Below are 113,141 nucleotides of genomic sequence, written 5' to 3' on the forward strand. Positions count from 1 at the left end.
GCGTGGGAACCTTTTCTCCGCTTCGGCGAGCTGCAAACCCAGTCTTTCCCGTTCACGCCGACCCTCGATAGTATTGCCAATACGCAGAGCCCGGTCGGCGCGTTCGATTGCAAGCTGGAATTCAAGCCGAAAATCCTCCGTTTCATAAGCCCGCCGGCTGGCGCGGACGAGCAAAGCGGATGCCGCATCGAAACGGCCTTGGACATCGTAAAGGCGCGCAAGGCCGATGGTCGATGTCAGCACGCGTTCGGAGAGGCCCGAAACATTGGTTGAGGTCTCCGACGGGATGGAGCGCAGCCAGAGGTCTTCGGCGAGCGGAAGGTCGCCGGCGTTGAACGCGACCGTACCGAGCAGTGCCGACGGCAAGGCCACCATGTAGGAATTCTCGGCGAAGTGTTTCTGAGCGATGGTCAGCGCGTCCTTGAGCAGCGACTCGGCTTGATCAAACCAGCCCCGCGCCAGATAGGACATCGCAGCGATGCAACGCGAATGGATGCCGCCCCAGTGGCACGCCATATCATCGTAGACACCCTTGGCCTTGAACGTCAGCCGTTCGGCTTGTTCCAGATCGCCAGCGTTGAAAGCAAGGTAGCTGTGGATGGAGTCCAGATCAACCTGGCCGAACGCCAGATGGTCCAGTTCCCTGCGATCCAATGCCTTAATGTGCGTGCCACCCGCAGAAAGATCGCCGCCATAGGCTCCGATCAGCGCCCGCATCAAATGTAGGCGCCCCTGGATATCGACACCCTCTTCCCGCGCGATGGTGGAAAACCGGCTTTCCGGATCGCGCGCTGCGGTCTCGATAGCCATCAAGGTCTGCTCGGCCTGCAGAAACCGGCGCATATTGATGGAGCGCCAGACGAGCAGGAACATCAGCAACGGCCGCTCCTCGCGAGATTCACGCGGCAACTGCTGCATCCAGTGGGAATAGGTCTCGAACCGGCCGTGGCTGAGATAGTCGTAGAGGCAGTAGCGCTCGATGAGTTCCGCTGCCCATGTGGGCTGGCGCGCCAGAAAAGCATGCCGGACGGCATCGACGGGCGAGCCCGACCGAATAAACCATCGCGCCGCGCGCTCGTGGGCATTGCAGAAACTGTCGAGCCCCTCCTTGTAGAGCCGCGTCTGCAGGAACTCCTGAAACAGATGGTGGTATTTGTACCAGCGCTGCGCGCCGGGAAGCGCCACGATGAAAAGCTGCGTCTCCTCCAACACAGCCAGGGTCGAGCCGGCATCTTCCTGATCCGACACGGCACCGCAGAGATCGGCGTTGAAGGTCTCAAGAATCGAGGTTCTGGCAAGGAACGTGCAGACGGTATCGGGAAGCCCGGCAATCACCTCCTCCAGGAAATAATCCGCAAATGCCCTGTGGCTTCCGGCCGGTGCCGTCTCCATGAAACTGCCCGGTGTCCGGCCCAGCACTAGAGAGGCCAGACGCAGTCCGGCGGCCCAGCCTTCGGTATGATCGCGCATCTGTCGGCTCTGCGCCGATGACAGCGCGACATTGGAGGCGAGCCGAAAGAAATCCTCGGTCTCGCTCTCGTCGAATTGCAGGTCGGCGACCGACACCTCAATCATCTCGCCATTGGCACGGTAGCGCCCGACGGCCAGTGTCGGACGGGTGCGGCTCGCAAGCACTACCGTCATGTTCGGCAGGCGGGCCGCCAGCAGGGCATTGATCGTCGCCACGCCGCTGCTGCTTTCGGAGAGGTGATAGTCGTCGATAAACAGCACGAAGGGATTGTCGGTCGCCAGTTCGGCAACGGCGGCGACGAGACGCCGAACAGCATCATCCTCGTCACCCGCCGGAATGAAGTCTCCAGCCACATCGGCAGAGCTGCCACCAAGATACCCTGTGGATTGGTCGATCGCTAGCAACAGATATTCAGCAAGGCTGATGGGGTCCTTGTCATCGTCACCGGCGGAATACCAGACCGTGCGGATGTCGGCGGCCTGAACGGCGTGATGCCACTGCGAAAGAAGCGTGGTCTTTCCCGATCCTGCCGGAGCATGCACCAGCGCCAGCCGATGGCGCACAAGAATGCCTGCCATTTTCGTTAGGCGCGGCCGGTCTATGACGCCGGCTGATGCATGCGGAGGCAAGGATCGTCGGCTCAGGAAGTTCACGCGTCGCACAGCATCGCTCCCGTGGAGGACCTCTTTATTTTCAGGCAGCCTATCACCCTTAAGGGTGAGATGAAGTTATTTTTCCAACTCACCCTTCCGGATCATGCCAAAAATATAAGCGCGCCGTAATTTTCAGCAGAGATGACGGAAGGGATGACACTCATGCTGTTGAGTGATTATGTAAAATACGACGCGACAGGGCTGGCGGACCTCGTGAAACGACGCGAAGTTCGGCCGCAGGAGTTGCTGGACACGGCCATGGCGGCTGTCGAGGCCGTCAATGGCCCGCTCAACGCCGTCGTTGCGACCTTCGAGGACGAGGCCTCTCGCTTCGTTCGTGAGGAGCTTACCGAGGGACCCTTCGCAGGCGTGCCGTTTCTTCTCAAAGATCTGACGGCCCATTATGCCGGCCAGCCGACCGGGGCGGGCTGGCCTCCGCGCGCAAGCGTCAGGCCCGCCGACGACAGTGAACTGGTTCGCCGGTTCAAGAAAGCCGGACTTGTGATCTTTGGCAAGACGGCGGTTCCGGAGCTTGCCATGGACTGGACGACGCGGTCGCGTGCCCATGGCGTCACCTCCAACCCCTGGGACACGGGCAAGACGGCAGGCACATCCAGCGGCGGGACCGCCGCCGCCGTTGCGGCCGGCATCGTGCCGATGGGCCATGGCAATGACGGCGGCGGCTCGATCCGCGTGCCCGCCTCGTGTTGCGGGCTGTTCGGCATGAAGCCGACTCGCGGACGCAATCCGGTGGCGCCGGCCGGAAGCACGTGGCAAGGCATGCTGGTCGAGCATGCGCTGACACGTTCTGTACGCGACAGCGCGGCCCTGCTTGATGCAACGTCGGGTCTTTACCGCGGGCAATTCTTCAACGCGCCCGAAGGCGGTCAATTTTCAGGGGACGTCGATCGCGATCCGGGGAGGCTGAGGGTCGGCGTGTCCACGCGTGCACCCTATGGCGCAACAACCCATGAAGATTGCAAAGCGGCCGTTGCGGAGACGGTGAGGCTGCTGGAAAGCCTCGGCCATATCTGCGAACCCTATGACATAGACCTGCCGGACGACGGGTGGGATGCGTTCGAAACCTTCATTCTGGCGGAATATGCGACCGACATGCGGCTGGAAGCAGATGTCATCGGCCGCCCCCTCACGGCTGCGGATTTCCCCCCCATGCTCTGGGACATGATCGAGGCCGGCAACCAGATTACCGCGGTCGATGTCAATGTCGCGACAACGCGACTGCATCGGGTCGCCGCCGCCGTTACCTCTGCCTTCGACAGGTACGACGTCGTCCTCTCTCCCACGCTCGCACAGCCGCCGCTGCCGCACGCAGCCTTTCCGGAGGCGACCTCCATGCGCGGCCACTACGAATTCTACCTGTCGTGGATGCCGTACACGCATATCTTCAACATCAACGGGTCACCCGCCATGTCGGTGCCCCTCTCTTGGAATGCAGACGCGCTGCCGATTGGGGTTCAGTTCGCAGCAGCACCGGCTGCCGAAGGATTGCTGTTCCGTCTGGCGGGGCAGCTTGAAACCGCCCGTCCTTGGGCGGACAGGAGACCACCCATTTCCATTGCATGACGTCTCAACACGATAAAAAGGGAACAGAGAGATGAGATCAAGACTTCGCAAGACCGCACTTCGAACCTCGGCCTTGATGCTGTCACTGGGAGCCTTGCTGACAACGCTTCCAGCCCTTTCGGCCGATCTGACCATCGCCCGGTCGGTCGATGCCGACGGCTTGGATCCGCAGAAGGCCAGCACCACCCAGTCGTTGCAGGTCACAAACCTGATCTTCGACACCCTGCTGACCATGGACAAGGACGGTTCCGTCCATCCAGGTCTAGCTAGCGAGTGGTCGATGTCAGACAACGGCAAATCCTATTCCTTCACGATCCGCGACGGCGTGAAATGCCATGACGGCTCGGTGTTCGATGCCGCCGCAGCAAAAGCCAGCGTCGATCGGGCCCTCGATCCGGCGACCGTCAATCCCAATCTCTCGTCATGGGGTCCGATCAGCGGCACCAGCGTTGATGGCAAGGCGCTCAAGCTGACCCTGTCGGAACCTTACGGTCCTTTCGCCTCGTTCCTGACCAGCATCCAGGCTGCCTTCATCTGCCCGAGTTCGGTTGCCGGCAGCGAATTCAAGCCGATCGGCACCGGTCCCTTCAAGTTCGCCAGTTGGACCCGCAACGACAGCATCAAGCTGGAGGCCAATACGGACTATGCCAACGTCAACCCACTGGTCAAAAATCCCGGCAAACCGCATATAGACACGCTGATGCTGAAGGTCATCCCTGAAGCAGTCGCCCGCATGGCAGCACTGCGCTCCGGCGAAGTCGACATGGTGGAGCCTTCGCTTGAGGAAGCAGCCGATCTCAAGGCTGACAGCAACTTCAAGGTTTACTCCGCCGAACTGTCCGGTCAGCAGATGCTTGCTGCCTTTACTTGGAAGATCAAGCCGCTCGACAATCCCGATATCCGCAAGGCGATCGGCATGGCGATGAACCGCGATGCCTATGCCTCGATAGCCTTCGAAGGCCTGGTCAACACCTCCAACTGCCCGGTCGCTCCCAATCTCTTCGCCACCGACGAAGCGCTGTGCGCGACATGGGGTGTCACCTACGATCCGGAAGCGGCAAAAGCCCTGATGGCGAAAGCCGGTTACGGCCCCGACAAGCCGCTGAAGGTCAAGCTTCTCGTTCACAAGCTGCCAGGCTGGGACGCCATGCATCAGATCATGCAGCAGGATCTCGCAGCCATCGGCGTGGAGGCCGAGATCGAGACCCGGGAAGTGGCCGCCTTTTTCGATCACATGAAGGGCGTTAACGAAAAGACCGACGGCGAACCGGCTGTCTGGACCATGGGCATGTCGGGCGTCGATCCAGACTACCTCTACTTTCTCTGGAAGCAGCCGGGCTTCGTCAACATGGGCCTGAACGCCGACGTGGATGCCATGCTTGAGGAGCAGCGCAAGCTCAGTGGCGATGCACGGGCCGCCAAGATCCACGAGATCCAGAAATATCTGATGGAGAATGCCTACGCGATTCCGCTCCTGTCACCGGGCTGGGGCTGGCTGATGGCATCGACATCGAAGGTCGATGGCTTCACGATGGGTTTTTCGGCCTCACTCATCTTCAACGACGTGACCAAATCGTAAACGAACAGCATCCCGCTCCAGGCAAAGCCTGGAGCGGGTCACAATCGAAGACGGAATCTCATGCTTTTCCTGATCGCAAAGAGAGTGCTGACGGCGTTCGTCACCGTCTTGACGGTGATCGTGCTCTCCGGAATTCTTATCCATGTCGTTCCCGGTGATCCGGTCACGGCGATGATGGCCCAGTCGGTGACGGCGACGCCCGAAGTCATGGCCGAGATGCGCTCCCAGCTCGGGCTCGATCTTCCGGTCTGGCAACAGGTTGTCCTCTATGCCTCCCATGTGCTGACAGGCGATCTCGGAACGACGATCCGTGGAAACGAACCCGTGGCGCGGCTTCTGTTCGAACGCCTTCCCAACACGTTCGCGCTGGCCGTCTCCGGCCTGTCGGTCGCGCTCCTGATCGGCATTCCTCTGGGTTTCCTTGCCGCCATCAACCGTGGGCGGCTCGCCGATACCGCCGTGATGGTCATCGCGGTTCTCGGTGTCTCGATCCCCGGCTTCTGGCTTGGACTGATCATGATCCAGGTCTTCTCGCTCAAGCTCGGCTGGTTTCCGGTCGCGGGTTCAGGCTATCGCAACATTGTTCTCCCGGCCCTGACGCTGGGCCTTACCTACTGCGCGCTGGTCGCCCGCATGACCCGCTCGGCACTCGTCGATATTCTTGCCGAGGATTACATCCGCACGGCCCGCGCACGGGGACTGCGCGAACATCAGGTGCTGTTCGTTCATGCTCTGAAGCCCGCCCTGATCAGCATCGTCACCGTCGTCGGGCTTGTCTTTGCCTATCTCATGGGCGGTCAGGTGATCGTCGAGAACGTGTTTTCCTGGAACGGCATCGGCCGCCTCGCGGTGCAGGCCATGCTTGAGCGCGACTATCCGATGATCCAGGGCTTCATTGTCGTCTTCGCAAGTTCGGTCGTCATCGTTTCCATGCTGATCGATATTCTCTACGGCTTTCTCGACCCGCGCATGAGGCAAAGATGAGTATGGTCCCGACAACCACAATCCGGCGACGGGCCTTGCCATGGAGCGTCATCATCGGGCTCGGCCTTGCGCTCGTCATCATCATTCTTGCCCTCGCCGCCCCCGTCATCGCGCCCTACGACCCAATGCGTATGGCATCGGGTCCGCGCCTTTCCGCACCGGGGCTTACGCATCTGTTCGGGACGGACGAGTTCGGCCGGGACCTGTTCAGCCGCGTTCTCCACGGCGGACGGCTATCGCTGGGCATCGGCCTGACGGCGGTCTTGACCGGTATTCTTGCCGGCGGATTGATCGGCCTCATCGCGGCTTTTTCAGGGCGTGTGATCCAGTCCGTCCTGTTGCGTCTGATCGATGTGCTCTACTCCTTCCCCGACACGCTGATCGCCCTTGCGCTGGTCGCTTTTCTCGGACCTGGGATCGGCAATGCGACGCTCGCGATCGCAATCAGCCTCATCCCCTTCTACGCCCGGGTCACCTATGGTCTTGCGGCAGCCGAGCGCGCCAAACCCTATATCGAGGCGGCACAGCTCGCTGGCATCCGCTCGGCCCGGCTGGTGCGCGTGCATGTCATGCCGAACATCACGCAGAGCCTCATCGTCATGGGAACGCTCGGCTTTTCCTCGGCTATTCTTTCGGCAGCGGGTCTTTCCTTCCTCGGCCTTGGCGTCCAGCCACCGTCGCCGGAATGGGGCGGCATCCTTGCCTCCGGGCGCAACTACATCACGAAGGCGCCCTGGATCCTCTTGTTTCCGGGTCTGGCGATCTGTGTCACCGTGCTGTCTTTCAATCTGATCGGCGATAGCCTGCGCGACTTGATCGACCCGAGGCGGAAGTCACCATCATGAGCGAATCCTTTCTGAACGTGCGGAACCTCTCCGTCACTTTTCCAACGGCTTCCGGTACATTTGCGGCCGTCGATGATATCAGTTTCACCCTCAAGCGCGGCGAGATCCTCGCGCTGGTCGGCGAGTCCGGCAGCGGAAAAAGCATGACCTCGCTCGCCATCATGCGGCTTCTGCCAGATGCAGCCAGATTTCATGGCACCATTTCGATCGACGGCACGGCGATTGCCGGCCTTGACCGGCGGCATATGGAGGACGTGCGCGGAGCACGTATCGGTATGATATTCCAGGAACCGATGACCTCGCTCAACCCTGTCCTGAAAATAGGCAGGCAGATGACGGAGGGGCTCATCCGCCACCAGCGAATGCCTCGCCATCAGGCGCGCATCGCCGCGATCGCGGCTCTCGATGATGTCGGCATCCCCGATCCTAAATCTCTTCTCGATCAATATCCCCACCATTTGTCCGGCGGCATGCGGCAACGCGTTATGATCGCAGCCGCGTTGACCCTCAAGCCCGGCGTACTGATCGCCGACGAACCGACGACGGCGCTTGACGTCACGGTGCAGGCGCAGGTGCTCGACCTCCTCGTAGACCTGAAGACGCGCCACGGTTCCGGGGTTCTTCTCATTACCCACGACATCGGTGTCGTCGCAGAGACCGCGGACCGCGTTGCGGTTATGCGCGGGGGCCGTATCGTCGAAACCGGAACTGTTGGGGATATCCTCACCAATCCGCAACACGACTATACCAAGGGGCTCATCGCGTCTCACCTCACCGTTGAGCGCGCCATGCGCCAGCGACATGCCGAGGGACGACGAGGCCGCACATCATGAATGGCAAACCCCTCCTCCAGCTTCAGGACATCCGCCGTAGCTTCACGTCGTCGGGGCGAAAGACGAACGCGCTTAACGGCATTTCGCTGTTGCTCGAACGCGGAGAAACGCTCGGGATCGTTGGGGAGAGCGGCTCGGGCAAATCCACGCTCGGCCGGATCGCCGTCGGCCTCGACAATCCGACCGATGGCAAGGTGTGGATCGGCGGCGTCGACGTCGCCACCGTAAGCACCACCAATCGACGTGAGCTGTTTCGCGGCAGCCAGATGATCTTTCAGGATCCCTACTCCTCGCTCAATCCACGACTTAAAGTCGGTCGCCAGATTGGCGAAGGTCTGTTTGCCAGCGGCATATCAAACTGGAGGGATATCCACGAACGGGTATCCGAGCTCTTCGTCCAGGTCGGCCTCAGGCCAGACCAGGTGGATCGCTTCCCCCACGAGTTTTCAGGCGGGCAGCGGCAACGTGTTGCCATCGCAAGAGCGCTGGCGCCGGGACCAAGTATCATCGTCGCCGACGAACCGGTCTCCGCACTCGACGTAACCATCCAGGCGCAGATCCTCGATCTGATGTTCGATATTCAGAAACAGGTCGCCCTCTCATATTTGTTCATTTCACACGATATGGCGGTCGTCGCCCATCTAAGCGACCGTATCGCGGTCATGCATCGCGGCCGGATCGTTGAATGCGGGCCAACGGAAAGCGTTGTGGGCGATGCCCGGCATCCTTATACGAAAATGTTACTGGAGGCAGTGCCGCGCCTCGGACGTCGGCGAACCGGTGAAAAGCGCTTGCCGGAACAACTTCCCCACCATGATGCAGGCGACCTGTTCGAATGTGTGGCGCCGGGACATCAGGTTCTTGTTTCAGAGAATTGGAAGTTCAAACCCGAGGCTCGCTGATCATGTGCAGATTGCTCGCGCTTGGCGGCATCGTCGGCGATCTGTTTTCGTGGGCAACGTTTCTGACAGCCGTCGTGCCGCCGATCGGCGGCATCATCGTGGCAGATTATTACGTCGTGCGCGCCCATTCCGTTTTTTTAAGAGGTCACGAGATGCGGTTCAACGCGGCGGCGCTGATTGCGCTCGGCGTCGCGGTGGCTGCGACCCTCTTCATCTGGTTCTATCTTCTCGACATCGTGACGCCTCTGGTCGGCGCCCCCCTGGCAGGCTTTCTCTATCTTGCGTTGGCAGCCATCGCGCCTGACCGGCTGGGCGTCGGACTCGGCCGGGGCTCGCTCGGCGCCGAAGCAGTCGATTGAAGACCGATGTCCGCCCGCCGCCCCATGGAAGCCCGCTCCGGCATCGTCGCCATTATCGTCTTTTCGTCGCTGGTCCTTCTACTGATGCAGGCCCGCAAAGACGTCCAGAGCAATCTTTCCATTCAGGAGGCGCGTCGCGACATGTGTACGGTGATGGAGGAGCCAGATCCGCACTTCGGCGATCAGCGGCACCGACCGCTCTTGCCGTCTGGCAAGGCGAGCGTCCAGATCAAGACTGCGCAGTTCACCCTCGATCAGATCGTCCGTATGTAGGCCTGAACATCGATTTTGCGGTAACCTTACATGTTGATGATCCTAGCCAATAAGATGGATTTCAACTTCTTGGGAGTGCCGGTCGCCTGGACCTTGGGATTTCGGACGAGCAGCATGCGATTGGGTTTCGACAGGCCTTGCCTAACCGCACGCTCATTTCATAAGTTTTTTCTATTGTGCAAGTCGTTTTTAGATATTTCTTAGAGGAATGATTTCAGTCCTCTAAGTCTCTGTTTTCAAATGTGCTACCGGGACAATTGGCTTGGGTTTCAACACAGTTAGAGATGCGACAGTCTCGCCTCGACACACTGATCAAAGCCCCCGCCGCCTAATGCCCGCCCTCACGGGCCTTCCGCGCAAAGTCGTTCAACGTGGTCAATGTCTCGTCGAACCGCTTTTCCGACTCGGCAAACCGCAGGAAACCGACATTTTTGACAAGGATTTCCGGGGGTGTCGGCTGCCGTGAGAAGAGCGACATCACCTCATCCATGAAGTCGTTCAGCGGCATGTAGCCCGAGCGCGTGGACTGTCCGGGCGTCAGTTCCGTCTGCACGGCGGGCGGTGCAAGCTCGATGACCTCGATCTTGCCTTTCAACGCATCCCGCAGGCTGACCGTATAGGAATGGATCGCCGCCTTCGTTGCCGAGTAGGTGGGCGTGGAAACGAGAGGCACGAAGGCGAGGCCGGAGGAGACGTTGACGATGGCGGCGTCCGGCCGTGTCGTCAGGTGATCGATCAGTGCATTGGTCAGCCGGATCGGCCCGAGGAGATTGGTCACGATGGTCGATTCCGCATCCGTCAGATCGCGCGACTGGGTCAGGTCCTCGAACATCATGACGCCGGCATTGTTGATGAGGACGTTCAATTCCGGGTGGTTGCGGATGACATCGGCCGCGAAGGCTGCGATGCTCTCGGGGCTGGAGATGTCGAGTGCATAGCCCACGATGCCTTCATGGTCTGCGGCGACCTCGTCCAGTCGGTCCTGCCGGCGGCCGGCGATGATGACGGTGTTGCCCTGCGCGTGGAAGCGCTCCGCCAGTTCGCGTCCGATGCCGGAAGCGCCGCCGGTGATGAGAATGGTGTTTCCGCTGGTTTTCATGTCATGCCTCACGACGTTCGATAGGGTTCACGTTGATTGTCCAGCAGAGCTAACGCTGTTACTCTCCACATAACAGAAGGCACCAAAAAGATTTATACGCACCGAAAGGAGAGTGTCGGATGCAGAGCCTACACCGCCGCCCTGCCGAAGCTCCCGCAGAGACAATGGAACGAGAGATCGCTGATGTTGTGGACCCGCGCGTCGAAGCTCTCGTCCACGAGCTGATCGGACGCGTGGCGGACAAATGGACGATGCTGATCTTGGAAACACTGGAGGAAAAAGGCGAGCTTCGGTTTACCCAGCTCAGCCGCGAAATCGGCACCATCAGCCAGAAGATGCTGACGCAGACGCTCCGGCAGATGGAACGCGACGGCCTGATCAAGCGCACCATCCATGCCGTCGTTCCGCCCAAAGTGGAGTATCGGCTGACCGGACTTGGCAAAAGCCTCGGCGCGGCCTTTTGCGGCGTGTGGATCTGGGCGGAAGAGAACCTTGCTCAAGTCCATCGGGCACGGGACGCTTTCGAGCAAGCCACCAAGGCATAGTGTCCCCAGCCCGGCGCGAAGCCGGGCTGGGGAGATCTTTGAGATCAATGCGCAGCGACGAGCTTCATCACGTGCGCCTTGTGCATTTCGAGCTTCGGCAGCGTTTCCGCCGCAAAGGCCTTCACCGCAGCATCGTCCCCGCCCTTGGCGTAGGTCGCAAACAGCGTCACGGCTTCCATATGGGCAACCGTCTGCATCTCGATGTAGAGCGGCTGGAAGTCCTGTTCCGATGCGCCCTTCAGTGTCTCGATCATCGCGGCATGCTTCGGCGATAGGGCCGGTGCAGCGTCATCGAGCTTGGCTGCCGTCTTCAGTCCCTCGCCTGCCTTGGTGTGATCCGCGATCATCTGCCGGGCAAATTCCTTCACATCGGCATCGCGGGCTTTCTCCGCAGCCAGTTTGCTGGACTCGATTTCGAACTGGTTTGAGCTCGTCACCTGTTTGACGAAGGAGGCCTTGTCCACATTGAAAGCGGCGGCCGCCGTGTCCGAACTGGCGGGCATGGCCGCAAAGGTCGGCGAGAGCGGTGCCGCGAGGAGCACAAGTGCCAGAGAGGCGGCGGTGAATGTCTTTTTCATTATCATTCTTCCTTACTTGGCAAAGGCGGCGGTGAGGTCGGCGATTGCCATGTCCATCGCCTGTTTCGCTTCGGGAACGACCTTCGCCATGCCGAAGAACTCATGTGTTACGCCGGGGTAGGTTTTCGTCTCGACCTTCACGCCCGCATCTTTCAGCTTCGCGGCATAGGCTTCGCCCTCCGAGCGCAGAGGATCGATCTGCGCCATGATGAGGGTTGCAGGTGCAACGCCTGCGAGATCCGTACGGCCGACCAGATTGAGGCGCTCGTCCGAGGTTTCATCCATGGAGGCGAACGCGTTCTTCACGAACCACTCCATATCGGCCTTGCCGAGCGGCTTGGCGTTGGCATTCTCCGTATAGGACGGCGTGTTCATATCGTTGCCGGCCACGGGATAGACGAGAAGCTGGTGCACCGGCTGCTTCGTCTTCATGGACTTGGCCATCAACGCGACATTGGCTGCAAGATTGCCACCGGCGCTCTCACCTGCGACCGCGATCTTATCTGCATTGCCGTTCAGCTCATGGATGTTCTCGACGATCCACTGATAAGCCGTCCAGGCATCCTCGTGGGCTGCCGGAAACTTGTGCTCGGGTGCATGCCGATACTCGACGGATACGACGATGGCGTTCGCTCCGAGCGCCAGGGCGCGTGGTGCGCCATCATAGACGTTGATGTCGGCCACGACCCAGCCGCCGCCGTGATAGTAGACGACGACGGGGAACGGGCCCTTGCCGCCGGGAATGTAGACGCGCGCCGCAAGTCCGCCAGCCTTCGAGGGAATAGCGATGTCACGCGTGGTGACCTGGGCTTCGGGGTTGGTCGAGAGGCGCTTGTCCCACTGGATAGCACGGGCCGCGTCCGCAGGCGTTGCCTGTGAGCGGGCTTCGGGAACCGAAAGCGTCGAGAAGGGCTTTGCGTCCAGCGCCGCCAGCTTGTCGAGAACGGCTTGCATCTCCGTGGTGGGTTTCGCCATGTCCTGCGCCAGAGAGGTGGTCGCAAAGCTGAGCGGAACCAAGAGGGCCACGGCAGTCGAAAGGGTTAGGCTTCGTAAGGTCATCAACACATCTCCAAGGTTGGTGGCCTGTCAAACTGAGCCTTCATCGGTTTGTTCCCGACGAGAAAATTCCCGAATTTTTACAAACTCAAGTGAAACTTTCGCGGTAGGATTCTCGTCTTTTCTCCTTCGTAAAAATGCGAAATTTGTCTCACGATGACGAAATCGCCCCCCCATCAACGGCCCGCGGGCAGTGGCATTCAGAAACACCTTGCCTATCTGTCTGGTGCCTTGTTAGCACCGCACAGGTCCTTGGCCGGACGCAGGTTTTACGAACGCACGGAAAGGGCATGAATTTGAACAGAGAGACGACATCCCTGACGCGTGAAGACCTCGAGAAGGAAGTCGTGCTCTTGAGATCGCAGATGTCCGGCGACGACGCGCTGCAGAGTGCAGCACGGCGGCGGGCACTGTTTGAGGCCATCGACGATGGCTTTTGCATCATCGAGTTCATCGACGGCCCGAACGGTCCGATGAGCGACTATCTTCATGTAGAGGCAAACTCCGGCTACGAGCGCCAGACCGGCATCGCCGATATCGTGGGCAAGCGCCTGCGCGAGATCGAGCCCGCGAATGCGGATGTGTGGCTGAAGCTCTATGGCGGCGTGCTGAAGAGCGGGCAGACCGTACGGTTCGAGCAGGAGTTCGCGGCGATCGGCCGCCATATCGAGGTGTCCGCCTCGCGTGTCGAGCCGGAAAGCCTCCGCCAGGTCTCCGTTCTTTTCCGCGACGTTACCGCCCGCAAGCAAGCAGAAAAAGCCCTGCGCGAAAGCGAGGCGATTGCGCGCGAGAACATCCAGCGCGTCCAGTTGGCCCTCGCCGCGGGCGCAATCATCGGAACATGGTCCTGGCACCTGCCGACGGACCGCTTCACGGTCGATGAAGGTTTTGCGGCCGCTTTCGGTTTCGATCCCTCGCTCGGGCGGTCCGGACTGAGCCTCGCGCAGGTGGTGGAGACCGTGCATCCGGACGATCAGGCGGGACTTGCTGCAGCGATTGCGGAAGCCCTGTCGCGCGGCGGGTCCTATGCGCATCAGTACCGGACGCGACGCACCGACGGGAAATACTACTGGCTGGAGGCGAACGGTCGGGTCGATCTCGCCCCCGACGACACGCCTGTCACATTCCCCGGCGTCCTCATCGATATCGAAGGGCGCCGCGCCGTGGAGGCTGAACGCGACCGCGCCATCACCGCGCTCCGCGCATTGACCGATACGCTGGAACAGCGCGTCGAGCAGCGAACGGCCGCTCTTCTGCAGGCCGAGGAAGCGCTCCGTCAGGCTCAGAAGATGGAGGCCGTCGGCCAGCTCACCGGGGGCCTTGCGCATGATTTCAACAATATTCTCGCCGGCATCGGCGGTAGCCTCGACCTGATGCGGACCCGCCTCGCCCAGGGCCGGATCGGCGATATCGACCGCTACGTCACCGGCGCCCAGTCGGCGGTGAAGCGCGCCGCCGGCCTGACGCAACGCCTTCTCGCCTTCTCGCGACGGCAGACGCTCGATCCAAAGCCGTCCGACATCAACCGCATCGTTGCAGACATGCAGGATCTGATCAGCCGCAGCGTCGGCCCAGCGATCGCCATTGAGGCGGTGGCCGCTGGCGGCCTGTGGAAGGCGTTCGTGGATGTGGGACAGCTCGAAAACGCGCTCCTGAACCTTTGCATCAACGCGCGCGATGCGATGCCCGACGGCGGCAAGCTGACGATCGAGAGCGGCAATCGCTGGCTGGACGAGCGCACAGCCAAGGAGCGCGGCCTCGAGCCCGGGCAGTATGTGTCGCTTTGCGTCAGCGATACCGGAACAGGCATGTCGCCGGACGTCATTGCCCGCGCGTTCGATCCCTTCTTCACGACGAAGCCGATCGGTCAGGGAACGGGGCTCGGCCTGTCGATGGTCTACGGCTTTGCCGGCCAATCGGGTGGCGCCGTGCGCATCTATTCCGAAGTCGGCAAAGGCACGATGATCTGCATCTACCTGCCGCGCTACGTCGGCGACGACGAAAGCGACGAAGCGCCGGCCGAAGCGACGCGCTCCGTCTCGGCGACCGACCGCAACACGATCCTCGTGGTCGATGACGAGCCGCTGGTTCGCATGGTCGCCGTCGAGATCCTGGAAGAACTCGGCCATGCCGTGCTGGAGGCGGAGGACGGCCCGTCGGCGCTGAAGATCCTGACCAGCCGCCCGGACGTCGAGCTGCTGATCACCGATGTGGGTCTGCCCAACGGCATGAACGGGCGACAGCTGGCGGATGCCATTCGCGCGCAACGCCCGGAACTCAACGTTCTGTTCATCACCGGATACGCAGAGAATGCCGTGCTCAACCACGGCCATCTGGAACAGGGCATGCAGGTCATCACCAAGCCATTCGAGGCGGACGCCTTCGCCCGGCGGGTAAGCGAGTTGATCTCCGCAAGCTGACGGCAAGGCGAGAACCGGGCAGCCCTCAGTTGAGGATCCGGGAAAGCTCCTTGCGCACATGCAGAAGCGGCGGCAGAAAGGCTAGCGCAACGGTTTCCATCGTTTCCGAAGATGCGGGAAAGCCGGTGTTCAACGCCGCGACCACCTGCCCGCGAGCGTTGACGATGGGAACGGCGATCGATCGGAGGCCAAGCTCCACCTCTTCGCTGACAGCGGCATATCCTTGCGCGCGAACCGTCTCCAGTTCCGTCATCAGCCTCTCGACAGCCGTCATCGTGTGCGGCGTTCGCCGGGCAAGCGGCGCAGCGCCGAGGAGGCTTCGTGCCTTATCTTCCGGCAGAGCCGCCAGCAGCACGCGCCCCATGGAGGTGCAATAGGCTGGCAGGCGCGAGCCGGGCATGAGAGCGATCGACATCACTTTCCGCTGCGCGGCCCGCGCGACATAGACGATCTCGCTCTCATCGAGGATCGCAACCGACGTGCTCTGGCCGATCTTTTCGGAAAGGTCATCCAGCCAGGGCTGGACGATGCGGGGCAGCGGCATGGTCGCGAGACAGCCGGTCCCGAGCCTCAACACGCGTGGCGTCACCGTGAAGAACTTGCCGTCATAGGCGCAGTACCCCTGCTCCGCGAGCGTCAGCAGGCAGCGCCGCGTCGTCGCCCGGTCGAGTCCGGCAATCGCGGCGGCCTCGGAAATGCTCAGGCGCGGCGTATCCACCGTGAAGGCCTCGATCACCCGAAGCCCTTTGGCGAGCCCGCCCATCATGTCGCTCTGCTTCGTTTCCATTGCCGGCCTCAAATGTGCGATATCGCAACAAATGCACCATATCGCACATTCTCATTGCCGTCGATGGCCCGTCGCGTTACCGTTTTCGTGTGGCCGGCCTCTCGAAGGCGGGTTTTAGGCGGAGGATACAGTGGACAAGACGGTCAGCAGCACGGCGGACGCCGTGAAGGACATCGGCGACGGTGCCACCATCATGATCGGCGGCTTTGGCGGGTCTGGCGCGCCGATCGAACTCATTCATGCCCTGATCGACAAAGGCCCGACCGGGCTGACGGTGATCAACAACAATGCCGGAAACGGTCGCATCGGCATCGCCGCCATGATCGACGCCGGCATGGTCCGCAAGATGATCTGCTCGTTCCCCCGCTCATCCGATCCGCGCGCTTTTACCGACCGCTATCTCGCCGGCGAGATCGACCTGGAGCTTGTTCCGCAAGGCACGCTTGCCGAACGCATCCGCGCGGGCGGCGCCGGTATCCCAGCCTTCTACACGCCGACCGCCTATGGCACTGAGCTCGCCGAGGGCAAGCCGATCGCCGAATTCGACGGCCGCCATTATGTGCAGGAGCGCTGGCTGAAGGCGGACTTCGCCATCGTCAAGGCGCATCTGGGAGACCGCCACGGCAACCTCACCTACAACAAGGCCGGCCGCAACTTCAATCCGCTGATGTGCATGGCGGCGGCGATCACGATCGCCCAGGTGTCGCGGATCGTCGCACCGGGCGAGATCGACCCGGAGCATGTGATCACGCCAGGCATCTTCGTGAACCGCGTCACCGAGGTCGCACAGCCACAACAGGAAGAAGAGCTCATCCGAGCCGGAGTATCCTACGCATGAGCACCGGCGATATCGACGACATCAAGCTTTCCAACGCCCAGATCGCATGGCGCGCTGCGCAGGACATCGAGGACGGGGCCTATGTCAATCTCGGCATCGGCTTCCCGGAAATGGTGGCGCGCTACCAGCCGCCCGGCCGCCGGGCGATCTTCCACACCGAAAACGGCATTCTCGATTTCGGCGAGCCCCCGGCCTCAGGCGAGGAAGACTGGGACCTGATCAATGCCGGCAAGCGTGCTGTCACCCTGAACCCCGGTGCTGCCTTCTTCCACCATGCCGACAGCTTCGCCATGGTGCGCGGCGGGCATCTCGACGTCGCCATTCTCGGAGCCTATCAGGTAGCCCAGACGGGCGATCTCGCCAATTGGCGGGTCGGATCGAAGGGCGTTCCCGCCGTCGGCGGCGCGATGGATCTGGTGCACGGCGCAAAGCAAGTTTTCGTCATCACCGAGCATGTGACGAAAGACGGCAAGCCGAAGCTGGTTGAGGCCTGCACCTTCCCGCTGACGGGCGTCGCCTGCATCACACGGGTCTATACCAGCCACGCCGTCATCGACATTTCCGACGGTCGCTTCGTGGTGCGTGAGAAGCTTGCCGCTGTGTCGATGGAGGATCTCCAGGCCATGACCGGCGCGCCGCTCCATGTCGCAGCGCCGGTCGTCGATCTCGTCGTGCCCGAACTCTGAAGGAGCTGAGCCATGCCAGACGCTTTCATCTGTGATTATATCCGCACACCCATTGGCCGCTTCGGCGGAGCGCTCGCCTCCGTCCGCCCCGACGATCTCGGCGCCGTGCCGCTGAAGGCGCTGATGGCGCGCAACACTTCCGTCGATTGGGAAGCGGTCGATGACGTCATCTTCGGATGCGCCAACCAGGCCGGAGAGGACAACCGCAACGTCGCCCGCATGTCGCTTCTGCTCGCCGGACTACCGGTCTCCGTCAGTGGTACGACCCTCAACCGCCTTTGCGGCTCCGGCATGGACGCGGTCATGACGGCTGCGCGGGCGATCAGTTCCGGCGAGGCCGACCTGATGATCGCCGGTGGCGTGGAAAGCATGAGCCGGGCACCCTTTGTCATGCCGAAGGCCGAAACCGCCTATTCCCGGCAGGCCGAAATCTACGACACGACGATCGGCTGGCGTTTCGTCAATCCGCAGATGAAGGCGCTCTACGGCGTCGATTCCATGCCGGAGACAGGAGACAACGTCGCCAACGACTTTCACGTCTCCCGCGAAGACCAGGACGCCTTTTCGGTCCGCTCGCAGGAAAAGGCAGCGGCCGCCCAGGCGAATGGCCGTCTCGACCGGGAGATCACGCCCGTCAGCGTTCCCCAGCGCAAGGGCGATGCCCTTGTCGTCGCGAAGGACGAGCATCCTCGCGCGACCAGCATCGCGGCGCTCGCCGGCCTCAGGCCGGTCAACAAGACAGGCAGCGGCACCGTGACGGCGGGCAATGCGTCCGGCGTGAATGATGGCGCTGCAGCCCTGATCATCGCATCCGAAGCCGGCGCGAAGCGCCACGGACTGACCCCGATCGCGCGGATCGTCGGAGGTGCTGCTGCAGGCGTGCCGCCGCGGGTCATGGGCATCGGGCCGGTGCCGGCGACACAGAAGCTTGCCAGGCGTCTCGGCCTGTCGCCGACGCAGTTCGACGTGGTGGAAATCAACGAAGCCTTCGCCTCCCAGGCCATCGCCGTGCTGCGGGAACTCGGCATTGCCGAGGATGCCGCGCACGTGAACCGGAACGGCGGTGCCATCGCGCTCGGCCACCCACTCGGAATGTCCGGCGCCCGCATTGCCGGAACGGCGGCACTCGAACTGTCCCTCGGCACGGGCCGGCACGCTCTGGCAGCCATGTGCATCGGCGTCGGCCAAGGCATCGCGATGGCGTTCGAGCGCGTATAAGAGCCGGAGGTCTTCGACCTCCGCGCCACGCTCCACGACATGAACCGCGTATATTCATCGGCTCTTCAAAACGCGCCGTCGAGGACTATCTTCGACAGCGATCGTTGATGGAGAGTGACGGATGGCGGGGAGTTCAGGCGGTGCCTCGGTGATCGGATCGGACGTCTGTTGGAAGCGCTGATCTCGGACTACGGCATCTGGGCCGTTCTCGTTGGCGCCGGCGTCGAGGGAGAAGCAGTCGCCTTCCTCGGCGGCGTGCTCGCGCATCGCGGTCTCCTCGTCTATTGGCAGGTGGCAGCCGCTACCGCGTTCGGTTCGTTTATTGCCGACCAGCTCTTCTTCTTCATCGGCCGGCATGCCGCGCGCTTTCGCTTCGTGGAGCGGCTTGAGGCGACGACGGCCATGCGCCGCGCGACCGGCCTGCTGGAGCGCTATCCCGTCGGCTTCATCCTCGCCTTCCGCTTCATCTACGGCATGCGCATCATCAGTCCCCTGCTGATCAGCCGGACGAGCATTTCCGCTTTTCGCTTCCTCGTGCTGAACGGGGTTGCCGCCTGCCTCTGGGGAACGGCGATCACCGCCATCGGCTTTCTCTTCGGCAATGCCGTGGAGATGCTGTTTGGACATGTGCGCCTGCACTTCCACCTTCTCATCGCGCTTGCAGCGCTGATGGCTGGCATTGCCGGGACCGCGGTGTTGATGCGCCATCGATACCGATAACCTCTCCTGCCTTGCTTGTCGCACGACCGACCAACCCCCAGCGCGCCGACCGGAAACAGATCATGCCCGAACGCCTCAAAGCGCCATCCCTCGACCGCGAAACCCTCCAGGCGCTTCTCGGCGGCCTCAGCGAGGGGGTGATATTTCTGGATGGCAAAGGGCGCATCACCTGGGCGAACCCAGCCGCTCTGGCGATGCACCGCGTCGAGGCCATCGACGATCTTGGCGGCGACGCGAAAGGGTACCGGCGGACCTTCACCCTGCGCTATCGCAACAACCATCCGCTGGAAGAGGGCCAGTATCCGATCGAGCGTCTGCTGGCAGGCGAAACGGTCGAGGACGTCACGGTGGAGATCTCGCCGGCAACGGACCTCGATACGGCTTGGGTTCACACGAGCCGGAGCATGGCGATCTCGGGCAGGAGCGATGGCGATGCGGTTCTGGCGCTGGTCATCCGCGACGAGACGCCACGCTTCGAGGCCGAGGAGCGGTTCGAGCGCTCCTTCAACGCCAACCCCGCCCCCGGCCTTATCTGTCGGCTGGATGACCACCGGTTCATCCGCGTCAATCAGGGGTTCCTCGAGATGACCGGCTTCATCAAGGAAGACATTATCGGGCGAACGGTCGAAGCCATCGGGCTGTTTTCAAATTGCGAAAGCGGCGAGGATGCACTGGCGAAGCTTGTCGAGGGCCGCGTCATCCGGCATCGCGAGGCGCTGGTTCCCCTGCCGGCCGGCGGCGACCGTCTGGTGATCGTGGCGGGAGAGCCGATCGCGGTCGTGGAGGAGCCCTGCATGCTCTTCACCTTCGCCGATCTGGATGCGCGTCGAAAAGCGCAAAATGCCCTGCGGCAGAGCGAAGAACGGTTCTCGAAATCCTTCCGTCTTTCGCCGGCACCCGCAGCCATCTCGCGGCTGGACGATTTCGTCTTCACCGAGGCGAACGATGCGTTTCTGCAGATCTCCGGCTACGGCCTGACGGACGTCGTCGGCCGAACGGCGGGCGAGTTGCGCCTGTGGGACGATATCGCCGCGCGTAAAGACATCGAGCAGAAGCTGCGCGACAACACCTTCGTGCGCGACGAACCGATGCGCATGAAGCAGAAGGATGGTGCCTTTGCCGAATGCCTCGTCTCTGCGGAGCGCGTCGAGATCAACGACGAACAATGCGTCATCTGGGCCTTGCAGGACGTGACCGAGCGTCGGCGGAGCGAGGCGCAGCTGGTGGAGGCGATCGAAAGCGTGATGGCCGACACCTCTTGGCTCAGTCGCTCGATCGTCGATCGCCTTGCGACGCTGAAGCAGACTTCGAGCGCGGCTCCGACGGCGCAGCTTATCGCCTTGAGCGACCGGGAACGCGAAATCCTCGGCCTGATCTGCAGCGGGCAGACCGATGCCGAGATGAGCGACACCCTGCATCTCTCCAAAAACACGATCCGCAACCACATCGCATCGCTCTACGGAAAGATCGGCGTCAACCGCCGCGCGGCCGCTGTCATCTGGGCGCGGGAGCGCGGCTTTACGGGACTGCCGGATGCCAAGCTCAGCAAGCGGCCGGGACGGCAAAAATAGCAGAAAACCATCTGCGACCTGAAAAAAGGTCATTTACTACCAGGCCGACTGGTATTTCCCAATCTGAAATCATCCATCCAAACCGCCTATCTCCCCTCTCATGACAGCGAGATCGTCGCTGCCATCTGAACCTGAACGTCAGTTTTCAAGGAGAACCAGGATGGACAAGAACCGTATCGAAGGCGGAGCCAAGGAAGCGAAGGGTACTGTCAAGGAGGCTGTCGGCAAGCTTGTCGGCAACGAGCGCCTCGAAGCCGAAGGCAAGATCGACAAGGCGGATGGCAAAGCTCAGAGCACGCTCGGCAAGGCCAAGGACACCATCAAGGGTGCCCTCAAATAGGCTGCTGCGGCTGCCGGCTCTCTACCATTGGAGAGCCGGGACGCAGGCGAGATGATCCCCTTGAGAGCCCGACCGAGAGGCAGAGCCATCATGTTGTTCCCCGTTCTTTCGAACACCGCCCTCACCCCCGACCAGGGATCGACTCAAGCAACGATCGCTTGCGTTCTTGCCTATACATACGGGCTGGAAGACTGCCGGATCGCGGTTGCTGTGACCGAGGAGCACGTCCTGCTCTCGGGCACGGCCCCGAGCCGCGAGGCGATCGACATGGCCATCGGCATTGCCGCCGACCTCTCGTCGCGCCGCGTCATCAGCGACGTCGAAATCGTTTCGCCCGCTGCACCGTGCTGAACCGGTGCGCTTCAGGCCCAAACATCGAACCGAACATCACAATCAATATCGGAGTCATTTTATGAAGAAGACCCTCATCCTCGCCGTCGCGGCAATCCTGGCCATCGGCACCACCGCATCGGCGGCCGACATGACACCGTCGAAGAAGCACCATGGCAGGCAGGTCGCTGACGAGCCTCGCGAACGTCTGGGTACGCTGTCCTGCGAGGTCGCCGGCGGAATCGGCCTGCTCATCGGGTCGAGCAAGGCTGTGGATTGCACCTTCAAGCAGCGCGGCGGAAAGACCGAGCGCTACACCGGCACCATCGGTAAGCTCGGCATCGACGTCGGCGTGACGGGCAAGTCCTATCTCAGCTGGATCGTCGTCAACACGGTCCCGACCACCATCGGCCAGGGCAGCCTTGCTGGCACCTATGTCGGCGCATCAGCAAGCGCCGCCGTCGGCCTCGGCCTTGGCGCAAACGCCCTTGTCGGCGGCAATTCGAAGAACTTCGGTCTCCAGCCGCTGAGCACGCAGGCCGGCACCGGCCTCAACGTCGCCGCCGGCGTCTCGCGCCTACAACTGCGCGCCGCCAACTGACCAAGGCGAAACGCAAACGCCTTGCCGTTGAACGGATAGGGGCGGGACCGAAAGGTCCCGCCCCTTCTTGCGTCTACAACGGGAAGCCCTTCCGACCTCCTCTGCAAACCATCCAGAAGACATCGCGAAGATTCAATTTGACGACGGATACAAACAATGGAATAAACATTCCACGAGGATTTATTTTGTTAGTTTTGTACCGTTTCGGCGTTGCGCCTGCGGACATCGAGGAACCCGTTTTGGGAGATCCGGATAACGGGGTGCGACCGGACACCCGCCTGAGGAGGAAACATGAAGAAGATCATTTTCAGCGCGGCGCTTGCCGTGATGCTCTCGACGGCAGCACATGCCGAGACCATCGGCGTGTCGATCGCCAAGTTCGACGACAACTTTCTGACCGTTCTGCGCAACGGCATGAGCGACTACGCGCAGACGCTGAACGGTGTTTCGCTGCAGATCGAGGACGCCCAGAACGACGTCGCCAAGCAGCAGAGCCAGATTCAGAACTTCATCGCCGCCGGCGTCGATGCGATCATCGTCAACCCGGTCGATACCGACGCGACCGCCGCCATGTCGAAGATCGCCTCCGACGCGAAGATCCCGCTCGTCTACGTCAACCGCCAGCCGGCAAATCTCGACGCTCTGCCGGACAAGCAGGCCTTCGTCGCCTCCGAGGAAACGGTCGCCGGCACGCTCGAAGCGCAGGAAGTCTGCCGTCTTCTCGGCGGCAAGGGCAAGGCCGTCGTCATGATGGGCGAACTTTCCAACCAGGGCGCGCGCATGCGCACCGCCGCCGTGCATGACGTTCTGGCGACGGATGACTGCAAGGGCATCTCGATCGTCGAGGAGCAGACCGCCAACTGGCAGCGCACCGAAGGCGCCGACCTGATCACCAACTGGCTGTCGGCCGGAACCGAGTTCGACGCCGTGATCGCCAACAATGACGAAATGGCGATCGGCGCGATGCAGGCCCTGAAGGCGGCCGGCCGTCCGATGGACAAGGTCGTGATTGCCGGCGTCGATGCGACGCAGGACGCGCTGGCCGCAATGGCCGCCGGCGACCTCGACGTCACCGTCTTCCAGAACGCTGCCGGCCAGGGCAAGGGCGCTGTCGATGCCGCGCTGAAGTTGGTGAAGGGCGAGACCGTGGAGAAGAAGGTCTACATCCCCTTCGAACTCGTCACGCCCGCAAACCTCAAGGACTACCAGGCCAAGAACTAAGGCCTGACGACGGACTGCGGGCACCACCCGCAGTCCGATCTGCGCAGGTCCGGGCAAAGCGGCGACACCTCGCCCTCGGGGCGACACCTCGCCCTCGGGGCGACACCTCGCCCCCGGATACTGCCGCAGCGACCCAGAGAGAATGCTCGCCCGGTACCTTCGGTTACCGGACGGGTGGAAGGTCTTTCGAGGAGGATAACGATGGTCAGCCCGTCGACGATGGCCGCTGTGCGCAAGAGCGGCGCCATTCCCAATGCCGAATTTCTGCTGACGGCCGAGGGCGTCCGCAAGGAGTTTCCCGGCGTCGTCGCCCTTGATGACGTCACCTTCCGGCTGAAGCGCGGCACGGTCCATGCGCTGATGGGCGAGAACGGCGCCGGAAAATCGACGCTGATGAAGATCCTCGCCGGCATCTATCGGCCGGATCGCGGGCAGGTTCGCCTGAAGGGTGTCGATATCGAGCTCGCCTCGCCGCTGGATGCCCTGGAAAACGGCATTGCGATGATCCATCAGGAGCTGAACCTGATGCCGTTCATGACGGTCGCGGAAAACATCTGGATTCGCCGCGAGCCCAAGGGCCGTTTCGGGCTTATCGACCACGGCGCCATGAACCGCCAGACGGCCGACCTCTTCAAACGCCTGAACATCGCGCTCGATCCGCAGTCCCTGGTCGGCGACCTCTCGGTCGCGAACCGGCAGATGGTGGAGATCGCAAAGGCCGTCTCCTACGAATCCGACGTCCTCATCATGGACGAGCCGACATCGGCGCTGACCGAGCGCGAGGTGGAGTACCTCTTCGCCATCATCCGCAGCCTACGCGAACAAGGCATCGGCATCGTCTACATCACGCACAAGATGAACGAGCTGTTCGAGATCGCGGACGAGTTTTCGGTGTTTCGCGACGGCAAATATATCGGCACGCACGCATCCACGGACGTCACACGAGACGACATCATCCGCATGATGGTCGGCCGTGAGATCACCCAGATGTTTCCGAAGGAAGAGGTTCCGATCGGTGAGACTGTTCTCGCGGTCAAAAACCTGTCGCTGCGCGGCGTCTTCACGGATATTTCCTTCGAAGTGCGCGCGGGCGAAATCCTCGGCATTGCCGGCCTCGTCGGCTCCGGCCGGTCGAATGTCGCCGAAGCCCTTTTCGGCGTGACGCCGGCGACTTCGGGCACGATCGCCATCAACGGTCGCGACGTCGTCATCGACACGCCGACCAAGGCCATCGCCAATCGCATGGCCTTCCTCACCGAAGACCGCAAGGACACGGGCTGCCTGCTGATCCTCAACGTGCTGGAGAACATGCAGATCGCCGTGCTGCAGGACAAATTCGTCAAGTACGGCTTCGTGAAACAGACGGCGCTTGCCGAAAAATGCGAGGAGATGGCGCGCAAGCTGCGCGTCAAGACGCCCAATCTGGACGAGCGGATCGAAAATCTTTCCGGCGGCAACCAGCAGAAGGCGCTCATCGGGCGATGGATGCTGACAGATCCTCGTATTCTCATTCTCGACGAGCCGACGCGCGGCATCGATGTCGGTGCCAAGGCCGAGATCCACCGTCTGGTCAGCGAGATGGCCCGCAACGGCGTCGCCATCATCATGATCTCGTCGGAAATGCCCGAAGTTCTCGGTATGAGCGATCGCATCATGGTGATGCACGAAGGCCGCGTCACCGGCTTTCTCGATCGTGCCGAAGCCACGCAAATCAAGGTGATGGAGCTGGCAGCGCGCTGAGCGCGCCGTTCACGCCGCTTATCCATCGCGTCACGGAGGACTATCAATGGCCAACAATGAAGCCGTGCACGGCACGTCGCCCGTCTCGCCACGCTCGCGGCGAAAACTGCCGTCCGAGTTCAACATCTTCCTCGTGCTGATCGCCATCGCGCTCGTCTACGAACTGCTCGGCTGGATCTTCATCGGCCAGAGCTTCCTGATGAACACGCAGCGCCTGACGATCATGATCCTGCAGGTCTCGGTCATCGGCATCATCGCCGTGGGCGTCACGCAGGTTATCATCACCGGCGGCATCGACCTTTCCTCCGGATCGGTCGTCGGCATGACGGCGATGATCTCGGCCAGCGTCGCGCAGGCGTCCACCTGGCCCCGCGCGGTCTATCCCTCGCTGACCGACATGCCCTTTATCGTGCCGATCGCGCTCGGCATCGGCATCGGTCTACTTGCCGGCTTCGTCAACGGGCAGCTGATTGCCCGCACCAAGATCCCGCCTTTCATCGCCACGCTCGGCATGATGGTGTCGGCCCGCGGCATTTCGAAATGGTACACGAAGGGCCAGCCGGTCTCGGGGCTGACCGACCAGTTCAATTTCATCGGCACGGGCATCTGGCCGGTCATCGTCTTCCTCGTCGTCGCGCTCATCTTCCACATCGCCCTGCGCTACACCCGCTACGGCAAATTCACCTATGCGATCGGCGCCAACATGCAGGCCGCGCGCGTTTCCGGCATCAATGTCGAAGGCCACCTGATCAAGGTCTACGCCATTGCCGGCATGCTGGCCGGTCTCGCCGGCGTGGTCACGGCCGCCCGCGCCCAGACCGCACAGTCCGGCATGGGCGTGATGTACGAACTCGACGCCATCGCCGCGACCGTCATCGGCGGCACATCGTTGAATGGCGGCGTCGGCCGCATCACCGGCACGGTCATCGGCACCGTCATCCTCGGCGTCATGACCTCCGGCTTCACCTTCCTCCGGGTGGACGCCTATTACCAGGAAATCGTCAAGGGCCTCATCATCGTCACGGCCGTCGTGGTCGATGTCTATCGCCAGAAGAAACGTTCCAAGGGCTGACCCGCAAATATCACCCGTTCCATAAGGCCGGCACTGTCACTGCCGCGTCCTTGGGAAATCTTTTCCCCAGCATTTCAGCAGTCACCTCCAGCGCTGCGATCAACCCTCTCGGGAGACAAACATGAAAGCTCTAGGCGTCGGCCTGATCGGAACCGGTTACATGGGAAAGTGCCACGCACTCGCCTGGAACGGTGTCCGCCAGATCTTCGGAGACGTTCCCGCTCCGAACCTGATCTACCTGGCCGAGGCCAATGCCGAGATGGCGGCGAACCGTGCCAGCGCTTTCGGCTTCCGCAAATCGACCGGCAACTGGCGCGACCTTCTTGCCGACCCAGAGGTCGATGTCATCTCGATCACCACGCCGAATGCCTTCCATCCGGAAATGGCGATTGCCGCGCTTGAAGCCGGCAAGCATGTCTGGTGCGAAAAGCCGATGGCACCGGCCCTTACCGACGCCGAAGCCATGCTGGCAGCCGCCCGCAAGACGGGTAAGACCGCCATTCTTGGCTACAACTACATCCAGAATCCAGCCATCGCCCAGATCCGCCGCCTGATCGAGGACGGCACGATCGGCACCGTCAATCATGTGCGCGTCGAAATGGACGAAGACTTCATGGCCGACCCGGAAGCCCTCTTCTACTGGAAGAGCGAGGCGGCGTCCGGCTATGGCGCGCTGGACGATTTTGCCGTTCATCCCCTCTCGCTGCTTTGGCACCTCTTCGGCCATGTGCAGGAGGTCATCGCCGACCTCGGCAAGCCCTATACCGACCGTCCGGTCAAAGACGGCACGCGCCGGGAGGTCGAGAATCATGACGTCGCCAGCGTTCTCCTGAAGCTGGAGGGCAATATTTCCGCCGTGCTGATGGCCAACCGTTCCGCCTGGGGCCGCAAGGGGCGCATCGCGCTGCAGATCTTCGGCTCGAAAGGGTCGATCCTCTACGATCAGGAGCGCATGAACGAATTCGAGCTCTACACAGCCGATGGCCCCGAGGCGACGCGCGGCTTCGCCCGTGTCCTCACGGCCCCGATCCACACGCCCTACGACCGCTTCATCCCGGCTCCCGGCCATGGCCTCGGCTTCAACGACCTCAAGATCATCGAGTGCCACCAACTCATCAATGCCATCGCCGGCAACCCCTCCACCACAGTCTCCTTCGAGGATGGCCTGCGAATAGAGCGCAGCGTCCACGCAATGGCGCAGTCCTATCGGGAGCGGGGTTGGGTGTCGGTTTGAAGCCGCTCACATGAACCTTAAAGGGGAAATGGCCTAACGAGACGCCTGCTTCAGCCCTCGAGCTCTGGAGAAGGCGCTCATTTCCTACCCGCTATCGCCGTCGATCAGTGTCATCGGCCAGAGCCGGCGATGCGCGGCATCTGGATAAAGCGTGGCATAGGCCGGCATGCTGGCGAGGAGGGTTTCGGCGAGGGAGATGCCCAGGTCCCGGAGCGACAGGTCGAAACAGGTCAGTCGCGGCGAAAGATATCGGGCCTGTGGGCTGTGGAGACCGATGACGGCGATGTCCTTGCCGGGTGTGAGGCCGGCGGCTTCCAGACCATGGAACAGGCCGGTGACGCTACCGTCGTTAAGCACCGCGATGGCCGAAGGGCGGTTGGGATGGCGGGCGAGTTCCTGCCCGATGCGATAGCCGCCAGCTTCGTTCGGCGAGGCGTTGAAGATCAGGTCGTCCTCCAGCGACAGCCCATGCACTGCCAAAACCTCCCGGCAACGCTCCACGAAGACATGGCCGAGATTGAGATCGTCATGGGGGCGCAGCACCGCGATGCGGCGATGCCCGCGTGTCGCCAGCCGCATCATCACGGTCGTCGCCATGCCCTCGAAGTCGAGGTCGATGAAGGGCTGCCCGACATCCGTCAGGCTGCGACCGAGGGAGACGAAAGGGATTTTGCGCCGGTCGAGCAGGGCGAAGCGATGGTCGATCCGCCGCGTGGCCGACAGCATGATGCCATCGGCAAATCCGCGCGCGACGACACGCTCCAGGTAGGCGTCCGGATCCTCTTCGGAGGAGCAGAGAAGCGCGACAAGGTCCAGCCCGTGTCGGGCGAACACGGTCTGCACACCATCGAAGACGCTCATAAAGAACGTATCCCCCTGCCCCGTGATCTCGTGGCCGGTCTGCATCATGAAGCCGATCACACCTGTGGACCCCTTGCGCAGCGCCCGGCCGGACTGGTTGGCGACGTAACCGAGGCGCTCGGCCGCCTCCAGAACGCGCCGTCGCGTCTCCTCGTTGACGTCCTTCTTCCCGTTCAGCGCGCGTGAAACCGTGCCGATCGAAATATCCAGATGATCGGCCAATTGCCGTATGCCCTTCACCACCACCGATGTCCCACCCTTCGTCTTCCCACAAATCCTATTGACACGAACCCTATCCTGTCCATAGTCTCGTAAACGTTTACGGAGATCGAAAGAGGAGTTTCGGTCCCGTTCGGGAGGACTTCAGTGACAGCATACAAAGCCGTTTTATGCGGGTGCGGAGCTATGGCCAAAGGCTGGCTCCGGGCACTGGCCGGAGACCCGCTCTTGAAGAGCCGCGTCGAGATCGTGGGCCTCGTCGATCTCGATCGCGCTACCGCAGAAGCGCTTGCGCGAGAGTTCGGACTGACCGAGGCTACGATCGATACGGACCTTCCCGCAATGCTGGAAGCAACACAGCCGCAGCTCGTCTTCGACGTCGTCATCCCCGCTGCCCGCCGCGCGGTCGTCTCCGCAGCTTTGGCGCACGGGTGCCATGTCCTCAGCGAGAAACCGATGGCCACCTCGCTCGATGAGGCGCGGGATCTTCTGGATCTGGCCCGCAAGGCCGGCCGCATCCATGCCGTCGTCCAGAACCGGCGCTTCATTTCCGGCGTGCGGCGCATGAAGCGACTGGTCGAGAGCGCCGCGATCGGCGACCTCACGGCCGTCCACTGCGACTTCTTTCTCGCACCACATTTTGGCGGCTTCCGCGACGAGATGCAGAACGTGCTGCTGCTCGACATGGCAATCCACACCTTCGACGCCGCCCGTTTCGTGTCTGGCAAGGTACCGCTGTCGGTCTACTGCGTGGAAACCAACCCGGCCGGGTCCTGGTACGTACACGGCGCCGCTGCCAATGCGATCTTCAAGCTGTCCGACGATGCCGTCTTCACCTATCGCGGCTCGTGGTGCGCGGAAGGTCGGCGCACGAGCTGGGAGAGCGAATGGCGGCTGGTCGGCGCAAACGGCATGCTGACCTGGGATGGCGAGGCCGCGTTCGAGGTCACCGTCTCCGGTGACGAGCCGGGCCTTCTTCACGGCGCGCGGTCACTGCCGATGCCAGAGGTGACCGACGAGGCGGAAACGCAAGGGCATGCCAGCGTCCTCCTCGACTTCATTCGCGCCATCGACACCGGGAGCGAGCCCGAGACAATCGGTCACGACAACATCAAGAGCCTTTCCATGGTGTTCGGCGCCATCGAAAGCGCCCGGACCGGCCTTGCCGTCGATCTTTCAGCACAAGGACAGAACCCGTGAGCAACCCCGCAAACTCCATCCGCGTCGGCACCATGATCAGCGCGAGCGCCGGCCAGGCGGCCACCCGCATCGGACAGATCGCCGACCTCGGTTTCGAAAGCTTCGAACCGTTTTTCTGGCAAACCACCAACGGGCAGAATCTCGCCGATCTCGGCAAGCGCTGCCGGGAGGCGATCGGCGATCGCGATATCACGATCTCCACCATCGGCATGTTCGGCAACCCGCTGGAGGAGGAGGACCTCGACCTGCAGACGCTGCAGGGCTGGAAGGATTGCATCGACAACGCGCATCACTTCGGGGCCACCTGCGTTGCCGGCTTCACCGGCCGGGTTCGCGGCAAGCCGCTGCCCGAGAGCCTGCCCCGCTACAAGCAAATCTGGAGCGAACTTGGCCGACGCGCCGCCGACAAGGGCGTGAAGATCGCCTTCGAGAACTGCGCCATGGACGGCAATTGGCAGTCCGGTGACTGGAACATCGCCCACAATCCGGACGCCTGGGAGTTGATGTTCAACGAGACCCCGGACGAAAATATCGGGCTCGAATGGGAGCCCTGCCACCAGATGGTCTACCTGATCGACCCGCTGCCGCAGATCCGCAAGTGGGCGTCCAAAATCTTCCACGTCCACGGCAAGGACGCGACGATCCGCTGGGACGTCATCCGCGAACACGGTATCTTCGGCAAGCATCCCTTCGTGTTCATGCGCACACCCGGCTTCGGCGACAGCAACTGGACCGACATCATCTCGGAGCTGCGTCTCGCCGGTTGGTCCGGCTCGATCGACATCGAAGGCTGGCACGATCCCGTCTACCGCGATGCGCTGGAAATGACCGGGCAGGTGCATGGGCTGAACTATCTCAAGAATTGCAGGGGCGGCGATTTCGTCACCGATCCGCAGTGAGCCGGCCGGACGCCATGGAGGATGGCGGCCGGATCAAGACCCACAACGTTAGGAGGAGAACATGACTATGAGGACATGGCTTGCCGCCGGTGCGATCGCACTGGCCACCGTCTCGACATTCGGGCTCAGCGCCCGTGCCGAAGACGTGAAGATCACCGTCTGGTCGCTCGACAAGCCGATACAGCCGGCGCCCAATCTGATCAAGGGATTCAACGCCCTGAAGAACGGCATCACGGTGGAATACCGGGAAATCCAGTTCGACGACGTGGTGAGCGAAGCGATGCGCGCCTTCTCGACCGGCCAGGCGCCTGACATCATCGCCATCGACAATCCCGAGCATGCTCTGTTTGCCTCGCGCAACGCCTTTCTCGACCTGACCGACAAGATCAAGGCCTCGACCGTCGTGAAGGCCGCGAACTACTTCGCCGGCCCGCTCGCCTCGGTCACATGGGACGGCAAATATTACGGCATCCCCAAGGCCACCAACACGATCGCGCTCTACTATAACAAGGACATGTTCACGGCGAAGGGCCTCGATCCCGACAAGCCGCCACAAACCTGGGCCGAGCTTCTCGATGCCGCACGGAAGCTGAACGATCCCACCAAGAACGTCTACGGCCTCGCCTTTTCCGCCAAGGCCAACGAAGAGGGTACCTTCCAGTTCCTGCCCTGGGCACAGATGGGTGGCGGCAGCTACCAGAACATCAACGCACCAGGTGCCGTGAAGGCGCTGGAGACGTGGACAACCATTATGGACGAGAAGCTTGCCTCGCCCGATTCCCTGACCCGTGGCCAGTGGGATTCCACCGGCACCTTCAATTCCGGCAATGCCGCCATGGCCATTTCCGGCCCCTGGGAACTCGACCGGATGAGCACGGAGGCAAAGTTCGACTGGGCCGTAACGCTGCTGCCGGTGCCTGAAGTCGGCGCCGAGCGCTCCTCCGCCATGGGTGACTTCAACTGGGCGATCTTCTCGACCACGCAGCATCCGGACGAAGCCTTCAAGGTGCTCGAATATTTCGCATCGCAGGACGACCAGATGTTCAAGAACTTCGGCCAGCTTCCCGCCCGCTCGGACATCGCCATTCCGCCGACCGGAAACGAAAAGAAGGATGCGGCGCTGAAGGTGTTCGTCGAGCAGCTGAAGTATGCCAAGCCCCGCGGCCCGCATCCGGCATGGCCGAAGATTTCCAAGGCCATCCAGGACGCTATCCAGGGCGCCCTGACCGGCCAGATGAGTGCGCAGGATGCGCTGGATCAGGCTGCGGCGAAGATCAAGTCGGTCCTCGGCTAACGGGTTTCCTCCCGGAGAGCATGGTGCCGGGGGAGGAGCAAGGTTCGATTGCCTCCCCCGGCACCGTGTCGGCAAGACACCCCCACGGCACCCCGCAGAAAAGCCCCAACATGGGAGCGACGATGAAACGCATTTTTTCCAGCATGGCGGACGGAAAGGGCTTCGACGTCGCCCTGATCGTCTTGCCCTTCGCTTTCCTGTTCGTGATGGCCGGCCTGCCGCTGATCTACAACGTCGTGATGAGCTTCCAGGAAGTGGACATGTTCAGCCTCGGCACCTTCGCGCGTCCCTTCGTGGGCTTCAAGAACTACGTGACACTGTTTTCCCAGCCCGAGACCTGGCCGATCCTGAAGAATACCGCGATCTTCGTCGTCGCGTCGATCGCCGGGCAGTTCATCGTCGGCTTCTCGCTCGCCCTGTTCTTCTGGACCAACTTTCCCGGCGCATCGTGGCTGCGCGGGCTGTTTCTCGTGTCCTGGGTCATGCCCGGCCTCGTGGTCGGCGCCATCTGGAATTGGATCCTCTCGGGCGACTTCGGCGTCCTCAATTACCTGCTGAACGCGCTCGGCATCATCGACAGCAACATCTTCTGGCGCTCCGACCCGAACTATTCGCTCTGGGCCGTCATCATCGCCAATATCTGGCTCGGCACCTCCTTCAACATGATCCTCCTGTCCGTCGGCCTGTCCGCAATTCCCAAGGACCTGTTCGAGGCGGCGGAACTCGACGGTGCCAATGCTTTCCAGCGGTTCACGACGATCACGCTGCCGATGATGCGTTCCACCATCGGCGCCATCATCTCCCTCGGGCTGATCTTCACCCTGCAGCAGTTCGACCTGTTCGCGGCCATCACCTCCGGCGGGCCGAACAATTCCTCCAACGTCACCCAGTACTGGGCGTGGGACCTGTCGTTCCGACAGTATGATTTTGCGCAGGGCGCGACCATTTCTGTCGTCATGATCGTGTTCGTGATGATCGCGGCCATCGTCTATGTGCGTTCGACACGACATGAGGTGCGCGGATGAGCGAAGCGTCGAAACACCGCCTGATGCTGGCGATCGCCTGCATCCTCGCGGCGATCTATCTCTTTCCGCTCTACTGGATGTACGTGACCTCGCTGAAAAGCGGGTCCGCCATGTTCGCGACCCCGCCGGGCCTCTTCCCTAGTGATCCGCAATGGAGCGTCTATACCTATGTCTGGGAAACCCGCGACATGGGCCGCTACATGTGGAATTCGCTGGTGATCGCGGCAGGGTCCGTCGCTCTCATCATCTTTTTGGGCACTGGCTGCGCCTATGTGCTTGCACGCTATCGCAACCGCTGGGTCGATGTCGGCCTGTTTCTCATCCTCATGCTGCAGGTCCTTCCGGCGTCACTTTTGATCACGCCGATCTTCGTCGGTTTCTCGCAGCTGGGCCTTCTCTCCACGCCGCGCACGGCGGTCATCATCGCGATTGCCGCAAAAAGCATGCCCTTTTACGTCGTGCTCGTCCGCTCCACCTTCATGAGCGTGCCGATGGAGTTGGAAGAGGCCGCGCTCGTCGATGGGAACTCGCGCATCGGGGCTTTCTTTAACATCGTGCTGCCGCTCGCCCGCAACGGCATCCTCGTCAGCGGCATCCTCATCTTCATGCAGGCCTTCGGCGAGTTCGTTTATTCCAAGTCGATGATCCAGAACATCGAGCTGCAACCGGCCAGCGTCGGGCTCAATTCCTTCATGGGGCCGAACACAAACGAGTGGAACAACATCCTGGCCTATGCCTCGATGTATGTGACGCCGATCCTCGCCATCTTCGTCCTGCTTCAGCGCCGCATCGTCTCCGGCCTCACCTCGGGAGCCCTCAAATGAGCAACCAGACCGAACTGCAGATCGAGTTGACAGGCGTCAACAAGCATTACGGCGCCTATCATGCCCTGAAGAATATCGACCTGCGCATCGCCAAGGGGTCGTTCGTCGCACTCGTCGGGCCATCCGGCTGCGGCAAGTCCACCCTGCTGCGCTCGATGGCCGGGCTGGAGACGATCACCAGCGGCGATCTCGTCATCGCCGGCGAGCGGATGAACGCCGTCCCGCCGCGCAAGCGGGATCTGGCCATGGTGTTCCAGTCCTATGCGCTCTATCCGCACATGACGGTGGAAGAGAACCTGACCTACAGCCTGCGCATCCGCGGCGTGAAGAAGGCCGAGGCCAAGAAGGCAGCCGAAGAGGTGGCGGCGACGACTGGACTCTCCGGCTTGATGGCGCGCTACCCGCGCGAGCTTTCCGGCGGCCAGCGCCAGCGCGTCGCCATGAGCCGCGCCATCATCCGGCATCCCAAGGCGTTCCTGTTCGACGAGCCACTGTCCAATCTGGATGCCGCGCTGCGCGTCCATATGCGCAAGGAGATCCGCGCGCTGCACGACCGGCTGGGTGCCACCTCCGTCTATGTCACGCACGACCAGATCGAGGCGATGACCATGGCCGACCACGTCGTCGTCATGCGCCAGGGCATCATCGAGCAGCAGGGCGCGCCGCTCGATCTCTACGATCGTCCGGTCAACCGTTTCGTCGCCGGCTTCATCGGCTCGCCCGCCATGAACTTCGTACCGGCGGTTGCCGCTGACGATGGGCGTTCGATCATTCTTCCGTTCGGGGAAGGACAGCACCTTCCGGTCAACCGCCCGGTGCCCCGTGGGCGCTCACTGATCGCGGGTCTGAGACCCGAGCATCTCGTCATCGATACCACCGGCGCCGGGCCGATCCACCTCGATGTCGCGACGGTCGAGAGTACGGGATCGAACAGCTATATCGCCACGAACAGCAAGCCGGAAATCGTTCTGGTCACCAACGGGCGCAGTCCCGTAGGTGTCGGAAGCAGGATCTCGATCGGTATAGCCCCCGAACATATCCACCTTTTCGATGCGGAGACCGAGGCGAGGATAGCGACGGAGTGTTGATATCCTCGCGGGAAGGCGCAGCGTTCGACCGTGATAGGGAGGAGCGGCATATTGGTATCGACGCGGTCTTCAGAAAAGGCAGAGGCGCGAAGATGATCTCACAGGATCACGATCTTCCGCTTATCTTCAACCCTTCCGCCTTCCCCGGTCTACGCTGGTCCGCATGTCCCATTCCTCCGGCGTCTGCGTCTTGACGTCGAACTGATCCCGGGTCCGCGTATAGGTATGGCCGCCCATGCGGCCGACGGCGTCCATCATTTGCTGGTCGATATGCAGGTTGGCCGGGTTGACCGCGTCGCTGCGGACGTAGACGCCGACGACTTCGCCGAGGATGATCTCGCGGGCCGGGCCGACCTGGAGGGTCGTGTGGCGGCGGCATTCCAGCGCTGCGGGTGCTGCGAGGATACGGGGGCTGCGGACCATGTTGCCGGGCACGGTGTCGAGCCCGGCTTCGTCGAGCTCATCGACCTCGGGACCGAACTTGATGGCGCAGATTTCCATCTGGGCAACGAGCGCATCATCGCAGATATGGACCGTGAATTCGCCGGTTTCGCGGATGTTGCGGGCAGTGTCCTTGAAGCGCATGTCGGAATAGTTCTCGACGCCGATGGCGACGATGGCTGGATCATGGGTTAGAACGTTGAAGAAGCTGAACGGCCCGGCATTCGGCCGGCCCGCCTTGTTCACCGTCGTCACCAGCGCAATCGGCCGCGGGATGACCGTCCCGATGAGGATCTTGTAGCGCTCGCGCTCGGTGAGTTTGGCGAAATCAAAATGCGTATGGACTTTGTTGTTGGTCATGTCAGGCGTCCGTGGCAATGCGATGGGTTTCGAGCGGTGTGTGGCGGCTGAGGTTCTCGAAGCCCTCCTTGGTCACGACATACATGTCGCCGATGTTGCAGCCCGCGGACAAAGGCTCCAGCCATTGCGTATGCATCACGAACACCATCCCCTCCTCCAGCCTGTCGTAATTGTGGGAGGAGATGTTGAAGCTGTTCTGCCCGCCTGCCATGCCGACGGAGTGGCCGAGGTTGGGGTTATGCGGCCCCTCGGTCGCCGGGTAGAGGTGCATGAGCGTGCGGCCCTGCGCCTCCCAATCGATATTCTTCACATATTGCCGGGGAACGAGGCGGGCGCTGCCATCCTCCATCGGCGCCCAGTTATAGGGCATGCCACGGGCCTCGGGTGAGGACAGCATGCCGCGCTCGATCATCGGCTCGAAGGCGGCATTGTTGACGTCGCGCATCAGGGCGCCGGACCGGATCAGCTTTTCTGCGCGTTTCACGCCGTCGGTGCAGGCGGCCAGCACCTCTTCCTGGCGGCTGGTGATGTCGCCGACCGCGATCATGCGGGCCGTCTGGGCGGTGTATCCGCGATAGGTGACGTTGGAAATGTAGAGGTTGATGAGGTCGCCGGGGCGGACGATGTGGCCGTAGGGCTTGCCGCAATGGGTGCCGAATTCGTTGATGCCGATCTGGTATCCGTCACCCGTTTCGCCGCCGAGCGACATCTGCGCGACGCTGAAGGCCGCGTAGATTTCGTGGTCGGTGACACCGGGTCTGGCGACATGATAGGCGGCCTGGGTGCCGATGCTGACCAGTTGCGCTGCGGCGCGAAACATCTCGATCTCGCGCGGCGAGCGGACTTTCTGCAGGCGGTCGAGGATGGGGTTGTCGGCAACGAACTTCGCTTTGGGCAGAAGCTCCTCCAGCCCGGCCCAAAAGGTGAGCGACGTCCGGTCGCCAATGCGGCCGATCTGGCCCTTGGCGAGGCCGAGATTGCCAAGCAGTTCCGCGCATTTCTCCGCGGTCTTGATGACGCTGTCGCCCGGACGATCGGCATATTCCCGGCCGATGGGGCCGATCTGCCAGATGTCCTCAACGAGCACGGGTTCGCCGCCGGGCGGCAGGAGCACGGACTGGGTGAAAAAGGACAGAAGCGTCAGCGGCTTGTCTTCGTCCGTCGGGATGATCAGCACGCCTTCGCGCATCCAGTCGCAGATGTAGCGGAGATAGGCATTCGACGTGTGGAACCAGCCGACGCCGCCGGTGTGGACGATGATTGCGTCGTGCCCGGCTTCAACGGCCTGCCGGCGGATGCGGCGCAGGCGCTCCTCGAACTCTTCGACGGGCAGCGGCAGGGGCGCTGAAAAATCGAAGTCGGGCGCGAAGTCCGCAAGCAGCGATCCGATGCGGTAGGCGCCTGTCTGGGTCGGACGCATGTTCATGAGCAATTTCCTTGGACGTTTGGCAAAGTTTGAAAAGGGTGGGTTAGGCCTGTCTCTGTGGCGCGAGCACGCGCCGTGCGACGAGCATCACCAAGAGGGTCAGGCCGATGAGGATGCCGGAGATGGCGGCGACGCGGACGTCGAGAGACTCCTCGATCAGGGCGAACATGCGCAACGGCAGCACCGTCGTCTGCGCATCGGCAAGGAAGAGCGAGACCGAGACATTGTCGAGCGACTGGATGAAGACGAGGAAGGCACCGGCGAGAATGCCTGGCATCAGAAGCGGGATCGTCACCCGGCGCAACGTTGTGAACCAGGACGCACCCATCACGGTCGAGGCCTCCGCCAGCGACGGGTTGAGCCCTTGCGCCACGACGGATGCGGCGCGGTACATCAGGGGCCCGAACACCACGACATGGCCGGTGACCGTCAGCCAGAGCGAGGGCTGGAGACCGACGAAGTTCGCGACGATGAGGGCCGCCAGACCATAGACGAGGCTCGGGAGAACGAGCGGCGCCAGAAGCAGCGGCTCGATGGTGCCGACCGTGCTGCGCCGCATCCGCGTCATGCCGATGGTGGCGGGTACGGCGAAGAGGAGCGCGCCGAGCACGGCAAGACCCGCGATCTTCAGCGAGTTCCAGGCAGCGGCATGTTCGGTCGCCGAGCGGACCGGGTCGAGCAGGGCCTCGTACCAGCGGAACGAAAAACCTTCCGGCGGGTATTTGAGCGTCTGTCCCGAGGTGAACGACATCGTCAGCGCTATGACAATGGGGGCGACGAGATAGACGACGCAGAGGCTGCCGAAGCCGAAGACGAACACCTTGTAGAGGAGTGCCGGAACCGGATTTTCCTTCATGTCACGCATGGCCGACCAGCCTCCTGTGGCGGGAAATCATCGTCATGGCGACCAGAAGGCAGCCGGTGGAAATAAGCAGGACGACCGCGATGGCAGAGGCAAGCGGCCAGTCGAACAGGGTGCCGACCTCACGGTAGATGAGCTGCGGCACGTAGACATTGCGCGCGCCGCCGATGACGGCCTGCGTGACGAAGGAGCTGCTGGTGCTGGCAAAGACCAGGATCCACCCGGCGAGCAGCCCCGGCAGCATCAGGGGCAGAAGCACGGTGACGAGAATGCGCCAAGGACCGGCGCCCGAAACCTGCGCGGCTTCGGTGAACTGCACAGGCGTGCGCGAGAGGATGGCGATCAGCGGCAGGATAATCAGCGGCAGGTCGATCTGGCACATCGCCATCAGAAGTCCGAACTCCGTGAACATCAGGCTGATCGGACTGCCGGTCAGCCCCAGCGCCATCAAGGTTTCACTGATCGGCCCCTGCCGGCCGAGAATGACGATCCAGGCGAAGGTGCGCACGACATTGCTGGTGAGCATGGGGATGAGGGTGAGGAAGATGATGACCTGGCGGGCGGTGCGGCCGCTGTGCCAGTAGAGCAGCGCGATGGGCACGCCGAGCAAGGTCGTGCCCACCACCGTTTCCAGCCCGAGTCTCGCCGTGGAGACGAGCACCCGGAAATTGAACGCATCGCCGAAGAAGCGACCGTAATGTTCGACGGTCGCACCGCCTGGCCCGGAGAAACTGAAGCCCACGAGGACGGCGAGCGGCGTCGCGAAGAACGCCACCGATAGCAGGAGCATCGGCACGACATAGGGAAAACCGCTCGCCTTCATGATCTTCGATCCTCAGCCGGCAACGAGGGCGTCGAACGTGCGGATCCACGCCGCACGGTTCTTGTTGATCGCCGCCCAGTCCGGGTAGACCATCTTGGAAAGCTGATCGCGGGTGACGTAGGCTTCGATGCCCGGTGTCAGCGCGACCTCCTTGTTGGTCGGGAACATCTCGGTCGGCGGCATCTTCAGGATGTCCTGCGCGGCCTTGGAGATCGCGGCATCCATGTAGGCATAGGCCGCATCGAGGTTCTTCGCGCCCTTGGTCAGGTGGATGTTGACGGGGGCTGCCGGCGAGCCGGTCTCCGGCTGCACGAATTCGGCGTTCATGCCGAGCGACTTCAGCCGCGCGACATTGCCGGTCGAGCACATGAACACGGCGATCTCGCCCTGCTGGAACAGCGTCATCTGGTGATTGGTGCTGTCGACCACGCCCTGCAGCTGCTCCGGATGGTCCTTGAACAGCTTGAACACGGCATCCATGTCGTTCGGACCGGAACCGAAGATTTTCGCCATCTCGGTATAGGCCATGACGGCGGTGTTGGAGGCAAAGCCGGTCCAAGACACCTTGCCCTGATAGGCCGGGTTCTCGAACAGGTCGCGATAGCCCTTGGGGCGCGGCACCATGTCCGGGTTGTAGGCGATACCGTTGACCTCGATGGTGACCGTTGGGCCGTATTCGCCCTGGAAGGCGGGGTCGAGCATGTTCCAGTTCTTCAACCGGCTGGGATCGATCTTCTGGATCAGGTCGTTCTCGATGGCTGTGGCCATCTGGCCGGGCGACATCAGGAGCGTGTCGTAGGGCGGATTGCCGGGGCTCGCCATGACCTTGGCGAGCTGGTCCTGCGCCATGGCCGGGGCAACCGTCAGCCCGAAGCCTTCCGCCTCGAGGATTGGCGTCAGCGCCTTGCGGTAGCCGTCCTCCCAGTTACCGGGGAAGGTCGCGGCGATCGCCGTGCCGCCGGCAGCGCGCACGGAGAATGGCAATGCTGCCGATGCGGCAACGCCGGCTGCAAGCATGCCGAAATGGCGACGGCTGAGTTTGAAGTCATGCATGATGTTCACCTCTGTTGATTAGTGTTCTGACGACGGGATGGTTTCCGGAATGGCCGGAAAGACGTGACACCTTGCGGTGTCGATCTCGGCGAAGAGCGTCATCCCCGGCTCGGGAATGACGGTGGCGGGGCCGCGCACTTCGGCGGCGCGAAGGCCGGAGCCGTCAGTGAGCACCATGTCGTGGACCAGCGACGGCCCGAGCGGCACGGAAACGGTGACGGTTGCGGGAAGCGTGTTCTCGCCCGGCTGCGACGACAGGCGCACCTCTTCCGGGCGGACGGTGACCGTGACCCTGGAGCCGACGGTGAAGTTCAGGCGGCGCGGCAGGCGGAGCGACGAACCGTTTTCGAGAACGATCCCGGTGCTTGCGGCCTCCAGCGCGGCAACCGTGCCGTGCAGCATGTTGGCCTGGCCGATGAAAGTGTTCACGAACAGGGTTTTTGGCCTATCGTAGACGGCCATCGGCGTGTCGATCTGCTCGACATTGCCCTTGTTCATCAGCACCAGACGGTTGGCGAGGCTCTGCGCCTCTTCCTGGTCGTGGGTGACGATGAGCGTTGTGATGCCGAGCGTCTTCTGCAGGTGCAGAAGCTCGACCTGCAGGTCGAAGCGCAGCGCCCGGTCGAGCGCGCCGAAGGGCTCATCGAGCAGCAGCAGAGAGGGTCTTGCCGCAATGGCGCGCGCCACGGCCACACGTTGTTGCTGCCCGCCCGAAAGTTCGCGCGGCAACCGGTTGCCGTAGCCATCGAGGCGAACAAGTGCCAGCATCTCTTCGACGCGCGCCTTGCGCTCGACGCGCGGTACCTTCTGGCAGGCCAGGGGATAGGCGATGTTTTCCGAAACTGTGAGATGCGGGAAGAGCGCATAGTTCTGGAAGACCATGCCGATGCCGCGCGAGCGCGCCGAGATATGGGCGAGATCGTCATCGCCGAGAATGATCTTGCCGGCCTTCGGCTGGATGAGCCCGGCAATGGCGCGCAGCACCGTCGATTTGCCGCAGCCGCTCGGACCTAGCAGCGCGACGATCTCGCCCGCCTCGACATCGAAGGAAATGTCGCTCACGGCGTTCTGGCCACCATAGCTGTGGGTGACCCCGCGAACGCTGAGCCGCTTGCGATCTGCCATTGTTGCGATGTCCGGCATCGGGCTTCCCTGTTCTGGCGTTGCGACGATCGACAGCCCGTTCCGCGTCACCGTGGGGCGTGAAGGCGTTTGCGGCGGGCGTGGTGCTTCGATCGTGTTCATGCAAAGGCTGCTGCAAGAGGTGTGCCAAACACGGCAAACGCCAGAGGAAATCTTGTATCCAACTCATTTTAATACGATATTTATGATTTACATAGTTTCGCATATTTATTCGTAATTAAAATATCAAAGATCAATTTAAATGCATATGGGCATCATTTGACCGTTATTGTGTATTTTATAAGCATTTCGATACCTGCCTGAACCGGGCGCAATCATCCGCTGTCCCTTTAAAACCGCGCGTGGACGTTACATGGCAGATGCGCCAGTTCCCTCCATGGATGAACATTGTCTGGCCTCCTGCCTTCAAAAACGCGCTGACGATCAAAAAACGAGCAGCGTCTGTGCGAATTTTTATTCGCATATACTTTCGTAGATTTTGCCGATTGCACGATACAATAAAATAATTGATTTTATTTCAGTCTCTTACCAGTTCATATAAAAAGTTGGCATGGCATTTGCTTCGATGATTTCGAGACTTAACAATCGGAATCGTCAAAGGGCATCCCATGAAAAACGTGCAGACACTTATGAAGGCAGGCCTGGCATGCGTGGTGATGTCGCTTTCGGCAGCATCCGCGCTGGCTGCGGAAGGCGCAGCCGTAAAGATGGTACCGGAGACGGACATCGCGAAACTGCCGGGCGTCGCCCTTTCGCAAACACTGGCCGACGGCCTGCCGGTGGGCATCAAGAAGGCTGGCGTTCTCAAGGTCGCGACCGACCTCACCCCGCCGATCAGCTTCCACAGTGACGAAGGCAAGCTGGTGGGCATCGATGCCGATCTCGCGGCGGCCCTCGGTGTCATCCTCGGCGTCGAGATCCAGATGACGGATGTGGGCGCCGGTGCGGCGATCGTGCCCTCGATCCTGTCGAAGCGCTTCGACATCTCGATTTCCGGCATCAACGACGATCCGGAACTGCAGAAGCAGGTCGATGTCATCGACTATATGTTCGACGCGACGACGATCATGACGATCAAGGACAACCCGCTCGGCATCAAGGACATGGGCGATCTCTGCGGCAAGAAGGTCGCGGTTCCCGTCGGCACCTTCCAGGGCAAGCTGGTCGAGGCCGCCTCCGCGAAATGCGCGACGCCGATCGACATCATGTCCATACCGAAAATGCCGGACGTTCTGCAGGCCGTGCGCACCGGCCGGGCGGATGCGACCGTGAACGGCTATGCCACGAGCGTCTACACGACGGCAAACCAGACCGGCAAAGGCAAGGGCCTGCAGGCACTGCCGGATGTCCGGCTGGCCGTCGGTTATCTCGGCATGCTCACGTCCAAAGACAATCCGGAGCTGCGCGACACGGTCGTCGCGGCCCTGCAACAGATGGTCGACAGCGGCGCCTACCAGTCCATCATGACGAAGTGGGGCCTCGGACCGCTCGCGGTGAAGACCGTCAAGGTTAATGACGCCGCAAACATGCCGGTGGAATGAGCCCATGTCCCTGTTTGCGGCTCCCCCCATCTCCCTTCACCTCGCACCCCCGGCCGGCAGGTCGATCCGGTGGGGGCAGCTTCTGACAGGGACCGGCGCGATCCTCGTGCTGGCCGTCTTCGCGATGATCGTGGCCCAGAGCCAGAGCATCCAGTGGGCTGAAATCCCACGCTATCTCGTTCACCCCTCGATTTTGCGGGGGGTGGTGCTGACCCTGCAGCTCACGGCGGGTGCGATGATCTTCGGCATCGCGCTCGGCTGCATCCTAGCGCTGATGGCAACTTCCAAAAATCTCGTTCTGAAGGTCATCGCCGCGGCATTCGTCTGGTGGTTCCGGGGCGTGCCGCTGATCGTGCAGATCTTTTTCTGGTTCAATATCGCCCTCTTCATTCCGCAGGTCGGGATCGGCGACTACAGCATATCTATCAACGATCTGGTCACTCCGGCCTTCGCCGGCTTCCTGGCGCTCGGCCTGCATGAAGCCGCGAACATGTCGGAGATCATCCGCGCAGGACTGGTCGCTGTCGATAAGGGTCAACGCGAGGCGGCAACCGCCCTCGGGCTGAAGCCGCGGCAGACGTTCCAGACCGTCATCCTGCCGCAGGCGGCGCGCCTTATCGTGCCGCCGACCGGCAATCAGGCGATCGGCATGCTGAAGGCGAGCGCCATCGTCTCCGTCATCGGCATGCAGGACCTGCTGACGCAGGCGCAGGCGATCTACGCCCGCAACTTCCTCGTCATCGAACTCCTGTTCGTCGCCTCCATCTGGTACCTCGCCATCACCACTGTCGCCTCGGTCGGTCAGCACTATCTTGAAAAAAGCCTCCAGCCGAAGAACCGAAGCGCGACGACCGCGCCGGCACGGGCGTGATCCCCTTACCCACCTCACCCATAAGACGCCACCAAAGCGCGTCGCATCCGGAAACACGAAAAGGACGTTCGACATGAAACTCGGAATCGACAGCATCAAGCTGCCCCAATCGAAGACGCGCGGACCGCTTGCCAGCCTCGACCACGTGAAGGAGCTGGGACTTGCCGGCATCTTCTTCAGCACCGCGCTGGACATGAGCCCGACGCTCGACCCCGGCGCCCTCCGCGACATCCGCGCCAAGGCCGACGATCTCGGCCTCTACCTCGAAAGCGGCATCGGCAAGATCAACCCTTATTGCAGCGCGGAGGAGCCAGCCCTTCGGGCAGCCGGCGGTGGCGATATCATCGCCGGCTTCACCCGCATGATCGAGTCGAGCGCCGCCATCGGCTGCCTGGAACTCTGGGTCGCACCGGGCAATTTCAAGTCCGAATATCGCGGCCGGCTGGCGAACGACCGCTTTCGCACGGATGTGACTTGGCAGGACCAGCTGGACGGGATGGAAAAGGTGTTGCGGAAGCTGGCGCCGGTCGCCCGTGCCCATGGCGCGCACATGAACATCGAGACCCATGACGAGATCACGTCGTTTGAAATCCTGCGCCTGATCGAGAAAGTCGGCGAGGACTGCGTCGGCGTGGTGTTCGATACGGGGAACGGCCTGCAGCGCGGCGAGCATCCGGTCTTCGCCGCCCGCCGCCTCGCCCCGTATATCCGCCAGACGCACATCAAGGATGCCTATGTCGGGCGGGCGCCCGGCGGCCTCGATTTCCAGACCCGCCCCTGCGGCGGCGGCATCGTCGATTTCGCCACCATCCTGCCGATCCTCGCCGACGCCAACCCGGCCCTCAACCTCTCGCTCGAAGTCGCCCAATCGGTCGAGGACAAGCCGCGCCGCGCCAATCCGCGCCAGTGCATCGAGATCGACGACCCGATCTGGCGCGCCGGCCATCCCGACCTGACAGAGGACGAGCTCGCTGCCTACATGGCGATGGTGGATGCCTACGAAGTACGGGTAAAGTCGGGCGCCGTGCCGGACTGGGAGGCCTATGAAGCCAGCCGATACGGCTATCCGACCTATGAAAACCAGTCCTATGGGTTCAATGCCGCGATCGCCTTTATCCAGCAGTCGGCCGACCACATCCGCTCGATCTGCCGCGACAAGGGCATCGCCCTTGCCTCCCCCGAGGCGAAGCAGCAAGCGGCTTGATTGTCGATCCGGGTGTCGGGCCCGCAAACGGCATCCGACACCCGGAGCGATCCTTTGGATTGTGCGATATGCGCAGGAACATTCTTATGGAAAGTATTACGACATAGGGATATCTGGAACGAAGGGCGACCGTCGTTCGGAAGCCATACAGACGTGATGTGGAGACGCCCATGAGAAAGCCGCGCCGGCAAAATACGAAAGCCCCGTCGGGCACCAGCGGCGCTGTGGAAACGGCGGATACCGGCAATGACGACGTCTCGGAGCGCATCCGTAACACGCTGGCCGCCGCCATCGGCGAAGGCGCGCTGAAGCCCGGCACCAAGATTCTCGAGGAAGCGATCGCCGAGCATTTCGGCGTTAGCCGCACTGTCGTACGCGGAGCGCTCGGCGTGCTCGAAAGCGACCATCTTCTGGAGCGCAAACGCAACCGCGGAACCTTCGTCGCCGAGCCGAGCATCGAACAGGCGAAGAGCCTCTTCGAAGCTCGCCGCAAGCTGGAGCACCTTCTCCTCGACCTCGTCATCGCGCGCGCGACGACGGAGGAGCTGGATGCCCTGCAGACGCTGACGGACGAGGAAGAGCACATCCACCATCACGGCGACGAGAAGTCGAAGACCGTACTTTCCGGCAAGTTCCACATCGTGCTGGCGGAGCTTGCCGGCAACCCGGTCCTGACCGAAATGCTCGCCAAGATCGTCGCCCGCCTCTCCCTCGTCATGTCGCTCTACGAGGAAGAGCGCAAGGACGACTGCGGCGCCGACCACCACCGCCTCATCGTCGCCGCCCTGAAGGCCAAGGACCTGCGCAAAGCCCAGGACCTCATGGACCACCACCTCGCCGACATCGAAGCGCGCGTGCGACTGACCGAGGGACAGGGCGACCGGCATACGTTTCTGGCTGTGCTGGAAAGCTTTTCGTAAGCGCCCAAGCGCCTTGGCCAAAATAGCAAAACACAGGGCGCATCGGCTGCGCCCTGTGTTTTAAGCTTATCGGCATTTAGTTCAGGGAATGGGCTCGAACTTCAGCTCGCTGAGCGGCACGACCTTGTCGTTGCGGACGATCTTGTATTCCGTGTTCGGGCCGAGCCATTTGTCCCAGATCTTGCCGAGTTCGCCCGACGTGTCGAGCTTGCGAAGCACTTCGTTGATCTTGGCGGTCAGCGCGGGCTGATCCTTCTGCATGCCGACGCCGATGGGCTGGAAGATCATCGGATCCGGGATCATGCGCATCTTCTTGCCCTGGGTCTGGGACTGGTTGACGAACTTCGTCGTCGTCATGGTGTTGGCGACCATGCCGCGCGCTTTGCCCTGCTGAACGGCGAGATAGGCCGATGCCGTATCCTGGAAGGTCAGCGGCGTGGACTTGTTGAGCTTGATCGACATTTCCGAGGTCGAGCCCTTGGTGGAGGCAATGCGCTGGCCTTCGAAGTCGGCCTTCGTCTTGCCCGGATCTGCATCGGGAACGATCAGCATTTCCTTGGCGAGGTAATAGGGGTCGCTGAACTGGATCTGCTCGGCGCGGCTGAGCGTGTAGGCAAGGTTTGCAACGGTGATGTCGACGCGGCCGAGCTTGACTTCCGGCACGCGCGCTTCGACGGAGACAGGCTTCACTTCGGCCTTGACGCCGAGTTCCGTGGCGATGGCATTGCAGAGGTCGACGTCGAAGCCGGCCATTTCGCGGGTCTTCGGATCCGGCGAGGCGAAAGGCGGAACGTCGGCAAAGGTCGCACAACGCAGGGTCTTTGCAGACAGGATATCGGCGAGCTGATCGGCTTTCGCAGGGGTGGCTAGAGCCGTCGCTGCCAAAGCGAGGCCGAGTGTGATGCGTGTCAGGGTCATGCTGTTCTCCTTTGATTATTATGGGTAGAAAGTGACGTCCGTCAGTGCCGCAGGTCGGCAAGGAAGCGCTGGGCGCGCGGATGGCGGGGATGGGTGAAGAACTCTTCGGGCGTTGCCTTTTCGATGATCTCGCCGGCATCGATGAACCAGATCCGGTCTGCGACATCGCGCGCAAAGCCCATCTCGTGGGTGACGCACAGCATGGTCATGCCGTCTTTGGCGAGGCTCTTCATGACCGCGAGCACTTCGCCGACCATCTCCGGATCGAGCGCGCTTGTCGGCTCGTCGAACAGCATCACCGGGGGCTCCATCGCCAGGGCGCGGGCAATGGCGACGCGCTGCTGCTGGCCGCCGGAAAGCTGGCCCGGATAGGCAGTCGCCTTGTCGGCAAGGCCGACGCGGTCGAGCAGCAGCAAGGCCTTGTCATGGGCGACATCACGAGAGACGCCCTTCACCCGGATCGGCGACATCGAGACATTGTCGACCACGGAGAGGTGCGGAAAGAGGTTGAAGCTCTGGAAGACGAAGCCGATGCGGCTGCGCAAACGGTTGAGGTCCCGCGTTTTCATCGGCGCGTGAATGTTCTGGCCGTCGAAGGTGATCGCGCCGCTGTTGATCTCCTCCAGCCGGTTGATCGTACGGATCAGCGTCGATTTGCCGGAGCCCGAGGGGCCGCAGATGACGACGACTTCGCCGCGCGCCACTTCGACGTCGATGCCCTTGAGCACCTCATAGGTGCCGTATGTCTTGGAGACTCCGGCGATCCGGATGGCCGTCGGATCCTGTCCATTTTGCGGGCCTGTTCGATCGAGGCTTGTCATGGCTGCTCCGTTGCGATTTTGACCGGCGGCGCAACCACGGGAGCGGTGCGGCCTGCGGACAGACCGGCACGCCTGCGGGTGATGCGGCGTTCGAGACGATGGGTGGCGTGGGTCAGGCTCCAGCAGATCACGTAGTAGATCACGGCCAGAATGAGGAAGACCTGGAAGGGCTGCGTCAGAAGCTGGTTGTTCACCTGGCTCGCCGCAAAGGTCAGGTCGGGAACGTTGATGACGTAGCCGAGCGTCGTATCCTTGATGGTGGACACAAAGGTGGAGAGGATGCTCGGGATCATATTGTAGAGCGCCTGTGGCAGAATGACGAAGCGCATGGCGCCGAGGTAGCTGTGACCCAGCGCCTTCGCCGCATCCATCTGCCCGTGGCTGAGAGCGACGATGCCGCCGCGCACGACTTCGCTGAGGAAGGCGCCTTGGTAGATGACGAGCGTGGTCAGCATGGTGACGAAGCTCGGCACGTCGGCGCCGGTCATCAGCGGCACGAGGAAGTAGCTCCACAGGATCAGCATCAGCAGCGGTACGCCGCGCGTGACATAGACCAGCACGGTGACGGGCCAGCGCAGCAGCCGCCATTTGGAAAGCCGGGCGAGCGCCATAAGAATGCTGACGGGAAAGGCGAGCGCGATGCTGAGCGCCGACAGGATCAGCGTATTTGCAAGACCGCCCAGCGGGCCGTTCGGGTACTGCCCGATAAGCAGCAGCAGCCAGTAGTCCTGAAAGATCGTGACGATATCGGTGATCATGCGCGCGCCCTCCGTGAGACGTCGGTGCGCATGGTCACCACGGCGCCGGCCGCCATGATCAGCAGGGTGAAGGCCAGGTAGAGCACGGTTCCGATCACGTAGATCTCGAAGGTGCGGAAACTCAGGTTCTCGACCTCCTTCACCGCATGCGTCAGCTCGGACGCGCCGATGACGATGCCGAGACTGCTGTTCTTAAACAGGGAAACGCTGTGGTTGATCAGCGGCGGCAGGGCGTTGCGAACCCCCTGCGGCATCAGCACGTAGCGCATGGCCGAGAGATAACCGTGGCCGAGCGCGCGCGCCGCCTCCATCTGCCCGACGCTAACGGAGCGAAGACCGGAGCGCAGATCCTCGCTGAAATACGCCGCCTGGCACAGCCCAAGCCCCACCACGGCAAAGATCGCCTCGGCATTGTGGTTCGACAGCCAGAAGGTCAGCCAGTCCGGCAGCAGCGTGAAGATGCCGAAATACCAGAGCATCAGCTGCACCAGCGTCGGCACATTGCGGTGATAGGAGACATAGGCCGAAACGAAGGCGTTGCCGAAGCGGCCGGGCGAAAAGCGCAGCGCCAGCAGCAGCACGGCGAGCGTCATTGCCAATACCCAGGAGCCGATGGCGATCACGAAGGTCATCTTGATGCCTTCGATCAGCATCGCGACATAGTCCGGATTGGACAGGATCGCCGTAATATCGAACCCGCTCACGGCTTATTGTCCGACGCAGGCGCCTTGGGACGCACCGTTTCCGGACGCGCGGTCTGCAGGCCACCCATGACCTGAAGCGTCGGCGTGATTTCCATGTGGCCGATATTGACGGCGATGGGGGCAGCGATAGCAAAGGCGATGGCATCGGCGATATCGGAGGCTTCCGGCAGTTCGAAGCCGTCGATGAAGCGCTCGCGGATGGACGGATCGTCGCCATGGACATGGGCGAAGATATCGGTCGCTACGCGTCCGGGGCAGATCTCGGTGACCCTGACGCGCTTGCCGAACGCATCGATGCGCAGCTGGTTGGACAGCATGCTCACCCCGGCCTTCGTTGCGTGATAGGAGGAGTTTCCGCCGAAGTTGTAGGCGCCCGCGATGGACGAGATGTTGATCACATGGCCATTGTCCCGCGCGACCATGCCCGGCACGACCATGCGGCAGAGATGCAGGACGGCGCGAAGGTTGACGTCGACCAGAAGATCGATGTCGGCTTCGTCGGCTTCCAGAAACTTCTTCGGCCTGTCGACGCCGGCATTGTTGACGAGAATGTCGAATTCGGTTTCGGCGGTCAGCCGGGCGAGCGCAGCGCGGTCCGTGACGTCGATGACATGCGGGATGCATCCCGTCTTCGCGGCAAGCGCCTTCAGCGGCTCGGCGCTGCGCGCCAGCGCATGCACCTCGATGTTCTCACGGCACAGCCGCTCCACGACGGCGGCGCCGATGCCCGACGAAGCGCCGGTGACAAGGGCTGTCCTGTAGTCGGAAAATGACATGTTTATTCCCCTTCACCGTCTGTTTTTTTCACAGTAACGAAACTGTCCGATGCTGAATAAGACCGATTATCTCTGGAGCAATAAGCAAGCCTTATGGTGATCATAAAATAAGCAGAGCGCTCCGGGCTACGCTTGCAAATGCAGCAGAATGTGCGTGCAATGCACAATGAGACGATCTGCTAAGTGATGGATTTGGCTTTGAAATATCAGGGCCGGATTGTAGAGTGGCGGCAAGTGGGGCGATCTGTGGGCAGAACGTGGATATCAGGCGTTTAAAATCTTTCATCGTCATCGTGGATACCGGCAGCATCACGCGGGCAGCTGATATCCTTCACGTTGCCCAGCCGGCCCTCAGCCAGCAGCTGGCCTCGCTGGAGGAGCACTTTGGCCAGAAGCTGTTGCTGCGCAGCCAGCAGGGCGTGAGCATGACGGATGCGGGCCATGCCGTGTATCGCCATGCGCAAATTATCCTGCGGCAGATGGACCAGGCCCAGGCCGATGCCTCCGCCGCCGGCAATTCGCTTGCGGGGCGCGTATCCGTCGGCCTCGTGCCCTTCAGCAGTGCGGCGACGCTGTCGGTCGATCTGCTGGCGGAAACACGCAAGCGGCATCCCGGCATTCTCCTGCATCTGACGGAGAGCGTCGGGCAGACCTACAGCCAGATGATCATGACCGGCCGCCTGGAGATGGCGCTGATCCATGGCGTTGGACCGCTCAAGGGCGTGAAATTCGAGCCGATCCTCAGCGAGGAATTCTTCCTCGTCGCGCATCCGAACTTCGCCATCGAGGCGGACGAGAAGCCCATTGCCGTCGCGGCGCTGGACGGCCTGCCCTTGCTGATGCCGCCGGCCTACAACTTCGTGCGTCGCGCGGTCGATACTGCCTTTACCCGCAGCCGGGTCAATCTGAAGGTCGTGGGCGAGGTAGAGATCGTGCGCACACTGACCCGCGCCGTCAGCGCCGGTCTCGGCGCGACGATCATGCCGAAGGCGATTGCGGACCGGATCGTGACCGAGTCCGGCGAGCCGCTGGTCTGCCGCATGGTGACGCCGCGCATCGAGGAAACGCTGTCGCTCTGCGTGGCGGATGGGATGTCGCTGTCCGAGCCCGCAACGGCGGTGCGGGATATCCTGCTGGAACTCACCGCGCGGCTGAAACTGCCGCGCGGCTGACCTTCGGCATCAGCGAAGACCGTTTTAGCGGAGATCGGCGCAGAACTGCGAAAGCCGGGCGCAGGCTTCATCCAGCTTCTCCATGCTGGTGGCATAGGAGATGCGGAAAAACGGGCTCATGCCGTAGGCCGCACCCTGAACGGTCGCGACGTGATGTTCCTCGACCAGTGCCATGACGAAGTCGGTGTCCGTCTCGATTTTGCGGCCGCCCTTCGATGTCCTGCCGAGCAGGCCGGCGATGTTGGGGAAGATATAGAACGCGCCTTCCGGCTTGTGGCACCGGATACCGTCGATCTCCGCCAGTTTGCCGAGCACGAAATCGCGCCGCTGCTTATAGATGGCGGCGCGCTCCTTCAAGAGATCCTGCGGTCCGTCGAGCACAGCGACGGCTGCGGCCTGCACGACGGTCGCGGTGCCCCCGCCGTTCTGGCCGTTGACGTTGCTGATCGCCTTGATCAGATCCTTCGGACCACCGCAGAAGCCGAGCCGCCAACCGGTCATGGCATAGGCCTTGGATGCGCCGTTCATGGTCAGGACCCGGTCGTAAAGACGGGGCTCGACCTCGGCGATCGTGCAGAATTCGAAACCGTCATAGATCAGATGTTCGTAGATATCGTCGGTCATGATCCAGACGTCGGGATGGCGCAGCATCACCTCGGCGATCGCCTTCATTTCCTCCCGCGAGCAGGCAGCGCCTGTCGGATTGTTGGGGAAGTTGAGAAAGAGCCACTTGGTGCGGGGGGTGATCGCCGCTTCCAGATCCTCCGGCCGGATCTTGAACCCAGTCTGCTGCGGGCAGGCAACGGGCACCGGCACGGCGCCGGCAAAGCGGACGATATCGGCGTAGCTGATCCAGGACGGCGTGGGAATGACCACCTCGTCGCCGGGATTGCAGGTGGCGAGAATGGCGTTGAAGATCACCTGCTTGCCGCCGCCGCAGACGACGATCTGGCTGGCATCGTAGTCGAGATTGTTGTCGCGCTTGAACTTTCGCGAGATCGCAGCCTTCAGCGCCGGCGTCCCATCCATCGACGGGTACTTCGTGTCGCCCGCGAGCGCTGCGGCATGGGCCGCTTCGGTCGCGTGGGCGGGCGTCGGAAAATCCGGCTCGCCGGCCGACAGGCTGATGACGCCAATCCCTTGTGCTGCGAGATCGCGCGCGCGCTGGGTCATGGCGGCGGACGCGGAGATGGAAACGTGCTTGAGGCGGTCGGCAATGGCGGGCATCGGGGTTGCGCTTTCGGTCTTTGTGGTTGGGGTCCGGATCAGGATTCGACGATCTGAGACGCCGGGGCGATGGTCGCGCCGCTGGCCTCGATCTCGCTGCGGACGATCCGCGCGAGGTCGAGAGACCCGGGCGTATCGCTATGGACGAGGATGGAGCGTGCCGGCATGGCCAGCGTCGCGCCATCAATGGTGGTGACGGTGCCGTGCCGGAGGAACTGGCGAACGCGGGCGCGAAGCGCGTCCTCCTGCTTGATGACGGCGCCCGGCAGGCCGCGTGCAACCAGCTTGCCCTTCGCATCGTAGGCCCGGTCGGCAAGGAACAGCAGCAGCGTCTTCAGCCCGGCACGCGCGGCAGCTGTCGCGATGACGCTGTCCGGCATGGCAAAGACGATGAGGTTCGGATCGACGGTGCGGACGGCGTCCATGATAAGGTCGGCGAGCACGGGATCGCGATTGACCATATTGCCCATGGCAGCGTGGAAGCTGATATGCGCGACGGGCACGCCCTCCCCTTTCGCGACCGCCGTCAGTGCGCCGAGCTGATAGAGCATTTGCTGGCGCAGCTCGTCGTGCGACGAGGGAATCTCGCGGCGGCCGAAGCCGAGCCTGTCCGGCAGACCTGGATGCGCACCGACGCCGACGCCGTTCGCCTTGGCAAGCCGCACCATCCGCGCCATCGTTTCGGGATCGCCGGCATGAAAACCGCAGGCGATATTGGCGGAGGAAACGACCTGCATCAGGGCTTCGTCGTCGCACAGACTGTACGGACCGAAGCCCTCGCCCATATCGGAATTTATGTCGACCTTCACGGGTTTACCTCCTGTCATCGGCCTGCCATCGCCTTCAACGCCCGCCCGACTTGTCTCGCGGTGGTTTCGACGTCGCCGATATAGGTGGCAATCGCCTGGTCGAGCATCCGCGCCTCCGCATGCGTCGCGCGCACGAAGCGCAGACGGGTGCCGATACGCGCCTGGCCCAGCCGCCAGAGATCGGCCTCGACGATGCCGGCGATCTTCGGATATCCGCCCGCCGTATTGGCATCGCTCATCTGCACGATGGGCTCGCCGCCGGGCGGCACCTGAACGACACCTGCGACGATGCCGTGGGAGCGCATCTCGACCGGTTCCGTCAGACGGATGGGATTGCCCGAAAGGCGGTAGCCCGTCCGGTCGCTCTGCGCGGAGATCTTCCAGTCCTCGGTCCAGAATCGCTCGGCATCCGCCCCGAACAGATCGTGTTCGCCGGCCGGCAGCGCCCGGATCAGCAAGGCGCCGTTTTCGGCCACAGGGAAGAGAGACGCCATTTCGCGCAGGGGAGGCACCACGCCGAAGCCGCCCGCGGGGAGGACATCGGCAGCCGGAGACCCCAGCCGAAGCACGTCGCCCTTGCGCAGCGCGCGACCGTCATTGCCCCCGAATGCACCGCGCAATGAGGTGCTGCGCGAGCCCATGACCGGCGCGACATCGACGCCACCCTCGAAGGCCACATAGGCGCGGGCCGACGTTTTCGACGGCAGGATTTCAAGGATCTGGCCGGCGTCTGCAATCTGCATCCACCAGGGCGGAAGGGTTTCCCCGTCAAGCGCCGCGGAGCCGCCGCCTGTGACGGAGAACGCAGTATTCTGCTCAAAACGGATCCGCACGGGAAATGTCTGGAGTTCGACCGCCGCGGCTCCCGCATCGTTGCCGACCAGCAGATTGGCGATCGTCAATGCCAGCGGGTCCATCGCTCCGCTCACCGTGACGCCGATGTCGCGGTAGCCCGGCCGGCCGAGGTCCTGGATTGTGTTCAGCGGCCCGGTGTCGACGATCTCGATCACAGCTCGATCCTTTCAGGGAGAAAGCGCACGATATCGCCCGGCGCCATCAGGGCGGGCACCTCTGCTGCGGGGTCGAACATCGGCAGGTCGGCAAAGCCGATCGAATTCCAGCCATTCGGCCCGGTCAGAACGGCAACGCCCGTCTGCATGCCACCGATGGTGACGCAGCCCTTTTCCATCCGGAGAGACGGCACGGTCTTGCGCGGCATATGGAGGCGCGGATCGAGCCCATGCAGGTAGCCGAAGCCCGGCGCGCTACCAAGCGCAAACACCGTATAGGTGCCCTCATGGTGCAGCCGCACGACTTCCTTGTCGGCAAGGCCGCAAAGATCGCAGAGGGCTGCCAGATCGGTCGCATGCGCGCCGCCGTAATGCACGGGAATGTCGATCGTCTTGCCTTTGATGTCGATACTTTCGGCGCGTTCCCAGGCGTCGAGCAGCCTAGATATCACGCTGTCGGGGTCTTCCGGCACGGCCTTGAAAACAGCCAGCAGATTGGTCATGCCCGGCACGGTTTCGATCACGTCGGGCCACTGCCGCACGGTCTGCGTCAGCGCCCAGATCCGGCGTTGCGCGGCAAGGTCGAACTCGCCCGGCGCATCGAGCAGGAACGCCCGCGCGCCGATGGCCGAGATCTTGGGTCGCGACCGGATCAGCGGTCGGCTGGCAAGGGAGGTGGCTGCGCGGCTCATGGGTGTGCCTCGATGTCGAACAGGGGGTCGCCGAAGCCGACAAGGGTATCTGCAACGACAAGGCACCGCGTGACGGTGCAGGCTTTCGAGGCCCTGACGGGCACCAGCACCGGCCCGATGCGCAGGCAGGCAAGAATGTCTCCGGCACGAACGGTTCGCGGCAGTTCGCTCGGGATCGTATCGAGGTCGAAGATACCGGCCATTGGCGCGGTGATGATATCGGCTGCTGATGCATGGCCGGCATGGGGGCGCACCGTCGCGCGCGGGGTCTTCCCCTCTACGACCAGCCGCAGCGTGCGCGACGACTGCTCGATCTCGATGCCGTCCACGCCGGCGGCCGTCAGGGCGGCGGCAAGCGCGTCGAGGAGGGCGGGATCGGTGAAGTCCAGCTTGCTCATGCGGCGCTCCGCTGCTTCAACCATTTCTCGAGATAGTGAATGTCCGTGCCCCCGGCCGCAAAGCCGGCATCGTCGAACAGCGCGCGCAACAGCGGCAGGTTGGTGGCGATGCCGTCGATGCGCGTCTGGGCAAGCGCGCTACGCATGGCGGCAATGGCCTCCGTCCGGCTCGGCGCATGCACGATCAGCTTGCCGATCAGCGAGTCGTAATAGGGCGGCACCTTGTAGCCGGCATGGACATGCGTATCGACCCGGATACCGGGGCCGGATGGCAGGGCGATGCCGGTGATGGTGCCGGCTGCGGCCAGAAACGTTTCGGGGTCTTCCGCATTGATGCGGCATTCGAAGGCATGCCCTTCGGTCGCCACATCCCCCTGCCCCAGCGACAGCGGTTCGCCCTGCGCCACTCGGATCTGCGCCTGTACGATGTCGATGCCTGCCGTCATCTCGGTCACGGGATGCTCGACCTGAAGCCGGGTGTTCATCTCGATGAAGAAGAACTCCCCTTCCTCATAGAGAAACTCGAAGGTGCCGACGCCGCGATAGCCGATCAGCCGGCAGGCGGTGAGGCAGGCTTCGGCGACGGGGCCGATGCGTTCCGGCGCGATACCTGGCGCGGGGGCCTCCTCCACCACCTTCTGGTGGCGGCGCTGCATGGAGCAATCGCGGTGCCCGAGCCAGATGGCGTTGCCGTGCACGTCGCAAAGAACCTGTATTTCGATATGGCGCGGATGCTGGAGGAATTTCTCCATGTAGAGCGCCGGGCTGCCGAATGCCTGCCGCGCTTCCTCGCGGGTCAGCGACACCGCCTCCTGCAGATGTCCCGCCTCGTGCACCACGCGCATGCCGCGCCCGCCGCCGCCGCCGGCCGCCTTGACGATTACCGGATAGCCGATCTCGGCGGCAATGGCCTGGACTGCGGCCGGATCGTCCGGAAGGGCCGTATCGGGGCCAGGAACGCATGGGACACCGGCCGCCATCATCGCTGACTTCGCGGCGATCTTGTCGCCCATGGTCGAAATCGAGGCGGCGGTCGGGCCGATGAAGACCATCCCGGCCGTCTCGATAGCATTGGAAAAAGCAGCATTCTCGGACAGAAAGCCGTAACCTGGGTGAATGGCGCCGGCACCCGTCAGGCGCGCCGCCAGCAGGATCGCATCCTGATTGAGATAGCTCTTGCCGGCGCTTGCCGGGCCTATGCAAAGGAACCTGTCTGCCAGCGCACCGTATTGCGCGTCCCGGTCGGCCTGCGAGCAGATCATGACCGTCTTCAGGCCCAGATCCTTGCAGGCCCGGAGCACCCGCAGCGCGATTTCGCCGCGATTGGCGATGAGGACGGTATCGAAGCTGCGTGCTTCCTGCGCGTTTGTAGCGTCCCCGGACATCAGGCGATCTCCGCCAGCAGGTCGCCCGCCTCGATCTCGGCACCATCCACGCCCGCGAGCCTTACGATACGACCTGCGCACGGCGCGGCAATGCTGTTGAAGACCTTCATGGCCTCGATGATGAACAGCGTCTGGCCGGCCTCGACGATATCGCCAACGGCGACGAACGGCTTCTCGCCGGGTGCCGATGCGGCGTGCAAAATTCCGAAGATCGGCGCGGTCACCTGCGTCGAGCCGGCCTCTTCCGCGGCCGCGGCAGGCCCGGCAACCGGGCCGGCGGTTTCGCCCGTCGTCTTCGTCCGGAAGATCCGGACCGTCGTATCCTTCTCGCTTACCGTGAGTTCGGTGATGTCGGATTGGCCGACGAAGTCGATCAGGGTTTTGATTTTCGAGAGGTCCATTCGCCACCTGTTTGCAAGGTCCCGGTTCGCTGACAGACGCGGCGAAGGGCGCCATTCTTGCTACATCAGCGGTGGGGCGATGGGGTCAGACGAAGTTTTGATGGAGCGCCTTTCCGGTTTCCGTCCGAGACGGTTCGTGGTGAATGGCGACAGGGAGGCCAGTTCGGGAGGTTTGGCGACGGTGAATAGTAATGAACCCCGGAAAAGGCATTCTGCTCAAACTTCTGGCAGCCCTCTGCGCGACCTTGATGGCGGCGAGCGTGAAGGGGCTGAATGGTGAGATTCCGACAGGGGAAGTCGTGTTCTTCCGGTCTGTCGGCGCGCTCCTCCCCTTGGGCATCTGGCTCGGGCTACAGGGAAACCTTGTTGCCCTCACCCGCACGAAGCATTTTAGCGGGCACCTCGTCCGCAGCATCTCCGGCACCGGCGGCATGTTCTTCGGCTATCTCGCGCTTGCCTATCTGCCGCTCGCGGACGCGACGGCGCTAAGCTACGCGGCACCGCTCTTCACCGTCATCCTTGCAGCCTTGCTTCTGGGCGAGGTCGTCCGGGTCTACCGCTGGACGTCGGTCGCGGTCGGCTTTACCGGCGTGCTGGTGATGCTGGCGCCGCATCTCGATATATTCAAAGCTGACGTCATCGGCATGGGCATGCTGCTCGGCAGTGCGGCGGGGCTCGTTGCGGCGTTCTTCTCCGCGGTTTCCTCGGTGCAGATCCGTCACCTCGCAAAGACCGAACAGCCGGGCGCCATCGTGCTCTATTTTTCTCTCGTCACCACTGTCATCGGCCTGGCGACGGCTGTCTTCGGTTGGACGATGCCGAGCGTCACGCAGCTTTGTCTCCTGCTCGCCGCCGGCATTTCCGGCGGTATGGCACAGATCTTGATCACGTTGAGCCTGCGCCATGCGCAAGCCTCGCTGCTTGCTCCGTTCGAATATTCGACGCTGATCTGGTCCGTGGTCATCGGCTATCTCGCCTTCGGCCAGTTACCTGTTATCACCACGATCACGGGCGGCGTCATCGTTGCTGCAGCCGGTCTATTCGCCGTATGGCGCGAGAGCCGGCTGCAGCGGAGCTTGCAGATGACGGAGACGGCGCTGGCCGCCGCCGAGGCCTGATACCAAGTGTCGTCGATAGGAAGCTATAGGTTTCTGTCATCGACACTTGGTATGAGATTAGATATCCGACCGGAAGCCCTTGGCTTTCAACACCGGTTCCAGATTGCTGACCTCAATCACCGATTTGCCTGCCTTGTAGGCGGCGATATAGCCGGCTTCGGCGTCTTCGCGCTCCTGCGAAAGCTTCGCCACCGCCTGCGCCTCGCCACGACGGACGACCACCAGCCCGTCGGCATCGCCGACGATGATGTCGCCGGGATAGATCAGTTCGTCGCCGACGATGATCGGATCGTTGACCGAGGTCAGCGTTTCCTTGACCGTGCCCTTGATGCAGACGCTGAGCGAGAACACGGGAAAGCCGAGATCGCGGAGCTGCAGCGTATCGCGCACGCCGGTATCGGTCACGAGGCCGCCGATGCCCTTGGCAAGGCAGGCATTGGCCAGCACGTCGCCGAAGGAGCCGGCCTCCTCGTACGCGCCGCCGGAGACGACGATGATATCGCCCGGGCTCGCATAGTTGATCGCCAGCTGCAGCATGACATTGTCGCGCGGTGCGCTTTTCACGGTAAAGGCCGGTCCGCACAGCTTCATGCGGTAATCGACCGGCTTGATGCGCGAGGACAGGGCGCCACGACGCCCCTGAGCCTCATGGATGGTTGCCGGCGAGAAGGGCGAAAGCGCCTTGATGTCTTCCGCGCTCGGACGCTCCGGGATTTGCTTGATATGGATCATGATCGGATCTTTCGACTGTTTCAGTGATTGCGGTGGATGGAGGAGAGGAAGCCCCGCACGTCGGGATGCGCCTCTTGCGAGAAGAACAGGTCAGGGCTGGCGTCGAACGTCAGTCGCCCGCTTTTGAGGAACCAGATGCGGTCGGCCACCTCGCGGGCGAAGCCCATTTCGTGGGTGACGCACATCAGCGTGATGCCGCCGGCGGAAAGCTCGCGCAGCAGCTTCAGCACCTCGCCAACCATTTCCGGATCGAGCGCGCTGGTCGGCTCGTCGAGGATCAGGATCTCGGGCTTGAGGATCAGCGAACGGGCAATGGCCACCCGCTGCGCCTGCCCGCCCGAGATATCGGCCGGCAGCGACTGCGCCCGATCGGCAAGGCCGACCCGTTCCAGCATCAGCATGGCCGTCGGCAGCGCCTGTCTGCGCGACTGCCCGCGAAGGCGACGCAGCGGCAGCATTACGTTGTCAACGACCGTCAGGTGCGGAAACAGGTTAAACTGCTGGAAGACGAAGCCGATGCCCGAGCGCAACGTATTCACATCGACGGACTTCTCGTGGATATCGCGCCCGGCGACCGTGATCCGTCCCGACTGGATCGGCTCCAGCCGGTTGACCGTGCGCACCAGCGTGGACTTGCCCGAACCCGAGGGACCACAGAGCACGATGGTCGTGCCTTTCTCGACCGTGGCCGAGACATCGTGGATGACCTGCAGCGCGCCATAGCGCTTGGAGACGCTGTGAAACTCGATCATGCCACGGCCCCCACGACGACCCGGCCGGTTCGCCGGTTGGAAATGCGCCGTTCCAGCACGCCCGTTGCCTGGCTCAGCGCAAAGCAGAGAACGAAATAGGTGGCGGCGAGAATGCCGAAGATCTGCAAGGGCTTGGTGACCTCGTTCGAGTTCACCTGAAGCATGGCATAAGAGAGTTCCGGCACGGCGATGATCGAGCCTAGCGAGGATTCCTTGATGATCGTCGTCAACTGGTTGACGATGCCGGGGATGACGTTGAACAGCGCCTGCGGCAACAGGATGCGGAACGTCGTCGGGATGTAACCGAGACCGAGCGCTTCGGCCGCTTCCATCTGCCCCTTGGGCAGACCTTCGATGCCGGAAGCGATGATCTCGCCGAGATAGGCTGTCTGATAGATGACGATGGCGATGATCAGCGTATAGGTCGCATCGATCGGTATGCCGATGACGACGGGAAGCGCAAAATAGGCCCAGAAGATCAACATCAGCAGCGGAATGGCGCGCACGCAGTGCACGAAGCCGCTGGCCAGTCTTTTCAGAGGCTTGTTTTTTCCCGTCCGGGCGAGCGCGATGAGAATGGCGCAGGGAAACGTCACGATCAGGCTGACGAAGGAGATGATGAGCGTCATCGCCAGACCGCCGAGCTTGCCGTGCGGATACTCGCCGATGAGAAGGAGAACGCCGTATTCCTGAAGGATATCCAGCATCACTTGACCCTCAGCCGGTAGCGTGAGGACAGAACCGACGAGGCCCACATGATCGCAAACGAAATCACCATGTAGATCGCGGTGACGACGCCGTAGGCCTCGAAGATCCGGAAGGATTGCTCCTCGACATAGCGTGCCTGATAGCTGAGTTCCGCCACGCCGATACCGGCGGCAAGGCTGGTGCCCTTGAACAGGATCAGCGTCTGGCCGAGCAGGGCCGGCAGCGCCAGCCGCCAGGCCTGCGGCAGGATCACCCATTTCATCGCGCCGAGATAGGTAAGACCGATGGCGCGGGCGGCTTCCATCTGCGCCGGATGGATGGAGCGAAGCCCGCTGCGGAAATCCTCCGACATATAGGCCGCCTTGTTCAGCGCCAGCGCCACGATGGCGTAACCGATCTCGGCACCGACATCGTTGAGGTAGTCGTTGACGACATCCGGCAGCACCACGGCGAAGCCGAAGTACCAGACGAACAGCTGGATCAGGATCGGTACGTTGCGGTGATACTCGACGAAGGCTGCGACCAGAAACTGCGTCGGCCGGAATTCGATGGCCCGCACCACCGTCAGGAAGATTGCGAGGATCAGCCCCAGTACCCAGGAAATGACGAAGAGAACCATCGTCGTCTGGAGCCCTTGCAGAATGAGACCGAAGTACTCGCCCTGCAGAACCTTTCTGAAATCAAGCTGATAGCCCATAGGAAAAACGTCTCGCCTGGGACAGGACACACGCTTCCACGCGCATCACCGTCGCCGTCCTGACCTGTGGGACGGTTCCGCGCCGGAAGGCCGCGGAACCGTCAATGCCGATGATGTCTCAGTTTGTGAACCAGGTTTCCTGCGGCTTGCCGAATTCGAATTTCCGGGTCGCCTTCAGGTCGCTGTCCTTGCCCAGCCACTTGTCGTAGAGGGCCTGTCCCTCGCCGGATGTTTCCAGCGATGCGAGAAAGGCATTCGTCGCCTTGACGAGTTCCGGCGATCCCTTGCGGAACGCGAAGCCGGACGGCATGGACAGGAGCGGCTCATCGAGGAAACGGAGCTTGTTGATATCCGCCCCGGCATTGCGCTCGACCGCCTTGCCTTCGGAGTAGCGATAGACCGTCGCCTTTACCTTACCCTGCTGCAGGGCGAGGAACGAAGCGGCGCTCGTCTCGAAGGAAAGAACACGGGCGTCCGGAAGCCGCTTCTCTGTGATCGGGATCAGCACCGAGCCCTTGACGAGGCCGATGCGCTGGCCTGCGAGATCGTCCACCGTCTTGATGTCCGACTTATCGAGGACGACGAAGTTGAAGTCTTCGGCGATGTAGGCACCGCTGAAATCGACCTGTTCGGCACGTTGCTTGCTGTAGCTGAGCAGCGACGCCAGGATATCGACGCGTCCCTGCGTCAGCTCCGCCATGCGGGTCTGGGGAGAAACGGCGGTGAGCTTCGCCGTAACGCCGAGCGATTTTGCAAGTTTCTGGCAAATCTCGATTTCGTAGCCGGCAGGCTCGCGTGTCTTCACATCCTGGAAACCGAGCGGCGGCGAATTGGTCAGCACGCCGCAGTTCAGGGTTCCCGCCGCCTTGATATCGTCGAGCAGTTCCGCCTTCGCTGTCGTGGATAGTGAGGCTGCGCCGACAAAGATGACGGCCCCCAGAATTTGCTTCATGTTCATATCGATCCTCCCCAACAGCGCATCCTCTCGCTGGTGGAAAACATTTACCGATTGCCGGGCATTCGAACAAATATATATTGAGCATAATAGATATATGCATTCGATATGGACTGGGCATGAGACGATGACGCTCGATCTTTTGAAGATGCGGTATTTCAGCAAGATCGCGGAACTCGGTTCGTTTACCCGCGCAGCCGGTGAACTGGGTGTCGCGCAGCCGGCGTTGAGTTCGCACATGCGGGCACTGGAGGAGCAGCTTGGGGTTCTGCTGCTCAACAGGACGCCGCGCGGCGTGACGGCGACGGCGGCCGGCCAGACGCTGCTGACCCACGCCCAGGCGATCCTCAGGGCCGTCGATCAGGCGGAGATCGCGACGAAGGAACAGGCAAAACATCCGAGCGGCGACGTGTCGCTGGGCATTCTCGGCTCGATCAGCCCGATCCTCGGCATTCCCGTCATCGAAGCGTGCGCGCAGCGCTTTCCCAAGGTGCGACTGACGATCAGCGAGGGGGACAGCCAGGCGCTGCGCGTCGGGGTGGACACGAAGCTCTACGATCTCGCCGTCACCCTCGAGGGCGTTGCCAAGCCGGCCGCCATCCCTTTGTTCGATGAGGTGCTGTTTGCCGTCGGCGCAAACGGGCAGTTTGCGCACGGTGAAACGCTGACGATCGAAAAGGCGCTCGGACTACCGCTGATCCTGCCCACGCGCAGACACGGGATTCGCATTCTTCTCGAACGACAGGCGCTGATGCTCGGGCGCGAGATCAATATCATCCGGGAAATCGAAGGCGTGGCGAGCACGAAGGCCGCCATCCGTGCCGGACTGGGCGTCACGATCCTCGGGCGTGGTGCCATCTACGCCGATCACGAGAACGAACGCCTGTCGACCGCGACACTGGTGAAGCCCGGCCTCCAGCGCCGGCTCGTTCTCGACATGCCGGTCAACCATCCGCCCAGCCGGGCCGTCATCGAGGTCCGTAACATCGTTCTCTCGGTCGTGGAGAGGCTGGGGGCCGAGGGTCACTGGAGTTGGACGGGCATTACATCAGGGAAAGGCCGGTAACGAGGGCCGGCCTTTCCCTGGCCGCACGTCAGGAAAACACGATCTGCGCCTTCATCGCTCGGCTGCGGTCGGAGGCGATGTCGAAGGCGGAGAGAGCATCATCGAGCGGAACGGTGTGCGTGATCAACGGCTTGACGTCGATCAAGCCCTTGCGCATCAGCGCGACGCCCGTGGCAAACTCCTCGTGGAAGCGGAACGAGCCACGCAGGTCCAGCTCCTTGGCGGTGATCACCGTCATCGGCAGGGTCATGTCGCCGCCTAGGCCGAGCTGGACGATGATGCCGCGCGGACGCAGGGCGGGAATGGCGCCGAGCAACGCCGGTGCAGCCCCCGAGCATTCGTAGAGAATGTCGAACGTGCCTTTGTCCACCGCGTAAGGCGCCAGCGCATCGGGTTCGCTTGCCGTATTGATCGTACGGTCGGCGCCGGCTGATTTTGCCATCGCGAGCGTGAAGTCGGAAAGGTCGATCGCCACGATCTCCGCGGCACCGGCACGCCGCGCAGCCAGGATCGACAACACGCCGATCGGTCCGCAGCCAGTGACGAGCACCCGCTTGCCGAGCAGGTCTCCCGCCCGGCGCGTCGCATGCAAGACCACCGCCAGCGGCTCCGCCATGGCCGCTTCGCCGGGCGACAGATCGCCGGCGGGAACGCACTGGTAGGCGTCCGCAACGAGGGTCTCGCGGAAGGCGCCCTGAATATGCGGAAACGGCATGGCGCTGCCGTAGAAACGCATGTTCAGGCACTGATTGTGCAGGCCTTGCTGGCAATATTTGCACGTACGGCACGGCCTGGATGGCGACACGGCGACGAGGTCTCCGATCTCCAGCCCGTCAACGCCTTCGCCCAGAGCCTCGACATAGGCGGAAACTTCATGACCGAGGATCATCGGCTGCTTCAGACGCACCGCGCCGAAGCCGCCGTGATGATAGTAGTGCAGGTCGCTGCCGCAGATGCCGCCGGTGGCAAGCCGCAGCCGGACCTCGCCGGGACCGGCCTGCTCGTCCGCCGTCTCCTCGATGCGGAGATCCTTTGCGGCATGGGCGATAATGGCTTTCATGATAACAACCTCACAGGACCGGCGTTGGGAGCGGCGCGCCGGCAAAGTGCGCCTGCAGATTGTCGCGAACCAGCTGCCCCATCGCCTTGCGGGTCTCGATGGTGCCCGAAGCGTGGTGCGGCTGGAGGAGGACGTTGTCGAGCGCCAGGAAGCGCGGATTGAGCGCGGGCTCGCCCTCGAACACGTCGAGTGCCGCCGAGCCGAGCGTTCCCTGTTCCAAGGCGTCGAGCAGCGCCTCCTCGTCGATGTTGGACGCACGGGAGATGTTGATCAGCATTCCATTCTCCCCAAGTGCCGCGATGACCTCGCGGCCGACGATGTGGCGCGTGGCGGCAGAGGCCGCCAGCGTGACGAACAGGAAATCCACGTCCCGCGCGAGCGCGACGGGATCGGCCACGAATGTCAGGCCATCGGCCTCAGGCTTGGGCCGGGTGCTGCTGTAGGAGATCTGCATATCGAAGCCCTTCAGCCGTTTTGCGACCTCCAGGCCGATGCGGCCGAGGCCGAGGATGCCCGCACGACGGCCCCAGACCCGGCGGCGCAGGGGATAGAGACCCCGCCCGGCCCAGCTTCCATCCCGCACCCAGGTTTCCGCACCGATCACGCCGCGCGACTGGCAGAGCATCATGGCGACGCCGAGATCAGCCACGTCTTTGGTCAGCACGTCCGGCGTGTTGGTCACGCGGATGCCCCGTTCCCGGCAGGCGGCGAGATCGACCGCATCGTAACCGACGCCATAGACGGAGATGACCTCGAGGTTCGGACACGCCTCGATCATGGCGCGGCTGGCGCCCAGTTCGCCACGCGTCGCGATGCCCCGGATGTCGGGCCCGATCTCGGCCAGAAAGGCCTGCTTATCCGCCGCCTCGAAATAGCGATGGACCGCAAACGCGGCGTTCAGGGGAGTCTCGTCCCATTCCGGATAGGGACCGACCTGAAGGATATGCGGTTTTGTCATCATGGCTCTCGCGTTCGGGGCTTTCGTGCTAAGGGCCCGTATGTTCAGGGCCCGCATGTCCAGGGAATGGCTTGACAGGATATGTTATCGATAACATAAACGGAGCCAGAAGACTTTGTCGAGAGACATCAGGAGAAAAACATGTCGCTACGGCTGTTCGACCTTTCCGGGAAACGGGCTCTGATCACCGGATCGTCACAAGGGATCGGCCTTGCGCTTGCCCATGGCCTGCAGGCCGCCGGCGCGCATATCGTGCTCAACGGGCGCGATGCGGGGAAGCTTTCGGCAGCGGCAGCGCAATTCGAAACGCCGGTCGACCATCTCGCCTTCGACGCCACCGATCATCAGGCGGCGCGCGTGGCGGTGGATCGGTTCGAGGCGGATGTTGGCCCCATCGATATCCTGGTCAACAATGCCGGCATGCAGTATCGCACGCCGCTGGAAGAGTTCCCGGCCGACGCCTTCGAGAGGCTGCTGCGCACCAACGTGTCGAGCGTCTTCAATGTTGGCCAGGCCGTTGCCCGCCACATGATCGCGCGGGGTGCCGGCAAGATCATCAACATCGCGAGCGTCCAGACGGCGCTCGCCCGCCCCGGTATCGCGCCCTATACCGCGACCAAGGGTGCCGTCGGCAATCTGACGAAGGGCATGGCGACAGACTGGGCGAAGTACGGCCTGCAGTGCAATGCCATCGCGCCCGGTTATTTCGACACGCCGCTGAACGCCGCGCTCGTCGCCGACGAGACGTTTTCGACATGGCTGGAAAAGCGCACGCCGGCTGGTCGCTGGGGCAAGGTCGAAGAGCTGGTCGGCGCCTGCATCTTCCTTGCATCCGGCGCATCGTCCTTCGTCAACGGCCATATCCTCTATGTGGATGGTGGCATCACCGCCTCGCTGTGACATGCGCCCGTGCCTGAAGATAAGCCTTTTCCCATGAGTTCGGATCGGAAATCGCCGACGATGAGCGACGTCGCTCGCAAGGCTGGCGTTTCCGCCATGACGGTTTCGCGCGCTCTGAAGGCCGATAGCGTCATCAGCCCGGAGACCCGCAGCGCCATCTTAACCGCGGCCGAGGAACTCGGTTACATCTTCCATGCGACGGCCTCAAACCTTCGTTCGCAGAAGACGGATTTCGTCGCGGTCACGATCCCGTCGATCAACAACGCGAACTTTGCCGATACGGTCGCAGGCCTGTCGGAAATCCTGTCCGGCCGAAACATGCAGACACTGCTCGGCTATACGAATTACGACATGGACGTCGAGGAACAACTGATCGAGCAGCTGCTGCGGCGCAATCCTCAGGCAATCGTCGTCACGGGCGGGCGACATACGCCGCGCGCACGCCGGCTGCTGGAGAATGCCCGGATCCCGGTGGTCGAGACCTGGGACGTACCGGACCAGCCGATCGGCCATTATGTGGGGTTCTCGAACGCCGATGCCGTGCGCGCCATGGTCGATCATTTCGTTTCGGTCGGCTACAAGCGGATCGCGTTTATCGGCGGCGACCAAGGGCGGGACACGCGCGGAAGCGACCGGCGGCGCGGCTTTGTCGCGGCCATGAAAGCGCATGGGCACGACGACATTCGCCTGATAGCGGCCGGCGCACCGCCGATTTCCATGCGGGAAGGCGCCGATGCCATGGCGCGGCTTCTGCAGGAGTACCCCGATACAAAGGTTGTTATCTGCGTCTCCGACCTCTCCGCCTTCGGCGCCCTCACGGAGTGCCAGAGGCGCGGTATCGTCGTACCCGACCAGATCGCCATCGGTGGCTTCGGCAACTACGAAATTTCCGGTGTCTGCGTCCCCTCGCTTACGACAATCGATGCGCATTCGCGTGAGATAGGCCGGCGCACCGGCAGTCTTATTCTCGATCTCCTCAATGGAGCCTCCGGCTCGATGCAGGTCAACATCGAGCCCGGGCTGATCATCCGACAAAGCAGCCTCTGAATTTTCCGCGACAGAGCCGATGGTCTTCGTCCGACGCTAGCCCTTGGTCAGAATGTAGCCGGTCGGAAACCACGGCCAGGGGCGCAGGCGGGTCATCAGTCCCCAGAGGCCGGTGGGTGCGCGAATAGCGACCACAAGCGTGAGGAGGCCGAGGACGACGAGGTAGGCCGAGCCGTACTGGCCGAAGAGCCGGGTGGCAAAGAAGTAGAGAAGCGCTCCGATGATCGGACCTTCGAGGCGCCCGATGCCGCCGACCATCACGATGAAGATGCAGATGGACGACCAGTTGGGATCGAACCCGCTTGTGGGAGATATGCGCAGCTGCGCCATGAAGTAGATGGCGCCCGCCAGCCCCGTGCCCACGGCAGCCAGAAGATAGACCGAGAAGCGCATGCGGCCGACGTTGACGCCCTGCGAAGACGCAGCGACCGCATCGTCACGCATGGCCGTCAGCGCCAGACCCAGCCGCGAGCGCAGGAGCAGATATGTTCCGCCGACGGTGAGCAACAGGAGCAGTGCAACCAGCAGCGTCAGGCCGATCTCGCGCTGATGGGCGCTGTACTTCGCCATCGCCTTCAGCGTCATGCCGGAACCCGCATTCACCGCTCCGATATTGGAGGTTATCAGCCGCAGGACTTCGGCGAGCACCCAGGTGCCGATGGCAAAGTAAGGGCCGTCGAGGCGCCGCAGCAGCATGTAGGCCGGTGCCGCGACGAGCGCGGGCAGGATGACGGAGAGCGGGACGGCGAGGAACGGATCGACCCCGAAAAGCGTGACGAGAACGAAGAGGGCGTAACCGCCGAGGCCGATGAAGGCCTGCTGCCCGACCGAGACCATGCCGCCATAGCCGGCGAGCAGGTTCCACATCTGTGCGATGGCGATGAAGCAGCCGAGTTCGACGGCCCAGCGGATGTGGCCGCTCGACGCCCAGAACGGCATGCTGGGAATGGCAAGCACGAGGAGGAGGCCGCAGCCGATGGCAATCCGGCTCGAGGACGTGTGACGGTGCACCGTCGCGAAATGAGGATCTGTCATGTCGCAATCCCTCCTTTACTTGCGGGACATGATGCCCTGCGGGCGCCATGCGAGAACGACGAGGAAGACGAGATGTCCGGCGAGGACGCCCCAGCCGGGATCAATCCGCGAGCCGATGACCTGGGCGATACCGAGAACCATCGCACCGAGGAAGGCACCCCAGATGGAGCCCATGCCGCCGATGATGACGGCCTCAAAGGCGTAGATCAGCTGCCCGCCGCCATCAGCCGGCGCAATGGTCGTCCGGGTGGCCTGGAAGACGGCGGCAATCCCCAGAATACCCACCGCCACGGCCGTTGCCTTGGCATAGATCGACTTCGTATCGATGCCGGAGAGGGTCGCGGCATCCCGGTCGGCGGCGGCAGCCCGCAAGGCCCGGCCGAACTTCGTGCCCTTGAGCACCATGGACAGGCCCGCCGTGAGGATGACGGCTGTGACGAAGACGAGGATGGGAAGCAGACCGATATACATCTCGCCGATCTGGAACGACTTGCTGGCCAACGCGCCCGCGTCGAGCGACCGCGTATCGGCGGACCAGATGGCGAGCATGGCATTCTGGAGCGCAATGGATATGCCGAAGGTCGCGATCAGCGACGGCAGCGGATCGTCGCCCACGAGCCGGTTGAGGATGAACCGTTGAAGTGCCCAGCCGACGAGCGCACCGATCGGCACCAGCAGCAGCACCAGGAACCCGGGGCCGAGCCCAAAGACAGCCGCGAGCGAAATGCCGATCAGTGCCAAGAGGACGACGAGGTCGCCATGCGCGATGTTGACGATCCGCATCACCCCGAACATCAGCGACATACCGATGGCATACTGGGCATAGAGCCCGCCGAGCAGCGTGCCCTGAATGATTGCATCAACCCACCGCATGTTTCACCCCGAAATAGGCTTCTGTTATCTGCTCGCGAGAGATGTCCGACGACGCTCCCGTCAGGGTGATCCGGCCTTCCAGCATGCAGTAGATACGGTCGGCGCATCGCTGTGCGAGGGATACGTCCTGCTCGACGATGACGATGGCAGTGCCGGTCGCGCGGATGCTGGGGATCATCGCGTAGATCTCGCCGATGACCTTCGGTGCGAGGCCGAGGCTGATCTCGTCGCAGAGAAGCAGCTTCGGCTGCGCCATGAGCGCGCGGCCGATGGCCACCATCTGCTGCTGCCCGCCCGACAGTTTCTCGACCACCTGCCGACGCCGTTCGGCGAGGATCGGGAAGAGATCGTAGAGACGCTCGAGGGTCCAGACGGTTTCACCCGGCTCGACGGTGCGCGCGTGATCCAGAGCAACGCGCAGATTGTCCTCGACCGTCAGTCCCTTGAAAAGCCGACGTCCTTCGGGGACGAGCGCCAGTCCCTGGCGCGACAGTGTGTGCGCGGGCATGGCGGCGATATCGCGCCCATTGAAGGTCAGTGTGCCGCTCTTGACCGGAAGCAAACCGACGAGCGTCTTGAACAGGGTGGATTTTCCAGCACCATTGGCGCCGACCAGCGCGACGGCCTCGCCCTTTGCCACGTCGAAATCGATCGAGAACAGCGCCTGGAAATCGCGGTAGCCGCCACAGAGCGCGCGGGCTTTCAATAGCATTTCGCTCATGCTTCGATCCCCATATAGACGCGGCGGACTTCGGCGTCCCGCATCACCGCATCCGGCTTGCCCTCGGCAATCTTCTCACCAAAGCTCAGCACCATCATCCGGTCCGCGACGGCCATGATGGCGTGCAGCACGTGCTCGATCCAGATGATCGTCACGCCGCGATCCCGCAGCCGCGCGATCAGCGTCACGAGATCCTTCGCCTCGCCATCCGTCAGCCCGCCGGCGATCTCGTCCAGCAGCAAGAGCTTCGGCTTACCCGCCATGGCGCGGGCCAGTTCCAGCCGCTTGCGGTCGAGCAGTGTCAGGCTGCCCGCCGGGCGGTTCGCCTTGTCGCCCAGTCCGCATTCGTCCAGCGTCGTCGCACAATGATCGTAGGCGGCCTGCCCCCGCATCTGCCCGGCGAACGTCGCGGAGACCAGCAGGTTCTCGAACGTCGACATCTGCGTATAGGGACGGGGGATCTGGTAGGTCCGGCCGATCCCCTTTGCGGCCCGCTTGAAGGCGGGAATACCGGTCATATCCTGACCATCCAGAACCACGGCACCGACATCGGCGGCGATATCGCCGCTGATGAGGTTGAAGACCGTTGTTTTGCCGGCCCCGTTCGGGCCGAGCACCCCGAACACCTCGCCCCGACCCACCTCAAACGACAGGTCCTGCGTCACGCGCAGAGCACCGAAGGATTTCGACAGGTTCCGGGCGGACAGAAGAGCCGCGCGTCCGGCGTGGCCCTCCGGGCTTGCATCCGTCAGCCCTGCCAAGACATCATCTCCAGCTTGGCCTGGGGTTCCATGATCGGATAGGTCTTCGCCTCGACGATCTTCAGATCATAGGGCCATTTTTCGCCCTTGCGCCACTGCCCGCCGAGAATCGGGGTCTTAGAGACGTTGGGGTGCGGGCCGTTCGCCCACTTGACCTTGCCGACCATTGTGGTGAGATCGGTCGCCTTCAATGCATCGCGCACAGAAGCCCGATCGAGCGGATCCTCGGCGCGCTTCAGCGTATCGAGCACGACCTCCCAGATAGCATGTGAGTATCCCAAGGGCTGGGTCCACTGCTTGCGGGTCTTCTCTTCCCAGGTGGCCGCCAGTTGAGCGGAGCTTTCCCCTGTCAGCGTGGAGGCATAGGGAAAGGCCGGCGTCCACCAGACTTCGGTCGACATGCCGTTGCCGAGGCTTCCCAGCGCCTCGACGGCGGAGGGAAACAGCAGGCCGGCGGCAATCGTGGCAATCTTCGGCTTGAAACCCTGCTGCGCGCATTGGATGGCCGCCGTGCGCAAGTCGCCAGGAAAGACGAGCCCGCCGAGGATATCGCAGCCGGCACTCTTGAAGGCGGCGATCTGTGCGGAGAAGTCGTTGGTGCGCGGCTCGAAGAGCGAGGGCTTGACCACCTCGAAGCCTGCAGCGCGCAGGGCCGGCGGCAGACCGAATTCCTCGCTGCCCCAGACCTCGCCATCCGTGTTTCGCGGCAGCAGCAGACCGACCTTCTTGTTCGTCTCCGCGCTCGACCACATGTTGACGAACGACGCGATGATGTCTTCGAGGCCCCAGAAGAAATGGTAGGTCCACTCGAAGGCATCGCCGCCGCGCGGCATGATGACGGCCTGCCAGGGGGCGGTGGAGGAGACGGAGGGGACGCCGTTCAGCTCCGCCTGCTCCGAAACGGGCAATGTCACATCCGTCGTGGAGGCGGGAATGATGATCTGGACTTCTTCGTTGAGGATCAGCTCGCCGGCCACTTCCGCCGCCCGGTTGGCGTTCGACTGCGAGTCCCGCTCGATGATCTCGACGGCATAGGTCGTGCCGCGAATGTCCAGTCCGGCGCCGATATGCTTGCGGATGAAATCCAGCGCATAGGCATCCGTCTCGCCGAACGAGCCCATGGCTCCGGTCTGCGGACTGACGAAGCCGATGCGGATCGTCGGGTTGGAGGCTGCTTTCAGATAGGCTGGAGCAGAAAGGGCAAGCGCCCCGACGCCGAGCCCCTTGAGGGCTGTGCGACGCGTCAGTACCTTCGGTATCGTCATGATGGTTCCTCCCTTCGGCGTTTCGCCCAACGAGACGATGCGTTCCCGGTAGCCGGGCTCCTCCCGCATCCCCCTCGTCAGTGCGTGCCGACATCGGTGTTAGCGCCAGAAAATCGCCTTGTCGCGGCCCGGGAATGCAATGTTCCCTCAGAGCAAAAAGCTCTGTCCTTCTCAGCAAAGCCCGATCGATCAGGATCACTATTGTAAGCATGGCGGCAGTTTTGCTGCGCGTTCTTGAAGGCATCCAGGGAGGAACACCATGCCCGAAGCAGCGACAAGCGAGTTTTGGCGCGATATCAAGCCCATCACCAAGGTCTTTCAGCCGGACGCGAAACCGGAAGTCTATCTTCCGAATGCTCCGACCGAGGACGACAAATATTACGTCCCGTTCACGGAAACGGTCTCATCGAGGCCGCTCTGGATCTCTCCGGAGAAGAACATGTGGTGCGACGTGCTCATGGCGAAGAAGGCCGGGCTCGTGAACCGCCACTATCACCCGCACGAGGTCTTCGCCTACACGATCTCCGGCAAGTGGGGTTACCTCGAACATGACTGGACCGCGACAGCCGGCGACTTCGTCTACGAGACGCCCGGTGAAGGGCACACGCTGATCGCCTATGAGAGCGACGAGCCGATGCGGGTGCACTTCAAGGTCACCGGGCCGCTGGTCTGGCTGGACGAGGATGGCGAACCGAACGGCTATTTCGACGTGCACGACTACATCCGCATGGCACGCGAACACTACGAGAAGGTCGGCCTCGGCGCCGATTACATCAACGCCCTGATCCGCTGATGTCTCGGGAAAACGACACCGGCTTTCTGGCTGCTGTCTGGCATGGCGCGGGCGATGTTCGGATCGAACGTCGCCCGCGCCGACCGCTGCGAAACGGCGAGGTCCGCCTCGCCGTGTCCTTTTGCGGCATTTGCGGCAGCGACCTGCACGAATATGCGAATGGGCCGCACGCGATCCCGGTTGGGAAACCGCATCGCGTCTCCGGTGAAACGGCGCCACTCGTGATCGGCCACGAGTTCACGGGCGTGGTGACCGAGGCTGCGGCAGGCGTCGCGATCGCCGTGGGCACGCGGGTGGCGGTGGAGCCCGAATATCGATGCGGCAGCTGCGAAGCCTGCCGGCGCGGCGAATACAATCTCTGTATCGACATGGGATTTGCGGGCCTGATGGGTTCGGGCGGAATGTCCGAGGAAGCCATCGTCCCCGCCTATATGCTGCATCCCCTGCCCGATGCCGTGACGGATCGCCAAGCAGCGGTGCTGGAGCCGGCGGCGGTTGCCCTGCATGCTTTGCGGCGCGGCCGCGTTCGCGCCGGCGATACCGTTGCCGTGGCCGGCGCGGGTCCGATCGGGCTTCTGATCGCGCAACTCGCCCGTGTGGCGGGGGCAAGACGGGTCGTCGTCAGCGACGTTTCCGAAGTGCGCCTGGCCCTGGCGCGCGATCTCGGCGCCACCGACATCGTAGACGCCACGGATCAGGATCTTGCGGCTGTCGCAAACGGCGTGGATGTCGCCTTCGAGGCCGTCGGCATCCAATCGACGCTCGACGCGGCGTTCGCTTCGGTTCGCAAGGGCGGCCGCGTGGTCCTCGTTGGTCTCTGTAACGGTCGGGTCTCACTCGACGGCTTCGACATGGTCAACCGCGAGTTGGAGCTCATCGCCTCCGTCGGCTATCGGGACATCTATCCCGACCTGATCGGCATGATCGCAAGCGGCCTCTTCGATCCGTCGCGGATCGTTACGCGGGACGTCCCGCTGACCGACGCGGTGACGGACGGTCTCGAGCGCCTGCGCAAGCCGGGCGACGATGTGAAAATCCTCATCAATCCCCAAGAAAAAGGAGAACGATCATGAGCTTTGTGCCGGATCTGTTCAAGGAAAAGACCGTCGTCGTCATCGGCGGCACCTCGGGTATCGGGGCAGCGGCGGCGGCAGCCTTTGCGGAACTGGGTGCCGAGGTGCACGTGGCAGGCCTGAACGCCGGCAGTCCGGAAGCGCCGGCTGGACCGCATGTTTCGGTAACGGAATTGGATGTCCGCAATGGCGCGGTGCTTGCCGCTCTTCTCGATCCGCTGCCGCGCATCGACGTGCTCATCAACTGTGCCGGCGTCAGTCGCGACCGGAACGAGTGGAATCCCGAGACGTTTGCGGATGTGATGTCCATCAACTTCTTCCCCGTCATGGAAGCGTCCCGGTTGGCGCGGCCGAAGATGGGCAGCGGCTCGGCGATCGTCAACATCGCCTCGATGTATGCGACCTTCGGCGCTGCCGATAGGCCGGCTTACGCCTCCTCCAAGGGTGCCATCGTCCAGCTGACCAAATCTCTTGCGCAGGAATTTGCGCCGGAGGTGCGCGTCAACGCGGTCGCGCCCGGCTGGATCGTCACGCCGCTGAGCAAGGGCCTGTTCGCCAACGAGGCCGCCTCCGGCCCCATCATGGCGCGCATCCCCTTTGCCCGCTGGGGCGAAGCCCGGGAGATCGCCGATGCGATCGTCTACCTCGCCAGTCCGGCCGCGAGCTACGTTACCGGCATCGTCCTGCCGATCGATGGCGGCTACCTCACCGTTTGACCCGTTCCGTTTTTTAGATATGATCCTTATGCAATACGCATGGCTTGGGAGGGCCATGTGAGGTGAGGAGGATGAAATGCTCGAAGGTACTCATGTCGTGCCGCGTGGCGCCAAGGCGCATCCGGGCATAGCGTTCGATACGCGTGACGTCGCCGTCAACGACCGTATCGACTACTGGGAGGAACGTTGCGCAGAGCGCGTGGTCGGCCTGCGCTGCACCAGCATGTCCGAGGGCGGGCTGGAAGCGCGGTTCGAATATTGCGACTTCGGCTCCATCAAGATGATCGACATCACCGGCAACCAGCATGTGATCGAGCGTTCGCCGTCCCTTCTCCGGCTCTTCGAGAAGGACAGCGTCTTCCTGACCTTCCTGCGCAAAGGCTCGGCATTCGTGAACCGGGCCGAGTCCTGCAGCATGCTCGGCGAGGGCGACGTTGTTATCTACGACACCAATAAGCCCTATATGCATGGCTTCCCAGCCCAGATGCGCCATGTGATCTATGAAATTCCCGGAGAGGATTTCCGCAAGAGATTTCCGCGCTGGGAGCTGAACGAGGCCGTCCGCTTCGATGCCCTCCTCAATCCCACGCGCATCGTTTCACGGGCGCTGCGGGAGGTCGTGGAAACTGATCTCAGTCTTGTCGAGACGACTGCCCAGCGGCAATCCCACGAGGAGCGTCTGTGGACCGTCCTTGAAACCGCCCATGCCTTTTCGAACGGGAAGGTGCGTTCGGCCTATCACACCGCCGTCAGAACACGCGTCAGTCAATACATCGAAACCCACCTCCACGATCCCGAGCTCTGTCCCACCGGCATATCGCGCGAAATGGGCATGAGCCTGCGCCAGCTCAATCGCCTGTTCGAAGGCGACGCGAATACGCTCGCCTCGCTCATCCTCACGCGTCGCCTACAGAAATGTCGTGCCGACCTCGCGCGCCCGGGCCCTTTTCCGAAAAGCGTGTCGGACATCGCGTTCAATTGGGGCTTCCGCAATCTATCCCACTTCTCGAAGCGGTTCCGGGACGAGTTCGGCATATCTCCTTCGGGCTTTGCCGAGATGGCTAGGCGTTCGAATCCTTGAGTTTCGTGCGCTCTGCCTCGCGCCACGCGCGCGGGGCACTGCCGGTATGCTTGACGAAAAACCTTGAGAAATAGGCAGGATCGGCAAAGCCGAGACGGTCGCTGATCTCCCGAACGGTTCCGAAGGTAAAAACCAGCTCGCGTTTGGCTTCGTCGAGCAACCGACCGGCGAGAAGTTCGTGCGCGCCCTGCCCGCTCGTGGCCTTTACGACGCGGTTCAGATGCGTCGGTGAAATGCCGAGTTCGGCGGCGTAGAAGGCAACCGGCTTGTGCAAGCGGAGATGGCGGTTGATCAGGGCGTCGAGTTGCTCCATCCGGCGGCTTCGCTCATCCGCCGTCCCGCCATCGCCGCCTTGCGAAAGACGGGCTGCCAGCTGCAAGGCCTGCGTGACATAGGCGTCGAGCAGATCGTTACGCCCGTTTCGCTGCCCGGCATATTCCCGGCCGAGCCGCAGAAGCGTCTCCGCGACATACGCCGCGTCCGGATCGGCTCTGTCGAGCCGGGTCACCCTTGGTTCCGCAAGCCAGGCGCCGAGGGGGCTTCGTCCGCCCGGCATCGTCTTCAGGCGAGAGGCAAGGATCGTGATGACCAACCCGTCCGTGTCCCTGGAGAAGCGGAAGCCGTGGCTCACGCCGGGGGGAACGGTGATGACCGTATCCGGCTCTACGAGAAGGCGCTCCTCACCAAAGATAGCATCGGCGGATCCGGTCTGAATGTACAGGATCTGGAAAAGGCTCTCGTGCTGGTGAAGGCGAATTTCCCAGTGGTGCAGACGGCTGCGCGACGGGATACTTTCGCAGTGCAGCCAGAGGCTTGGTACCTGACCGGACTGCTCGCCATAGAGATCGTAGGTGGGCACGGCACCCGGCATGATGCATTCCTTTCCGATGTTCGATTTGTGCAATTTTCTGCCGGGATTGTCCATTGTCGTCACGCCCTCCTCCGCCGACAATCGGGGCCGAACGTACCTGTGGGAGGTGGAAGCGTGGGAGGAAATATGCGCACCCAGATCGCCATCATCGGCTCGGGCCCGTCGGGGCTTCTGCTGGGCCAGCTTCTGACGGAGGCCGGAATAGACAACGTCATTCTCGACCGTGCGGACCGGGACTACATTCTCGGGCGCGTCCGGGCCGGGGTGCTGGAGGAAGGCACCGTCGCGCTGATGGACAAGGCGAAGGCCAGTGGTCGGCTCCATGCCGAAGGCCTTCCGCATGACGGCTTTTCGCTGGCCTTCGACGGCCGCGATCACCGGATCGACCTTCTCGGTCTTACCGGTGGCAAGCGCGTCATGGTCTATGGCCAGACCGAGTTGACCCGCGACCTGATGGACCGCCGCGAAGCCGGCGGCGCCTTGACGATCTACGGCGCCACTGATGTCCAGCCGCACGGTTTCGATACTGAAAAACCGTACATAACCTACGAGAAGGACGGGACAGCGCACCGGCTGGACTGCGACTTCATTGCCGGTTGCGACGGATTTCACGGCGTAAGCCGCAAGGCGGTGCCCGAGGGTGCGATCACCGGATACGAACGGGTCTACCCTTTCGGCTGGCTGGGCATCCTCTCCGACGTCGCCCCCGTCAGTCACGAACTCATCTATGCCAACCATCCGCGCGGATTTGCGCTGTGCTCGATGCGCTCGGAAACGCGTAGCCGATACTATATCCAGTGCGCGCTCTACGAGAAGGTGGAGAGCTGGACCGACGACCGCTTCTGGGATGAGCTGCGCCGGCGCCTGCCCGTGCATCATGCGGAGGCCCTCCAGACGGCCCCGTCCTTCGAAAAGTCGATCGCGCCGCTCCGGTCCTTCGTTGCCGAACCCATGCGCTTCGGTCGCCTTTTCCTCGTCGGCGATGCCGCCCATATCGTGCCGCCGACCGGTGCGAAAGGCCTGAACCTCGCCGCAAGCGACGTGAACTACCTGTTTTCGGGTCTGCTGGAGCATTACACCGATCGCTCGAATGCCGGCATCGACGCCTATTCCCAGCGCGCGCTGGCACGCGTCTGGAAAGCCGTGCGCTTTTCCTGGTGGATGACGACGATGATGCACCGCTTTCCCGACTCCGGCCCCTTCGACCAGAAGATCCAGGAAGCCGAGCTCGACTACCTCACCCATTCGGAAGCCGCCTCGAAAGCGTTGGCCGAAAACTATGTCGGCCTGCCTTACTGAGCGCGGCACCGATGACGTGAGAGCTCTTCCGGCAGGTGGAAATCCCTGCCGGTGGCTCCGGTGAGCAACATCTCATCCGCTACTTGGGGCTGAAAAAACCTCTCTCAGGCCTTCGCGCCAAGGCGCGCGATCGTATCGAGCATCTGAAGAGACAGGCGCAGCGATGCGGCCGTGGCCATGACCATCTGTGGAAGGATCAGCCATTCCAGCGTCCAGGCGGCGCCGGAACGCTCCTGCTCATGCACGAGCGACTGGTAAAGGGCGGAAACCTGAACCGCATTGAACCGGGCAAGCGCCACAAGCGTTTCCGCCGCGACCGGATTCTGCTTGTGCGGCATGGCAGACGATGCGCCACCGCCGGAGAGAGCGATCTCGTCGCCACCTTGCGCAAGCAGGGCGATGTCCTGCCCCATCTTGCCGGCAGCCCCCGTGATCAGCGACAGGAGGTGACCGATATCGGCGACAAACCCGCGCTGGCTCTGCCATTGTGGCGTATCCGCCAGCCCCAGATCCTGCGCGATCAGGGTGCGCACGGCGTCTGCCTCCGCACCCAGCTTTTCCAGCGTGCCCGCAGCACCGCCGAACTGGAGCGGAAGGATTTGGTGAGCCAGCCTTTCCCGCTCTTGTACAAAGGGCGCGCGCCAGCTGCGCAGGCGATCCGAAACCGTGATCGGGATCGCCGCCTGCATGCGGGTTCGCCCCATCAAAGGCTGCCCGCCGAAGCTCTCGTCAAGCCCGTCCAGCTTGAGAATGAGGTCGTCGATGCGTCCGGCAAACAGGGAGAAAACCGTCTTGAGGCAGAGGACGAGGCTGCTGTCGATGACATCCTGGCTCGTCGCGCCGACATGGACATGTGCCGCTGCCGCACCGCCGACCGCCTGACGAAGCTGCCGGACCAGCTCGGGAACGACGACCCCATCGGTCGCGGTCGCCTGCTTCAACAACGCGATATCCGGGGCGAATGTTGCGCAAACCTCGGCGATACGCTCTGCGGAGGCTGTCGGGATCAGCCCCCGCCCGCCCTCCGCGCGTGCCAGCGCCGCCTCGAAGGTCAGCATGGCCCTGATATCGGCGTCCACCGAAAGCAAAGCCGCAACCTCGTCATCGCCGAGAAGACCGGAGAGGAAAGGATGATCGAAGGCGGCGATGCTCATGGGTCGGCTCTTTCTTAGTTTCCGATATCGTGCCCTCAAGCATATCCGGTAAACACGGGTTCACCGGACATGCCCTAGATATCGAGGAACACGGTCTCCGACGTTCCCTGCAGATGGATGTCGAACGTATAGTCGTTGCCGTTCCGGCTGGCGATCATCGTCTCGACGCGGGCCCGATGTTCGATCCGCAGCAGCACGGGATCGGCCGCGTTGGCCTCGGCCTCCTCCGGGAAATAGAGCCGTGTGTGCAGGCCGATATTGATCCCCCGCGCGACGATCCACAGGGTGACATGCGGCGCCATCATCCGCCCGTCCTTGAAGGGCACGCGGCCGGGCTTGATCGTTTCGAAGCGGAAGACACCGTCCTCGGCAGCCGTCGCGCTGCGTCCCCATCCGGTGAAGTTCGGGTCTGCGGTTCCCCGTCTCTCTGACGGGCTGTTGTAGAGGCCCGCACTGTCGGCCTGCCAGATCTCCACGATAGCGTCGCGCACCGGCGTGTCCGCACCGTCGAAGATGCGGCCACTGACGGTGATCCGGTCCCCGAGCGTCTTTTCGTTCACCAGCGCAGATCCGAGATCGCCGGCATAGACGCCGTCGATGCCGCAGCTGTTCGGCATGAGGCCGATATGGACGTAGGGGCCGGCTGTTTGCGAAGGCGTTTCCTTCAGTATGTCGATTGACCGGAGCATCTAGTTTCCCTCCAGCCGGTTTTCGAACAGCGTCGAGCGGCGGCCCCGCAGGATGATATCGAAGCGGTAGGCGCGCGCGTCCATGGGGATCGTGTTGTTCCAGTCGAGCGGCGCGATCAGCTGCTCGATGGCGGCCTTGTCGGGGATCGTATTGACGATGGGACATTTCCAGATCATCGGATCGCCCTCGAAATACATCTGCGTGATCAGCCGCTGGGCAAAGCCATGTCCGAACACGGAAAAATGGATATGGGCCGGGCGCCAGTCATTGACGCCATTCGGCCAGGGATAGGCGCCGGGCCTGACCGTGCGAAAGGCATAGTGGCCGTCATCGTCGCAGATCGCGCGACCGCAGCCGCCGAAATTGGGGTCGAGGGCAGCAAGGTAGGTCTCCTTCTTGTGCCGGTAGCGACCGCCCGCATTGGCCTGCCAGAACTCGAGCAGAGCGCCGCGCACCGGCTTGCCACGCTCGTCGAGTACGCGACCGTGCACAACGATCCGCTCTCCGATCGCGCTTTCGCCGGGCTTGGCGAAATTATGGATCAGGTCGTTGTCCTGCTCCCCGATCATTCCGTGGCCGAAGACCGGGCCTGTCGTTTCCGACAGCGTGCCATCCAGCGACAGAAGCGCGCGCTGCGGCGCGCGCAGAACCGAGGTCTTGTAGCCGGGGGTGAGTGCCGGCGAGTGCCATGTTCGGTCTCGTCCGAAGAACGCGCCGGTTTCCGGCTTGTCATTGGATGGTATCGACATCTTATCCTCTCTCCCCCTGCTCCGCTGCGGCATCCATTTCGGCATAGGTCCGCTTGGCAATCTTGATGGCGTGGTTGGCGGCGGGAACGCCGGCATAAATCGCCACATGCAGTAGGGCCTCGCCGATATCCTCACGCGAGGCTCCCGTGTTCAGCGTCGCCCGAATATGCATGGCAACCTCCTCGTCCTGACCAAGCGCCGCCAGCAGCGCGATCGTGACGATCGAGCGTTCCCGCTTCGTCAGCGTATCGCGCGACCAGACATGGCCCCAGGCCGCCTCGGTAATGAGCGCCTGAAACGGCCGATCCATCTCGGTGGCCGCAGCCTCGGCCCGGTCCACATGTGCATCTCCCAGCACAGCACGCCGCGTGGCCATGCCCTGCCGGTATCGCTCGGAATTCAACGCGGACATCGTCAAGCCTCTTGATCGAGAGTGAGGAGGAAGGTGCTTATGGTTTCGGACAGTGCGTCCGGTTGCTCGACACAAGGAATGTGCCCGGCATCGGCGATGATCTCGAAACGGGAACCCAGGATCAGTGTCGCGGTGGAGCGCACGAGGTCCGGCGGCGTGGAGCCGTCCTGATCCCCGACGATGCAGAGCGTGGGAACCGCTATGCGAGCGGCGGCAGCCGTGTAATCCGCATCGCGGATCGCGGTGCATGTGGCTGCATATCCCGCGACCGGCTGCCGGACCAGCATCGTGCGATAGCCGGCATAGGCGGCATTTTCAGGGCTTCGAAAGGCCGGCGTGAACCAGCGCTCCATCACGGCATCGAGAATACCCTCGATCCCACCCTCCTCGACGGCCCTTATCCGTCCGTTCCACATGTCAGGCGTTCCGATCTTGTGCGCGGTGGCGCAGAGAACGAGCGCCCGCACCAGATCCGGCCGGCGCTGGTATAGCGCCTGCGCAATCAGTCCGCCGACGGACAGGCCACAAATGACGGCGCGTCCAATGGAGAGATGATCGAGAAGGCCGGACAGGTCGTCCGCGTGATCCTCGATGCTTGAGGCCTCACCACCAATGTCCGAAAGGCCATGTCCCCGCATGTCATAGAGAACGATGGCGAAGGCGTGCCGCAGACGATCTGCCACGTCGTGCCAGATACGAAAATCGGTGCCGAGCGAATTGATGAAGACGAGCACCGGTTTTTTCGCCGGATCGCCGATGATCTCGTGATGAATCGTGACGCGGTTGACGGTTACAAATCGCATGCTCACCTCCCAGCCGCAGAATGGCGCCTTGATCCGGTGCTGTAAAATGATAATTCAGGTGATACCGATAACCAACGAGTTATGTATCCATGAGCGAATCCGGCATCAAGGTCCGGCACTTGCAGACGTTCGTCGAGGTCGCCCGGCAGAAAAGCGTTGTCAAGGCAGCGGCCGGCCTCCACGTCAGTCAGCCAGCCGTGACCAAGACCATCCGCGAGCTTGAACAAATCCTCGGTGTCGCCGTCATCGAACGCGAGGGACGCGGCATCCGGTTGACGCGGCATGGTGAGGTCTTCCTGAGACACGCCGGAGCGGCTCTTACAGCGCTACGGCAAGGCGTCGACTCGGTGTCTGGTGAGCGTTCCGGCGAGACGCCGACGATCCGCATCGGCGCACTGCCGACCGTGTCCACGCATATCATGCCGCGCGCCATGCAGCTCTTCATGAACGAAAAGACCTGGAGCCGCGTCAAGATCGTCACGGGCGAAAATGCCGTGCTTCTCGAGCAGCTTCGTGTCGGCGATCTCGAACTGGTGATCGGCCGCCTGGCGGCAGCGGAGAAAATGACCGGATTTACCTTCGAGCATCTCTATTCCGAGCAGGTCGTCTTCGCCGTCCGGGCAGGACATCCGCTACTGGCGCGCAACAGCTCGCCGCTTTCCCGTCTCAGCGATTATACGATCCTGATGCCGACGCGCACCGCGATCATCCGCCCCTTCGTCGACAACCTCCTGATCGTCAACGGGATGGGGCATCTCCCCGACCAGATCGAAACAGTCTCGGACGCCTTCGGACGCGCATTCATCCAGATGAGCGACGCCGTCTGGATCATCTCCGAAGGCGTCGTCGCCAGCGATATCGAAAATGGCGCCCTGGCAAAACTGCCGATCGACACCCGGGAAACCCGCGGTCCCGTGGGGCTGACCATGCGCGCGGATAGCATGGCCTCGCTGCCCCTCTCGATCCTGCTGCAGACGATCCGCGAGGCTGCGTCAGAAGCGCACCAGCTCATGTCGCGGCCAGGCTGATATCTGGGACGTAAACATCTCGGCATTGCTGTGCAGGCAGTCAACGAAGCCGGCGCGGTTCGAAGCGAAATCGAAACCGCGCCGATATGTGGCTATCGCATCGATGCCCGCCGCGCGGGAGCCTCTGTGCGCTGATAGGAGGAGGCCGAGTGCGACGACGGAAGGGAGGTCGTTCTCGTCGCGTCCTGTCCGAGTTCAAAGTGCCGGATCAGGTCGCGCAGCGTTGCGGTCTCCTGCGCAAGCGTGGCGCTGGCTGCATTGGTTTCCTCGACCATTGCCGCATTCTGCTGTGTCACCTGGTCCATCTGGTTGACGGCTGCGTTCACCTCGGACAAGCCGGTCGCCTGTTCGCGCGCGGAGCTGGTAATCGCCTCCATGTGCTCGTTGACGACGACGATGTTGCTCCGGATCGTCTGCAGAGACTCTCCTGTCTCACTGACCAGCTTGACGCCGGTGCTGACCTCGCTTGAGGAATTGCGGATCAGCTCCTTGATCTCCTTTGCCGCTTGCGCGGACCTCTGCGCAAGCTCGCGCACCTCCTGGGCGACGACGGCAAAACCCTTGCCCGCTTCGCCCGCACGCGCCGCTTCGACACCGGCGTTCAGCGCGAGCAGGTTGGTCTGGAACGCGATCTCGTCGATAACGCCGATAATGTTGGAGATCTGGTTCGAGGATGCTTCGATGCGCGACATGGCACCGACGGCATCGGCCACGACATTGCCCGAGCGTTCGGCATTTTGACTGGCCGTCGAGGCAGACCGACGCGCCTCTTCCGCACGCTTGGCGGCGTTGGAGACATTGACGGTGATTTGATCGAGCGCTGCTGCCGTTTCCTCAAGGGACGCTGCCTGCTGCTCCGTGCGCCTGGAGAGATCCTCGGCGCTCTGGCTGATTTCGCGCGTCCCCATATCGATCTGGGCAGTTGACCGGGCAACGGCGCCGAGCGTGTTCCGCATCTGGCTGAGAGCCACGTTCATCGTGCTGCGAAGGCTTTCGAAGTCGGATGCGAACGGCTGATCAAGGCTGAACGAGAGGTCACCATTCGCAAGCTTCGTCAGGGCTTCGCCGATGGCACTCACGGCCTCCACCCGCTCGGTTACATCGGTCGCGAACTTGACGACCTTGGTGACCTTTCCCTTGGCATCGAGGATCGGGTTGTAGGACGCGTTGATGAAGATCGCCTTGCCGTTCTTGGCATATCGGGTGAATTCGGCAGACTGCACCTCGCCGCGTCGCAGCGCGTCCCAGAACGCCTTGTATTCCGGCGACTGCGCGTAACCCGGCTCCACCAGAATGCTGTGCGGGCGCCCCTTGATCTCATCCATGCTGTAATTGATGGCTTTCAGGAAGTTGGCGTTCGCCGATACGATCTCTCCCTGCGTCGTAAATTCGATGACACCCTGAGAGCGGCTGATGGCAACCATCTGCGCTTGGTAATCCAGATTCTGCAGTCGTTCCCTAGCATTGCTCCATTCGACGACGAAGCCGGTCGTCTTCGCCCCGTTGGTCAGCGGCGTGACGATCAGATCGAAGGCCCGGTGGCCGATCCAGATCGTTGCCCGGTGCTGGGTCTTGAGAGCCGCGAGCATATTGCGCTGGTGAGACGGGTTCTTATGAAAAATATCGATGTTGCTACCGATCAACTTGTCGAAATCGAACCGTGGCAGTTCCTTTTTCAGGTCGGGCCCCGCTTCCTTCAGCAGATCCGTCACCGCATTGTTCATGTAACGAATATTGAGATCGACATCCGCGATCATGATGTTCGCCGTAATCGACTTCATCGCTTCGCGCTGCATGCCAGCAATTTTCGATATCCCAAACACGTATTCACCCTCGTCAGTTTGCTTTGCGGACCACCAAGCAATCGCGACCCGAACTGTGGATGAGATTAAATAAAGATGCTTAAAATTTCGTTTTATTTGAGAAGATATGAAATTAAGGAGTTTCCCCTCCAATATTTCGGGCTTTCATCATAGTAATATATGCGGAATATCTAATTAATACCCCTATTTTTAGGATATATTGTATCAGTACGCTTTGCCATCGCGCTGACATGAATTCAAGACAGCTTTTCCATACGAAAAGTAGTCACCTGCATTTCGAGGACATCACAGTTCGTCTAACGGACGTCATAGGTACGTTCGGCTAGACGGTGATGGAAAGGCCATTGTTTGGGCGTGAATGCGCTCAGCAGCAAGCCTGCGCTTGTCGCCGCATGTGGTGCAGGCTGTCAGGGTTCAAGAACGGCAAGCTCCAGCTCTAACCGCTGAACACGCTCGCCTTCGCTCCCGCAAAAGACGCACTAATCCAAGAATCGCTCCAGCATTTTCTCAAGACAGTGATTTTCTTCCGTAAGTCTTTCTACAAGAAGCCTTTTGAGCTCTCTATTCTCACTCTCGAGAGCCGCCAATTGCCGTCGCGAAACTGGCTCTGCTGACAGTGCAGGTTCGCTGCCATCCCGAGATACGAACATTGGACCATGCTGGTGGTCCTCGGGTCTCGGCTCGCCATCCGATCCATGCTCAAGGACACGATGTTCTGACGCGGGTGAGGCTATCTCTTCGCTTTGCGTGTGCACAGCTTCCAGAATGCGGCCGCGTCTTTCACCACCAACATCGCTCGTCAACGACGGCTCTGCTAACGAGGCTGGTCGGCCGCCGATCTCGACGTCCGCCGCAACGAGATCCTTGTTTGGCATGTGATGTTCGGCCGGATGCTGGCCGCCGCCGTTGTTTATGTCGGCAACGTCGCTCCGCACCTCAGGGGGAAGATCATATTCGATCTCGCTTGTGAGCTTGGTGAAGTCTACAGCTCCCCATATCGACGTCTTCGGCGACGATTTCTGGCGCCGACCGCCTTTGTATTCCACCACAAAATTAGGTTGGGTTTTTCGCATGACGCGTGTCAATCCAGTTCGAGGCGTCGACGCAGTTCGGCGTTCTCCGCCCGAAGCTTCTCGCCGAGCAACCGACGCAGTCTCTGGTTCTCTTCTTCAAGCTTGATGAGTTCGGCCAGTTCGCTCCCGACCGAGGCCGGTGGTGTAGCGGATGGCGAGGATACCGAAGGTACTGAGGATGCCGAGAGCGTTGAGGAGACGTCTGCGGGCTTTTCTGCACGCTTCCATTGGTAATAGGTCTGATCCGAGATTCCGACGGCTTCAACGGCAGCCTTCAGCGAAAGACCGTCCTTTGCAAGGCTGTCTTCGATGCGGCGAATCTTTTCCGCGCGTTCCGAGGGCGTGTGACGCCGGATCTGGCGCGTGACGGGCTTTTCGCTCGGGACCTTCTTGGGTGTCCTTTTCCGGGCTTTACGGCCGCCGTCATCTGATGGCTGTACGTCCGTGTCCTGCACATCCCCGGATACGTCAGTCGGTGCATTCTGATGTTCGTCGCCAATCATGGCACTCTCCAATTACAGCGCAGTCAAGCTTATCTGCTAGCGGTAACATGCAAGTAGAGCAAGGTTGCTCCGTTGAAAGAAGCGTTTATTGACGGCCACTATAAAATTGCGCGTGTTCACCTTGAGCGATCGGGCATCGTCTCCACGACGGCGTTCGCCCAGCGCGTCTCGATGCAGATGCGTGTGCTGATGCGCTCATTCCGCGCCTGATCTCCGTATCGACCGCCACGAGCGATAAAATTTGACCAAACCGTCTTGACCGTCCATCGCGTATTCCGGCATACGTAACTAAATAACGTTACAAAACTGGATGGACGCGATTATGGCCAAGAAACTTCCTGTCACGGTTCTCTCCGGCTTCCTTGGAGCCGGCAAGACGACGGTGTTGAACCACATCCTTTCCAACCGTCAGGGGCTGCGCGTTGCGCTGATCGTCAACGACATGAGCGAGGTCAACATTGACGCCGCGCTGGTGCGTGACGGCGGGGCGAACCTGTCGCGCACGGAAGAGCAGCTTGTGGAGATGACCAATGGCTGCATCTGCTGCACGCTTCGCGACGACCTGTTGAAGGAAGTGCGGGCGCTCGCCGAACAGGGGCGGTTCGACTATCTGCTGATCGAATCCACCGGCATCGCAGAACCCTTGCCCGTCGCCACCACCTTCGACTTTCGCGACGAGGACGGCCGTAGCCTGTCGGACGTGGCACAGCTCGACACCATGGTGACGGTGGTCAGTGCCGCAAGTCTGCTGGCCGATTACAGCTCCGCCGATTTCCTCGCCGATCGCGGCGACACGGCGGGCGAAGGCGATAACCGCACCGTCATCGATCTTCTGGTCGAACAGATCGAGTTCGCGGACGTGGTGGTGCTGAACAAGGTGAGCACCGCCACCGCGGAAGACCGCGATGCGGCCCGCAAGATCATCACCGCCCTCAATCCCGATGCGAAGCTGATCGAAACCGATTTTGGTCAGGTCGATCTCAACGATGTGCTGGGCACGGGTCGCTTCGACCTTGCGAAGGCCGAACAGCATCCGCTCTGGTTCAAGGAGTTGCACGGTTTCAAGGACCATGTTCCGGAAACGGAGGAATACGGCATCCGCTCGTTCGTCTACCGCGCGCGCCGTCCCTTCGATCCCACACGCTTCCAGCGCTTCATCGACCGCGCGTGGCCGGGCGTCGTCCGGGCGAAGGGCTTCTTCTGGCTCGCGACGCGTCCCGACCATGTCGGCGAGATCAGCCAGGCCGGTGCGCTCGTCCGAACAAGCCGGATGGGGGCGTGGTGGTCCGCCGTACCGAAGGCGCAATGGCCACGCGACCCCGGCTTCCTGCAGATGATGGAACCGTATCTCGACCCGACCTGGGGCGACCGGCGTCAGGAGATCGTGTTCATCGGCGCGGATCCGATGGACGAGACGACGATCCGCGCCGATCTCGATGCGTGCCTGGTTGATGCTGAGACGTTCTGTCCAAGCCTTTGGCGAAAGCTGGCCGATCCCTTCACGCCTTGGGAACGCAAGGCATCCTGAGCAACGGAAAGCCCGCATTCCCTCAGCCCGAGACGCCATCCCGACCCTATCCGTATTACAGGAGATATCCGATGTTCCGCTCCCGCAAAGCCATGTTTCTGGCCACCACCCTTCTCGCGACCCTCGCCGCACCGCTTGCGCTTCGTGCCGAGGAAGAGAAAAGCGAGAGCTGGCGGCTCTTCGTCGCCGATCACACACAGCCGGTCGTTCGCGCGATCGACCTTGGTACCGACAAAGAGATCGGCCGCTTCGATCTGAAGGGCTATGCAGCACTTTCGCTCAGCGATAGCGGCCGCACCGTCTTTGCCATCCAGGGCGACCAGAATGTCGTCAACGTCATCGATACCGGCATCGCGCTCTCCGACCATGGCGAGCACCGCGACATCGAGGTCGGGGACACCAAGCTGCTGGACACTGCGATCAGCGGCGAAAAACCGGGCCATGTCGTGACGCGTGGCGACAGGGTGGCGGTGTTTTACGACCGTGGCGGCAAGGCCGATCTCGTGACCGAAAGCGGGTTGCTGGAGGGCAAGGTCGATCTGAAAACGTTCGACACGACGGCCGCACATCATGGCGTTGCCGTGCCGATGGGCCGTCATCTCCTCGTCTCCGTGCCGGACACCACGGCATCCGTCAAGGAGGGCGAACTGCCACCGCGCCTCGGCCTGCGCGTGCTCGACGAGGAGGGCCGACAGGTGGGCGATGTCGCGACATGCACGGGGCTGCACGGTGAAGCGACATCCGCGCGCCTCGTCGCCTTCGGTTGCGCAGAAGGCGTGCTGATCGCGCAGCCGGGCGGCATCGACGGACCGAAACTCGACATGCTGCCCTATGGAAAGGATCTGCCGGAGGGCAAGGTTTCCACCTTGCTCGGGGGCACGTCCATGCAGTTCTTCCTCGGCAATTACGGAGAGGACAAGGTGGTGCTGATCGAGCCCGGTGCCGAGACGCCCTATCGTCTGATCGAGCTTCCCCTGCGGCGCATCGATTTCGCGCTCGACCCTGCCCATCCGCGCAATGCCTATATCCTGACGGAGGATGGCAGGCTTCATCTCCTCGATGTCGTTGATGGCGCCATCACGAGGTCGGCGGCGGTCACCGAGCCCTACAGCAAGGACGGCCATTGGCGCGATGCGCGACCGCGCCTTGCGGTGGCCGGCGACCACATCGCCATCACCGACCCGCGTCACGGCCTCGTGCGGTTGATCGATGTTGAGACATTCAAGGAGGTCCGCACGATCCCGGTCGAAGGCCAGCCGTTTGCGGTGGTGGCCGCTGGTGGTTCGGGCGCGACACATTAGCTTCCGAAGGTCTCCCTCGCGACTGCAATCCGCTCAGGAGGCCCGTTCCTGAGCGGAAAGCGCGAACGTCCAGACATCTTCGTCATCCGGGAAGCTGGAGGCCCAGGAGCGGGGATGGGCAAGACCTACTTCGGTACTGTCATCCCATCATCGCCACGTATTTCCATCGGTCGAACCGCAGCCGTAAGGCGGGGGCACGTTACCAAATGTGACATGAAGCTTGTCGCAGCCCCATTTGCTCAACGATGCCGGCAGGCGGCTGTTGATCTCGATACCGACCTCGTCATAGGGCGAACTCGTGTTCGAAACATACCGGTACCAGCGTAGACCGATAAATGCCGTGGCCGCGAGGACAGCGACCAGAACGACTGAGATGAGTTTGCGCATAGGGAATCCTTTATTCGGGTCGCCACTCGCCAATGCGTATGGCACCCTCTTCCGTCAGCTCGGTGCAGAGGAAGTGTGAAAGTTCATCGTCCCGGATGACGGCGGCGCTCAGCCGGCCGGATCGGTAGGCTCCCGTGTCCAGTGCGATGCGATTGGAATGAATTTCGGGTCGCAGCGATGCTGTGATCGTGTGGCCATGCAGGACGATATGGCGAAACACATCCAGGTGATCGAGAAAGCCGGCCCTGATCCAGCGCAAGTCATATTCATCCTGGTCAATCAACTCGATGCCGGGGCGTATTCCGGCATGAACGAAACAGAAGCGGCCGATCTCCTTGAATGTCAGAGCGTTTTCCAGCACATCGACATGGTGCGGAAAGTCACGGCGGATGTCGGCGGCGATATTTGCAAGATCGGGCACCGGCCGGTCGGAATATGCGCTCAGAGTGGCGACGCCTCCCCAGTCCAGCCAGTTGACGGCATCCTCGGATGTGAGGGTGCCACGCAGAAGCTCCCGCAGGAAGAAATCATGATTGCCCAGAATGAGCCGGGAGCCCGGATAGAGGTCCAGTGTCGCACGGACCTGATCGATGACCTTGGGACTGTCGGGCCCGCGATCGATGAGGTCGCCCAGGAAGATCACTACCGGCTTCGAACCATGGACCGCCGCGTCTTCTGCGATAGAGGCAAGCATGACATCAAGAAGATCGGCGCGTCCGTGGATATCGGCGATCGCATAGATATTGGAGGGTAGGCTCTCTGTCGTCATCACTCTCTTGCCTGCTGGAAAACACGGTTGCGTGACATCACCCTGCCGTTTGCACGGAGCCGGACCTTGGACGAGGACGAGACCAAAGCGACGCCATCCGGGGTGGCAACGTCCTATAAGCCACCCTCCCCCGACGCGCCATCAAAACCGAATGCCGTCGTAATGTCCTCCCGTGTTACGTGGCACGATAAATGCGGCTCGACGGCACGTCCCACAAAGGAAGGCGACATGCCATAACGTCCGGGTCCTTCGCTGAAGCGCAGCCCGCAGGAGCCCTTACCGACCCCCGCTGAAGTCAACCAGCATATCGGGCAGCAACGCTTTATCTGGATCGCCTACCAACGGATTTCAGCGCCGATAGGAGACCTCGATCATCGCATGCCCATCCATACGCGGCAGCGTAAAATGGACGATGCCGTCCGCTTCCGTGAAGGAGAGATCATCGCCGTCCGGCACGCTGCGGACCGTGGATACCGGCCTTACGGTCTTCAGCGAAACGGCGATGTCGAACAGCGGCGTGATGTCCTGGATCGGCTGGATATTGGCCTCCCAGAGCTGGCCGCGCAGCGCGGGCGTCGCGTGCAGCAAATGGATGACGTCGCGCGCCTGTTCCGGCTGATGGCGCACGGTCACCCGGCCGGCACGCGGCAGGCTGGTCGAGATCAGCCTGCCGTCGCCAAGCGCAAAGGCGATGGCGCTCTCGGCCATTTCCAGCATGCGCACCGCGCCCACCTGATGGTAGATGCTGAAGACCGGATGGGCGAGATAAACGAAATTGCCTTTCTGCACGCCCGCCTGATAGGCCGAGGCTTCCGGGCGGCTGGGCGCATGGATGTGGCCTGAGAAATGTCGCGGCGTGCGGTCGAAATAGGGCTCGTGGACCGCGCCGAGCGACAGGCCGTCCGTTACCGTGATCCGCTCGGACGGCTGATACATGAACATCGGCTGGTCGATACCGTCAGCCTGCAGCGGCGCGATCGGCAGGAGATAGTCGCCGCCCGTCATCGGCGATGTCCCGTGCCAGCGGGCGCCGAGATCGAACACGAAGCCGCGTTCCGGATCGACGCCGCTGCGCCCGGTCAGGAGCACCTTGCCGCCATTGGCCGCATAGTGCTCAATGCGCACCCGGAGAACATCGTCCACCGGAACGGCGTCGGGCAGGATCAGCAGCCGGTAGGACGAGAAATCGCTGTCGAGATCGAGCACGTCGAAGGTCAGGCCCGCCTCCAGCAGGATGCGGGACGCGCCGTCATCCGCGACGCTGTCGCGATCCGACCCACCGCCGGCGGCCGGCGTTTCCACCGACTGGAGCGAAAGCAGACCGATATCCGCGCGGTTGACCGAACCGAGGCACCAGGGTTCGCGCTCTTCCACGAAGCGATAGGCCGGCGCAATGATCGCCATCGTGGAGGGATCGAGCGCGCCGGTCGGGTGGAGATGATCACCGATCGAGCACCGCGCGCCGTGCGCAAGCATCGCGCCGCATTCATAGACCAGAGCCTCCGGCCGCTTGTAGCCGCCGACCTCGCCCCAGGTGAAATGGAACTTGCCCGTCATGCCGAGAAAGTCGAAGCCGATGGGATCGACATAGCGCGCGCTCAAGGGGAAATGATCGTAACCCCAGCCGGCCGTCGGCAGGGATTCCAGCTCCAGATGGCTGTAGAACTGGCGGTAATGCTTGCGCTGGCCGCGCCGGACATGGCCGGAGTTGAAGAACAGCGGCATGGCGGGATCGTGCCGCCGCACGGCCGCCTTCACAGCCTCGTAATAGGCCTCCGTGGAGCGATCGAGGAAGGTTTCCCGGTCGGCGGGGCGGGTCCAGTCGAGCCCGAGCGCATCCATTTTCGCACGTGCCGCGGTGGAGACGGTCGGCATCTGAAAGGAGATGTCGAGAAAGATGCCGTCGCCGTCGCCGTAAAGGCGCATGACCTCCTCCACCTGACGGCAGAGATAGTCGAGATAGGGGGTGGAGAAATCGAGAAAAGCCCAGCCGGTCGGCTCGTTGCGCGATTGTGGCAGCGTGCCGTCCGGCGAAACGATACGCCATTCGGGATGCGTCTGCGCGGCATGCTCGTCCCAGGCAGCCGAGAGATAGACCGGCGCCTTGATGCCGACGGAATGCAGCGCGTCGATCTGCCCGCGCAGGAGGTCGAAGCCGAGGCCCGGATGCATCCGACCGATCTCTGTCGGGTGATAGGACAGGCCATGATGGCATTTCGAGAACAGCGTGACCGAATCCACATGCGCCGCCCGGTAGGTGCTGGCAAAGGCCGTCGCATCGAAGCGGGATCCGACGCCGTCGATGAGGGGAGATGTGTGGAAGTCGAGATGGATCTGGCGAAAGCGCATGGGGCCTCGATGGCTTGAATGTGTGTGGGGGGAACGGCGGTGGCTTTCCGCGCGGCTCAGGAGGAAACGGGTGGAAACCGCAGCGTCTCTCCGTTGCGGTCGAACAGGTAGAAGGCGGCGGGATCGATCGACAGCGTCAGCGGATCGCCCGGCCGCAGCATCACCTGGCTTGAGCGATGGGCGGCGAGATAACCGTCCTGCGACTCGGAATCGAATGTTCGCAGGTTCCCCGCATCGGCATAGATCAGCGTTTCCCGGCCAAGGCTTTCCACCACCGCCACGCGGGCGGGAACGGCGATCTGGCCGGGTGCGCCAGTGCCGAACGTCTCGGCACGTAAACCCAGCGTAACAACGTCGCCCACGGCCGGCACATCCGCATCCGGCTCGATCTGAAGCTGGATCGGCATCGTCAGCCCTTCGGCCATAATCGTCACAGTCCGCCCGCCGGCAGCAACGATCCGGCCCTTGATGAAGTTCATGCGCGGAGAACCGAGAAAGCCGGCGACGAAGCGGTTTCGCGGGCGATTGTAAAGATCGAGCGGCGAGCCGACCTGTTCGATCAGGCCGGCATTCATCACCACGATCCGCGTCGCCATGGTCATGGCCTCCGTCTGGTCGTGGGTCACATAGACCATCGTCGCCTTGAGCTCGGCATGCAGCCGGCCAAGCTCGACGCGCATCTGCGAGCGCAAGGCCGCATCGAGGTTCGACAGGGGTTCGTCGAACAGGAACACGTCGGGCGCGCGGGTAATGGCGCGGCCGATGGCGACACGCTGTTTCTGCCCGCCGGACAGTTGCTTGGGCGTCTTGTGAAGATGCTCCTCGATCCGCAGGATTTTTGCGGCTTTCGCCACGGCGGCGGCGATTTCCGTCTTCGGCCGGCCAGCCATCTTCAGGGCGAACCCCATGTTCTCGGCCACCGTCATATGCGGATAGAGCGCATAGTTCTGAAACACCATGGCCACGCCACGGTCCGACGGCTCGGCATGGGTGATGTCGCGACCGTCGATGCGGATGGCACCGGAGGTGATCGTCTCGAGCCCGGCGATGGAACGCAGCAAAGTGGATTTGCCGCAGCCGGACGGGCCGACCATGACGATGAACTCGCCGGGTTCGGCGGTGAAGCTCACGCCCTTGATGGCGGTGAAACTGTCATAGGATTTGACGACGGTGTCGATCTGCAGGCTGGGCATGAGGCGATCCTATTTTCCGAGACCGGACATCGAGCGGACGAAATGACGCTGGGCGGCCACGAAGACGATCAGCAGCGGAACGGTGGCGATGGCGAGGCCGGCCATCAGCGCCGGCCAGTCCGCGCTGTACTGGCCGATCAGCCCGTAGATACCCACAGGCAGAGTGCGCACCCTCGTTTCGGTGAGCAGCATCAGGGCGAGAATAAATTCGTTCCAGTTGAACACCGCCTGGAAGATCGCCGCACTGGCGACGACCGGGCCGGACAGCGGCAGCACAATGCGCCAGAACACCTGGAACCGGCTGCATCCATCGAGCCGCGCCGCTTCTTCCAGTTCGCGCGGGAACTCCAGAAAGAACGCGTAGAACAGCATGGTGGTGAACGGGATGCCGTAGGCGGCATAGGGAATGACGATGGCGATCTGCGAATTGAGCAGCCCGGCGGCGGAGACGAGCTGGTAGAGCGGCACGAGAACGCTCTGCACCGGCACGGCGAAGCCCGCGACGATCAGGAGGTACAACGCCTGCATCCGCCGCGACGATGCGCGCGCCAGAACATAGGCGGCGAGCGCGCTGACCACGACGATCAGCGTGACGGACAGCGCGGTGACGACCACCGAATTGAACAGGAAGCCGCCGATGCCGATGCCCCAAGCCCGCTCGAAGGCGGCAAAGCTCAGGGTTCTCGGCAGGCCGAGCGGCCGGGTAAAGATGTCTGCCTGCGACTTGAAGGCGGCGACGAACATCAGGCAGAGCGGCGCCAGCACGAACAGCGTCCAGACGGACATGACGAGGTGAAGGCCGATCGATACGAGACGATAGCGGGAGGTCATGGATGCATCTCCCTCATGCCTTGCGCGACAGGCGCAGTTGCAGCCAGCCGAACAGGACGGCAATGGCCAGAAGCACCACCGACATCGCATTGGCATAGCCCATATTGCCGAGCCGGAAAGCCTGCAGATAGCTGTAGGTCCCCAGCACCTGCGTGGCGTTGGCCGGACCGCCGCCGGTGGTAACGAAAACGAGATCGAACACTTTCAGCCCTCCGACCACCGTGATCAGCGTGCCGACGATCAGCACGTTGCGGATGCCCGGCAGGGTGATGTAGCGAAAGGCGCGAAGCCCCTTGGCTCCGTCGAGCGCCGCGGCCTCGTAAAGCTCCTTCGGAATGCTTTGAAGACCAGCGAGAACGAGGATCATCTGGAAGCCGACATTCTGCCACGCGGCGATCACCAGCAACATCCAGAGCGAGATCTGGGGATCGCCAAGCCAGCCGAGCTTCGGCGGGCGCATGCCCAGCGATTTGACGATGGCATTCAGCGGCCCGACATTCGGATCGAGAATGAGGATCCAGACGAAGGCGACCGCGATGGAGGACACCACCACCGGCATGAAGATGATGGTGCGGTAGATCGCGTTGCCGCGCCGGACGCCACGGTCGAGAATGGCGGCAAGGATCGTCCCCAGACCCACCTGCGTGATGGCCGAACCGACGATCAGGAAGGCATTGTTGCGAAGGGCCGTCCAGAACACAGGGTCGCCGGCCGCCCGGACATAGTTTCCAAAGCCGACGAACACCCAGTTGCGCGAGGTAATGGTGAATTCGAAGAAGGACCCCACGATCGCGTAGACGGCGGGCGCGAGAATGAAGAGGCTGACCAGGGCCAGCGCCGGAAGGAGCATAGCCCCGCTCAGCATGTCCCGCCGCCCACGCGGCGAAAGAGGCCCCTGTTGCGTCACATCTGTCATCGCGCGCTCCCTCCCCGCCTGCCGCTTACTTCGCCGGCAGCTTTGCCTGGGCGGCAAGGGCCGTCTGGCGGATCTGCGCCACGGCGTCTGCCGGCGTCACGGTGCGGTTGAGAACCTCGACCGTTGCGTTGAGATAGGCGTCGGCCACGCTGGCCTCGAGCAGCACGTCCAGCACGTTGACCCCGCGGGTGAAGGTGCCCATGTCGGCCACGATCGCCTTGAACTGGGGCGTGGCGCCCGCCACGCTGTCGATCATCTTCGGGTTCGACGGCAGGAATTTCGTCAGCTCGGCGAACTTGGCGCCTTGTTCGGGCGATACGAGAAAGCTGATCCATTCGACAGCCTCCTTCGCGTGCTGCGTCTTGCTCGACACCTGGAAGCCCTCGGGCACCAGGAAGTTGGCACCGGCATCGCCCTTGCCGCCTTCGACGAGCGGCAGGCGGAAGAAGCCGTAATTGGTGAAGCCTGCCGCATCGAGCCCCGCCGTGCACCAGGTGCCGCAGAACTCCATCGGCGAGGCCTGCGTGGCAAACATCGCGTCCGCGACGGTGTATTCGGTGGCGTTCGGCGCCTCCTCGAAGCAACCGGCGTCCTGCAGCTTGATCAGTTCCCCGAAGGCCTGCGCATAGCCCGGATCGGTAAACAGCGCATCCGCCGGTCGCGACAGATCGTAATCGCCCGCCGTGCCATCGACACCCATGACCCGCTCGTTCAGCATGGTCATCCAGTGGATCGCCTTCCAGCGCGTCTTGTTGCCAAGCGGCATGGGAACCGTGTCGGGATCGATGGCGCGCACCGCCTTGCAGACGCCGGCAAGCTCGCTCATCGTCTTCGGCAGGGCGATCTTGTTCGCCGCGAAATAGTCCTTGTTGTAGAAGACATATTTGCTGACCGCATCGGCCGCCGCGCCATAGAGCTTGCCGTCATACCGGAAGGCATCCAGCAGCCCCTCGCCCAGTTCCGTGCCGAAACCACCCTTGGCCATCGCGGCGTCGGTGATGTCGAGCGCCAGACCGTCGCGCACCAGCCGCTTGGCGGCATCGCCCGACCAGTTGAAGAACACATCCGGCGCGTCCGACCCGACCAGGGCCACGGGCAAACTCGTCTTGTAGGCGTCACCCGGAAAGGTCTGGTGCTCGATCGTGATGCCCGGATGCGTTTTCTTGAACGCCTCCGCCGCCTGCGCGATGAATTCCGGATAGCCGGGGTTATCGAGCGTCCACATCTTCAGCGTAACGTCCTGCGCCAGAGCGGCCGGCACGGCGCACAGCAAGCCGGCGGCGAACGCCAGGAGATGAATGGGTCTTTCCAAAAACGTCTTCATGCTCGCTCCATGGCCGACATAGCGGTCTCACTTGATTGATCGAACCGTTTCGACTACGAATTAAGCATGCCTAAATTAAGGGCGCAAGCATCGAACATCGATCAAAATAGATCGAACAAACAAAACTGCCTGAGCCTGATTCCGCAGACCCGACAACCGGCATTCCGGAGCGACCGCAGGAGCAGGCGAACCGGCTCGGCTAACGAGGTGACGCATGGCAACCATAAGGGACGTGGCAAAGAAGGCGGGCGTGGCCATCTCGACGGTCTCGCTCGCCATGAACGGTACCGGTCCGGTCAGCGCGGAAACGCTGAAGCGTGTGCTGGAAGCCAGCGAGGCGGTCGGCTACAAGCCCAACGTTCTGGCCCAGAGCTTGAAACGCGGACACAGCAAGCTGATCGGTCTCGTGCTCGGCGACATCGGCAACCCGTTTTTCAGCCGCCTGCTGCGCGTGGTCGACAGCATTCTGTCGGATACGGACCACATGGTGATCGTGGTGGAAACCGCCTCCCATGCCGAGCGGGAACGCGCGACGCTCGATCAGCTGCGGCGCCACCGGGTCGGCGGCATTCTGATGGCGCCGATGACCAACGACCCGAATTTCGCGGCGTTTCTGCGAAAGCTCGATATGCCGGTCGTCCTGATAGACCAGAACGTGGACGGCGCGAACCTCGATTTCGTCAGCTCGGACAACGCGCTGGCAACGACCATGCTGACGGAATATCTCATTCGCATGGGCCATCGTCGCATCGCGTTTATCGGTGGCGATCCCCGCCAGTGGACGGCGGCACTGCGACGCCAGGGCTTTCGCGATGCCATGGCGGCCTCCAGCCTGCCTGTCGAGCCCGCCATGGAGATCGTCGCGGATTTCAGCGGCGAGAAGGCCTATGATCAGGTCGTCCGCCTGTTGTCCCTGCCGCAGCGCCCGACGGCGCTGGTCACCGCCAGCAACCTCATGGCGCTGGGCGCCCTTCAGGCGATCAACGATCTCGGCTTCAGTTGCCCGCAGGAGATTTCCTTGACGGGCGTCGATGACGTGCCCTGGAGCAATGTCTTAAAACCACGGCTGACCATCGCCGCGCAACCGGTCGAGGAACTGGCCCGGGTCGCCGCCAACTTCCTCATCGAGCGCATGACGCACCGCGGCGGCGTCAGCCTTCCCCCGCGCACCCACATCGCCATCCCGAAACTCGTCATCGGCACCTCCTGCGCTCCGCCAAACACCTAGCGGCATGCCAAAGGCCCGGTATTCGCGGTGCATTCCGAGAAATGGTTCGGTCGTCCAACCTCCAAGCGCCGGCGGCGTCAGGACATGATGAGGCCGCCATCGACGTTGATGGTCTGCCCGGTGATGTAGGCGGCGTCGTCGCTCGCAAGGAAGGTGACGAGACCGGCGACGTCCTCGCCGGAGCCGGCGCGTTTCATCGGAATGCCTTCGACCCACTCCTTCATCAGTTCGCCGGGCGCATAGGTGCCGAGCAGCTTGCCCCAAGCCTCGTCGTTATAGGCCCACATATCGGTCTCGATGATGCCGGGGCAGAAGGCGTTGACGGTGATGCGGTCGGTCGCGACCTCCTTGGCAAGGCTCTGGGTGATGCCGACGACGCCCATCTTGGAGGCGGCGTAATGCGGGGTGTAGATGAAGCCGTCGCGCGCCTGGCCCGAGGCCGTGTTGATGATGCGGCCGCCACAGCCGTGCCTGCGCATGCGGGCGATGGCTTCCTGGGCGCAGAGGAACACGCCCTTGGTGTTGACGGCCATCACCTTGTCCCAGTCGTCTTCCGAAAGGTCCTCGACGCGGGCAATCGTGATCACGCCGGCATTCTGGATGGACACGTCGACCGACCCGAACGCAGCCTCGGCCGCATCGTAGAGGGCGATGACGCTCGCCTTGCTGGTGACGTCGCCGACGAAGGAGATGGCCTTGCCGCCCGCCTTGACGATTTCCTCGGCGACGCCGTGCACGCGGTCTTCATTCGCCGAAACGACGAGATTCGCGCCCTCGCGAGCGAAGCGGGCAGCGATCGCCGCACCGATGCCGCGGCTTGCGCCTGTGATCACGACCGTCTTGTTGTCGAAACGCTTCATGGAATCCTCCTCCGTATGAACTTCGCGCCCGGTTCGTCCGCGCGCTTCTCCCCCCACCCGCCAGACCGACCGCCTGCGCATGAAAAAAGCGGATCGCGCGGCAACGTCGCTTGACGCACGATCCGCCCGCGGTCTCGTCAGGGAGGTGCCGAAACCGCTGTTTTACCTACCGACCGGCTGCTACCAGCAGCAGAAGCCGCCATCGACGAGCAAATCGACACCCGTGACGAAGCTTGCCGCATCCGACAGGAGGAAGACGGCGGGGCCGACCATCTCGTCGACCTTGGCCATGCGCTGCATCGGCGTCTGCTCCTCGAACAGCTTCGTCTGGTGCACCATTTCCGGCCGCGTGTTCATTGGCGTCGCGGTGTAGCCCGGCGAGATCGTGTTGACGCGGATGCCGCGATCGACCCATTCCATCGCCATCGACTTCGACATGTGGATCACGCCGGCCTTAGAGGCATTGTAGTGCGCTTGGCTGAGGCCGCGATTGACGATGACGCCCGACATGGAGGCGATGTTGACGATCGCGCCGCGGCCATGCTTCAGCATCGCGCGCGCTTCTGCCTGGGAGGAGAGGAAGACGCCCTTGAGGTTGATGTCCATCAGGGTCTGATACTGGTCCTCGTCCATGTCCTCCGCCGGGTTCGCATTGGCGATGCCGGCGGCGTTCACGGCGAGCGACAGGTTGCCGAGTTCGGCCTCCATGCGGGCCACGGCGTCGGCGAGCGAGGTCTTGCTGGTGACGTCGGCGGCGATCTCGATCGCCCGGCGACCTGCCGCCTTGATGTGGCTGGCCGTCATGGCAAGGCCGTCGTCGGTGCGCCGGTCAAGCAGCGCGACATCGGCGCCGCACTGGGCGAGACCGATGGCGATGCGCTGGCCGATGCCGCTTCCCGCACCCGTGACGAGTGCGACGTGGCCTGTGAGATCGAACAGCTTAGGGGCGTTCAGAGTGATGTCGGACACCGCTCTTCCTTTCTATGGTTCATCAGATCGTTGCGAGTTCCATGACGGAGACGTCATTGGCCTGTTCGCGGTTGAGAATGCCGGCCTGGTTGCCCTGGGCAAGAACGAGAATGCGGTTGGAGACGCCAAGCACCTCCTCGAGGTCGGAGCTGACGACGATGACCGCGACGCCCTGCCAGGCGAGGTTGACGATGATGTCGTAGATGCCGGCGCGTGCGCCGACGTCGATGCCGCGTGTCGGTTCGTCGAGAACGACCACCTTCGGATCGCGCATCAGCCATTTGGCGATAACGATCTTCTGCTGGTTGCCACCCGAGAGATCGGACGCATGCTGCTCGGCACGTCCCTTGACGTTGAATTTCGCGATGGCCTTCTCGGCGAAGGCCTTCTTGACCCCGGCCGTGATCCAGCGGCCGCCGAGCTTGTCCAGATTGGCGTAGATCAGGTTTTCGCTGATCTTGTGGGCGACGACCAGCCCCTGGTCCTTGCGATCCTCCGGCACGAGCACGATGCCTTTGGCGATCGCGTCTGCCGGATCGCGCAGCTTCAGCACCTGCCCGTCGAGCCGGATCGTGCCCGCCTTGACGGGATCGGCACCCGCAATCGCGCGGACAAGCTCCGTGCGGCCGGCGCCGACGAGGCCGGCAATCCCAAGGATTTCCCCGGCGCGCACCTCGAAGCTGACATCGCGGAAGGCGTTAACGGCCGAGGTAAGGTTCGACACCTGCAGCACGGGGCGCTCGGTCGGTGTCGGCACGGGCGGGAACAGACGATCAAGCGAGCGCCCGACCATGCTCTCCACTACCGTGCGCACCGGCGTCGCGCTGTCGGCAAATTCCTGCACGCGCTCGCCGTCGCGAAGCACGACGATGCGGTCGGTGATCTGCTTGATCTCTTCCATGCGGTGCGAAATGTAAATGATGCCGACGCCCTCGGCGCGCAGCTTGCGAACCTGCTCGAACAGGGCCTCGGTCTCGGCACCGCCGAGTGCCGCTGTGGGCTCGTCGAGGATCAGGAGCTTGGCATCGAGCGCCAGGGCTTTCGCGATCTCGATCAGCTGCTGGTTGGCGGTGGACAGGCCGGCCACCTTGCGGGAGGCCGGGATATGCAGGTTGAGGCGCGAGAGCTGCTCCTGCGCGCGGCGCTCCATCTGGGCACGATCGATGGCGCCATTGCGCGTCGGCCAGCGCCCGATGAAGACGTTTTCCGCGATGGAAAGCTGCGGCAGGAGTTTCAGCTCCTGATGGATGAGGACGACGCCCTTGTCGATCGCCTCGCGTGGTGTGGCCGGGGCATAAGGCTGCCCCAGCCACGTCATCGTTCCCTCGGAAGGCGCCCGCGATCCGGCAATAATGCCCGACAGCGTCGACTTTCCGGCTCCATTCTCACCGAGAAGTGCCACGACTTCCCCCGGATGAACGTCCAGGCTCACGGATCTGAGCACCTGGAGCGGTCCGTAGTGTTTCGAGATGCCTCTGAGTGACAGAACCGGTTGGGTCATGGCGCACTTCCTCCTACCGTCGCGACGCTATCAGGGATGGTTGGCGATGAACTCGGCAACGTTTTCCTTGGTGGTCAGCGTCGCATCGAGCAGCTGCACCGGCGGCACCTTTTCGCCGGCCACGATCTTCACCGCGTTCTCGACGGCGTCACGGCCCATCTTTTGGGTCTGCTGTGTGGCCGTAACGTTGAAGACACCCTTGCCGAGCGCTTCGAGCGCCGCCGTGTCACCGTCGAAGCCGCCGACGACGACCTTCTGCGAGGGGTTGGCAACCTTGATCGCCTGCGCCGCACCGAGCGCGAGGCCGTCGGCCTGTGCAAAGACGATCGAGACGTTCGGGTTGGCCTGCAGCATGTTCTGCATGATCTGGAAGCCCTCGTCCTGGGCCCACATGTTGGAATACTGCTCGGCGACGATCTTGACCTCAGGATAGGCCTTCAGCGCTTCGGCGCAGCCCTTGGAGCGATCGACTTCCGGCGTCGTGCCCTTCTGGCCATGGATGATGACCATGTCGCCCTTGCCGCCGGCTTCCTTGAGGATGTAGTCGCAGACGCTCTTTGCCGAAGAGACGGAGTCGGTTGCCAGGAACGTGTCGCCCGGCGCGCCCTCGGCGTTTCGGTCGATATTGATGACCGGCACGCCGGCAGCCTTGGCAAGCTTGACCGGAACCGTGGCGGCGGCGGCACCTGCGGGAATGTAGATGAGCGCGTCGATGTTCTGCGTCAGAAGGTCCTGGATCTGGTTGACCTGCGTCGGGCCATCGCCCTTGGCGTCGACGGTCACGACCTCGATGCCGCGCTTCTTGGCTTCGGCTTCGACGGACTGCTTGATCTGGTTGAAGAAGTTCGCCTGCAGGTTGGCGACGGCAAGGCCGATCTTCTTGACTTCGGCGGCGTGTGCCGAGCCGAGCGTCAGACCGAGAATGGCCGCCGATGTCAGAAGAGTGCGTGCAAATGTCATGGTCGTTCCTCCGTTGTTGATAGAACCCGGGGGGTAATCCTCCACCCCTGGGGCATAGGCTCCGCTCCAAACATCTCGGAGGGGAATTTCTGTGGCCGTCCCACCGGTTATCCGGGTTAAGCGCGCCGCCGACGCATGGTTTCAGCTCCCACCGCAAGCACGATGACGACGCCGATGATGACCTGCTGCAGGAAGGGCGAGACGTTGAGCAGATTGAGACCGTTGCGCAGGACGCCGATGATGAGGACGCCGATCAGCGTGCCGCCGATGCCGCCGGCCCCGCCCGAAAGGGACGTGCCGCCGATGACGACCGCGGCGATCGTGTCGAGCTCATAGCCGAAGCCGCTGGAGGGCTGGACCGAGTCGAGGCGGGCCGCAAGGACGATGCCGGCCAAGCCTGCCAGCACGGCGCTGACCACATAGACCCCGATCGTGACCAGCTGGACATTGATACCGGCAAGCCGCGCGACCTCCGGATTACCGCCGACGGCATAGAGCATGCGGCCTTCGGCGCGATAGTGCAGGAACAGCCAGGCGATCAGCACCACGAAGAGCATCAGGAACACGGTGGCCGTGAGAACGCCGAAATGGCGATCGATCGCGAGCATCATGAACCATTCGGGGAAGCCGACGATCTGCTGGCCGTCGGTGATCATGTTGGCGACGCCCCGGGCGGCCGACATCATCGCAAGCGTGGCGATGAAGGCGGGAACCCGGAAGACCGTCACCAGAAGCCCGACGATGAGACCGCTGACGGCGGATGCGACGAGCGCCACGGCAATGGCAAGGCTTAAGGGAAGGCCGGCAATGTTCGCGGTCCAGCCCATGACCATCATGGAGAGCGCCAGAACCGAGCCGACCGAGAGATCGATGCCGCCGATAAGGATGACAAAGGTCATGCCGACGGCCATGATGCCGATCACGGTGATCTGGTCGAGAATGTTCAGGCCGTTGCGCAGCGAGAAGAAGGCATCGGTGCTGAAGCCGAGGAAGATGCAGAGGGCGAGAAGTCCGACGAGGGGACCCGTCGCGCCACTGAGTTTCTTCCGCCACGTGCCGGACGGCCGGGCCTGTCCGTTGATGTCGAGCGCCACCATCATTCCTCCTCACGCATGTCGCAGGCAAAACCCACAATCCAAATAGAATAAATATTCACTCCTGCCGGAAAATTCACTATCAAGCGATGACTTAGGTGTCAACCGGATTTATCGCTGCGGTGCAACATGCATGCCGGTTGAACGGGGGTTGACTAATCAGGCATCTATGCAAGAATATCACTACATGCATATTTATTCAGGCGAGGAAATGATGGAGATTAAAGATCTTGAGCGCGTCGCGCGCCAAATCCGGCTGCGGGATCTGCAAGCCGTGTTCGAAGCAGGCGCCGGACATATCGGCGGGGAAATGTCGGTGATCGACGTGCTGACGGCCCTATATTTCCGCGTCCTGAAGGTCTGGCCCGACCAGCCGAAGCATCCGGATCGAGATCGCTTCGTCCTGTCGAAGGGCCACACCGCCTGCGCGCTCTATGTAACGCTCGCCAAGCGCGGCTTCATCCCGGAAGAAGAGGTCTCGACCTTTCTCAAGCCCTATTCCCGCCTCAACGGCCATCCGAATTGCAACAAGGTGCCCGGCGTCGAGACCAATACCGGTCCGCTCGGCCACGGCCTGCCGGTCGCGGTTGGCATGGCGAAGGCCGCAAAGCTTTCGGGCGCGTCCTACCACACCTATGTCGTCACCGGCGACGGCGAGATGCAGGAAGGTTCGAACTGGGAAGCCATCATGGCCGGCGCGCATTTCGGCCTCGACAACCTGACGCTCCTCATCGACCATAACCGTTTTCAGCAGGGCGCCTCCATCGCCGACACCAATGGCCTTGCGCCGCTCCGCCCGAAGGTTGAAGCCTTCGGCTGGGAGGTCACGGAGATCAACGGCAATGCCATGAGCGAGGTGGTTGCGGCTCTCGAACATCGCGGCACACGCCCGCACTGCATCGTCGCGCATACCAACAAGGGTCACGGGATCTCGTTCATGCAGGATACCGTGGACTGGCACCACAAGGTTCCGAACAAGGAACAATACGAGATCGCCGTAAAAGAACTGTCGGAGGCCCTCTAATGAACGCGCATGTCCCATCCCAGAAGCTGCACGACTGCCGCGACGCCTTCGCCGCCACGCTGGAGCGCCTCGCGGCGGAAGACGAGACGATCGTGGTCGTCTGCAACGACTCCGTCGGCTCCTCCAAACTCGGCGGCTTCAAGGCGAAGTTTCCCGAGCGGCTGATCAATGTCGGCATTGCCGAGCAGAACATGATCGGCGTGGCCGCGGGGCTCGCTAATGGCGGACGCATTCCCTACGTCTGTGCGGCCGCACCCTTCCTCACGGGGCGCGCTCTGGAGCAGATCAAGGCCGACATCGCCTATTCCAATGCCAATGTGAAGCTCGTCGGCATCTCCTCCGGCATGGCCTATGGCGACCTCGGCCCGACGCATCATTCGATCGAGGATTTCGCGTGGACGCGCGTCCTGCCCAATCTCCCGGTCATCGCACCCTGCGACCATATTGAAACGGCGGCCGCCGTCGAATGGGCGGCGCAGTATCAGGGACCCTGCTTCCTGCGCCTGTCGCGCGTCGGCGTTCCCGATCTGCTTCCCGAAGATCATGTCTTCGAGGTCGGCAAGGCCAATCTTCTGCGCGAGGGTTCCGACGTCACGCTGATCGCCAATGGCACGCTGACGCACCGCATGGTCAAGGCGGCCGAGATCCTGGCGTCCCGCGGCATCAGCGCCCGTGTCCTCAACTTTGCGACGGTTCGCCCGATGGATGAGGACGCGATCGTTGCGGCTGCCCGCGAAACCGGCGCGATCGTTACGGCCGAGGAGCATTCGACCTTCGGTGGTCTCGGCTCGGCCGTGGCCGAGGTTGTCGTCGACCTTGCACCGGTCCCGATGAAGCGCCTCGGCGTTCCCGGCATTTTTGCACCCACGGGCTCGGCAGAATTCCTGCTGAACGAATTCGGCATGGCGCCGGAGGCGATCGCAGATGCCGCGGAAGGTGTGATCAAGCGCAAGTAAAGACGGACAATCTTCAAGCCGGGGCGCGTTTCCATCGCCGCCCCGGCATTTTCTATGGTGAGGAGTGAGAGAATGCAGGCGATACTGGCGATCGACCAGGGCACCACCAATTCGAAGGCGGTGCTCGTGTCCTTGAAGGGCGAGGTTCTCGCCCGCGGGTCCGCCCCGGTCGGCATCAGCTACCCGAAGCCCGGCTGGGTCGAGCAGGATCCGGCGAGGCTCTGGGCCTCGGTCTGCGAGGCAATCGCCGCCTGCCTGAACGCCGCGCCGGACGCGACTATCGAGGCCATCGCCATTTCCAACCAGCGCGAATCTGTGACCGTCTGGGACGCCGGGACGGGCGAGCCGCTCGGCCCGGTCTTGAGCTGGCAGTGCCGGCGTACGGCGCCGGATTGCGAGCGGCTGACGCGCGAGGGGCATCTGGACCGCGTGCAGCAGATCACCGGCCTGCCGCTCGACCCGATGTTTCCCGGCGCGAAATTCCGCTGGCTGCTGGACCGCGTGCCGCACGGCCGCAGCGTCCGGGCCGGCACCATCGACAGCTGGCTCATCCACTGCATGACGGGCGGGCGGACGCATGCCTGCGATGCATCGAACGCGGCGCGAAGCCAGCTCTTCGACCTGAATGCACAGGTCTGGAGCACGGAACTCTGCAGCATTTTCGGCGTCGATCCCGGCGTCCTGCCGGAGGTGCGTGACAGTTCCGCCGATTTCGGCAGGACATCCGGCGTGCCCGGCATTGCCGACGGCACGCCGATCCGCGCGGCGATCGGCGACAGTCATGCGGCCCTTTTCGGCCATGGCGCATTCCAGCCGGGCGACGGCAAGGTGACCTTCGGCACGGGATCGTCGATCATGACCACCCTTGCCGGATACATCGCGCCGCGCAACGGCATCACGACGACGGTCGCCTGGCGGATCGCCGGCAAGCCGACCTTCGCGTTCGAAGGCAACATCCTCGTCTCCGCCGCAAGCCTCCCCTGGATGACCGACATTCTCGGCCTTGCCGACGTCGCAGCCCTGATCGATCTCGCCGCCACCGCCGAGCCGGGCGGTCCCGGTTTCGTGCCGGCCTTCGTCGGCCTTGGCGCGCCCTATTGGGATTCGAACGCCCGTGCGCTGTTTTCGCAAATCAATTTCAGCACCAGCCGGGCGCAGATGGCCCGTGCCGTCACCGATTCCATCGCCTTTCAGGTGCATGATGTCGTCTCGGCCATGAAGACGCAGAGCGACGGCGTCATTGGCGCGCTCTATGTCGATGGCGGCCCGAGCCAGAACCGGTTCCTCATGCAATGCGTGGCCGACACGCTGCGCCACACGGTCATCCAGTGCGAGGCGCCTGAGGCATCAGCGCTCGGCGCCGCCTACCTTGCCGGCCTGTCGCTCGGCATCTTTCCGGACCTCGACGCCATTTCCGCCCTGCCCCGGCAGACGGTGCCGATAGCGCCGGTCACCAATGATGCTCCCGAACGGCTCAAAACGTGGAATGACGCGGTCGCCCGCTCGACGCTGGACCCGGCAACCGCTAAGAGTGAATAAAAATTCACGACGGGAACGCCCATGGGACGCCTCAACGAACTCCGCCTGATCTCGCGGGTCGCCCAGATGTATCACATCGAGCGGCGCCGGCAGGCGGAGATCGCGGAGCACCTGAGGCTGAGCCAAGCGACCGTCTCGCGCATGCTCAAGCGCGCGGAAACCGAAGGCATCGTGCGGACCAGCGTCATCCCGCCAGTCGGCACCTATGGCGATCTCGAAAGCGCGCTCCGCGAGCGTTTCAACCTGCCGGAAGCCGTCGTCGTCGAATGCACGGAGGATCGTGATGGTGCCATCATGTCGCGGATCGGCGAGGCCGCGGCCCATCTCCTGGAGATTACGCTGGCGCCTGGCGAGACGATCGGCGTCTCCAGCTGGAGCCAGACGATCTTCAAGATGGTGGAGAACATCCATCCACAGAAAAGCGCCCGCGCCAAGTTCGTGGTGCAGACGCTCGGCGGCATGGGCGACCCCTCGGTGCAGACCCATGCGACGCAGCTGACGACGCGGCTTGCCGGCCTCACGGGCGCCGAGCCGAAATTGCTGCCCGTGCAGGGGGTCACCTCGTCGCGCGAGGCGCGGCTCCTGATGATGGCCGACCCCTTCGTGCGCGAAACGGTCGATCTCTTCGGAAGCATCACGCTCGCCATCGTCGGGATCGGCGCCGTGGAACCGTCCGAACTGCTTGCGCGCTCCGGCAACATCTTCTCCGCCCGCGAACTGGCCGATCTTGCAGATGCCGGCGCCGTCGGCGATATTTCGCTCCGCTTCTTCGACAAAGACGGCCATCCGGTGAAGACGCCGCTCGACGATCGCGTCATCGGGCTTCCCCTCGAAGACCTTGCCCGTGTCGAACGCGTGATCGCGCTGGCAGGCGGCGCGAAGAAAACCGCCGCCATCGCCGGAGCGTTGAAGGTCGGCGTCATCGACATTCTCGTCACCGACAAGTTCACGGCAGAGCGCCTTCTCCAGAAGTAGGAGGCTGCAGGTGAGTCAACAGCCGCTCAAACCTTGAACGACGCGGTGGCGATACGGAAACCGGTTTCAGCGGCATGGATTTCGTAAGTCGCAATTCGGCGGTCGTCGTCCCGCGGCTGGGGACTGGCGGAACAGCCCGGCCGTTGCTACCGAGGCGCAGCGTAACCCTTCCGGAGGACTGAGATGGGTGCTCTGATCGACCGGCCCGAACTGATCGCCGGCATCCTCGGTGCCCGGACGCCGATCGTCATTCTGGATGCTCCCGCCGGCATGGGCAAGTCGTCTGTCCTGGCATTGATTGCGCAACGCATGGGAGCCGACGTCGTTCGCTCGCCCCAGCCGCCAACCTATCCGGCAGACGGCTCCACCACGGACACGGTTCTTCGCCTGTGGGACATACCGCCCTACACGGCGCCTCTTGCCATTCCCGAGTCCTGCGTTTCCGGTAATCATCGCCTGATCATCGCGAAACGTCCTGACACGGTGCTGCCGGGCCAGGCGCGAGCACTGGCCTACGGACAGGCAACTCTGATCGGCAGCGAGGGCCTGATGATGTCGCACGGCGAGCTCGAACGGCTGTTCGGGAGTGCTTGCGAAGATGTGGCCGAGAAAAGCGGGGGATGGCCGCTGGCCGTGTTCAATACCCGCCTTTTCGAAGGTCCTCCAGATGTCCTGCGTGCATTTCTCGACGCCGAGGTGCTGGCGACGATGCCGGACGAGGAACTCGTCGTCCTGCAGCTGATGCTGGTCGAGACGGTCGGTCGGACGAGCGCTGCGACACGGCATCCGTCCTTCTCCGAATCGCACTTCCCCACCACATCTCCTCTGCCGCTCACGGCGCCGTTCCTGATGCGCCCTGACGGCACAGGTCGGCCGACGCTGGTGGTGGCAGGCGTGCGTGACGTCCTGCGCGAGGCGATCGACCATGTAATGGAGCGGCGTCTGCGCAACGCCGGAAGCGCCAAGGCCATTGCCGAGGCTTACCGGGCGAAAGGTCTCGTGGTCGAGGCGATCTGTGCCTTCCAGAAGGCCGGTCTCTTCGACAATGCGCTGCGGATCTTCCAGGATGCTGGCGGGCCGTTCTTTCTCTACTATTTCGGGCCCCAAGCCTTCGACACCGTCCTTGCCGGATTCCCGCTGACCTTTTCCATCCAGACCGAGGTCCTCGTTCTCGCCAAGGCGTTGCAATCGCTGAAGCTCGGCGATATCGCGCGTGCCCGCCGCCTGCTCATCGACCGCTTCGGAGACATCGCCAACGATTACACGCAGGTGTTTTCCAGCCGCTCGGTTTTTTCGCGCCAGTTTCGGGCGTTCCGGCTCGTAATGCTGCTCTACGAGGACTATTTCTTCTCCGAGGAACTGCTGGAGCGCGCCTATGCGCTGATCGCGGAGTTTCCGGTGGAAGACCACCTTTCGCGCGGCAGCTTCTACAACTCGGTGCTCGAATTCTACATCCGCAATCGGCAGTTTGCCGCCGCCGAAGAGGTGGCGCAGCGTGCAATGTTTCATTATCGCGCCGCACAGGCGCCGCTCCTCGCCTTCTACATCAGTCTCCACCAGACGCTGATCCGGCTCATGATGGGCGATGCGTTGGCCGCACGCCGTTACGCGACCCAATCGGCCGCTTTTATCGCGGAGTTGCCGTTCGAAAGCCCTAACGACGCGCGGCTGCAAGTGCTGATGGACGCGTGCGTCGAGTACGAAGCCGGGCGGGCCGAGCCGCTGGCGCGGTTCCTCAATCTCGAGATCGATGGTTTCGCCCATGGCGAAATCTGGCCGAGCCTTCTCGAATTCGCGCTCCACTATGGCAGCCAGGCGCTGGGTGAGCACTTCTCCACCATGGCCGCCCGGAGCTTTCTCGATCGCTGGCGCGTCTACCAGACGTCGAACGGGCAGTTCCAGGCGATGATCTCGATCCGCGAGGCGGCCGTCCTTCAGAACGCAAACCGCTGGCAGGAAGCGGCCGACACGCTGGTGGCGATATCAGGCCGGGTCGATCGCGCCTTCGTTCTGGCAGGCGGTGAACCTTTGGCGCGCGTGCAGGAGCGCGACGAACTAGCGCTGGCGCTCATCTGGCTACGCCAGCTCGTCTACGAGGCACCGCAACGGCCCGGCCTCGACCAGCTCGTCACCACCATCATTGGCAACATGAACCTGACGGATCGCCAGCGGATGAGCGCCGAAATCTGGCTTGCCTATGTCGCCAAGCGCCAGCGCAATGCGACGCAGGCACGCGCCGTGCTCCAGAAGACCTTCGGCGATTGTGCACGGCTCGGCACCATCGCCCCGCTCGCCGAGGAGCGCGTCTTCCTGCAGGAACTGATCGACAACCAGCGCATCGGCGGCTTCCTGTCCACCGTCACGGGCAACCGCCAGATCCTTCGCAAGCTGAGGGATTCCGGCCGCCTCGACAACCAGTCCACCAAGATGGCCAACACGCTGTCGCGGCGCGAAAGCAAGATCCTGCTGATGATCTCCGAAGGTGCCGCCAACAAGGACGTGGCCAACACGCTGGGCCTGAGCGAAGCAACCGTGAAGTTCCACCTCGGCAATGTCTACCGCAAGCTCGGCTGCCGCAGTCGCCAAGAAGCGATCAGCTCTGCGCGGGCGCTCGGCCTTCTCGGCTAGCCTCGCATAAACAGCTCGCTCAGAACCTAGACCATTTAGGCAAAAACCTAGACGTGGTGGCGCTTGAGGTGCATCGTCTCGCGATGCATCCTCACGTCCAACAACGAGATGACGGTCGATAACGGCCGCGCTGGGAACCTTCGACAACACGGGAGAAACAATGCGCACGCTTTGCACCCTCGCCTCCACCGCCGCCATTGCACTGGTTGCCGGCTATGCCGGATCGGCTGCGGCCAAGACCGTCGTGACTATGAACACCGTCCAGATTTTCGGCACGATCGATCCGGCCAAGATTTCGGACTACACGGACTACATGTCCGCGGTGAACCTCTATGACAGCCTGACCACGGTCGACCCAACCGGCAAGATCATCCCCGAGCTGGCGGAAAGCTGGACCGTGTCGGACGATGCGAAAGAGGTCACCTACAAAATCCGGGCCGACGCCAAGTTCTCGGATGGCACGCCGGTCGAGGCGAAGGATGTGGTCTACTCGTTCGAGCGGCTCTTCCGCATCAACCAGGGCCCGGCCAACCTTTTCACCGATGTCCTGAAGCCCGGCTCGATCGTCGCGGTCGATGAGAAGACGGTCAAGTTCACGCTGTCGAAGACCTTTGCACCATTCCTGACCACCGTTCCCGCCGTCTTCATCGTCAATTCGGACGTGGTGGAAGCCAACAAGGGCAGCGATGACGCGCAGGCCTATCTCGGCAGCACCGTTGCCGGTGCCGGTGCCTACAAGCTGGTGGAATGGGACCGCGGCGCGCGGATGACGATCGAGCGCGACCCCAATTACTACAAGGGCTTCGGCAAAGGCGCGATCGACGAAGTGCGCTGGATCATCACCAATGACGAGGCGACCGTGCGGTCGCTGGCGGCCTCCGGCGAGCTGACCATGACCAGCCAGTACCAGTCGCCCGAGACCTACAAGGCGCTCGCCGACATGGGCCGCTTCACCGTCGTCAGCGAACCGACGACCACCGCCTTCTACCTCAAGCTCAACACCAAGGTGCCGCCGACCGACGACGTGCACATCCGCCGCGCGCTCGCGCTCGCCACCGACTACCAGACGATCCGCGAGGTCATTCTTCCCGGCGGCGAACTGACGACCCCGCTGCCGTCGGGTTTCGCGGAGTTCCACGCCGCCGACGTGCCCGCACCAAAATACGATCTGGAAGCCGCCAAGGCCGAGATCGCCCAGTCGAAATATGCCGGCTCCGAGATCCCGATCACGCTCGGCTATGTCGCCGGCACCAAGTTCGAGGAGGAGATCAGCCTGCTGATGCAGTCGAACCTCGAACAGCTCGGCTTCAAGGTGACGCAGCAATCCGATCCATGGAACCGGATCACGGAGATCGCGACCAAGGTCGAAACGACGCCCGCCGTCAACCAGATCTTCTTCTCTCCGACCTATCCCTCGCCCGACTCGATGTTCTTCACCCAGTATCACTCGAAGTCCGCAGGCACCTGGGCCTCCGCTGAATGGCTGCAGGATCCGGCCATCGACGCCCTGATCGACGAGGCCAGATCGACCGCCGACGTCGCGAAGCAGGCCGTGATCTACAAGGATCTCCAGCGCAAGCTGGTCGAGATCCAGCCGGATGTCTTCCTGATGACGCAGACCGTCCAGCACGCGATGGACAAATGCCTGACCGGCTTCAAGGCCGTGCCCATGCAGTCCTTCGACTACGACTTCACACGCTACAGCTGGACCTGCAACTAACGGCTCATCAGAGAAACCGGCGACCGTCCTAATCAACGGCACGCTTCGCCGTTTCCCTCGTCCCGGTCCGATATCCTCCCAAGGCGGACCGGGACATCTTCTCCGCTTCCTGTCGCTTAACCCTTCGAAAAGGCTGGATTCTTGGAATTCCTGCTCTTCCTTCTCAGGCGTATTGCATGGTCGCTGCTGGTCCTTTTCGGGCTCTCGGTGGTGATCTTCATCATCGCTCGCGCCATGCCGGGCGACCCCGTGCGGCTTGCGCTCGGACCGCGGGCAAGCGTCGAGCAGGTCGAGCAACTGCGCGAGACACTGGGGTTCAACCAGCCGCTCATCCAGCAATACGGCATCTATGTCGCAGGCCTCGCGCGCGGCGATCTCGGGCGGTCGCTGCTGACCGAGCAGCCGGTGGCAAACGATATCCGCCAGACCTTTGCCGCAACCTTCGAGCTCGTTCTGTCGACCATCACCATCGCCTTCGTGCTCGGCGTGCCCTTGGGCGTCGCCGCAGCGCGATACAAGGACCGATGGCCGGATAATGTGGTGCGCATCATCGCGATCTTTTCCGCCGTGACGCCCAGCTTCTTTCTGGCCCTCCTTCTCCAGATTCTCGCCGGCTATGTCCTGCACATCCTGCCCACCACCGGCCGCCTGCCGCCGGGACTGGCCTTCTCGGCCGATATGACGGGCCTGATCACCATCGATGCGCTGTTGCACGGCCGTCTGGACGTGTTCCTCGAAGCGCTGCGCTATCTGCTGCTGCCGTCGATCGCGCTGGCCGCCGCCACGATGGGGCAGATTGCCCGCATCACCCGCTCGTCGATGATCGACGTCTCCAGCCAAGATTATGCGGAGGCCGGTCGCGCCTTCGGTATCCCAGAGCGTGTGCGCGTCTTCAAGTACATGCTGCGCCCGAGCTTCGTGCCGCCGCTGACTATTCTCGGTCTCGAGTTCGCCTCGCTGATCGGCAATGCCTTCGTCGTGGAACTGGTCTTCTCCTGGCCCGGCATGGCAGCCTACGGGGTGCGCACCATCCTCCAGAAGGATCTCAACGCCATCATGGGCGTGGTCATCGTCTCCGGCGTGTTCTTCGTGGTCGCCAACCTCGTCATCGACGTTCTCACCGGCATCGTCGATCCGCGCATCCGCATCCGGGGGCGCCGCTGATGACCGGAACGTCCATTGCCCCTCAGGAGGCGCGCCGCCTCTCAAATGCCTACCAGAACTGGTATCGCTTCTCGCGCAATCCGACGGCCGTGATCGGCGCCGCCATCGTCCTCGTCTGCATTCTCGCAGCCCTGTTCGCCCCCTTCATCACGCCCTATCCGGAGCATGTCGGCGCCGTCGTCAACTTCCGGGCCCGCCACCAGCCGCCATCGCTGACCTTCTGGTTCGGTACCGACAATGTCGGGCGCGACATCTTTACCCGCACGATCTACGGCATGCGCATCTCGCTGCTGCTCGCCTTCGTCGTGCTCGGCACCGCCGTCCCCATCGGCACGGTCCTCGGCCTTCTCGCCGGCTATTTCGGCGGCTGGGTCGAGACGGTCATCATGCGCGTGACGGACATCGCGCTCGCGCTTCCCCCGCTCGTCATGGCGCTCGCCGTCGCCGCTGTGCTGTCGCCCGATCTCGTCAATTCCCTGCTCGCCATCGCCGCGCTCTGGTGGACCTGGCACACGCGGCTGATCTACGCGATCACCAAACAGATC

General features: G+C 62.7%; 112 protein-coding genes (2 of these 112 cut by a window edge). 55 read left to right on the top strand and 57 right to left on the bottom strand.

The genetic code is table 11. The features are described 5' to 3' along the window. A protein-coding gene (locus tag G8E10_RS07715) for a winged helix-turn-helix domain-containing protein (protein ID WP_110801706.1) crosses the window boundary here: on the bottom strand, positions 1–2,049 show its 5' portion. Its footprint begins 516 nt before the window's first position; only the first 2,049 of its 2,565 coding nucleotides appear in the window; its start codon is at positions 2,047–2,049; its stop codon lies beyond the left edge, outside the window. 237 nt (positions 2,050–2,286) lie between these two features. Between G8E10_RS07715 and G8E10_RS07720 the strand changes: the two genes are divergently transcribed. The 8 genes from G8E10_RS07720 to G8E10_RS07755 are packed head-to-tail and all read left to right on the top strand — an operon-like array spanning position 2,287 to position 9,483. Next, a complete protein-coding gene (locus tag G8E10_RS07720) occupies positions 2,287–3,708 on the top strand; it encodes an amidase (RefSeq protein WP_110801705.1) in 1,422 nt (473 codons plus the stop codon). A gap of 31 nt (positions 3,709–3,739) precedes the next feature. After that, positions 3,740–5,287, top strand: coding sequence for an ABC transporter substrate-binding protein (locus tag G8E10_RS07725; RefSeq protein ID WP_110801704.1), 1,548 nt, complete (start codon positions 3,740–3,742; stop codon positions 5,285–5,287). 60 nt (positions 5,288–5,347) lie between these two features. Further along, positions 5,348–6,271 (top strand): ABC transporter permease, encoded by a 924-nt coding sequence (locus tag G8E10_RS07730; protein ID WP_110801703.1) that lies wholly within the window; start codon positions 5,348–5,350, stop codon positions 6,269–6,271. Further along, positions 6,268–7,116, top strand: coding sequence for an ABC transporter permease (locus tag G8E10_RS07735; RefSeq protein ID WP_245507213.1), 849 nt, complete (start codon positions 6,268–6,270; stop codon positions 7,114–7,116). Before G8E10_RS07730 ends, G8E10_RS07735 begins: the two co-directional genes overlap by 4 nt. Beyond that, positions 7,113–7,949, top strand: coding sequence for an ABC transporter ATP-binding protein (locus tag G8E10_RS07740; RefSeq protein ID WP_110801701.1), 837 nt, complete (start codon positions 7,113–7,115; stop codon positions 7,947–7,949). Before G8E10_RS07735 ends, G8E10_RS07740 begins: the two co-directional genes overlap by 4 nt. Continuing rightward, complete coding sequence (locus G8E10_RS07745; RefSeq protein ID WP_110801700.1) at positions 7,946–8,851, top strand: ATP-binding cassette domain-containing protein; 906 nt, start codon at positions 7,946–7,948, stop codon at positions 8,849–8,851. Before G8E10_RS07740 ends, G8E10_RS07745 begins: the two co-directional genes overlap by 4 nt. A 2-nt stretch (positions 8,852–8,853) precedes the next feature. Beyond that, positions 8,854–9,210 (top strand): SLC5/6 family protein, encoded by a 357-nt coding sequence (locus G8E10_RS07750; protein ID WP_110801699.1) that lies wholly within the window; start codon positions 8,854–8,856, stop codon positions 9,208–9,210. 6 nt (positions 9,211–9,216) lie between these two features. After that, positions 9,217–9,483: a hypothetical protein gene (locus G8E10_RS07755; RefSeq protein WP_110801698.1), complete on the top strand. Its 267-nt coding sequence runs from the start codon at positions 9,217–9,219 to the stop codon at positions 9,481–9,483. Between the two features lie 328 nt (positions 9,484–9,811). Here G8E10_RS07755 and G8E10_RS07760 read toward each other — a convergent pair whose 3' ends face one another. Next, a complete protein-coding gene (locus G8E10_RS07760) occupies positions 9,812–10,582 on the bottom strand; it encodes an SDR family oxidoreductase (RefSeq protein ID WP_110801697.1) in 771 nt (256 codons plus the stop codon). A gap of 119 nt (positions 10,583–10,701) precedes the next feature. Between G8E10_RS07760 and G8E10_RS07765 the strand changes: the two genes are divergently transcribed. Continuing rightward, on the top strand, positions 10,702–11,127 hold the full coding sequence (locus tag G8E10_RS07765) for a winged helix-turn-helix transcriptional regulator (protein ID WP_110801696.1): 426 nt from the start codon (positions 10,702–10,704) through the stop codon (positions 11,125–11,127). 44 nt (positions 11,128–11,171) lie between these two features. On the opposite strand, the gene G8E10_RS07770 is transcribed toward G8E10_RS07765, so the two are convergent. Continuing rightward, entirely contained in the window at positions 11,172–11,705 is a 534-nt protein-coding gene (locus G8E10_RS07770) for a DUF4142 domain-containing protein (protein WP_110801695.1), read from the bottom strand. Positions 11,706–11,717: 12 nt separating this feature from the next. After that, positions 11,718–12,764: an alpha/beta hydrolase gene (locus G8E10_RS07775; protein ID WP_110801694.1), complete on the bottom strand. Its 1,047-nt coding sequence runs from the start codon at positions 12,762–12,764 to the stop codon at positions 11,718–11,720. 287 nt (positions 12,765–13,051) lie between these two features. On the opposite strand from G8E10_RS07775, the gene G8E10_RS07780 reads away from it, so the two are divergent. Then, positions 13,052–15,181: a response regulator gene (locus G8E10_RS07780; protein WP_343289711.1), complete on the top strand. Its 2,130-nt coding sequence runs from the start codon at positions 13,052–13,054 to the stop codon at positions 15,179–15,181. 25 nt (positions 15,182–15,206) lie between these two features. Here the strand turns inward: G8E10_RS07780 and G8E10_RS07785 are convergent, their stop codons facing one another. After that, positions 15,207–15,968 carry an IclR family transcriptional regulator domain-containing protein gene (locus G8E10_RS07785; protein ID WP_110801693.1) on the bottom strand — a complete coding sequence of 254 codons (762 nt, stop codon included), beginning with the start codon at positions 15,966–15,968 and terminating at the stop codon, positions 15,207–15,209. A gap of 130 nt (positions 15,969–16,098) precedes the next feature. Between G8E10_RS07785 and G8E10_RS07790 the strand changes: the two genes are divergently transcribed. From G8E10_RS07790 to G8E10_RS07845, 12 genes are all read left to right on the top strand, one after another. After that, the gene (locus G8E10_RS07790) at positions 16,099–16,806 is read left to right on the top strand and encodes a 3-oxoacid CoA-transferase subunit A (protein WP_110801692.1); all 708 of its coding nucleotides are present in this window, start codon (positions 16,099–16,101) and stop codon (positions 16,804–16,806) included. Next, positions 16,803–17,492 (top strand): 3-oxoacid CoA-transferase subunit B, encoded by a 690-nt coding sequence (locus G8E10_RS07795; protein WP_110801691.1) that lies wholly within the window; start codon positions 16,803–16,805, stop codon positions 17,490–17,492. Before G8E10_RS07790 ends, G8E10_RS07795 begins: the two co-directional genes overlap by 4 nt. A 12-nt stretch (positions 17,493–17,504) precedes the next feature. Further along, positions 17,505–18,710 (top strand): 3-oxoadipyl-CoA thiolase, encoded by a 1,206-nt coding sequence (gene pcaF, locus G8E10_RS07800; RefSeq protein WP_110801690.1) that lies wholly within the window; start codon positions 17,505–17,507, stop codon positions 18,708–18,710. 165 nt (positions 18,711–18,875) lie between these two features. Beyond that, entirely contained in the window at positions 18,876–19,430 is a 555-nt protein-coding gene (locus G8E10_RS07805; RefSeq protein WP_167128179.1) for a DedA family protein, read from the top strand. A gap of 62 nt (positions 19,431–19,492) precedes the next feature. Then, the gene (locus G8E10_RS07810) at positions 19,493–21,001 is read left to right on the top strand and encodes a helix-turn-helix transcriptional regulator (protein ID WP_110801689.1); all 1,509 of its coding nucleotides are present in this window, start codon (positions 19,493–19,495) and stop codon (positions 20,999–21,001) included. Between the two features lie 160 nt (positions 21,002–21,161). Next, positions 21,162–21,341, top strand: a complete 180-nt coding sequence (locus G8E10_RS07815; protein ID WP_110801688.1) for a CsbD family protein — start codon at positions 21,162–21,164, stop codon at positions 21,339–21,341. A gap of 90 nt (positions 21,342–21,431) precedes the next feature. Next, entirely contained in the window at positions 21,432–21,692 is a 261-nt protein-coding gene (locus tag G8E10_RS07820; protein ID WP_165910630.1) for a BON domain-containing protein, read from the top strand. A 61-nt stretch (positions 21,693–21,753) separates the two neighbouring features. After that, positions 21,754–22,272 (top strand): DUF992 domain-containing protein, encoded by a 519-nt coding sequence (locus tag G8E10_RS07825; protein WP_110801686.1) that lies wholly within the window; start codon positions 21,754–21,756, stop codon positions 22,270–22,272. A gap of 291 nt (positions 22,273–22,563) precedes the next feature. After that, positions 22,564–23,493: a sugar ABC transporter substrate-binding protein gene (locus tag G8E10_RS07830; RefSeq protein ID WP_110801685.1), complete on the top strand. Its 930-nt coding sequence runs from the start codon at positions 22,564–22,566 to the stop codon at positions 23,491–23,493. Between the two features lie 201 nt (positions 23,494–23,694). Further along, positions 23,695–25,233 carry a sugar ABC transporter ATP-binding protein gene (locus tag G8E10_RS07835; protein WP_167128155.1) on the top strand — a complete coding sequence of 513 codons (1,539 nt, stop codon included), beginning with the start codon at positions 23,695–23,697 and terminating at the stop codon, positions 25,231–25,233. A 46-nt stretch (positions 25,234–25,279) separates the two neighbouring features. Continuing rightward, entirely contained in the window at positions 25,280–26,305 is a 1,026-nt protein-coding gene (locus tag G8E10_RS07840; protein WP_110729509.1) for an ABC transporter permease, read from the top strand. 121 nt (positions 26,306–26,426) lie between these two features. Continuing rightward, entirely contained in the window at positions 26,427–27,539 is a 1,113-nt protein-coding gene (locus tag G8E10_RS07845; protein ID WP_110801683.1) for a Gfo/Idh/MocA family protein, read from the top strand. Between the two features lie 84 nt (positions 27,540–27,623). On the opposite strand, the gene G8E10_RS07850 is transcribed toward G8E10_RS07845, so the two are convergent. Further along, complete coding sequence (locus G8E10_RS07850) at positions 27,624–28,640, bottom strand: substrate-binding domain-containing protein (RefSeq protein ID WP_110801746.1); 1,017 nt, start codon at positions 28,638–28,640, stop codon at positions 27,624–27,626. Between the two features lie 126 nt (positions 28,641–28,766). Here G8E10_RS07850 and G8E10_RS07855 point away from each other — a divergent pair, with 126 nt between their 5' ends. The 6 genes from G8E10_RS07855 (at position 28,767) to G8E10_RS07880 (ending at position 34,949) form a co-directional block, all read left to right on the top strand. After that, complete coding sequence (locus tag G8E10_RS07855) at positions 28,767–29,819, top strand: Gfo/Idh/MocA family protein (RefSeq protein ID WP_280953141.1); 1,053 nt, start codon at positions 28,767–28,769, stop codon at positions 29,817–29,819. Continuing rightward, the gene (locus tag G8E10_RS07860; protein WP_132665030.1) at positions 29,816–30,718 is read left to right on the top strand and encodes a sugar phosphate isomerase/epimerase family protein; all 903 of its coding nucleotides are present in this window, start codon (positions 29,816–29,818) and stop codon (positions 30,716–30,718) included. The genes G8E10_RS07855 and G8E10_RS07860 overlap by 4 nt, the downstream gene beginning before the upstream one ends. A gap of 61 nt (positions 30,719–30,779) precedes the next feature. Next, positions 30,780–32,012 (top strand): ABC transporter substrate-binding protein, encoded by a 1,233-nt coding sequence (locus tag G8E10_RS07865; protein WP_110801680.1) that lies wholly within the window; start codon positions 30,780–30,782, stop codon positions 32,010–32,012. Positions 32,013–32,134: 122 nt separating this feature from the next. After that, a complete protein-coding gene (locus tag G8E10_RS07870) occupies positions 32,135–33,037 on the top strand; it encodes a carbohydrate ABC transporter permease (RefSeq protein WP_110801745.1) in 903 nt (300 codons plus the stop codon). Next, positions 33,034–33,861: a carbohydrate ABC transporter permease gene (locus G8E10_RS07875; protein WP_110801679.1), complete on the top strand. Its 828-nt coding sequence runs from the start codon at positions 33,034–33,036 to the stop codon at positions 33,859–33,861. The genes G8E10_RS07870 and G8E10_RS07875 overlap by 4 nt, the downstream gene beginning before the upstream one ends. Beyond that, entirely contained in the window at positions 33,858–34,949 is a 1,092-nt protein-coding gene (locus G8E10_RS07880) for an ABC transporter ATP-binding protein (protein ID WP_110801678.1), read from the top strand. Before G8E10_RS07875 ends, G8E10_RS07880 begins: the two co-directional genes overlap by 4 nt. A gap of 126 nt (positions 34,950–35,075) precedes the next feature. Here G8E10_RS07880 and G8E10_RS07885 read toward each other — a convergent pair whose 3' ends face one another. From G8E10_RS07885 to G8E10_RS07910, 6 genes are read right to left on the bottom strand one after another with little or no spacing between them, the layout of a single operon-like run. Then, a complete protein-coding gene (locus G8E10_RS07885; protein WP_110801677.1) occupies positions 35,076–35,750 on the bottom strand; it encodes a flavin reductase family protein in 675 nt (224 codons plus the stop codon). A 1-nt stretch (position 35,751) separates the two neighbouring features. After that, complete coding sequence (locus G8E10_RS07890; protein WP_110801676.1) at positions 35,752–37,176, bottom strand: M24 family metallopeptidase; 1,425 nt, start codon at positions 37,174–37,176, stop codon at positions 35,752–35,754. 43 nt (positions 37,177–37,219) lie between these two features. Then, positions 37,220–38,041, bottom strand: coding sequence for an ABC transporter permease (locus G8E10_RS07895; RefSeq protein WP_110801675.1), 822 nt, complete (start codon positions 38,039–38,041; stop codon positions 37,220–37,222). Further along, a complete protein-coding gene (locus tag G8E10_RS07900; RefSeq protein WP_110807798.1) occupies positions 38,034–38,861 on the bottom strand; it encodes an ABC transporter permease in 828 nt (275 codons plus the stop codon). The genes G8E10_RS07895 and G8E10_RS07900 overlap by 8 nt, the downstream gene beginning before the upstream one ends. A 12-nt stretch (positions 38,862–38,873) precedes the next feature. After that, positions 38,874–39,914 carry an ABC transporter substrate-binding protein gene (locus G8E10_RS07905; protein ID WP_110801744.1) on the bottom strand — a complete coding sequence of 347 codons (1,041 nt, stop codon included), beginning with the start codon at positions 39,912–39,914 and terminating at the stop codon, positions 38,874–38,876. Positions 39,915–39,932: 18 nt separating this feature from the next. Then, positions 39,933–41,057: an ABC transporter ATP-binding protein gene (locus G8E10_RS07910; protein ID WP_110801673.1), complete on the bottom strand. Its 1,125-nt coding sequence runs from the start codon at positions 41,055–41,057 to the stop codon at positions 39,933–39,935. A 608-nt stretch (positions 41,058–41,665) separates the two neighbouring features. Here G8E10_RS07910 and G8E10_RS07915 point away from each other — a divergent pair. From G8E10_RS07915 to G8E10_RS07930, 4 genes are all read left to right on the top strand, one after another. Then, the gene (locus tag G8E10_RS07915) at positions 41,666–42,598 is read left to right on the top strand and encodes an ABC transporter substrate-binding protein (RefSeq protein ID WP_110801672.1); all 933 of its coding nucleotides are present in this window, start codon (positions 41,666–41,668) and stop codon (positions 42,596–42,598) included. 4 nt (positions 42,599–42,602) lie between these two features. Next, positions 42,603–43,469 (top strand): amino acid ABC transporter permease, encoded by an 867-nt coding sequence (locus G8E10_RS07920; protein WP_110801671.1) that lies wholly within the window; start codon positions 42,603–42,605, stop codon positions 43,467–43,469. Between the two features lie 73 nt (positions 43,470–43,542). Beyond that, on the top strand, positions 43,543–44,673 hold the full coding sequence (locus tag G8E10_RS07925; RefSeq protein WP_110801670.1) for a sugar phosphate isomerase/epimerase family protein: 1,131 nt from the start codon (positions 43,543–43,545) through the stop codon (positions 44,671–44,673). Positions 44,674–44,843: 170 nt separating this feature from the next. Beyond that, positions 44,844–45,593 carry a GntR family transcriptional regulator gene (locus G8E10_RS07930; protein ID WP_110729494.1) on the top strand — a complete coding sequence of 250 codons (750 nt, stop codon included), beginning with the start codon at positions 44,844–44,846 and terminating at the stop codon, positions 45,591–45,593. Between the two features lie 81 nt (positions 45,594–45,674). Here G8E10_RS07930 and G8E10_RS07935 read toward each other — a convergent pair whose 3' ends face one another. Genes G8E10_RS07935 through G8E10_RS07955 form a run of 5 tightly spaced genes read right to left on the bottom strand, consistent with a single transcriptional unit; the run spans position 45,675 to position 49,570 of the window. Beyond that, entirely contained in the window at positions 45,675–46,511 is an 837-nt protein-coding gene (locus G8E10_RS07935; protein ID WP_110801669.1) for an ABC transporter substrate-binding protein, read from the bottom strand. A gap of 41 nt (positions 46,512–46,552) precedes the next feature. After that, a complete protein-coding gene (locus G8E10_RS07940; RefSeq protein WP_110801668.1) occupies positions 46,553–47,332 on the bottom strand; it encodes an amino acid ABC transporter ATP-binding protein in 780 nt (259 codons plus the stop codon). Further along, entirely contained in the window at positions 47,329–48,090 is a 762-nt protein-coding gene (locus G8E10_RS07945; RefSeq protein ID WP_110729491.1) for an amino acid ABC transporter permease, read from the bottom strand. The genes G8E10_RS07940 and G8E10_RS07945 overlap by 4 nt, the downstream gene beginning before the upstream one ends. Continuing rightward, the gene (locus G8E10_RS07950) at positions 48,087–48,794 is read right to left on the bottom strand and encodes an amino acid ABC transporter permease (RefSeq protein WP_110736954.1); all 708 of its coding nucleotides are present in this window, start codon (positions 48,792–48,794) and stop codon (positions 48,087–48,089) included. Before G8E10_RS07950 ends, G8E10_RS07945 begins: the two co-directional genes overlap by 4 nt. Further along, a complete protein-coding gene (locus G8E10_RS07955) occupies positions 48,791–49,570 on the bottom strand; it encodes an SDR family oxidoreductase (RefSeq protein WP_110801667.1) in 780 nt (259 codons plus the stop codon). Before G8E10_RS07955 ends, G8E10_RS07950 begins: the two co-directional genes overlap by 4 nt. Positions 49,571–49,827: 257 nt before the next feature. Here G8E10_RS07955 and nac point away from each other — a divergent pair, with 257 nt between their 5' ends. Further along, positions 49,828–50,742, top strand: coding sequence for a nitrogen assimilation transcriptional regulator NAC (nac, locus tag G8E10_RS07960; protein ID WP_110736957.1), 915 nt, complete (start codon positions 49,828–49,830; stop codon positions 50,740–50,742). Positions 50,743–50,766: 24 nt separating this feature from the next. On the opposite strand, the gene G8E10_RS07965 is transcribed toward nac, so the two are convergent. Genes G8E10_RS07965 through G8E10_RS07995 form a run of 7 tightly spaced genes read right to left on the bottom strand, consistent with a single transcriptional unit; the run spans position 50,767 to position 56,664 of the window. Next, positions 50,767–51,969, bottom strand: coding sequence for a pyridoxal phosphate-dependent aminotransferase (locus G8E10_RS07965; RefSeq protein ID WP_110801666.1), 1,203 nt, complete (start codon positions 51,967–51,969; stop codon positions 50,767–50,769). A 38-nt stretch (positions 51,970–52,007) separates the two neighbouring features. Then, positions 52,008–52,778 (bottom strand): 5-oxoprolinase subunit PxpA, encoded by a 771-nt coding sequence (locus tag G8E10_RS07970; RefSeq protein ID WP_167128158.1) that lies wholly within the window; start codon positions 52,776–52,778, stop codon positions 52,008–52,010. A 14-nt stretch (positions 52,779–52,792) separates the two neighbouring features. After that, a complete protein-coding gene (locus tag G8E10_RS07975; RefSeq protein ID WP_110801664.1) occupies positions 52,793–53,788 on the bottom strand; it encodes a 5-oxoprolinase subunit C family protein in 996 nt (331 codons plus the stop codon). After that, entirely contained in the window at positions 53,785–54,480 is a 696-nt protein-coding gene (gene pxpB, locus G8E10_RS07980; RefSeq protein WP_110801663.1) for a 5-oxoprolinase subunit PxpB, read from the bottom strand. Before pxpB ends, G8E10_RS07975 begins: the two co-directional genes overlap by 4 nt. Beyond that, complete coding sequence (locus G8E10_RS07985; protein WP_110801662.1) at positions 54,477–54,878, bottom strand: acetyl-CoA carboxylase; 402 nt, start codon at positions 54,876–54,878, stop codon at positions 54,477–54,479. Before G8E10_RS07985 ends, pxpB begins: the two co-directional genes overlap by 4 nt. Next, positions 54,875–56,263, bottom strand: coding sequence for an acetyl-CoA carboxylase biotin carboxylase subunit (locus tag G8E10_RS07990; protein WP_110801661.1), 1,389 nt, complete (start codon positions 56,261–56,263; stop codon positions 54,875–54,877). The genes G8E10_RS07985 and G8E10_RS07990 overlap by 4 nt, the downstream gene beginning before the upstream one ends. Further along, positions 56,263–56,664: an acetyl-CoA carboxylase biotin carboxyl carrier protein gene (locus G8E10_RS07995; RefSeq protein ID WP_110801660.1), complete on the bottom strand. Its 402-nt coding sequence runs from the start codon at positions 56,662–56,664 to the stop codon at positions 56,263–56,265. The genes G8E10_RS07990 and G8E10_RS07995 overlap by 1 nt, the downstream gene beginning before the upstream one ends. A 191-nt stretch (positions 56,665–56,855) precedes the next feature. On the opposite strand from G8E10_RS07995, the gene G8E10_RS08000 reads away from it, so the two are divergent. Beyond that, positions 56,856–57,782, top strand: coding sequence for a DMT family transporter (locus G8E10_RS08000; RefSeq protein ID WP_110801659.1), 927 nt, complete (start codon positions 56,856–56,858; stop codon positions 57,780–57,782). 57 nt (positions 57,783–57,839) lie between these two features. Here G8E10_RS08000 and G8E10_RS08005 read toward each other — a convergent pair whose 3' ends face one another. The 5 genes from G8E10_RS08005 to G8E10_RS08025 form a co-directional block, all read right to left on the bottom strand. Next, a complete protein-coding gene (locus G8E10_RS08005) occupies positions 57,840–58,514 on the bottom strand; it encodes a 4-carboxy-4-hydroxy-2-oxoadipate aldolase/oxaloacetate decarboxylase (protein ID WP_110729481.1) in 675 nt (224 codons plus the stop codon). A gap of 20 nt (positions 58,515–58,534) precedes the next feature. Further along, complete coding sequence (locus G8E10_RS08010) at positions 58,535–59,266, bottom strand: amino acid ABC transporter ATP-binding protein (RefSeq protein ID WP_110801658.1); 732 nt, start codon at positions 59,264–59,266, stop codon at positions 58,535–58,537. Next, the gene (locus G8E10_RS08015; RefSeq protein WP_110801657.1) at positions 59,263–59,973 is read right to left on the bottom strand and encodes an amino acid ABC transporter permease; all 711 of its coding nucleotides are present in this window, start codon (positions 59,971–59,973) and stop codon (positions 59,263–59,265) included. The genes G8E10_RS08010 and G8E10_RS08015 overlap by 4 nt, the downstream gene beginning before the upstream one ends. Then, the gene (locus G8E10_RS08020; RefSeq protein ID WP_110801656.1) at positions 59,973–60,671 is read right to left on the bottom strand and encodes an amino acid ABC transporter permease; all 699 of its coding nucleotides are present in this window, start codon (positions 60,669–60,671) and stop codon (positions 59,973–59,975) included. Before G8E10_RS08020 ends, G8E10_RS08015 begins: the two co-directional genes overlap by 1 nt. Positions 60,672–60,789: 118 nt before the next feature. After that, complete coding sequence (locus G8E10_RS08025; RefSeq protein WP_110801655.1) at positions 60,790–61,629, bottom strand: transporter substrate-binding domain-containing protein; 840 nt, start codon at positions 61,627–61,629, stop codon at positions 60,790–60,792. Between the two features lie 124 nt (positions 61,630–61,753). On the opposite strand from G8E10_RS08025, the gene G8E10_RS08030 reads away from it, so the two are divergent. Continuing rightward, entirely contained in the window at positions 61,754–62,692 is a 939-nt protein-coding gene (locus tag G8E10_RS08030) for a LysR family transcriptional regulator (protein ID WP_132712384.1), read from the top strand. A gap of 28 nt (positions 62,693–62,720) precedes the next feature. On the opposite strand, the gene G8E10_RS08035 is transcribed toward G8E10_RS08030, so the two are convergent. Both G8E10_RS08035 and G8E10_RS08040 read right to left on the bottom strand, forming a co-directional pair. After that, the gene (locus G8E10_RS08035) at positions 62,721–63,752 is read right to left on the bottom strand and encodes an L-idonate 5-dehydrogenase (protein WP_110801653.1); all 1,032 of its coding nucleotides are present in this window, start codon (positions 63,750–63,752) and stop codon (positions 62,721–62,723) included. 10 nt (positions 63,753–63,762) lie between these two features. Continuing rightward, positions 63,763–64,710: a 2-hydroxyacid dehydrogenase gene (locus tag G8E10_RS08040; protein WP_132665038.1), complete on the bottom strand. Its 948-nt coding sequence runs from the start codon at positions 64,708–64,710 to the stop codon at positions 63,763–63,765. Positions 64,711–64,851: 141 nt separating this feature from the next. On the opposite strand from G8E10_RS08040, the gene G8E10_RS08045 reads away from it, so the two are divergent. Beyond that, positions 64,852–65,610: an SDR family oxidoreductase gene (locus tag G8E10_RS08045; protein WP_110801652.1), complete on the top strand. Its 759-nt coding sequence runs from the start codon at positions 64,852–64,854 to the stop codon at positions 65,608–65,610. A 33-nt stretch (positions 65,611–65,643) separates the two neighbouring features. Then, positions 65,644–66,657 carry a LacI family DNA-binding transcriptional regulator gene (locus tag G8E10_RS08050; RefSeq protein ID WP_167128161.1) on the top strand — a complete coding sequence of 338 codons (1,014 nt, stop codon included), beginning with the start codon at positions 65,644–65,646 and terminating at the stop codon, positions 66,655–66,657. A gap of 36 nt (positions 66,658–66,693) precedes the next feature. Here the strand turns inward: G8E10_RS08050 and G8E10_RS08055 are convergent, their stop codons facing one another. From G8E10_RS08055 to G8E10_RS08075, 5 genes are read right to left on the bottom strand one after another with little or no spacing between them, the layout of a single operon-like run. Continuing rightward, on the bottom strand, positions 66,694–67,692 hold the full coding sequence (locus G8E10_RS08055) for a branched-chain amino acid ABC transporter permease (RefSeq protein WP_110801650.1): 999 nt from the start codon (positions 67,690–67,692) through the stop codon (positions 66,694–66,696). A gap of 15 nt (positions 67,693–67,707) precedes the next feature. Then, the gene (locus G8E10_RS08060; protein ID WP_110801649.1) at positions 67,708–68,565 is read right to left on the bottom strand and encodes a branched-chain amino acid ABC transporter permease; all 858 of its coding nucleotides are present in this window, start codon (positions 68,563–68,565) and stop codon (positions 67,708–67,710) included. Then, positions 68,552–69,286 carry an ABC transporter ATP-binding protein gene (locus G8E10_RS08065; RefSeq protein WP_110801648.1) on the bottom strand — a complete coding sequence of 245 codons (735 nt, stop codon included), beginning with the start codon at positions 69,284–69,286 and terminating at the stop codon, positions 68,552–68,554. Before G8E10_RS08065 ends, G8E10_RS08060 begins: the two co-directional genes overlap by 14 nt. Beyond that, the gene (locus G8E10_RS08070) at positions 69,283–70,047 is read right to left on the bottom strand and encodes an ABC transporter ATP-binding protein (RefSeq protein WP_486187681.1); all 765 of its coding nucleotides are present in this window, start codon (positions 70,045–70,047) and stop codon (positions 69,283–69,285) included. The genes G8E10_RS08065 and G8E10_RS08070 overlap by 4 nt, the downstream gene beginning before the upstream one ends. Next, positions 70,035–71,312, bottom strand: a complete 1,278-nt coding sequence (locus tag G8E10_RS08075; protein ID WP_132665025.1) for an ABC transporter substrate-binding protein — start codon at positions 71,310–71,312, stop codon at positions 70,035–70,037. Before G8E10_RS08075 ends, G8E10_RS08070 begins: the two co-directional genes overlap by 13 nt. Positions 71,313–71,571: 259 nt before the next feature. Here G8E10_RS08075 and G8E10_RS08080 point away from each other — a divergent pair, with 259 nt between their 5' ends. The 4 genes from G8E10_RS08080 (at position 71,572) to G8E10_RS08095 (ending at position 74,975) form a co-directional block, all read left to right on the top strand. After that, entirely contained in the window at positions 71,572–72,105 is a 534-nt protein-coding gene (locus G8E10_RS08080; RefSeq protein ID WP_110801647.1) for a 2,4'-dihydroxyacetophenone dioxygenase family protein, read from the top strand. Beyond that, a complete protein-coding gene (locus G8E10_RS08085) occupies positions 72,105–73,178 on the top strand; it encodes a 2,3-butanediol dehydrogenase (RefSeq protein ID WP_110801646.1) in 1,074 nt (357 codons plus the stop codon). The genes G8E10_RS08080 and G8E10_RS08085 overlap by 1 nt, the downstream gene beginning before the upstream one ends. Beyond that, entirely contained in the window at positions 73,175–73,894 is a 720-nt protein-coding gene (locus tag G8E10_RS08090) for an SDR family NAD(P)-dependent oxidoreductase (RefSeq protein ID WP_110801645.1), read from the top strand. Before G8E10_RS08085 ends, G8E10_RS08090 begins: the two co-directional genes overlap by 4 nt. Positions 73,895–73,970: 76 nt before the next feature. Further along, complete coding sequence (locus tag G8E10_RS08095; protein ID WP_110801644.1) at positions 73,971–74,975, top strand: helix-turn-helix domain-containing protein; 1,005 nt, start codon at positions 73,971–73,973, stop codon at positions 74,973–74,975. Here G8E10_RS08095 and G8E10_RS08100 read toward each other — a convergent pair. After that, a complete protein-coding gene (locus G8E10_RS08100; RefSeq protein ID WP_132665024.1) occupies positions 74,956–75,846 on the bottom strand; it encodes a helix-turn-helix domain-containing protein in 891 nt (296 codons plus the stop codon). The two genes, G8E10_RS08095 and G8E10_RS08100, sit on opposite strands and share 20 nt — an antisense overlap. A gap of 126 nt (positions 75,847–75,972) precedes the next feature. Here G8E10_RS08100 and pobA point away from each other — a divergent pair, with 126 nt between their 5' ends. Continuing rightward, positions 75,973–77,145, top strand: coding sequence for a 4-hydroxybenzoate 3-monooxygenase (gene pobA / locus G8E10_RS08105; protein WP_110801643.1), 1,173 nt, complete (start codon positions 75,973–75,975; stop codon positions 77,143–77,145). 104 nt (positions 77,146–77,249) lie between these two features. On the opposite strand, the gene G8E10_RS08110 is transcribed toward pobA, so the two are convergent. From G8E10_RS08110 to pcaD, 5 genes are all read right to left on the bottom strand, one after another. Beyond that, positions 77,250–78,299 (bottom strand): 3-carboxy-cis,cis-muconate cycloisomerase, encoded by a 1,050-nt coding sequence (locus G8E10_RS08110; RefSeq protein ID WP_110801642.1) that lies wholly within the window; start codon positions 78,297–78,299, stop codon positions 77,250–77,252. 74 nt (positions 78,300–78,373) lie between these two features. Next, a complete protein-coding gene (gene pcaG, locus G8E10_RS08115; RefSeq protein ID WP_110801641.1) occupies positions 78,374–78,988 on the bottom strand; it encodes a protocatechuate 3,4-dioxygenase subunit alpha in 615 nt (204 codons plus the stop codon). Then, on the bottom strand, positions 78,989–79,738 hold the full coding sequence (gene pcaH / locus G8E10_RS08120) for a protocatechuate 3,4-dioxygenase subunit beta (RefSeq protein ID WP_092936626.1): 750 nt from the start codon (positions 79,736–79,738) through the stop codon (positions 78,989–78,991). It abuts the gene before it with no gap. A gap of 1 nt (position 79,739) precedes the next feature. Next, complete coding sequence (pcaC, locus tag G8E10_RS08125; protein WP_110801640.1) at positions 79,740–80,150, bottom strand: 4-carboxymuconolactone decarboxylase; 411 nt, start codon at positions 80,148–80,150, stop codon at positions 79,740–79,742. 2 nt (positions 80,151–80,152) lie between these two features. Beyond that, entirely contained in the window at positions 80,153–80,953 is an 801-nt protein-coding gene (gene pcaD, locus G8E10_RS08130) for a 3-oxoadipate enol-lactonase (protein ID WP_110801639.1), read from the bottom strand. Positions 80,954–81,042: 89 nt separating this feature from the next. Here pcaD and pcaQ point away from each other — a divergent pair, with 89 nt between their 5' ends. After that, a complete protein-coding gene (gene pcaQ, locus G8E10_RS08135) occupies positions 81,043–81,981 on the top strand; it encodes a pca operon transcription factor PcaQ (RefSeq protein WP_110801638.1) in 939 nt (312 codons plus the stop codon). Positions 81,982–82,073: 92 nt separating this feature from the next. Here pcaQ and G8E10_RS08140 read toward each other — a convergent pair whose 3' ends face one another. The 3 genes from G8E10_RS08140 to G8E10_RS08150 all read right to left on the bottom strand — a co-directional run bounded on the left by G8E10_RS08140 (position 82,074) and on the right by G8E10_RS08150 (position 85,380). After that, positions 82,074–83,777, bottom strand: a complete 1,704-nt coding sequence (locus G8E10_RS08140; RefSeq protein ID WP_281517465.1) for a methyl-accepting chemotaxis protein — start codon at positions 83,775–83,777, stop codon at positions 82,074–82,076. Between the two features lie 506 nt (positions 83,778–84,283). Further along, positions 84,284–84,877, bottom strand: a complete 594-nt coding sequence (locus G8E10_RS08145) for a hypothetical protein (protein WP_110801636.1) — start codon at positions 84,875–84,877, stop codon at positions 84,284–84,286. Positions 84,878–84,885: 8 nt separating this feature from the next. Continuing rightward, positions 84,886–85,380 (bottom strand): transposase, encoded by a 495-nt coding sequence (locus G8E10_RS08150; RefSeq protein WP_110801635.1) that lies wholly within the window; start codon positions 85,378–85,380, stop codon positions 84,886–84,888. A gap of 72 nt (positions 85,381–85,452) precedes the next feature. On the opposite strand from G8E10_RS08150, the gene G8E10_RS08155 reads away from it, so the two are divergent. The 3 genes from G8E10_RS08155 to aztD all read left to right on the top strand — a co-directional run bounded on the left by G8E10_RS08155 (position 85,453) and on the right by aztD (position 88,209). After that, positions 85,453–85,590 (top strand): hypothetical protein, encoded by a 138-nt coding sequence (locus tag G8E10_RS08155; protein ID WP_165910631.1) that lies wholly within the window; start codon positions 85,453–85,455, stop codon positions 85,588–85,590. Positions 85,591–85,702: 112 nt separating this feature from the next. Further along, positions 85,703–86,908 carry a zinc metallochaperone GTPase ZigA gene (zigA, locus tag G8E10_RS08160; RefSeq protein WP_110801634.1) on the top strand — a complete coding sequence of 402 codons (1,206 nt, stop codon included), beginning with the start codon at positions 85,703–85,705 and terminating at the stop codon, positions 86,906–86,908. A gap of 71 nt (positions 86,909–86,979) precedes the next feature. Further along, positions 86,980–88,209, top strand: coding sequence for a zinc metallochaperone AztD (aztD, locus tag G8E10_RS08165; protein ID WP_422038610.1), 1,230 nt, complete (start codon positions 86,980–86,982; stop codon positions 88,207–88,209). A 147-nt stretch (positions 88,210–88,356) separates the two neighbouring features. Here aztD and G8E10_RS08170 read toward each other — a convergent pair whose 3' ends face one another. From G8E10_RS08170 to G8E10_RS08200, 7 genes are all read right to left on the bottom strand, one after another. Next, positions 88,357–88,596 (bottom strand): hypothetical protein, encoded by a 240-nt coding sequence (locus tag G8E10_RS08170; RefSeq protein WP_110801633.1) that lies wholly within the window; start codon positions 88,594–88,596, stop codon positions 88,357–88,359. Between the two features lie 10 nt (positions 88,597–88,606). Beyond that, positions 88,607–89,365 (bottom strand): metallophosphoesterase, encoded by a 759-nt coding sequence (locus G8E10_RS08175; protein WP_165910632.1) that lies wholly within the window; start codon positions 89,363–89,365, stop codon positions 88,607–88,609. 348 nt (positions 89,366–89,713) lie between these two features. Then, the gene (locus tag G8E10_RS08180) at positions 89,714–91,714 is read right to left on the bottom strand and encodes a beta-galactosidase trimerization domain-containing protein (RefSeq protein WP_167128164.1); all 2,001 of its coding nucleotides are present in this window, start codon (positions 91,712–91,714) and stop codon (positions 89,714–89,716) included. A gap of 56 nt (positions 91,715–91,770) precedes the next feature. Then, positions 91,771–92,907: an ABC transporter ATP-binding protein gene (locus G8E10_RS08185; RefSeq protein WP_110801630.1), complete on the bottom strand. Its 1,137-nt coding sequence runs from the start codon at positions 92,905–92,907 to the stop codon at positions 91,771–91,773. Positions 92,908–92,916: 9 nt separating this feature from the next. Further along, positions 92,917–93,738, bottom strand: a complete 822-nt coding sequence (locus G8E10_RS08190) for a carbohydrate ABC transporter permease (RefSeq protein ID WP_110801629.1) — start codon at positions 93,736–93,738, stop codon at positions 92,917–92,919. 13 nt (positions 93,739–93,751) lie between these two features. After that, positions 93,752–94,654 carry a carbohydrate ABC transporter permease gene (locus G8E10_RS08195; RefSeq protein WP_110801628.1) on the bottom strand — a complete coding sequence of 301 codons (903 nt, stop codon included), beginning with the start codon at positions 94,652–94,654 and terminating at the stop codon, positions 93,752–93,754. Positions 94,655–94,679: 25 nt separating this feature from the next. After that, positions 94,680–95,978, bottom strand: coding sequence for an ABC transporter substrate-binding protein (locus G8E10_RS08200; RefSeq protein ID WP_110801627.1), 1,299 nt, complete (start codon positions 95,976–95,978; stop codon positions 94,680–94,682). A 214-nt stretch (positions 95,979–96,192) separates the two neighbouring features. Between G8E10_RS08200 and G8E10_RS08205 the strand changes: the two genes are divergently transcribed. Further along, positions 96,193–97,206, top strand: a complete 1,014-nt coding sequence (locus tag G8E10_RS08205) for a LacI family DNA-binding transcriptional regulator (protein ID WP_110801626.1) — start codon at positions 96,193–96,195, stop codon at positions 97,204–97,206. Between the two features lie 77 nt (positions 97,207–97,283). Here the strand turns inward: G8E10_RS08205 and G8E10_RS08210 are convergent, their stop codons facing one another. The 5 genes from G8E10_RS08210 to G8E10_RS08230 all read right to left on the bottom strand — a co-directional run bounded on the left by G8E10_RS08210 (position 97,284) and on the right by G8E10_RS08230 (position 102,593). Next, positions 97,284–98,066 carry a glucose 1-dehydrogenase gene (locus G8E10_RS08210; protein WP_132665019.1) on the bottom strand — a complete coding sequence of 261 codons (783 nt, stop codon included), beginning with the start codon at positions 98,064–98,066 and terminating at the stop codon, positions 97,284–97,286. A 180-nt stretch (positions 98,067–98,246) separates the two neighbouring features. After that, positions 98,247–99,035: an SDR family oxidoreductase gene (locus G8E10_RS08215; protein ID WP_110801624.1), complete on the bottom strand. Its 789-nt coding sequence runs from the start codon at positions 99,033–99,035 to the stop codon at positions 98,247–98,249. Between the two features lie 22 nt (positions 99,036–99,057). After that, positions 99,058–100,536 (bottom strand): sugar ABC transporter ATP-binding protein, encoded by a 1,479-nt coding sequence (locus G8E10_RS08220; RefSeq protein ID WP_110801623.1) that lies wholly within the window; start codon positions 100,534–100,536, stop codon positions 99,058–99,060. A 30-nt stretch (positions 100,537–100,566) separates the two neighbouring features. After that, the gene (locus tag G8E10_RS08225) at positions 100,567–101,496 is read right to left on the bottom strand and encodes a sugar ABC transporter substrate-binding protein (protein WP_092936600.1); all 930 of its coding nucleotides are present in this window, start codon (positions 101,494–101,496) and stop codon (positions 100,567–100,569) included. Positions 101,497–101,612: 116 nt separating this feature from the next. After that, positions 101,613–102,593, bottom strand: coding sequence for an ABC transporter permease (locus G8E10_RS08230; RefSeq protein WP_110801738.1), 981 nt, complete (start codon positions 102,591–102,593; stop codon positions 101,613–101,615). Between the two features lie 211 nt (positions 102,594–102,804). Here G8E10_RS08230 and G8E10_RS08235 point away from each other — a divergent pair, with 211 nt between their 5' ends. The 8 genes from G8E10_RS08235 to G8E10_RS08270 all read left to right on the top strand — a co-directional run. After that, the gene (locus tag G8E10_RS08235) at positions 102,805–103,614 is read left to right on the top strand and encodes a transketolase (RefSeq protein WP_110801737.1); all 810 of its coding nucleotides are present in this window, start codon (positions 102,805–102,807) and stop codon (positions 103,612–103,614) included. After that, positions 103,614–104,570 carry a transketolase family protein gene (locus G8E10_RS08240; protein WP_110801621.1) on the top strand — a complete coding sequence of 319 codons (957 nt, stop codon included), beginning with the start codon at positions 103,614–103,616 and terminating at the stop codon, positions 104,568–104,570. Before G8E10_RS08235 ends, G8E10_RS08240 begins: the two co-directional genes overlap by 1 nt. A 72-nt stretch (positions 104,571–104,642) precedes the next feature. Further along, positions 104,643–106,109: an FGGY family carbohydrate kinase gene (locus tag G8E10_RS08245; RefSeq protein WP_110801620.1), complete on the top strand. Its 1,467-nt coding sequence runs from the start codon at positions 104,643–104,645 to the stop codon at positions 106,107–106,109. 21 nt (positions 106,110–106,130) lie between these two features. Beyond that, a complete protein-coding gene (locus G8E10_RS08250) occupies positions 106,131–107,084 on the top strand; it encodes a sugar-binding transcriptional regulator (protein ID WP_110801619.1) in 954 nt (317 codons plus the stop codon). 183 nt (positions 107,085–107,267) lie between these two features. Beyond that, positions 107,268–109,712, top strand: a complete 2,445-nt coding sequence (locus tag G8E10_RS08255) for a helix-turn-helix transcriptional regulator (protein WP_110801618.1) — start codon at positions 107,268–107,270, stop codon at positions 109,710–109,712. A gap of 160 nt (positions 109,713–109,872) precedes the next feature. After that, positions 109,873–111,432 (top strand): ABC transporter substrate-binding protein, encoded by a 1,560-nt coding sequence (locus G8E10_RS08260; RefSeq protein ID WP_110801617.1) that lies wholly within the window; start codon positions 109,873–109,875, stop codon positions 111,430–111,432. A gap of 141 nt (positions 111,433–111,573) precedes the next feature. Then, complete coding sequence (locus tag G8E10_RS08265) at positions 111,574–112,596, top strand: ABC transporter permease (protein WP_110801616.1); 1,023 nt, start codon at positions 111,574–111,576, stop codon at positions 112,594–112,596. Next, positions 112,596–113,141 carry the 5' portion of an ABC transporter permease gene (locus tag G8E10_RS08270; RefSeq protein WP_110801615.1) on the top strand. 342 nt of this gene lie beyond the right edge of the window, so 546 of the gene's 888 nt are visible here — the first part of the coding sequence; its start codon is at positions 112,596–112,598; its stop codon lies off the right edge, out of view. The genes G8E10_RS08265 and G8E10_RS08270 overlap by 1 nt, the downstream gene beginning before the upstream one ends.

The sequence above is a fragment of the Ferranicluibacter rubi genome (genome assembly GCF_011603255.1).
Taxonomy (GTDB): Bacteria; Pseudomonadota; Alphaproteobacteria; order Rhizobiales; family Rhizobiaceae; genus Ferranicluibacter; species Ferranicluibacter rubi.

Coding starts and splice junctions, on each gene's coding strand:
- G8E10_RS07720 (WP_110801705.1), top strand. CDS start 2,287: ATGCTGTTGAGTGATTATGTAAAATACGACGCGACAGGGCTGGCGGAC.
- G8E10_RS07725 (WP_110801704.1), top strand. CDS start 3,740: ATGAGATCAAGACTTCGCAAGACCGCACTTCGAACCTCGGCCTTGATG.
- G8E10_RS07730 (WP_110801703.1), top strand. CDS start 5,348: ATGCTTTTCCTGATCGCAAAGAGAGTGCTGACGGCGTTCGTCACCGTC.
- G8E10_RS07735 (WP_245507213.1), top strand. CDS start 6,268: ATGAGTATGGTCCCGACAACCACAATCCGGCGACGGGCCTTGCCATGG.
- G8E10_RS07740 (WP_110801701.1), top strand. CDS start 7,113: ATGAGCGAATCCTTTCTGAACGTGCGGAACCTCTCCGTCACTTTTCCA.
- G8E10_RS07745 (WP_110801700.1), top strand. CDS start 7,946: ATGAATGGCAAACCCCTCCTCCAGCTTCAGGACATCCGCCGTAGCTTC.
- G8E10_RS07750 (WP_110801699.1), top strand. CDS start 8,854: ATGTGCAGATTGCTCGCGCTTGGCGGCATCGTCGGCGATCTGTTTTCG.
- G8E10_RS07755 (WP_110801698.1), top strand. CDS start 9,217: ATGTCCGCCCGCCGCCCCATGGAAGCCCGCTCCGGCATCGTCGCCATT.
- G8E10_RS07760 (WP_110801697.1), bottom strand. CDS start 10,582: ATGAAAACCAGCGGAAACACCATTCTCATCACCGGCGGCGCTTCCGGC.
- G8E10_RS07765 (WP_110801696.1), top strand. CDS start 10,702: ATGCAGAGCCTACACCGCCGCCCTGCCGAAGCTCCCGCAGAGACAATG.
- G8E10_RS07770 (WP_110801695.1), bottom strand. CDS start 11,705: ATGAAAAAGACATTCACCGCCGCCTCTCTGGCACTTGTGCTCCTCGCG.
- G8E10_RS07775 (WP_110801694.1), bottom strand. CDS start 12,764: ATGACCTTACGAAGCCTAACCCTTTCGACTGCCGTGGCCCTCTTGGTT.
- G8E10_RS07780 (WP_343289711.1), top strand. CDS start 13,052: ATGAATTTGAACAGAGAGACGACATCCCTGACGCGTGAAGACCTCGAG.
- G8E10_RS07785 (WP_110801693.1), bottom strand. CDS start 15,968: ATGGAAACGAAGCAGAGCGACATGATGGGCGGGCTCGCCAAAGGGCTT.
- G8E10_RS07795 (WP_110801691.1), top strand. CDS start 16,803: ATGAGCACCGGCGATATCGACGACATCAAGCTTTCCAACGCCCAGATC.
- pcaF (WP_110801690.1), top strand. CDS start 17,505: ATGCCAGACGCTTTCATCTGTGATTATATCCGCACACCCATTGGCCGC.
- G8E10_RS07810 (WP_110801689.1), top strand. CDS start 19,493: ATGCCCGAACGCCTCAAAGCGCCATCCCTCGACCGCGAAACCCTCCAG.
- G8E10_RS07815 (WP_110801688.1), top strand. CDS start 21,162: ATGGACAAGAACCGTATCGAAGGCGGAGCCAAGGAAGCGAAGGGTACT.
- G8E10_RS07820 (WP_165910630.1), top strand. CDS start 21,432: ATGTTGTTCCCCGTTCTTTCGAACACCGCCCTCACCCCCGACCAGGGA.
- G8E10_RS07825 (WP_110801686.1), top strand. CDS start 21,754: ATGAAGAAGACCCTCATCCTCGCCGTCGCGGCAATCCTGGCCATCGGC.
- G8E10_RS07830 (WP_110801685.1), top strand. CDS start 22,564: ATGAAGAAGATCATTTTCAGCGCGGCGCTTGCCGTGATGCTCTCGACG.
- G8E10_RS07835 (WP_167128155.1), top strand. CDS start 23,695: ATGGTCAGCCCGTCGACGATGGCCGCTGTGCGCAAGAGCGGCGCCATT.
- G8E10_RS07840 (WP_110729509.1), top strand. CDS start 25,280: ATGGCCAACAATGAAGCCGTGCACGGCACGTCGCCCGTCTCGCCACGC.
- G8E10_RS07845 (WP_110801683.1), top strand. CDS start 26,427: ATGAAAGCTCTAGGCGTCGGCCTGATCGGAACCGGTTACATGGGAAAG.
- G8E10_RS07865 (WP_110801680.1), top strand. CDS start 30,780: ATGACTATGAGGACATGGCTTGCCGCCGGTGCGATCGCACTGGCCACC.
- G8E10_RS07870 (WP_110801745.1), top strand. CDS start 32,135: ATGAAACGCATTTTTTCCAGCATGGCGGACGGAAAGGGCTTCGACGTC.
- G8E10_RS07875 (WP_110801679.1), top strand. CDS start 33,034: ATGAGCGAAGCGTCGAAACACCGCCTGATGCTGGCGATCGCCTGCATC.
- G8E10_RS07880 (WP_110801678.1), top strand. CDS start 33,858: ATGAGCAACCAGACCGAACTGCAGATCGAGTTGACAGGCGTCAACAAG.
- G8E10_RS07885 (WP_110801677.1), bottom strand. CDS start 35,750: ATGACCAACAACAAAGTCCATACGCATTTTGATTTCGCCAAACTCACC.
- G8E10_RS07890 (WP_110801676.1), bottom strand. CDS start 37,176: ATGAACATGCGTCCGACCCAGACAGGCGCCTACCGCATCGGATCGCTG.
- G8E10_RS07895 (WP_110801675.1), bottom strand. CDS start 38,041: ATGCGTGACATGAAGGAAAATCCGGTTCCGGCACTCCTCTACAAGGTG.
- G8E10_RS07900 (WP_110807798.1), bottom strand. CDS start 38,861: ATGAAGGCGAGCGGTTTTCCCTATGTCGTGCCGATGCTCCTGCTATCG.
- G8E10_RS07905 (WP_110801744.1), bottom strand. CDS start 39,914: ATGCATGACTTCAAACTCAGCCGTCGCCATTTCGGCATGCTTGCAGCC.
- G8E10_RS07910 (WP_110801673.1), bottom strand. CDS start 41,057: ATGCCGGACATCGCAACAATGGCAGATCGCAAGCGGCTCAGCGTTCGC.
- G8E10_RS07915 (WP_110801672.1), top strand. CDS start 41,666: ATGAAAAACGTGCAGACACTTATGAAGGCAGGCCTGGCATGCGTGGTG.
- G8E10_RS07920 (WP_110801671.1), top strand. CDS start 42,603: ATGTCCCTGTTTGCGGCTCCCCCCATCTCCCTTCACCTCGCACCCCCG.
- G8E10_RS07925 (WP_110801670.1), top strand. CDS start 43,543: ATGAAACTCGGAATCGACAGCATCAAGCTGCCCCAATCGAAGACGCGC.
- G8E10_RS07930 (WP_110729494.1), top strand. CDS start 44,844: ATGAGAAAGCCGCGCCGGCAAAATACGAAAGCCCCGTCGGGCACCAGC.
- G8E10_RS07935 (WP_110801669.1), bottom strand. CDS start 46,511: ATGACCCTGACACGCATCACACTCGGCCTCGCTTTGGCAGCGACGGCT.
- G8E10_RS07940 (WP_110801668.1), bottom strand. CDS start 47,332: ATGACAAGCCTCGATCGAACAGGCCCGCAAAATGGACAGGATCCGACG.
- G8E10_RS07945 (WP_110729491.1), bottom strand. CDS start 48,090: ATGATCACCGATATCGTCACGATCTTTCAGGACTACTGGCTGCTGCTG.
- G8E10_RS07955 (WP_110801667.1), bottom strand. CDS start 49,570: ATGTCATTTTCCGACTACAGGACAGCCCTTGTCACCGGCGCTTCGTCG.
- G8E10_RS07965 (WP_110801666.1), bottom strand. CDS start 51,969: ATGCCCGCCATTGCCGACCGCCTCAAGCACGTTTCCATCTCCGCGTCC.
- pxpB (WP_110801663.1), bottom strand. CDS start 54,480: ATGAGCCGCGCAGCCACCTCCCTTGCCAGCCGACCGCTGATCCGGTCG.
- G8E10_RS07985 (WP_110801662.1), bottom strand. CDS start 54,878: ATGAGCAAGCTGGACTTCACCGATCCCGCCCTCCTCGACGCGCTTGCC.
- G8E10_RS07990 (WP_110801661.1), bottom strand. CDS start 56,263: ATGTCCGGGGACGCTACAAACGCGCAGGAAGCACGCAGCTTCGATACC.
- G8E10_RS07995 (WP_110801660.1), bottom strand. CDS start 56,664: ATGGACCTCTCGAAAATCAAAACCCTGATCGACTTCGTCGGCCAATCC.
- G8E10_RS08000 (WP_110801659.1), top strand. CDS start 56,856: ATGAACCCCGGAAAAGGCATTCTGCTCAAACTTCTGGCAGCCCTCTGC.
- G8E10_RS08005 (WP_110729481.1), bottom strand. CDS start 58,514: ATGATCCATATCAAGCAAATCCCGGAGCGTCCGAGCGCGGAAGACATC.
- G8E10_RS08010 (WP_110801658.1), bottom strand. CDS start 59,266: ATGATCGAGTTTCACAGCGTCTCCAAGCGCTATGGCGCGCTGCAGGTC.
- G8E10_RS08015 (WP_110801657.1), bottom strand. CDS start 59,973: ATGCTGGATATCCTTCAGGAATACGGCGTTCTCCTTCTCATCGGCGAG.
- G8E10_RS08020 (WP_110801656.1), bottom strand. CDS start 60,671: ATGGGCTATCAGCTTGATTTCAGAAAGGTTCTGCAGGGCGAGTACTTC.
- G8E10_RS08025 (WP_110801655.1), bottom strand. CDS start 61,629: ATGAACATGAAGCAAATTCTGGGGGCCGTCATCTTTGTCGGCGCAGCC.
- G8E10_RS08030 (WP_132712384.1), top strand. CDS start 61,754: ATGACGCTCGATCTTTTGAAGATGCGGTATTTCAGCAAGATCGCGGAA.
- G8E10_RS08035 (WP_110801653.1), bottom strand. CDS start 63,752: ATGAAAGCCATTATCGCCCATGCCGCAAAGGATCTCCGCATCGAGGAG.
- G8E10_RS08040 (WP_132665038.1), bottom strand. CDS start 64,710: ATGACAAAACCGCATATCCTTCAGGTCGGTCCCTATCCGGAATGGGAC.
- G8E10_RS08045 (WP_110801652.1), top strand. CDS start 64,852: ATGTCGCTACGGCTGTTCGACCTTTCCGGGAAACGGGCTCTGATCACC.
- G8E10_RS08050 (WP_167128161.1), top strand. CDS start 65,644: ATGAGTTCGGATCGGAAATCGCCGACGATGAGCGACGTCGCTCGCAAG.
- G8E10_RS08055 (WP_110801650.1), bottom strand. CDS start 67,692: ATGACAGATCCTCATTTCGCGACGGTGCACCGTCACACGTCCTCGAGC.
- G8E10_RS08060 (WP_110801649.1), bottom strand. CDS start 68,565: ATGCGGTGGGTTGATGCAATCATTCAGGGCACGCTGCTCGGCGGGCTC.
- G8E10_RS08065 (WP_110801648.1), bottom strand. CDS start 69,286: ATGAGCGAAATGCTATTGAAAGCCCGCGCGCTCTGTGGCGGCTACCGC.
- G8E10_RS08075 (WP_132665025.1), bottom strand. CDS start 71,312: ATGACGATACCGAAGGTACTGACGCGTCGCACAGCCCTCAAGGGGCTC.
- G8E10_RS08080 (WP_110801647.1), top strand. CDS start 71,572: ATGCCCGAAGCAGCGACAAGCGAGTTTTGGCGCGATATCAAGCCCATC.
- G8E10_RS08085 (WP_110801646.1), top strand. CDS start 72,105: ATGTCTCGGGAAAACGACACCGGCTTTCTGGCTGCTGTCTGGCATGGC.
- G8E10_RS08090 (WP_110801645.1), top strand. CDS start 73,175: ATGAGCTTTGTGCCGGATCTGTTCAAGGAAAAGACCGTCGTCGTCATC.
- G8E10_RS08095 (WP_110801644.1), top strand. CDS start 73,971: ATGCTCGAAGGTACTCATGTCGTGCCGCGTGGCGCCAAGGCGCATCCG.
- G8E10_RS08100 (WP_132665024.1), bottom strand. CDS start 75,846: ATGCCGGGTGCCGTGCCCACCTACGATCTCTATGGCGAGCAGTCCGGT.
- pobA (WP_110801643.1), top strand. CDS start 75,973: ATGCGCACCCAGATCGCCATCATCGGCTCGGGCCCGTCGGGGCTTCTG.
- G8E10_RS08110 (WP_110801642.1), bottom strand. CDS start 78,299: ATGAGCATCGCCGCCTTCGATCATCCTTTCCTCTCCGGTCTTCTCGGC.
- pcaG (WP_110801641.1), bottom strand. CDS start 78,988: ATGCTCCGGTCAATCGACATACTGAAGGAAACGCCTTCGCAAACAGCC.
- pcaH (WP_092936626.1), bottom strand. CDS start 79,738: ATGTCGATACCATCCAATGACAAGCCGGAAACCGGCGCGTTCTTCGGA.
- pcaC (WP_110801640.1), bottom strand. CDS start 80,150: ATGTCCGCGTTGAATTCCGAGCGATACCGGCAGGGCATGGCCACGCGG.
- pcaD (WP_110801639.1), bottom strand. CDS start 80,953: ATGCGATTTGTAACCGTCAACCGCGTCACGATTCATCACGAGATCATC.
- pcaQ (WP_110801638.1), top strand. CDS start 81,043: ATGAGCGAATCCGGCATCAAGGTCCGGCACTTGCAGACGTTCGTCGAG.
- G8E10_RS08140 (WP_281517465.1), bottom strand. CDS start 83,777: ATGCAGCGCGAAGCGATGAAGTCGATTACGGCGAACATCATGATCGCG.
- G8E10_RS08145 (WP_110801636.1), bottom strand. CDS start 84,877: ATGCGAAAAACCCAACCTAATTTTGTGGTGGAATACAAAGGCGGTCGG.
- G8E10_RS08150 (WP_110801635.1), bottom strand. CDS start 85,380: ATGATTGGCGACGAACATCAGAATGCACCGACTGACGTATCCGGGGAT.
- zigA (WP_110801634.1), top strand. CDS start 85,703: ATGGCCAAGAAACTTCCTGTCACGGTTCTCTCCGGCTTCCTTGGAGCC.
- aztD (WP_422038610.1), top strand. CDS start 86,980: ATGTTCCGCTCCCGCAAAGCCATGTTTCTGGCCACCACCCTTCTCGCG.
- G8E10_RS08170 (WP_110801633.1), bottom strand. CDS start 88,596: ATGCGCAAACTCATCTCAGTCGTTCTGGTCGCTGTCCTCGCGGCCACG.
- G8E10_RS08175 (WP_165910632.1), bottom strand. CDS start 89,365: ATGACGACAGAGAGCCTACCCTCCAATATCTATGCGATCGCCGATATC.
- G8E10_RS08180 (WP_167128164.1), bottom strand. CDS start 91,714: ATGCGCTTTCGCCAGATCCATCTCGACTTCCACACATCTCCCCTCATC.
- G8E10_RS08185 (WP_110801630.1), bottom strand. CDS start 92,907: ATGCCCAGCCTGCAGATCGACACCGTCGTCAAATCCTATGACAGTTTC.
- G8E10_RS08190 (WP_110801629.1), bottom strand. CDS start 93,738: ATGACCTCCCGCTATCGTCTCGTATCGATCGGCCTTCACCTCGTCATG.
- G8E10_RS08195 (WP_110801628.1), bottom strand. CDS start 94,654: ATGACAGATGTGACGCAACAGGGGCCTCTTTCGCCGCGTGGGCGGCGG.
- G8E10_RS08200 (WP_110801627.1), bottom strand. CDS start 95,978: ATGAAGACGTTTTTGGAAAGACCCATTCATCTCCTGGCGTTCGCCGCC.
- G8E10_RS08205 (WP_110801626.1), top strand. CDS start 96,193: ATGGCAACCATAAGGGACGTGGCAAAGAAGGCGGGCGTGGCCATCTCG.
- G8E10_RS08210 (WP_132665019.1), bottom strand. CDS start 98,066: ATGAAGCGTTTCGACAACAAGACGGTCGTGATCACAGGCGCAAGCCGC.
- G8E10_RS08220 (WP_110801623.1), bottom strand. CDS start 100,536: ATGACCCAACCGGTTCTGTCACTCAGAGGCATCTCGAAACACTACGGA.
- G8E10_RS08225 (WP_092936600.1), bottom strand. CDS start 101,496: ATGACATTTGCACGCACTCTTCTGACATCGGCGGCCATTCTCGGTCTG.
- G8E10_RS08230 (WP_110801738.1), bottom strand. CDS start 102,593: ATGGTGGCGCTCGACATCAACGGACAGGCCCGGCCGTCCGGCACGTGG.
- G8E10_RS08235 (WP_110801737.1), top strand. CDS start 102,805: ATGGAGATTAAAGATCTTGAGCGCGTCGCGCGCCAAATCCGGCTGCGG.
- G8E10_RS08240 (WP_110801621.1), top strand. CDS start 103,614: ATGAACGCGCATGTCCCATCCCAGAAGCTGCACGACTGCCGCGACGCC.
- G8E10_RS08245 (WP_110801620.1), top strand. CDS start 104,643: ATGCAGGCGATACTGGCGATCGACCAGGGCACCACCAATTCGAAGGCG.
- G8E10_RS08250 (WP_110801619.1), top strand. CDS start 106,131: ATGGGACGCCTCAACGAACTCCGCCTGATCTCGCGGGTCGCCCAGATG.
- G8E10_RS08255 (WP_110801618.1), top strand. CDS start 107,268: ATGGGTGCTCTGATCGACCGGCCCGAACTGATCGCCGGCATCCTCGGT.
- G8E10_RS08260 (WP_110801617.1), top strand. CDS start 109,873: ATGCGCACGCTTTGCACCCTCGCCTCCACCGCCGCCATTGCACTGGTT.